This window comes from Stenotrophomonas sp. CS3K5 (assembly GCF_059515225.1).
The window spans coordinates 1-113,570 of sequence record NZ_JCAKRX010000006.1; the positions used below are offsets into that span (position 1 = coordinate 1).

Sequence of the window (113,570 nt, forward strand, 5' to 3'; positions counted from 1 at the left end):
CGCATCCATGCGGCTGACACCCCGCACTCCGACACCGCCCCACCTTCGACAGGTTCACTCGGCTGTTGGTAGGTGTCGACCTTGGTCGACACGTCTGTCAGAGATCGAATGAATTTCTGGGGTCAGATCCGTTTTCCTGCGGAAAACGGATCTGACCCCAAGGGCATTCCCAACAGATCGCAGGAATCTGTCGAAGGCGGGGTGGGTCCGGTTGCGGGAGTGTCCGCGGCATGGATGCCGCGGCCAAGCCCCCATGGACGGGTTTACGGCGTCTCCCGCAACCGGACCCACCCCGCCTCCCCACAGGAAACTCGGCTCTTGACGTTGCCGTTGACGTTGATTCTGCGGGTGCAGGGCTGCAAGCCCTGCAAGCAACACCCCCTGAGCATTCCGCGCACTGCTTTGAGCGCCACGCACACGCCGGCCACGGCACGCTAGGCCAACGGAACCACCCGTCGTCCACCGAGAACCGCCATGACCCTGCGTCACCTGCCGCTGCGCTCCGCCCTGCTGCTGGCCCTGTCCTCGCTGCCACTGGCCGCACTGGCCGAAGCCACCTCGCCTGCCCCCACCCAGCAGGTGCCCGGTGTCTACCACCAGCACATCGGCGCTCTGCAGGTTACCGCCCTGTTCGACGGCGTGGTCGCGCTGGGCCGGCAGGAAGTGGTCGACGTTGCGCCCTCGCTGGTCAGCCGCCTGCTCGATGGCCGCTACGTACCCGAAGACAAGAAAGGCCTGCAGACCGCAATCAATGCCTTCCTGGTGCGTCAGGGCAACCACCTGACCCTGGTCGATACCGGCACCGCGCAGTGCTTCGGCCCTGGCCTGGGCCAGGTGCTGGGCAACCTGCGTGCGGCCGGCGTGGACCCGGCCGAGGTGGATGACGTGCTGCTCACCCATGCCCATCCGGACCATCTGTGCGGCGTGCTCGACGCCCAGGGCAAGCCGGCCTACCCCAATGCCACGGTCTGGCTGTCCAAGGCCGATGCCGATTACTGGCTCGATCCCGCCAGCGAAGCCGGCGCACCCCAGGGCGTGCGCTTCGCCTTCCCGTTGGCGCGCAATGCAGTGGCGCCGTACCAGGCCGCCGGTCATCTGCGCACCTTCAGCCCCGGCGATGCCCTGCCCGGCGGCGCGGTGGCGATGGATACCCACGGCCACACGCCTGGCCACGTCTCCTATCGGTTCGACAGCCAGGGCCAGTCGTTGCTGGTGTGGGGCGACGTGCTGCACTTCCATGCGGTGCAGTTCGCGCACCCGGAGGCGGCGTTCGAAGCGGACTCGGACCGCAAGGCGGCCACCGCCAGCCGTCGCAGTCTGCTGCAGCAGGCCACCGCCAAGGGTTGGTGGGTGGCCGGTGCGCATCTACCGTTCCCCGGCCTGGGCCACGTGCGCAGCGAAGGGCAGGCGTATGCCTGGGTGCCGGCGGAGTATTCGCCGTTGAAATGAGCCGATGAGCCCTCGTAGAGCCGAGCCCATGCTCGGCTACCGGGGCCTGGCCGCGCTGCGCGCGGCAGCCGAGCGTGGGCTCGGCTCTACAGGAAAGCCGGAAGCCTTACGCCAGACCCAGCCAGCCGCCGATCACGCCGCGGGCTTCGTCCACGCCGGTACGGTCCTCGCCAGAGAACACCTGCACGCTGACGCTGTCGCCGTAGGCCGAATGCAGCTCCTTGCGCACTTTCTGCAGGGTCTGCATCTGCTGGCTGCGGCTGAGCTTGTCGGCCTTGGTCAGCAGCGCGTGCGCCGGCATGCCGCGCTGCACGGCATAAGAGAGCATCTGCCGGTCGTAGTCCTTCAGCGGATGGCGGATGTCCATCACCACCACCAGGCCCTTGAGGGCTTCGCGGGTGCGGAAGTACTTGTCGATGAAGGCCTGCCAGTGCGCCTGCAGTTCCAGCGGCACCTTGGCGTAGCCGTAACCGGGCAGGTCGACCAGGCTGGCTTCGGGGGTGATCTGGAAGAACACCAGCTGCTGGGTGCGACCGGGCGTCTTGGAAACACGGGCCAGCGCGTTCTGGCGGGTCAGCGCGTTGAGCGCACTGGACTTGCCGGCGTTGGAGCGGCCGGCGAAGGCGACCTCGGCCCCTTCATCGGGCGGCAGCTGCCGCGCGTTGTGGGCTGAAAGGTGGTAACGGGCGCGTTCGATGAGCAATGACATATGCCTAGGATCGCATGTTGCGGCGCCGCGCGCCCGTTCCGGGGGCCGCGCGGGGCATTTTGCTGCACTGCTGCGTTGACCGTGCGCGGAAACGCCGTTGATAATCCGGGCGATGCCGGCGGCCACCGCCCGGCCCGGTCCATACGGAGCTTTAGCATGCGCCACGCTCGCGTTCTTGCCGTATCCGCCCTTGCCACTGCTGTCGTCGTTGCCGCCGCTGCTTTCGCGCAGACCACGCTGACCCCGCTGCCCGACAACGGGCCGATCAACACCGCCTCGCTGGAAGTGGATTTCAGCAAGACCCACTGGGGCGATGCCAAGGCCGGCCAGACCAAGGCCTCGGCCTGCGCGGCCTGCCATGGCGCCGACGGCAACTCCACGGTCGAGATGTACCCGTCCATCGCCGGCCAGAGCGAGCGCTATGTGGCCCAGCAGATGGCCCTGATCGCCAACGGGCAGCGCAGTTCCGGCGCAGCGGTGGCGATGGTGCCGTTCGTGCAGAACCTTACCCCGCAGGACATGCGCGATATCGGCGCGTTCTTCGCCACGCAGAAGGCCACCGCCGGCATCGCCGACGATACGGTCGTCGCCGACGGCCCCTACAAGGGCATGAAGTTCTACGAGATCGGCCAGCAGCTGTACCGCGGTGGCGACGCCAAGCGTGGGCTGCCGGCCTGCATGGCCTGCCACGGCCCCAGTGGCGCCGGCAATCCGGGCCCGGCCTATCCGCATATCGGCGGCCAGCACGCCAGCTATGTCGCCCGCCGCCTGCAGGAGTACCAGGCCGGGCAGACCCACGAGACCGACAAGAGCCACTTCCAGATCATGGCCACGGTGGCGCAGAAGCTGAGCGAACAGGAAGTGCAGGCGCTGTCGAGCTACCTGCAGGGCCTGCACAACAAGGCCGACGATGTGGCCGCTGCGGCCACGCCGGCACAACCGGTCGCCGCCCCCTGACCACCACTGGTCGGCGCGGGCCGCCACCAGCGCCCGCTCCTGCGGTATGTTTCCTTCACGCCGGCGACTGCGCCGGCGTTGTTTTTTTCAACGGAGATGCGTGTCGATGAGGTTGATTTCCCGCCTGCTGTTGTCCCTGTTGGTCCTGCTGCCGCTGGCCGCGACCGCCGCCCCCGCCAGCGCGCCGCTGGTGGAGGGCAAAGACTACGAACGCATCGCCCAGCCCGGCCCGTTCCAGCCGCTGGCCGGCAAGATCGAGGTGGTCGAGGTGTTCGGCTACACCTGCCCGCATTGCGCCCACTTCGAACCGCAGCTGGCGGCCTGGGCGGCCAAACTGCCCGCCGACGTGCGCTTCACCCCGGTCCCGGCCGCCTTTGGTGGCCCCTGGGATGCCTGGGCCCTGGCCTATTACGCCGCTGACGAAGTGGGCGTGGCCAAGCGCAGCCATGCCGCCGTGTTCAAGGCCCTGCACCAGGACGGCTCGCTGCCGATGCAGAACGTTTCGGCCGATGAGCTCGCCACCTTCTACAAGGCCTACGGTGTGACCCCGGACCGCTACCTGCAGGCGCTGCGTGGCGAGGCCGTGCAGAAGAAGGTCGATGCTGCCCGCGCATTCGCCCAGCGCACCAAGGTGCCGGGCACCCCGGCCATCATCATCAATGGCCAGTACCTGGTGCGTGGCAGCAACTTCGACGACCAGCTGCGCATCGCTTCGGCGCTGATCGCCCAGGCCCGCGCCGCCCGCGGCCGCTGAACCAACCCCTACCCTCGACACGGCGCTGTCGCCGCCGCGTGTCATCATTTCCCCTTGGCCGGTGCTGCGGTGCCGGCCCCACCTTTCCAGATGCTGGAGACGTTTCCATGAAGACCCGTTTCGCCGCCCTCGCCCTCGCAGCGCTGCTGCCGATCCTGGCGGCCTGCAAGGCCGACGACGGCACCGCCAACACCACCGCGGCCCCGGCCGAACCGGCCGCTGCGCCGGCCACCACTGAACCGGCGGCGCCTGCCGCAGGCGCCGAAGGCGCTGCACCGGCCGCTGCCGAAGGCGACAAGGCCTCTGCCGACGCCGCGCCGGCCGCCGCTCCGGCGCCGACCACCACCGCACTGACCGGCCCGGCCCCGGTGGAAGGCGCCGACTACCAGCTGATCCCGAACGGCCAGCCGTTCCAGCCGGCCGCCGGCAAGGTCGAAGTCGTCGAGATCTTCGGCTATGTCTGCCCGGCCTGTGCCGCGTTCCAGCCGCTGGTCGGCCCGTGGAAGGCCGGCCTGCCGAGCGACGTGAACTTCGTCTACGTGCCGGCCATGTTCGGCGGCACCTGGGACAACTACGCCCGTGCCTTCTACGCCGCGCAGACCCTGGGCGTGCAGGAAAAGACCCACGAAGCGCTGTATGCCGCCATCCACTCGCAGAAGACCCTGAAGGGCGAGCGCGGCACCGATTCGGTTGACGACATCGCCAAGTTCTACGGCGCCTACGGCGTGGATCCGAAGCAGTTCGCCGCCACCATGGGCAGCTTCGCGGTGAATGCCAAGACCAACTCGGCCAAGCAGTTCGCCCAGCGCAGCCAGATCAGCGGCACCCCGTCGATCATCGTCAACGGCAAGTACCTGGTGAAGGGCAAGAGCTTCCCGGACATGCTGCGCATTGCCGACCACCTGATCGCCCGCGAACGCGGTGCCGCCCAGGCTCACTGATCCAAAGGACGTTGTTCCCGGCCGTGAATTCCCCCCGTACACGGACCCTGCGCTTGCTGACGGCCAACATCCAGGCCGGCTCAAGTACCCGCCGCTACAGCGACTATGTGACCCGAAGCTGGTCACATGCGCTGCCGGCGGGGCGCAAGCGCAGCAGCCTGGACGCGATCGCCAGCCTGGCGCGCGAACATGACATCGTCGGCCTGCAGGAGGCCGATCCGGGCAGCCTGCGCTCGGGTTTCACCAACCAGACCCACTACCTGGCCCAGCGCGCCGGCTTCAACTACTGGAGCCACCAGCCGAACCGGCGCATGGGCGGGGTTGCCTCCAGCGCCAACGGCCTGCTGAGCAAGCTCGAACCGGTGGAAGTGCAGGACCACGCCCTGCCCGGCCGCATCGGCGGGCGCGGCGTGCTGCTGGCCAGGTTCGGCGACGGCGCCGACGGCCTGGCCGTCGCGGTGGCGCATCTGTCACTGGGTGCGGGCTCGCGGATGTCGCAGCTGGGCTTCATCGCCGAGCTGCTGTCCGACCACCCGAACGCGGTGCTGATGGGCGATTTCAACTGCCTGGCCGAGCGCCCGGAAATGCAGGTGCTGTACCGGAAGACCCGGCTGCAGCCGCCGGGCTGCATCGTGCCGACCTTCCCCAGCTGGCGCCCGGACCGCGCCATCGACCACATCCTGGTCAGCAGCGGCCTGCAGACCCGCAGCGTGGAAGCCGTACCAGCCGCGTTCTCCGATCACCTCGCCCTGGCCATGGCGATCGACGTCCCGACCAACGCCCTGCGCTGAAAAAAGGGGACGGAGGGGATTAAGTCGTTTGTGGCACAAACGACTTAATCCCCTCCGTCCCCTTTTTCATGTGGTGACCGGCACCTTTAGCCGCCTTGCTGTCATCGTGCTGCCCACCGAGGCCAGCACCGTGCAGCCGATCGCCAGCCACTGCAGCCCATGCAGGTGCTCGTGCAGCAGCAGCATCGCCCATAGCGCGGCCACCGCCGGCTCCATGCTGATCAGGATGCCGAAGGTCTCCTTCGGCAGGCGCTTGAGCGCCATCATTTCCAGCGACATCGGGATCGCGCTGGAGACCAGCGCCACCAGCAGGCCGGCCACCAGGATCTTCGGATCGAGCAGCGCGGCACCGGCATGCGCCACGCCCACCGGCACCACCACCAGCGAGGCCGCCAGCAGGCCCAGCGACACCGAATGCCCCGCGTGCAGGTGTCCGGCGCGCTTGCCGAACACGATGTACAACCCCCAGCAGGCCGCCGCGCCCATCGCGTACAGCACGCCGGCCGGATCCAGTGCCGGGCCGCCACCGATCGGCAGCAGCAACAGCAGCCCCACCGCCGCACAGCCCACCCAGAGGAAATCGATCGGCCGCCGCGACGACAGCATCGCCACCGTCAACGGCCCGGTGAACTCGATGGCCACCGCGATGCCGAACGGAATCGTGCGCAGCGCCATGTAGAACAGCAGGTTCATCAGGCCCAGGGTCAGCCCGTAACGCAGGATGGTGATCGCATCCGTGCGGCGGGTCTTCCAGCGCCAGGGCCGCCAGAACAGCAGCAGCAACAGCGCCGAGAAGCCTACGCGCAGCGCGCTGGTGCCTTGCGCGCCGATCAGCGGAAACAGGTGTTTGGCATAGGAGGTGCCGATGGCCAGCGAGGTGACCGAGCCGAGCACCGCCAGCGCCGGCAACATCGGCGCAAGTCGTGAGGTCTGCATGCGCAAAGTCTATTGCGCCAGGGCCGAGCACTTGGCTCAATTGACAGCCTGTTCGTGCAACTTCTGCTCACCATGGCCACCGCCCCCGTGCTCGACAGTTTCGACCGCGCCATCCTCGACCTGCTGCAGCGGGACAACACCCTGCCGCAACGCGAAATCGCCGAGGCGGTGCACCTGTCCACCCCGGCCGTGCAACGGCGGATCAAGCGCCTGCAGGACAGCGGGGTGATCGCCGCCAATGTGGCCGTGGTCGCCGCGGCGAAGGTCGGGCGGCCGCTGACCATCATCGTCGAGGTGCGCGTGGTCAGCGAGCAGCGTGAGCGCGTAGCGCCGTTCAAGCGCCGCGTACAGGACGACCCGGCCGTGCAGCAGTGCTACTCGATCACCGGTGATGGCGACTTCCTGCTGCTGCTTTCGGCCGCGTCGATGGAAGAGTACGAGGCGATCACCGAACGCCTGTTCGGTGCCGATGACAACATCGAGCGCTTCCGTACGTCGGTGGCGCTGGGCACGCTGAAGCGCAGCTTCGAGGTGCCGCTGCTACCACACCCGTAGAGTCGAGCTTGCTCGACTGCTTTGGGACCGCAAGGCAACAGCAGTCGAGCATGGCTCGACTCTACAATCGAAAGCCATGAGCACAACCACCTCCCCCGCCCGTCGCCTGCGCCGCTGGCTGCTGCGCGGCCTGTTCCTGGCCAGTGCCATCGTTGCCGCGGTGGCGCTGTGGAACAGCCCGTGGGCGGCCGCACCGCGCATGCTCTGGTCGCTTTCGCAGATGCCGGCCGCCACGCACCTGCCGGTACCGGTGGACGGCATACGCCCAAGCCAGATCGCCGACACCTTCGGCGCACCACGCCGTGGTGACCGCTCGCACGCCGGCATCGACATCTTCGCCAGGCGCGGTACACCGGTGCGCAGTGCCACGGCCGGCGTCATCGCTGATGTGCGCGATGGAGGGCTGGGCGGCCGCCAGGTGTGGGTCATCGGTCCGGCCCGCGAACGCTACTACTACGCGCATCTGGGAAACTGGGCCGAGGGCCTGGCGCGCGGCCAGGTGGTGCAGGCCGGTGAACTGCTCGGACAGGTCGGCGACAGCGGCAACGCCAGGGGCACGCCGCCCCACCTGCACTGGGGCATCTACGGCGCCGACGGCGCACGCGACCCGCTGCCGCTGCTGCGCTGACCCACCTGCCCGCATGAACAACCAGCCGGTTCGTTCATGATTTGTAAATAGGAATAGTTCGTATTACCATTTCTTTCGTTTCCGGTGGTGCCAGGACGGCCTGCCCGCCCTTCCCCTACCCGTAGCGCCTCGCCTCCTGGATGCCGGCCGAGCGCGCGTGCTCGTCCAGGAACTCCATGACCGCTCCCACCTTCCGTACCCCGCAGCCGCAGCGGCTGTCCGTTGCCGTGCTCGTTGCACTCTGTGCCCTGGCCCCGGCCGCTTTCGCCGAAACCGCCGCCGACCCGACCACCCTCGACAAGGTGGTGGTGAAGGGCGAGCGTGCCGAAGGTTACTCGGTGCGCCGCACCTCGGCCGGTACCCGCTTCGACCTGGCGCCGCGCGAGATTCCGCAGTCGGTCAGCATCATCAGCCACCAACGCATCGAAGATCAGAACCTGGACGACATCATCGACGTGCTGGGCAACACCACCGGCATCACCAGCACCCAGTCCGACAGCGAGCGCACCGAGTTCTATGCGCGTGGTTTCTACATCGATGCCTACCAGTTCGATGGCCTGCCCACGCAGATGGTGCAGAACTGGAGCTACGGTGACTCCGGCCTGGACCTGGCGCTGTATGACCGTGTGGAAGTGGTGCGCGGCGCCACCGGCCTGCTCAGCGGCGCCGGCAATCCGTCCGCATCGGTGAACCTGATCCGCAAGCACGCCGACAGCGCCGAGCTGGCCGGCAGCGTGTCGGTGAACGTCGGCAGCTGGGGCCGCACCCGCACCACCGTGGATGTGGGCAGCGCGCTCAATGCCAGCGGCACCGTGCGCGGCCGCGTGATCGGCAGCTACCTGGACACCGACGCGCAGATGGACCGCTACAACCAGCACAAGACGCTGGGCTATGCAGTGATCGATGCCGACCTGACCCCGGACACGCAGCTGAGCGTGGGTTACGACTACCAGCAGAAGCGGGCCAACGGCGCCACCTGGGGTGGATTCCCGATGCTGTACTCCGACGGCTCGCGCACCGGCTACGACGAATCGTTCAACGCCAGCCCGAACTGGACCTACTGGGATACCACCAGCAAGCGTGCCTTCGCCACCCTGCAGCATGCCTTCAGCAATGGCTGGAAGTTCAAGCTCGGCGCCACCCACGATGAGACCAAGGCCGACGACAAGCTGTTCTACCCCGCCTACAACGACTGGACCAGCGGCGCGTCGTACTTCGACAAGACCACCGGCGCGGGCATCTCGCCTTCGGCAGGCTTCTACAACACCGAGCGCAAGGTCACCGGCGTGGACGGCTATGTCGACGGTCCGTTCCAGTTGTTCGGCCGCGAACATCAGTTCATGGCTGGCCTGAGCTACAACAAGCGCGACTACGCCAACTACGGCGACTACCAGATCGGCGGCGCCGGCCAGACCTGGAACCCGTTTGCCAGCTACCTGAACTGGACCGGCAACATCAGCGAGCCGAACTGGAACCCGCTGGCACTGGCCAGCGAAGGCACCATCACCCAGAAGGCCGGCTACGCCGCCGCACGCCTGTCGCTGGCCGATCCGCTGAAGCTGATCATCGGCGCCCGCTACACCGACTGGAAGAGCGAAGGCGAAGGCGCCGACCGCGCGCACAAAGTCACCACGCCGTATGCCGGCCTGGTGTTCGACATCAACGACACCTACTCGACCTACGCCAGCTACACCGAAATCTTCCAGCCGCAGACACTGAAGGACCGCAACGGCAGCTACCTGGATCCGGTGGACGGCAAGAGCTACGAAGTGGGCGTCAAGGGTGCCTGGTTCGACAACCGACTGAATGCTTCGGTGGCCGTGTTCCGCATCGAGCAGGACAACGTCGGCCAGTCCACCGGTGAACCGGTCATCGGCGGTACCGGCGGCGAAACCGCCTACCGCGCCGCGCGTGGCACGGTCAGCCGTGGCTTCGAGTTCGAGCTGAACGGTGAACTGGCCCCGGGCTGGAATGCCACCTTCGGTGCGTCGCGCTATGTGGCCAAGGACATCAACGGTGCCGACATCAATACCAACCTGCCGCAGACCGCGCTGAAGCTGTTCACCAGCTACACCCCGCAGTCGCTGCAGGCACTGACCGTCGGTGGCGGTGCCAATTGGCAGAACCGCATCTACTATCCGGTGCCGGCCTACGGTCGCATCGAGCAGAGCGGCTATGCGCTGGTCAGCGCCTTCGTACGCTACCGCATCTCGCCGGAGTTCAGCGTGCAGGCCAACCTCAACAACCTGCTGGACAAGCAGTATCTGTCGCAGATCAACGGCTACGGCGCGTTCGGTGATGGCCGCAACGGCTCGCTGACCTTCACCTGGTCGTTCTGATCCAGACGCGGCGCCGGTGCAACCCGGCGCCGCGCTGCCCGTAGCGTCGAGCTTGCTCGACTGCCCTGCTCTTGTAGAGTCGAGCCATGCTCGACTGAACTGCGAAAAGTTAGTCGAGCGAGCTCGACTCTACCAAAGCACGGCAAGCACACCGCCCGCCCGGTCCAAGCAAAGCAAGCGCCGCGCCGGGAGGATCCCGGCGCGGCATCCCACCATCAGAAGCGCAGATCCGCGCGCAGGTACCAGTAGCGCCCACGCGGGATGTCGTAGGTCGAAGCGTCGTAGCCGTTCAACGAGCACGACAGGCAGATCGGCGGATCCTTGTCGAACACGTTGTTCAGGCCAGCGCTCAGCTGCAGCCCCTTCATCCAGTCGATCTTGTAGCCCACCTGCAGGTCGTGGAAGGTGGTGGCCGAGAGCGTATTGGTGCCCGCCGCCTGGTTGCTGCACACCGGGAAGGCCACCGCGTCACCGCAGTTCTCGGTCAGCTCGGAGATGTGCCGCACCGTCCAGTTGGCGCTCCAGCGGTCCAAGGTCCAGGCGATGCTGGCATTGCTGGTCCATTCCGGAATCGAGCTGTCGGCCACTTCCACACCCGGCTTCTGCGGCTGCCTCTGGCCGGCCGCACCGGTGGCCTCGTAACGACCGACGAAGGTGTTCTTCCAGCCCAGCTTGAACTGGCCGATCGAGCTCTGCGGCAGCGTCCAGAACAGGTCCACATCCCAGCCATCGGTCTTGATCGAACCGAGGTTGGTCAGGCGGTTGTTGAAGCTGCTGACCGCACCGGTGCTGGCGCGCGTGATGCCATCGCAGTAGACCGGGTCGAGCGTATCCACGCACAGATCCAGCTGGGTCTGCGCGTTGATCGCCTGGATCGCACCATCGATGGCATGGCGGTAGAAGGTCACTTCCACGTCGAAGCGCTCCGACCACGAGGTGTTGTTGCCGAACCACGGGCTCCACACGAAGCCGGCGCTGAAGCTGCGGGAACGTTCCGGCTCCAGGTCGCGGTTGCCGCCGGTGGTCACCGAAATCTGCGAGTTGGCCTGCTGGAAGCCGGCCGGCACACCCAGCGCGGCGCAGTTGGCGGCGCTGCCGCGCGGCGGCGTGCCACCCAGGCCCACCGAGCACGGATCGAACAGCTGCAGATCGGCACGCGCGGCCGAGCCGTACAGCTCACCGATCGACGGTGCGCGGAAGCCCTCGGCGTAGGTGGTGCGCAGCACGAAGTCATCGGTCACCTGCCAGCGCAGGCCGTACTTGGGGGTGAACTCGCCGCCGAAGGTGGAGTAGTCCGAATAGCGGCCGGCCAGGCTCAGGTCCAGCTTCTTGCCCAGCGCGGAGTCGGCGAAGATCGGCACGCTCAGCTCCAGGTAGGCCTCGTTGACGTCATACGAACCGGAGGTCGGCTGCGACGGCACGCCGTTGTAGTGGCCGATCACGGTCAGCGGATCCGGCTGGTACCAGCCCTTGTACTTGCGGTACTCGTAGCCGCTGGCGAACGACACCGCGCCGGCCGGCAAGGTGAACAGTTCGCTGGACAGGTTGGCGGTGAACAGGCTCAGTTCGTTCTGGCTGCGGTCGCGCACCACCGGCTGGATCCACTTCAGCATGTCCGGGGTGATCGAACCGGCGCCGCCGAAGATGTTCAGTGGCACGCAGCCCGGCGTGGCCGCACACACCGCCGGGTCACCCAGGGCCATGTTCACGTTGTAGATGTTGTAGCTGCCGTAGTTGGTCTGTTCGGCCTTGTTCTTGCTGTACATGCCGTTGACGTCCCAGTACCAGTTGCGGTCGGCCGCATGGAAGTCACCGACCAGGCCGGTGGCCACGTAGGTGGTGTTCACCTCCTGCTTGAACACGCGTGCGCCGCCTTCCACCGGACGCCGGCCGATCAGGCTCATGTTGCCCGAGGACACCAGGTCGAAGCCGAACGGGTTGTACGGGTTCAGGCGCGAGACCACGATGTTGTCGGCCAACGGATTGCCGGTAGCGCCGTCGGGACCGAAGAAAAGCGGTTCCGGGCCGGCCTGGTTGGTCGACTCGCGGCGGTTGCCCAACGCCTTGATGTACCACTGCACGTTGTCGGTGATGTCGAAGCGGAACTGGCCGAACAGGCCTTTGCGTTCCGACGGCGTCAGCACCATGTTGTACTCAGCGAAATTGAAGCGGTCGGCGCTGGTGAAGCAGTGGTAGTCATCGCTGCGGTTGCAGCCGGCGCTGCCGTCATAGCGCGGGTTGCTCACGCCGGTGTTGGGCACGATGTCCTGCTCGGCACCGGTGTTGGGATCGACGAAGGCGAAGCGACCCTGCGGAATGCCGCCGCTGCCGAAGGCCAGGCCGGTGCCCGGAATCGGGAAGCGCGACTGCTCGCGGTCGCGGGCAAACACCGGGTCCTGCTTGGTCCAGCTGGCACCCAGGAACAGGCTGTAGCGGTCACCGCTGGTGCCCCAGGCCAGGTCCACGCCCTTCTGCGTGCCATCGCCCTTGCTGTACTCGCCGTAGTTCAACGTGACCTGGCCGCCATCGAACTCGCGGCGGGTGATGATGTTGACCACGCCAGCGATGGCATCGGAGCCGTACAGCGACGATGCGCCGTCCTCCAGCACTTCGATGCGTTCGACGATCGCCAGCGGAATGGTGTTCAGATCGGTGGCCGCGCCCACGCCCGACGCCGAGGACTCGTTGACCCAGCGGATGCCATCGACCAGCACCAGCACGCGCTTGGCACCGAGATGACGCAGGTCGACCTGGGCCGAACCGGCGCCCACGCCGCTGCCATCAGGCGGGAAACCGAAGTTGCCGGACGAATTGAACTTGGCGTTGAGCGCCGAGCCGGAACCGGTGAGCTGCTGCAGCACTTCACCGATCGAACTCAGGCCGGTGCGCTCGATGTCGCCGCGGGTCAGGGTCTGGATCGGCACCTGGCCTTCCACTTCAGCACGCTTGATGCGGGTGCCGGTGACTTCCACCGCGTCCAGATTGGTGGTGGATTGCGCAGCGGCACCCAACGGTGCAAGGGCCATCACGCACAGCGCAACGGCAACCGCCAACGGGCGGTGGTGCAGGTGATTCATTCGCTCTCTCTCCAAAGGAATGTCGGGACATGGGCTGCCGCGCTCCCCCCTGCATGGCGGCAGCGTCTCCTTTGTAAACAAGCGGTAAAAATCACGGCGTGATGATCGACACTTTTTCACACAGAATTGACGCAATTACCTGCCAATCGCGTCAGATCACTACAGTTAAAAACCGGACGGTACTGTTCGAAGCGGGCGGTGTGATGCCGGGCACGACATCACGCGCCGAGACTTGCCAGCGGACATCAAGCGGCCTTGCCGGTGCCGGCGCTAGTAGCCCTGCGCGGTGACGCGAAGGCCATGGTCCTGGATGGCGAGCAGCACCCGCGCCATGTCGCCGTAGTCGGTACTGTCGGCGGTGGTCAGGTGCAGCGAGGGCTGGAGCCCCGGTGGCAACCGCTGGAGCTGGGCCAGGGCACGCTGCAATGCCGGGTCGTCCAATGGCTGGTCATTCCAGTAGAGGCCGCCGGCTGCGTCGAGACGCAGTGCAACCGATGCCGGCAACGCGTGGCCAGGGCCCGGCGGACACACCGTACGCTGTTCGAACGGCCGCAACGCTGTCGTCTGCGCCATCGGCAAGGTGGTGATCACCAGCGCCAACACCACCAGCAGTACATCCACCAGCGGCGCCAGATTGATGCCGGACATCAGCGCACGGGTGTGCACAGACACATAGCGCATACCACGCTCCTTCGCGGAAACAGCGGCCCACGCAGGGCGGGCCGCGCTGTGCCGGAATCATCGCACGATTGCAATCAGCGCCACCGGTTGTCGCTTCTGCCGCCCCCGCATGGACACCGCCCCGGCCAGATCCATCGCCAGCCCATTCCATCCAAGGCGTGCACACGATGCGAAACTGAATTCAGCCAACGCCCGCTATGCTCAGCGCCATGACCCGACGCACTTCGACCGCCCTGTCCCTGCTGCCCTTGGCCACCACGCTGCTGATCGGCTGCGCCAATGCCCAGTCCCTCGACGCCCAGAACGCGCAACTGAAGGCTGCCATCGCCGCTGCCGAACGTGGCCAGTTCGATCCCGGCCAGGCCGCCGCGCTCAGCCGCCATCCCGCCTATGGCTGGCTGGAGTACGCCAACCTGCGCCGCAACATCGACACCGTCGATCGCGCACAGGCGCAGGCCTTCCTCAAGCGCTACGACGGCCAGGCCGTGGCCACGACCTTCCGCAGCGTGTGGCTGCCCTCGCTCGCGCGCCGCCAGGACTGGCCCACGCTGCTGGCCAACTGGGCGCCCACCGACAACGTGGGCCTGCGCTGCGCGCAGCTCACGGCCCGCCAGGTGACCGGCAAGGTCGATCCGCAGTGGATCAGCGAAGCACAGGATCTGTGGCGCAAGAACGGCAAGTCGCTGCCGGACGGCTGCGACGCGGTGTTCGCCGTGCTGCAGGCGCAGGGGGGGCTGAGTGACGCCCTGCGCTGGGAACGCATCGATGCCGCCGCCGACGCACAGCAACCGGCAGTGATGCGCAGCGCCGCGCGCGGCCTGCCTGCCGCCGAGCTGGCCCAGGCCAACAGCTACGCCGCCTTCGTCGACACGCCCAATGCCAGCGCGCTGAACTGGCCGCGCACCGAGCGCAGCCGGCGCATCGCCACCGATGGCCTGGAAAAGCTGGCCAAGGCCGACCCGGGCGCCACCGAACAGCAGCTGCCGCAATACGCGCAGGCACTGGGCCTGAGCGCCGCGCAGCAGGGCCAGGTGCTGTACCAGATCGCACTGTGGACGGTGGCCTCCTACCTGCCCGACTCGGCGCGCCGCCTCAACGCGGTACCGGAGTCGGCCTACGACGAGCGACTGCACGAATGGCGTGTGCGCGAAGCGATGTCGCGCGGCGATTGGCCGGCAGCGCTGACCGCGATCCGCAAGATGGGCAGCAAGCAGCGCAGCGATTCGCGCTGGGCCTATTTCGAAGGCCGCATGCTGGAAAAGACCGGCCAGGCATCGCAGGCGCAGCCGCTGTTCCGCGACGCCGCCCGCGCGCCCACCTTCCACGGCTTCCTGGCCGCCGACAAACTGCAACAGGGCTACACCCTGTGTCCGTGGAAGCCCAACGACAGCGCCCAGGCGCAGGCCGCGATCGCGCGCGACCCGGCCATCCAGCGGGCGATGGCGCTGTACCAGATCGACCGCACCGGCTGGGCCGTGGCCGAATGGAACAGCGCGTTGTCGCGCTTCGATGACACCCAGCGCCGCCTCGCCGTGCGCGTGGCACAGGACAACGGCTGGTTCGACCGCGCCGTGTTCGCGCTCGGCAAGCAGCCGCAGGAACAGCGCCTGTACGACCTGCGCTTCCCGCTGCACCACGACGCCACCATCCGCCGTGAAGCCGCACGCAATGCACTGGACCCGGCCTGGGTGGCCGCCGAGATCCGCGCCGAGAGCACCTTCACCCCGCGCGCGCGCTCGCCTGCCAATGCGATGGGCCTGATGCAGGTGCTGCCGACCACTGGCGCCAGCGTGGCCAAGTCGATCGGCCTGACCGGTTACGGCGGCGCCGACAGTCTGTACGACCCGGACACCAACATCGCCATCGGCACGGCCTACCTGCGCCAGCTGATGAACAAGTACGACGGCCTGCCCTACGTGACCATCGCCGCCTACAACGCCGGCCCGACCCCGACCGCGCGGTGGCAGAGCCAGCGGCCGGGCTATGACCCGGACCTGTGGATCGAGACCATCAGCTACAAGGAAACGCGCGAGTACGTGGCCCGCGTGCTGGCCTTCAGCGTGATCTACGACTGGCGCCTCAACGGCGATGCCCTGCCGCTGAGCGACCGCCTGATGGGCCGCCTGGTGGACAAGCGCAAGAACTTCAGCTGCGCCGCCAACGCCGACCAGGGCGGGGATTGATCACACCGCGGTCGTGCGATGATCCCGCCCATGAAGATCTATCTTGTCGGCGGCGCCGTGCGCGACCGCCTGCTGCAGTGTCCTGCCGGCGACCGCGACTGGGTGGTGGTCGGCGCCACGCCCGCGCAGATGGAGGCGCTGGGTTACACCGCCGTGGGCCGCGATTTCCCGGTGTTCCTGCACCCGAAGAGCGGTGAGGAATACGCACTGGCGCGTACCGAGCGCAAGTCCGGCCGCGGCTATCGCGGCTTCGTGGTCGATGCCGATCCGGCAGTGACCCTGGAAGAGGATCTGCAGCGCCGCGACTTCACCATCAACGCGATTGCCTGCGACGAAGACACCGGCACGCTGGTCGATCCCTATGGCGGTGTGCGCGATCTGGAACAGCGCGTGCTGCGCCACGTCGGCCCGGCCTTCGTCGAAGACCCGCTGCGCGTGCTGCGCGCGGCGCGCTTCATGGCGCGCTTCGCGCCACTGGGCTTTACCGTCGCGCCAGAAACCATGAACCTGATGCGCGAGATCGCCGCCAGTGGCGAGCTGGATGCACTGGTGCCGGAGCGGGTGTGGCAGGAACTGCGCAAGGCCCTGGTCAGCGCACAGCCCTCGGCGTTCCTGCGCACGCTGCACGACGCGCATGCGCTGGGCCCGATCCTGCCCGAGCTGGAAGCGCTGTACGGCGTGCCGCAGCGTGCCGAATTCCACCCCGAAGTCGATACCGGCATCCACCAGGAAATGGTCAGCGACATGGCCGCGAAGCTGGCGCCGGGCGATGACCTGGTCGGCTTCGCCGCCCTCACCCACGACCTCGGCAAGGGCCTGACACCGCCGGAGGAATGGCCGCGCCACATCATGCACGAGCAACGTGGCATCGAGCCGCTGAAGGCCCTATGCGCGCGACTGAAGGTGCCCACCGAGCACCAGCAGCTGGCCGAAGCGGTCTGCCGCGAGCATCTGAACGTGCATCGCATCGACGAACTGCGCGACGCCACGGTGCTGGAACTGCTGGGCCGTTGTGATGCATTGCGCCGACCGGAACGTGTGGCGCGCATCGCGCTGTGCTGCGAGGCCGACAAACGCGGCCGGCTGGGCTTTGAGGACAGCGACTACCCGCAGGGCGAAACGCTCAAGCGCCTGCATCAGGCTGCAATGTCGGTGCAGGCGCGGGACCTGGATACGACGCACTTGAAAGGCCCAGCGATTGGTGAAGCGCTGGCCAAGGCACGGGTAAAGGCGATTGCGGCGGCTCGGTAGGGATGAGCGGTTTGCTGGGGAGGATGGTGCGAGGAGCTGCTGGTCAGTACCTGAAATAGGTATCGCCCAGCGCGGGATGGTCGCCCGGCTGACGCTTCTGCTTGGTGATACGCCTCAGATTGATGCGCTTTGCGTTGGGCCAACCCAGCGTTTCGAATATCGCATCGGCCATCTTTGCGAACCGCGTGAAATGGCGGCCAATTCTGAATCCAAGGTAGAAGCAAACCAGAACGCATATCAGGTACGCATCCGCGATCATCTCCAGGGGTGCCAGTCCGTCTCCCGTGAGGGCGTTGATCAGGAAGAAACCGATGTAGATCATGTACAAGGGTACAGATAGAGCCAGCGAGTACATGGTCACCGCGATCCAGTGGGCCCAGCTACCTGAACTGACATACGGATAAGAGACGATGAGTCTCTTCTGCTCATCAAGCACAGACAGGGCGATGAAGTTCCCCGCCTTGTCACGACGCCCGACCACCCGCACGGAGTCGCCCTCATTGAAGGGCCAATTCCAGAACAGCCCCTTCACCAGCATCTCGCCAAACCGGAATTCAACTCTGGTGGCGGGCTCTTTCGTTTCCTCATTGGACATCATCGCCATGCCAGCGGCGGGACCGCTGAGGCCCAGCGCGGCGGCAACGGCGCCCGTGGCCGCCATCTTTTCGCGATCCCCGTCGCGCCAGAAGACGTTCTGCACCACGTGTCTGACCCGTAGGTTGGAAATGACACCGGCATCTGTTTCGAACAGCACTTTGCCAGGTGTCCGCAATCGACTTTGAGTACTCACTACAATCTCCGCAAGGCACAGGCCTCCCAAGGGCGATAGACATCAGCCGCCAGTGGTTTCTATGACCACGCACGTTCAGTACCTGAAGTAGGTATCCCCAACACCGGAACCATCACCCTCTCGCGCTCGACCGAACCGTCGGGCTCTAAGGTTTATCTTCTTTGGATTACTCCAGTCCAGCGCAGCAAATACCATATCTGCCATCCTCGCAAATCTAGATAAGCGACGTCCGATCCTCCATCCGATCACGCCAAAAATTATGGCTCCGGCAATGCAGGCGCCAGAAATGACTTCGAACTTGCTATCGGATTTAACTTCCCAGACAAAGGCAGTTGCGAGAGCGGCTGCGCCCCCCCACCAAACTACTGAGATCCCCAAGGAGACCCAGAAGACACGCAGCCAGTGCGAGGCACTGCCCGCCGTGACGTGCGGATAGGAAACGATCAGCCTCTGGTCTTCGTCCAGTACAGAAATCGCAAAGAACGTTCCATCGGGCCGTCGCTTGCCCACCACTCGAACCCTCTGCCCGTCCCTGAATGGCCAGTTCCACAGCAGCGCAGATACCGATAGTTCTCCCAGCATGAACCTGACTCGCACCACTGGCTCCGGCGCCCCTTCGCCTGACATCACCGCCATGCCTGCCGATGGCCCACTCAACCCGAGCGCAGCTGCAACTACACCTGCTGCGGCCATGTGCTCTCGATCGTCAGAACGGGACAGAACATCCTCCAACGCATGTTCAACGAAAAGTCCTGAGATCACACCAGCCTGCGTATCAAGCGGACTTCTGCTCGGAACCTCCATGTGCTGTGCATCTTTCACAACTGCGATCTCGTAGCTACTTCCGTGATTGCTTTGTCAAATGCGTCCTTCTGCTTCAGAACGACCACCTGTCTGTTCCTGCTATTGCTACCCGGGCCCAGAGCTTTACTAGCCCCCTTCCCGAATACGTTGGACTCACACCACTTCTCGAGATCGCTCGGGCTGATTGCCCACACCGTCACCTCAATCACAAGCAATGCCAATGCAATCTCCCAGCCGCTCAGGCGCAATATCCAACTACCAAGGCGTTTCATAGCCTGACTAGACAGAGCGAACTCCCCTTCCTTCGCGGCGGCAGCCTCTAGCCCAGCCCTCAATCCACGAAGGCCCAAGCTCAACGAATTTCGCCCCAAATGGCGCTCAACTACGGGAGATGAATAAGCTAGCGCGGTGAGAAAATTCGCAGTACCGATCGCCGATGTTAGCGCCGCCTTCATCAGCAAAGCCGCAGCAGTCCAGTGCCGCTCATCCTCAAGTCGATCTTTAAAGTCCGACAGACTGTAGTACGCCCCAATAAAACTGCCCGCCCCCGCCATCACACTCCCGGAAACCTTCATCCGTATGGCACTGGCGCTGCCTTCGCCAAAAAACTCCTTCGCCACAGCCTCATGCACACCGGTATACACAGCCACAAGCGACATTCCAGAAGCCAATAACGTCGCGTAGTCACGGGTCTGCTTGTCCACCTTCGTGGCCAGATGGATGAAGTTCACCATTTCCAGCACGCCGGTCAGCGAGTTCAGGCGCACCACGTTGCGGCTGCTTTCTGCCGCAGCCTGCCAACGCGTGCGCATCGCCAGCGCACCGTGATGCAGCTCCAGGTCCCGAAGTGCGAACTGCATCGGAAGCGCGCTGCCCTTGGCGCGATAGAACTGGATACGCTCCAGGAAGTAACGCTTGCCCTGCTGGCCGCTGCTCAGTTCTTCGGCCACCAGGCTGACGGCCTCATCGCGCTCCATCAACGCCCGCGTCAGAAGCACGAACCGGACCATGGCATTGCCGGCGGTATCCTGGATGCCCTTCATCGGGAATCGATTCAGCAGGAACGCGCCGGTGGTGGTGACAAATCGATCAATGCCGCTGTTGCGAAGGATGCGGACACTGGCGGTGGATGGCACTGCCTCCTTCTGCGCAGCCTCAATCTTGCGATAGTTGGAGATGAAGGTCTTCAGATGCGCCGTCCCGGACACAAAGGCCGCCCAGCTCGCACCTGCAGCGGACAGCACGGTGTTGGCCCCAGCCTCAGCCGCCTTGAGCGTCTGCTGCAGCTCCAGCCTGGCAGCGTCCTGATTCTGCGCAATGACTCGCCAGAGCAAGGACGATCTTCCGGTCACAGCCAGATCGCCAGCCAGTTCAGTCAACAGCGTTCGGCCGATCTCGTGCATGCCAAGCACCGCGATGGCGTCGGCAATGATCTCCTCGAACCACACTCCCTGCGCCGCAGATTGACCATCAAAGTCCTCCAGCGTTGCGAGCAGAAGATCATGGCGGAGCCACGCAACCAGCACCGACATCTTCGGTCCCAGCCGGTCGAGTACCTGTTGCGTCATCGCGTCCATGTTCTTCTTGAACGCGGTGAAACGGGGCTCGTCAATCAGTGGCCAGTACTTGTTTTTCCACGCGTCCTGGGCGTCCTTCAGGTAGAGCGGCAGGAACTGGCGTTCATACTCCCGCGCGAGTTCCCGCTTCTCCTCCTCGGAAAGCTTTACCTTGGGATCCCATGGGGGAAGCGAGGGATTGCCGAGGCGGCGCTGACGCTCCACTTCGCGCACCGTCTGTGCCGCGTAGTTCCCTGCCATTACCGCACCATTGAGCTCCAGCAGGCGCGAGATCTGTTCGATCTGGTCAACAGCGCTGACTTCCAGCTCGCGCTCGCTCTTGAACTGGTTGATGCAGGCAACCAGGTCGTTGCAATAGCCGCTGAGCTCGTGCACGACGCCAACCGCATCCCACAGCCCCAGCAGCATGGGCGGGTACTCCTGCCGATCACTGCCAATGCGCCCGTTGCTGCTGTGTTGCTGCAGGCGTTCAAAACGCTGTTGACGCGGGTCGAAACCTTCGCTGCGAGGATAGTCCCGCCGTGACCAGGGGTAACGCGTTCCATGCGCGTGCAGCCGCGCCTTGCGAAGCGCTCCGTCCGGATTGGAGGCACCCGGGAGCGCACTGCTGTACGGAAGGTCTGGCGGATCACCTGAGGGGTTATCCAGCCATCGATATTCCATGACCGAGGCCAGCCCGGCGGCATCCTTCAATGGCGCTTGATCGCCTTCTGCTCTCGCCGACGTGATCCATGTGGCTGGTTCGATCGGCTGCATCCGCTCAGCGCGCAGGTCCGGATCAGCCCCATATCGATCCAGCGTCGCTGGCGTCCAGGGGTGTTGGGAGTAGGCAAGCCAGACCGTTCCGCACAGATCCGGGCGTTGGATGGTGATGAACTCCGTGCGCATCGGATCGTGGCCACTGCGGCCACAGCTGGGCAGGCCACCGCCTGCGATCGCGCGGGCACTGTAGGCGGTGGGTTGCCGCCACAAGGTGCCGTTCTCGGCGATGGCGTAGCATTCCCAGTATTCCGGACCGTAAGGGCCCTGCTCGTAGTACAGGTACAGCAGACCCTGGCGCAACGTTCTGAGCGCGTAGGTGTATTCCGCCTCACTGACATCAACATCGCTGGCGTGTGCGGGCGACAGGCCACCAAGGCCGACGTTGCAGCTGGCAGGCACCACCGTGTAGCGCACCGGCAGGATGGCCAGCCCGGTGGAGCGGCAGATGTCGCAAACCAAGCGGTTCGGCGATTCCGATGGCACCACGGTTACAGCAGGAAGGTCGGATATCGTTTGGCCGGCCTCGCTGCGGATCCCCCTATTGCTGGTACCCGCATAGGAACCACTCGCGTTGCTTCCATCCTCGTCGTGCGGCGTCATGTGGATTTCCCTCCCTTGATTGCAGATGCGTCTGCCGACGACGCCGCGCGGATGCGCTGCCACTCCGCGTCTTCAAGCCGCAGTACGAGTTCGCCATACCGCTCACCCTTCGCGACTTGCGCCAGTAGCGCCTGGACCGTGGGATGCCTGTGAAAATGAGGCCCGATAGAAAGACCGTGCGTGGCGAACAGATCCAGATCAGTACCGCTGGGAACACCACTACGGCGTCCTTCTCCGACACTGCGCTGCACCTGCGCGAACGTGGCGCGATCCGGCGGCGTTCCGGCTCGCAGCGCGCCGATCCACGCCTGGTTCAATGCACCGATGGATTCCAGCTCGGGCCAGGACACGGCGGGGTCACCGGGCAGTGCAGGCGCCACGGCGTTGCTGATGGCCCACTCTCCCCATCGATCCAGGAACATCCACGTGGTGACACCTTCAAACCGATACGCCCGTTGCGAGCGCGATGAGCACTGCAGGAACAGATCCGTCACCATCGGGTCGTAGAAGCGCAGCCACCGCTTCCGGCCCTGCGCATGCGGGCAGTGCGCGACCGCACGCTCGGCCAGCTGCCTGGCCAGCTGTGGTGTCAGCAACGGCGTCCATACCCACGCACACGCACGTTGTGGGCGCGCAGCCAGCAGTGACGACACCGAGCGCTGCGCCATCGCCATTTCCACCGCCTGACCCGACAACAGGGAATGCGGGCCTTTGCCCAGGTCCAGGGGGATCAGGGACGGCCACAGGGCCTTCGGTATCTGTCGAATGGCGACGGGAACCGGCGCTATCCCGACCGATTCCAGCAACGCGTCGAAGGCCTCATCGCGCTCGCATCGATCTTCCGCCGGCTGCATCAGCAGGTGGCATTGCCCCGCACTGCTGCGGTCGATGGCAACCAGCTGTTCGCACAATGCTTCAACCGACATCGGCGAAGGCCTCCTGCCGGCGCACGGCGGCATTCAAGTGCGGCTCACAGCCCTTGAAGCGCCCAGCAGGCACCTTCGCCTCCCCCGCCACACTCGCCGGCCCCACCCAATCGCGCTGGCTGGCCTTGAACTCCACCTTCCCTGGCGCGCCCAGCTCGATGTTGTCGCCCTCAATGCGGATGTAGGCACCGGCCGCCGTCGCCAGCAGATGCTTGCTCGGTGCCGACAGCTGCACATCCGCCTCAGTGCTGGCGATACGCACCTGGGTCTTGGCTGCCACGATCATCTGGTGCTTGTGCGCGCGCGCACTCACCTTGCCCTGCGCGGCGTGCAGCGCGATGCCGCGCTCCTGGTTCGGGCTTTCACCGCTGGGCTGCACGCCGGCGGTGTACAGCACCAGCCCGCCGGCCACCGCCATCGTCAGTGAGCCCTGCGTCATCCAGTTCAGCGCCACGCCGCTGGCCAGCGTGGTGTGGGTACCGCTCACCCACACCTGGTCGGCCGGGGTCAGGCTCAGCACGCCGGCCACGCCACTGCCCAGCAGTACCGGCGCGCTCCAGCCCGGCGCTTCGCCATCGCCCCCGGCGATGCTGCCGGCGGCGCTGCCGCTGTGGGTGGCGCGCAGCGTCTCCTGCAATTCGGTCAGCGTGGCGTCCACCGGCAGTTCGGTCGGGTCGTTGGGCAGCTGCGCCTGCTGGTTGACCGCCGATTCGGCCAGCTGCTGCAGCAGCTGCTGGCTTTCCTGCAGCTGGCTCAATGCCTGCGGCGCCGCCATCTGTGGCGTGCCCTGTTCGGTAGTCAGCAGCAGGCCACGGCCGGCGCGCAGCGCGCCCTGGGCCTGGGTGGACAGCTCCACGCCAAAGCCGCGCTCGCCCTCGCGCACGTTGTCCTGGCCGCCCTTCAGGTGGCCCAGGGTCAGCGTGGTCTCGTGCTGGGTGGTGGACAGCTGCGCGCGGCCCTGCCCGGGCGTGTCGTCGAAGCGCAGCTGCTGGTAGCCGCCGGTACCGCCCTGGCTGTCGGCCAGCGCCTGGCTCTTGAAGCCGGTGTACACCGCGGCGTGGTCATTGCCCTCGAACCAGGCGGCGGCGTTGCCGGTGGCGCTGGCGCCGCCGCCGTTGATCTGGTTGTGCGGTGCGTCCTGCTGGCCACGGCCGTTGTAGACCGCACCGACCACCACCGGGCGGTCGATGTCGCCTTCCAGGAACGCCACCAGCACTTCCTGGCCGCGCCGCGGCAGCACCACGCCGCCCCAGTTGTCGCCGGCCCAGGGCGTCATCACCCGCACCCAGGTCCAGGCGCCACCGTTGGCCGGGGCGTTGTCGTCACCACCGGGATGGGCCAGGCCGCTGCTGGCGTTGCCGCCGCGCTGCCACGGGAACTGCACCTTGATGCGGTGGTCGCGGTCGGACAGCAGCGGCTCGCCGTCACTGACCACGATCGCGCTGAGCGTGCCGGTGATGGTCGGGCGCGGATGCAGGTGCGCGCCGTGGCCGTCCTCGGTCTGCGGCCGGTAGCTCACCTCGGCCGGAATGGCGACGAAGCGGTTGTCGTAGAACGCGGTGGACACCTCGCCAGACGCCTGGCCATTGGCCAGACCGGACAGCGCGCCCGGCAGGGCCGGCGCGGCCACGCTGGACGGGCCCAGTGCCTGCTCCAGTGCATCGAACACGTCGGCATCGAGGTTGTTGCGTGCCTGATGGTGCACCGACAGGCACAGGAACTGCGCGTCCTCGCCCACCTGCGGATGCTGCGACAGGCCGAAGCGCGCGCCCGGCGCCAGTGCCCGCCATTGGCCGGCACCGTCGATGGTATGCGCGCGCACGCGCAGCGCGTCCAGATGCTGCTGCGCGCGGCGCTGGCCGCGGGCGTTGTCCTGCCAGCCGTAGGGGCCGCAGGTGTCGCGGTCGACGATGCCGAGGTCGTTGCTCTGCGCGGCCTCGGCGCTGGCCTGGCGCCGCTCCAGGGTGCGGTAGTCCCAGGTCGCACGCTCGACCTTGCCCGGTCGCCAGCGGTGCGCGGTGGACCACTGCTGCACGCTGTCACTGCGCTCGCTTTCGTCGCGGCGATGGAAGCGCACGCTGCCCAGTTCGGCGGTGTCGTGGCTGTGGTCGGCCAGCACCAACGTGTGCGCCCCGAAGTCCGTGCCGCCGGGCTCGCCGGCATGCTCGAACCAGTAATAGATGCCCTCTTCGGCCAGCAGGCGCTGGACGAAGGCCAGGTCGCTCTCCTGGTACTGGGTGGTCAGGCTGCGTCGTGCGTACTGGCTGGCGTCACCCAGCGACCAGCGCCAGGCCGGGGCCAGCCCGCTGTAATCGGCGAACAGGTCTTCGACGATCTCGACCACGGTCTTGTCGTGGAAGACGTAGCTGTCCACCCGCTGTGACAGGAACGCCAGCCACGGTTGCAGGCGCAGCCGGTAGCGGGCCAGCCCGCCGTTGCCGCCCAGCCGCTCGGCGGCGGTGATGCGGCCATGCAGCGGGCGCACGCTGCCATCGGCCTGTTGCAGCTGCAGCAGCGCGCCCTGCCCGATCAGCGGCGCCAGCGCCAGGCCGGCGTCCAGCGACAGGGCGGTGATCGTCCATTGGAAGCCGAGGCCGTCGATCTGCTCGACGCCATCGAGGGTTTCGGCGACCAGCACATCGGGGCCGCACGGCGTATGCAGTCTCAGGAAGCGATGGGCATCCTGGGGCATCGCCAACGCCGAGCGCAGGGCAATCCATTGCGAAGAAGGTGAAGAAGGTACAGAGCCATCCATGGGGCAACGCGCGCAGGACCAAGGGGCCGTGAGCGTGTTGCGGGAATTGGGACCGATGAAGAGGCAAAGACGACACGGCAGACAGGGCCACCGTGAAACGCAGGCGCCACGTGGGCGCCGGGCGCGCTAGGAAAAGTACGAAATACCTGTCAGCGGCGCGCGAGGGCGGCTGCAACCGCCAGCAGGCCCGCCTGAAAACGGCACCAGGCCGCGGTAGTGCCGGCCGCTGGCCGGCAACCCGACAATCGTTGGATCAATGCGCCATGCCGCGCGTAATCGCCGCCGCCCGCTGCTTCAGCTGGGTCACCGCGTCGGGGATCATTTCCATGCCCACGTCCAGGCCCGGGTTCAGCACCAGGCCGACGCCGTCGCCGATACCGGCCAGCAGCGCATGCACCGCGATCGGCATCGCGTGGGCGAACTGCGGCAGCTGCTCGTGCCACAGGCCGGCGCGCTCGGGCGCGGTGAACACCGCGAACATCGGCTCGCCGCTCTCGCTGGTCAACACCAGCGGCGAGATGCTCTCGTCCCAGGCGCCATCTTCACCGATGGCCTTGTCCAGCAGCACGAACGCCGTCGAGGTCAGCAGGCCGTCGAGGAACTGCGCTGCGGTCAGCGTGCCGTCCTGGGCCTGCAGCAGGCGCACCTCGAGGTCGTTGAGGGGTTCGAACGGGGTGTCGTGGTCCATGGTCGGTTCCGGTACGTGATTGCAGGGCAGACTTTAACAGGCCTGGTCCTCAACCGATGTATCCGTGCCGCCACATCCATCCGGCCACCGCCAGCGCGGCCACCCCCACCAGCATCAACGGCAGGCCGAAGCGGTGCCGCCACGGAATCGGCACCCCGCCCAGCTGCTGGTCCATGCTGTCGGTATCCAGTACCCAGCCGTGTTCGCAACGGGTGCAGGCCAGCTCGTAACGGCGCTGGTAGGTGAAGCCGAACAGCAGGTCGATGCGGGCCATCCTGTAGCGCAGCTGCGGGGCGAAGTCGGTTTCGGTCTGGCAGTGCAGGCAGTGGTGCGCTTCGGTGGGGCCCACCACCATCACCCGCTCCTGCTGGCCGATCAGCAGCATCATGTGCGGCCCCGGCAGGCAGGCTGGGCCAGCAGCCACTGTTGCGCCGCCGCCAGCGTGGCCGCATCCCCTTCCGTGTGCTGGTCCGGTTCGATCTTCAGGCCGTCGCCGCGGCCGTCACGATCCTGCATCACGCTGGTGGTCAGCACCAGGCGGCTGCCGTCGGCCAGGGTGTGCACGACGTTGCCGGTCGAGACGCCCGCCGTCGGCTGGCCGAAGCTGCGCGTCTGCGCGCGGCCACGCCACGCCAGCGCCGAGGCCTCGCCCGAACTGCCGGTGCGCGGCCCGAACAGCACCGCCACCGGCGCACCTGGCTGGCGCAGTACATGGCCGGACTGGCCGAAGTCCAGCAAGGGTTTGCCCGCCAGCTGCACGGCGGTGGCCGTCAACGTCCAGCGCTCCGGCCCGTGCGCGGTTTCGAACCTCCCCACATCCTCGTTGTTCAGCACCGAGGTGCGCAGCAGCGGGGCCATGCCCAGCAGCATCGGCCACATGGTGCCGCCGCCGTTGTCACGCAGGTCCACGATCCAGCCACAGCGCGCGCCGTCGTCCTTGCTGCGGATCACCTGCTGCCACCGCGCAGCGCGCTGGATGTCCTGGCGGAATTTTTCCTGTGGTGTCGCGCCGGGCGTGGCGGCATAGCCCTCGATGACCACCCAGCCGATACGTGCATCCACCGCATCGGCGACCTTGGCCCTGTCCACCGCGGCGGCGCCGGCCTGCTGCGCGCGCGCCAGGGAGTCGCGCTGGCGCTGGGTCGTCGTCCATAGACCATGGTGGCCCGTGCTGAGCGCGATGGCTTCGCGCAGCAACGCCAGCCGCTGCGTGGGATCGCCCTGCACCGATTGCAGCCGTGTGCGCGTGGCAGGCCAGTCCACCCGGTCGCGATACAACGCCTGCCGTTCAAGCAGGTTGAGGATCTGCACCTGCGCCTCCGGTGAGGGCAGCTCGACCGACGTAGGGGCCTCGGCCAGGGCGTTGGCAGCCAACAGCGCGATCATCAGTGCGCCGATGCGACGCACTTCCTTGCGAACCTGCATGCGACGTTTCCTTGTCGTTGACTCAGGACGCAGCATAGCTTGCCGGCGATGCGCTTTTCCATGCGCGAACTGTCGCATCTGGCTCCACCGCAGGCCGAGGGAAGACGGCCTCGATGCGATCAGTACTTTGCAACTTTGCCCATGTCTTCGCTGCGTAGAACGCGGGAAGGCGGCCTCCGTCGGCGCCTCTTGTGCCGGCCGGGATTGGCGTCCTGAATCAAATATCCAAGGGAATGAGTTGTCGTCACTGCGGCAATCACGACAATGCACCGGCTCGCCCATGGCGGGCGGTGCGTGGGGATCCTCGCGATCCGTCGGCTTTTTTCCCTTGGATTTTGACCGGCACGCCAACCCGCACCGCCCGCCACCTTGCATCCCGCAGGTGGCCTTGCCTCGTGAGGTTGCCGCCATGAACACGCCCTACCCCACCTATCCACGCCTGCAGGCACTGCTTGGCGCTGCCCTGCCCGGCCTGCAGCTGTCCAATGCTGCCGCCGAAGCGTTGGAAGATGCGCTCACCGACGCCCATGAACACGCGCCGCCCTCGGCGTTCTTCGCGCGATTGCGTGGCCTTGTGCGGGGCCACGCCGCCGATGGGCAGGCGTGGCGCGAGCGGCAGCTAAGCGAGGCACGCGGGCGAGAGTTGGCCGAGGCGACGCGCTGCATGGCGGCGGTGGTCGCGTGTGGCGGTGTGTTGTTGGCGGCGCAGTCGGCCCGCGATGTGGATGATGCACAGGCGCAGTGTCCGCCGCAGGTGGAGGAAGGGTTGCTGCATGCAGTGGTGGTGTTGGCCGATCATGCCGGGGCGCTGGTGGAACCCGATGCGTGCGCACCGTTGTTGTAGAGCCGAGCCTATGCTCGGCTGCGCGGAGGATCTGTGCCGACCAAGGTCGGCACCTACCAGAGCGGGGCCGCCCGGAGCGCGACGGCGCTACCAGTCCGCGCGCAGGCCGATGTTGCCTTCGACGATGCGGCGCTTCTCGTTGCGGTCGCCGCCCAGTTCGCGGGTGTAATCAGCCACGGCGTAGGCACTGATGGCGCGGTTGAAACGCCCGACCACACCCACGCCGGCCTCCAGCGCGCGCGAACGCTGCGCATTGACGATCACATCCTCATCGAAACGGATGCGATCTTCGCCAGAGCGGCCGTGCCAGTAGTTGAGCTTGAAATACGGCTGCCAGCCGTTGTCGGCCAGCTGGTAATCGCCGGCCAGGCGCAGGCCGATGCGGCCGGTCCAGGCGTTGTCGATGTCGAAGCGCACGCTCGACACCGCATCGCGCCGATCATCCAGCGCTGTGCGTTGCCAGATCACCTGCAGTTGCGGCTCCAGCCACCATGCGGACTGACCGAAGTGCAGTAGCGGCTTGCCTGCCTCCACCGACACGCTGGTGCCGTCGCCGCTCACGCCAAAGCCCAGCCCACGCGAGGAACGCACGCGGCCGTCGTAGCGGCTCTGCATCGCCACCGCGTCGATGTAACCACCGCGGCTGTCGGTGAACGTCCAGTACAGGCCCACGTGCTTGTCATCCAGCCGGTTCTGGCCCACCTGCACGTTCTCCCAGCCCAGCGCCAGGCCGGTGGTCTTGCCCTGCGCGCGGGTACGGCCGACGAACACACCGATCTGGTTGCGATGATTCTCGGAAGCAGCGGCCCACACATCCAGACCCGCCTGCAGGCCCATCACATCGCCATCGAAAGCGGGCTGTGCATCGCCCTTCCAGTGGATCTCGCTGCTCTGCCCCACCAACCGGCCCCAGGCGGTGCGGAAGGCGCCCTGGTTGTACAGCAGGCGCTGCTCGCCCTGGCGTTCGTGGAAGGTACCCAGGCTGGCCAGCGAGGTCTCGCGCAGCAGCGGCGGCACCACCGCGTAGGCCGCGGTTTCCACGCGGTACAGCGGCACCACCGCGCCTTCAGCCGGACGCGCACCGGGGCTCGGCGGTGTGCCGGTGCCGGGCAATGCACCACCGGCCACCGGGACATCCGGCACCGCCGGGTCACTGGGCGGTCCCACCGGTGCGGGTTCCGGCGGCGGCGGTGGCGGTGCGGTCTCGCCGGCGGTCAGGTCCGGGTCGATGGCGCCCTCCGGCGGCGGCGGCGGGGCCGGGGTGATCGGTGGCGGCGGGGCCACCGGCGGCGTCAACGGCGGCGGCGTGGCGGTGCCGTTGCCATTCGGTGCCGGCGTCGGCCCGGTCACCAGGGTCGAGCGCAGGTACCAGTTCTCGCTGGTGCCGGCACTCACTCCGCCCTTGAACAGGAAGTACTCGTAGGCACCGGCCGCTACCGGTGCGAACAACGAGAACGCACCCGCTGCGGTGCTCGCGCCGTTCAGGGCCTGCACCACCAGGATGCCATCGGCCAATGTGGCCGCACCGCCGCCGCCTGCATTGAGGATGCCGATGCCGGTGGTGCCGGTGGCGGCGCCGCCATCGATCACCAACCGGTCGCTGGTCGAGTTGTCCGCGCCCAGCACCGTGCGCAGGTACAGGCCGCCACCGTCGCCCCGGTAGTTGCCGCGCACGGTGAACACATCGCCGGCACCGCTGCCGGTCAGGTCGATGCGCCCGGCATTGACCATGTCTACCAGCCCGGCGCTGTTGAGCGGGCGGATGGCATGACCGCCACTGCCGGCGTACACGGTACTGGTGTCATCCACGGTCAGCGTGCCGGTGCCGGTTGCGCTGTCGCCCAGCACAAGATCGCCGTCGAAGCTCAGTTCGGTACTGTTGGCCAGGCCGATCGCTTCCCAGTTCTGGAAGCGGCTGACGCCTGCGGTCTTGACGTTGCTGAGGTTGAGCTGGTCCACGCCGCTGCCACCCTCGAACAGCGGTACAGCGCCGAGGTTGCCCTGGTTGAGATTGCTGAGGTTCGCAACGTCGTTGTCCGGGCCCATATCGATCGCGCCGTAGACGATGCCGCCACCATTCCAGTTGAAGGTGTCGTTGCCGGTGCTCAGCAGTACCTGTCCACGCACGGTGCCATCGGTGATGGTCACGCTGTCGTTGCCGCCGCTGACACTGATGTTGCCGCCGACGTAGGCAGTGCCGGAAATGATGATGGTATCGGTATCGAAACCGGTGACCACGTTGCCATCCACCGTGCCGCCTGACTGGTCCCACAGGTTCTTGTCCAGCTTCATGTTGACCCGGCCGATACGGCCACCGGTCATCCAGGCCTGGTCGCCGTCCTCGAACGCGCCGATGATGCGGCCACCGCTCATGCGGAAGGTGTCGATGTTGTCGCCCTGCTGCAGTGCGCCCACGGTGCCGCCGGTCATGACGAAATCATCGCGGCCACTGCCCTGCGTCACCAGCCCGGTGACGGTGCCGCCGCTGACCGTCATCTGGTCATCGCCCGTGCCCTGGTCAACGCTGTCGATCGTGCCATTGCCGAGCAGCAGTACATCGTTGCCATCGCCCTGCAGTACGCCGCCGCTGATGCTGCCGGCCTGCATCTCCAGGCGATCATTGCCGGCATCGAACTGCACGCCGGTGCGCCCGCTGATCGTGCCGCGGTTGACCAGCACGCTGTCACCGGCACCGACGAACTGCAGGGCCGTGGTGTTGCCGGTACTGATGCTGCCGGTGTTGTCGACACGGCTGCCGCCACCGAGCTGCACGGCCACGCCACCGACCGAACTGATCGTGCCCAGGTTGGACAGCAGGTGCCCACCGGCGCCGACCAGCGCGATGGCGCTTGCCCCACCGCTCTGCTGCAGCTGTGCGCCGTTGGCGACGTTGACGGTGATGCCGGCCGCGCCACTGGCGGTGATGGGCACCGTCTGCGGGTTCGGCGCGTTGGCGTTGCAGGTGACGGTCTGGCCGGCGACCGGGGCAACGGTATCGCAGCCGGCCCATGCAACGCCGGCGGACAACAGCAGGGAGGGGACCGCCAGGGCCTTCAGCACGGAAACGGAGAGGCGGCGCGGGCGAAGCGCGCGCGGGACGGCACGGGACATACAGCACTCCTGGACAGGGTGAACAGGAACTGCGGATATGCGGCACTGCGCTGGCAGTCTGCCGTGCGGTGAATGGTTTCGATAGATGAATTTATGCGCTGAACATCACATTTTGAATGTGAAGTCCGACGATCATCACCTGGGTGTTATGTGGCTGAAATCGTTCAGCCTCGCAGGTGGGGTCAGCGCCCGTTCCTGCGGAAAGGGGTCCGACCCCGGGGTGCTCAGATCTTCAGGTAGATCCTGCGCTTGTCCAGCCACCACGCCACGCCCCACCACAATGCAACGAACGCCAGCGCCTGCAGCATGGACGCCAGCTCGAGCGCCTGCGGCATTGCGGTGGCCAGCTGCTGCCAGATCCAGCCCCAGGCGCCGGTCGCCAGCAGCACCACCGACATCACCGAGGCGCCCAGGTACGCCGTGATCGCGTTGACGCCGAAACGCCGGCCCAACGCCGGCCAACCCTTCTGGTCGATCAACAGATGACCCAGCCACAGCGCCAGCGCCGCAAGACCGCCCGTCCACAGCACGTAGCTGGGCGTCCACAGCTGCTTGTTCAGCGGCAGCACGAGGGCCAGCAGCAGGCCGAGCACGGCCGTCACTGCGCCCAGCCCGGCCAGTGCAGCAGCACGCCCGTTGCGCAGCAGGCCACCGGCCAGCAGGCCGAGCACGGTGCTGGCCAGCGCGCCCAGTGTGCTCAGCAATCCTTCCGGGTCATGGCCGAGGCCGGTATCGGCGTGCCATTGATAGACCCACGGCGCGAACAGCGCGGTGTCCAGACGGCTGGCCGGGTTGGTCCACGGCGCCAGGTCACCGATACCGAGCAGCAGCACGGTATAGCCCACCAGCAGCGCGACCAGCACGCCGGCCTGCACGCGCGGTCGTGCATACACCGCCAGCACACCCACCAGCGCTGCGCACACGGCGATCCGCTGGAGCACGCCCCAGATGCGGAAGTGGTGCGTATCCAGCGCCCACCAGATCAGCAGATGCAGCAGCGCACCGGCCACCAGGATGCGCAGCGCGCGCTCCAGCACGCCGCGCGCCAGTGCGGGTCTCGCCGCCACGTCCAGCGCGCGTGGTGCCACGCTGAAGGCCATCGACACGCCGACCAGGAACAGGAAGAACGGGAACACCAGATCGGTGGGCGTGCAGCCGTGCCATTCCGAGTGACGCAGCGGTGCGAACACCGCACTCCAGTCGCCCGGATTGTTGACCAGCAGCATCGCCGCCACGGTGATGCCGCGCAGGGCATCGATCGAGCCCAGCCGGCGTGGCGGCGTCGCGTTCATCAGGCGGCCTCGTACTGTCCGGCGATCCAGGTGCCACGCACCTGCAGCGCATCGTCCAGCAGCACCAGGTCGGCCTGGTAGCCTTCGGCGATGTGGCCCAGGCGGTCATCGACGTTGAGGAACTGTGCCGGATAGGTCGAGGCCATGCGTGCCGCTTCGGCCAGCGGCTGACCGAGCAGCTGCACGGTGTTGCGCACCGCAGTGGCCATGTCCAGCGCCGAACCCGCCAGCGAACCGGCAGCGTTGCGTACCACGCCATCGATGGCGGTGATGGTTTCGCCGTACAGCACGTAGCTGGGATCGTCGGCACCGACCGGCGGCATCGCGTCGGTGACCAGCAGCAGGCGGCCGCGCGGCTTGGCCGCCAGCGCCACGCGCAGGCTGGCCGGATGCACATGCACGCCATCGACGATGATGCCGATCCAGCTGTCGCGGTCTTCCAGCGCAGCGCCCACCGCACCAGGCTCGCGGCCCTGCAGCGGCGACATCGCGTTGTACAGGTGGGTGAAACCGCGCACGCCGGCATCCAGCCCGGCGCGGATCTCTTCGTAGGTGCCTGCCGTGTGACCGGCGGCGACGATCACGCCGCGCTCGACCAGCGCTCGGATGGTTTCCAGCGGCACCCGTTCCGGCGCCAGCGTCAGCAGGGTCACGCCGTTGTCGAGCGAGGCCGCCAGCGCGATCTCCTCCTCATCCGGTACGCGGAACTTGCTGGCGTCGTGCGTGCCCTTGCGCGCCGGTGCGATGTACGGGCCTTCCAGGTGGATGCCGATCACGCCCGGCACGCCCTGTGCGATGGCCTCGCGCAGCGCTGCGATGGCCTCGCGCATCACCGCTACGTCGTCGCTGATCAGGGTCGGCAGCATTGCGGTGGTGCCGAAGCGCCGGTGCGCCTGCGCGATGGTGCGCAGCGCCGCCACGTCCGGCGTGTTGTTGAACAGCGCGCCGCCTCCGCCGTTGACCTGCACGTCGATGAAGCCGGGCAGCAGCCAGCCACCGCCCAGGTCCATCTGCTCATCGGCCTGGCCGAGCTGCGGCGCGGCGTCGGGCAACAGCGCGGTGATCTTCCCGTTTTCGATCACCACCGCCAGGTCATCGCGGAAATCATCCCCGACCAGGATGCGGGCATTGCGCAGCACGGTGGCCATCACACGGTCTCCGTGACCTTGTTCAGGTGCGGCGGTAGATCCGGGTTGAAGCCGCGACGCAGGGCCAGCGCGTTGATCGCGCGGTAGAAGCTCTGAACGGTCAGCAGCGGCGCGCACAGCGGATGCGGTGCGGCCGCGACCGGCAGGTTGCCACCGGCACCGGCCAGCCACACCCGCGCGCCACGCGCGGTGAACTCATCGACCACTGCACGGGTGCCGGCGCCGGTTTCATCCGGCTGGGCGAAAGCCAGCACCGGGAAGCCGCGGTCAACCAGCGCCATCGGGCCATGCTTCACTTCGGCCGAGCTGTAGGCTTCGGCATGCAGGCTGCAGGTTTCCTTGAACTTCAGCGCCGCTTCCTGCGCTGCGCCCAGGCCCAGGCCACGGCCCAGCACGAACAGATTGGTGGCCTCGACCAGGCCCTCGGTCACTGCGCTCCAGTCGCACTGCCACGCCTCGCGCATGGCATCGGGCAGCAGGTCCAGCGCATTGCGCAGGCTGCTGTCCTGCTTCCAGTACGCAGCCAGCTGCAGCAGCGCGGCCAGCGAGGCCAGGTAGCTCTTGGTGGCAGCCACGCTCTTTTCGGCACCGGCATGCAGCGGAATGACCGTGTCGGCCAGCTGCGCCAGCGGCGAATCCTCGACATTGACCAGCGCAACCACGCGCGCGCCGGCGGCCTTGGCGGCCTCGGCGTTGCGCAGCAGGTCCGGGCTCTTGCCCGACTGCGAGATGACGATGAACAGCGCGCCGCGCAGCTGCAGCGGCGCGGCATACACCGACCCCACCGACGGCGAGGCCGAGGCGACCACCAGGCCCAGCTGGGTTTCCAGCAGGTACTTGCCGTAGGTGGCGGCGTGATCGGAACTGCCGCGCGCGCAGGTGACCACGAACGGCGGCGGCGCCGCGCGCAGGCTGGCGGCCAGGGTTTCCATGGTGGCGTGGTTGCGCGAGAACTGGCGGGCAACCACGTCGGCCGCTTCAGCGGCCTCGGCGAACATCAAGGTGGCGGTGGGGTCTGACAGCGACATGGCAGGCTCAGGCAGGATCGGAAGGAAGGGGGCGTGCGCCGGCCGGGCGCATCGGCGCGGTCGAACCGCGCACCACCAGCTGCGGCACGAAGCCCTGGTTGTGCAGCGGCGCCGGCGCGTCGTCATAGGCGTCGCTGCGCAGCTGCGCGATCAGCAGGCGCGCGGCATGGCGGGCGATGTCCTCGGTGGCCTGCTTGGCGGTGGTCAGCGGCGGCCACGACTGGCGCGAGAACGGGCTGTCCTCGAAGCCGGCGATGGACAGGTCGTAGGGCACGTTCATGCCAGCCGACTTGGCCGCGGCCAGTACACCGGCGGCGATTTCGTCGTTGGAGCCGAAGATGGCGGTGGGCGGTTCGCGCAGCGCCAGCAGGCGGCGCGCACCACGGAAACCATCATCGAAGGTGTAGTCGCCCTGCACCACCAGGTGCTTGTCCACGGTCATGCCGTAGTCCTTCAGCGCGGCCTCGTAACCGGCGTAGCGTTCGCCCGAGGAACGGTGCGAGATGCCGCCCCAGAGGAAGCCGATGCGCTGGTGGCCGAGCTGGATCAGATGCTCGGTGATCTCGTAGGCGGCCTCGCGGTCGTCGACGAACACGCAGGCACCGTCGGCCGGGTCTTCGGTGGCGGCGATGATGCGAACCAGCTTGATGCCGCGCGCGGTCAACGCCTGGATCAGGTCGCGGCGCTCGGACATCGGCGCGGTCAGTACCAGCCCGGCCAGGCGCGAGCGCTGCACCCAGTCGGCCAGTTCATCGGCCAGCAGCGGCGAGCTGGAGTCGCAGGGATGGATCTGCAGGCCGAACCCGGTCTCGCGGCAGGCGGCCAATACGCCGTTCTGCACGCCGATGATGTGGTACGGGTTGGGGTTGTCGTAGACCAGCCCGATCACGAAGGTGGTGCCACTGCGCAGGTTGCGCGCGGACGGATCGGGCTCGTAGTCGAGCTCGGCAATGGCACGCAGCACCCGCGCACGGGTGGCCTGCATCACCGACGGTTCGTTGTTGATCACCCGCGAGACCGTCTTCAGCGAGACCTTGGCCTTCTCCGCAACGTCCTTGATGGTCGCTCTGCGCATGGGTTTTCCCTGGGGTTGGCTGCCGTCCATCATCGCCGATCAGGCCTTGTCCTGCGGCAGGCCGGCGCGATGGCCGATCACCGAGTAGAACAGGATGTACAGGTAGCACGGCACCATCAGCAGCACGAACACCAGCTGGAAGTCGATGTGCTGCTTGAGCACGGCGAACAGCTGCGGAATGATCGCGCCGCCGGCGATGCCCATCACCAGCAGCGCCGAACCGGTTTCGGTGAAGCGGCCCAGGCCTCGGATCGCCAGCGGGAAAATGGCCGGCCACATCATCGCGTTGGCAAAGCCCAGTGCGGCCACGAAGCCCACCGAGACATAGCCGTGGGTGACCCAGGCGCCGAGGCAGAACACCACGCCCAGCACTGCCGAGATGGTCAGGTAGCGCGACTGCGAGACCACCTTGGGGATCAGCAGCAGGCCGACCACGTAGCCGATGAGCATGGCAAACAGGGTCAGCGAGGTGAACATCTTGGTCTGGTCCAGCGGCAGGTCGAAGCCGTGGCCGTAGGTACCGATCGCATCGCCGGCCATCACCTCCACGCCCACGTAGACGAACAGGCACAGCACGCCCAGCCACAGGTGCGGGAACTGGAAGATGCTGCGGCGCTCGGCCGCACCGGCGCTGGTGGGGGTGGCGTTGGCTTCGGCGGACTTGATTTCCGGCAGCGGAGAGAACAGCACCGCCACCGCCAGCAGCACCAGCAGGCCGGCCATGGCCAGGTACGGTGAGTGGATCTTGGCGGCGAACTCGTTGAGCAGCTGCGCCTTGGTCGCTTCATCGGCAACGGCCACGCTGGCCGACAGGTCGCCGATACCATGCAGCACCACGGTGCCGATCAGCACCGGCGCCAGCATGCCGGCGATCTTGTTGCAGATGCCCATCAGCGCGATGCGGCGCGCCGCCGTTTCGATCGGGCCAAGGATGGAGATGTAGGGGTTGATCGCGGTCTGCAGCAGGGCCAGGCCACTGCCGATCACGAACAGGCCGCCGAGCGCCCCAGGGTACCAGCGCTGGGTGGCGAACTCACCGAACAGCGCGGCGCCGCCGGCCATCACCAGCAGGCTCAGGCTCAGGCCCTTCTTCATGCCGGTGCGGCGCAGGATCCACGACGACGGCAGCGCCAGGAAGAAGTAGGACAGGTAGAACACCATCAGCACCAGGAAGGCGCCGACCTCGCTGAGCTCGAAGGCCAGCTTGACGAAGGTGATCAACGGGCCGTTGAGCCAGGTGAAGAAGCCGATCAGGAAGAACAGCACGCCGACGATGGCGATGGAGGTGGCCACGTTCGGGCGCGCGCTTGCAGCGGGGACGGCGGACATCAGGAGGGCTCCTGCGGCGACGGCCGCAGTACGCGGCGTCGGAGAGTGGCTGGGAACAACGTTGTCACATTCTTTCGATGGACAACCGCGCTTTGTCAACTTCCAAATGCAGCGCGGCGCTGCCCATGCTGCACTGCGCAACCAGCTCACGGGGCAGTGTGCTGAATGCGCAGTGGGCCTTGAGGCCCATGCGGCAACGGTTCTCGCGTGAAACCAATACTCACGCCATGTAAACGTTTACCGTCCGTCGCATTCGTTGCGGCGCAGCAACGAAAGTGTCACGAACTCGTTGACATCGTTGTCAGCGCGGTTACAGACTCCGCCCCAATCGCCGTCCCCGATCCTGGGTCCGGCCCCACCTGCAGCAGGAGCCCGCGTGACCGCCAGCCACCCCGCCCCGGCCCATGTCCTGTCCCGCGTTGCGCCCTCGTTCCTGGCTGCCGACGTTGGTGGCACCCATGTGCGCGTGGCCCGGGTCCAGGCCAGCGGTGATGATGCCCATCCGGTGCAGGTGCTGGAGTACCGCAAGTACCGCAATGCCGACCACGCTGGGCTGAGCGCGATCCTGTCCGACTTCCTCGGCAACGGCCCGCGGCCCACGCACTGCGTGGTGGCCAGCGCCGGCTATGCCCGCGAGGATGGCACGGTGATCACCGCCAACCTGCCGTGGCCGCTGTCGGCGCGCCAGGTGGAGGCCGACGTCGGCCTGCAGCGGGTCTACATCGTCAACGACTTCGAAGCGGTGGCCTACGCCGCCGCGCAGGTGGACGCCAGTGGCGTGCTGCACCTGTGCGGACCGGAGACCGCTGCACGCGGCCCGACCCTGGTGGTCGGTCCCGGCACCGGCCTCGGCGCCGCACTGTGGATTCCCACCGCGCACGGCCCGGTGGTGCTGGCCACCGAAGCTGGCCAGCCGAGCCTGGCGGCCAGCACCGAACTGGAAATGGCCATCGTGCGCCACATGCAGCGCGACCGCGCGCACGTGTCGATCGAGCACGCGCTGTCCGGCCCGGGCCTGATGAACCTGTACCGCGCGGTGTGCGCGCTGCAGGGGCAGGCGCCGACGCTGGCCAGCCCCGATGCGGTCACCGCCGCGGCGATGGCCGACAGCGATGCGCACGCGCGCCAGGCGCTGGATGTGTTCTGCGGCCTGCTCGGCAGCACCATCGGCGACATGGCCCTGTTCTACGGCGCCCATGGGGGCGTCTACCTGGCCGGCGGCATCCTGCCGCAGATCCGCGAATACCTGCATGCCAGCACCTTCGTCGAACGCTACCTGCAGAAGGGGCCGATGGGCGAGGCGCTGGCACGCATCCCGGTGAAGGTGGTCGAGCACGGCCAGCTGGGCGTGGTCGGCGCTGCCAGCTGGTACCTGCAGCAGTCGGCCGCCTGACACCGCAACCAGCTTCAACGCAATCGCAGCACGCAGTACGTGGCACGCCAACGCACGGGACTTCGCCGCCACCCCGCGCATGTCTTTGCAACCGTAACCGAACACCGCCGCCGGCATCCAATCGAGTGATGAGGAGAGACATCATGAACACCCGCAAGACCCTGCTTTCGGCCGCCATCGTCAGCTGCATCGCCTTCAGTGCGCACGCGCAGCAGGCCGCCCCGACCGCCACCGATCTGGACACCGTGACGGTCACGGGCATCCGTGGTTCGATGGAAAAGTCACTCGATACCAAGCGCGAAGCCAATGCGCGCGTGGAAGTGGTCACCGCCGAAGACGTCGGCAAGCTGCCGGCGCACAACGTCGCCGACACCCTGCAGCGCCTGCCGGGCGTGAACATCAGCTCGTCCAGCGCCGACGAAGGCGGCTTCGATGAAGCCGACCGTGTCAGCCTGCGCGGCACCAGCCCGAGCCTGACCCAGACCCTGATCAACGGCCACACCGTCGGCTCGGCCGACTGGTTCGTGCTCAGCCAGGGCAACAACGTCGGCCGCAGCGTCAGCTATTCGCTGCTGCCCTCCGAACTGGTCAGCTCGGTGGAAGTGAACAAGTCCTCGCAGGCCAAGCTGCAGGACGGCGGCACCACCGGTACCGTCAACATCATCACCCGCAAGCCGCTGGAGTTCTCCAAGCAGATCACCGCCGAAGGCTCGATCGGCATGGTGCGCTCGGACCAGGCCAAGTCGAACGACCCGCAGTACTCGGCGCTGTTCAACTACAAGAACGACGAAGGCACCTTCGGCGTGATGGTGCAGGGCTTCAGCCAGAAGCGCGAGCTGCGCCGTGAAGCACAGGAAATCCCGGGCGGCTTCTTCAAGATCGCCGCGACCGATCCGGTGGCCCAGACCAACCCGGACCTGATCGGCGTCAACGTGCCGGGCCTGCTGGGTTCGACCCTGTTCGAACAGACCCGTGAGCGCAAGGGCGGCCTGGTCTCGCTGCAGTTCAAGCCGACCGACACGCTTACCCTGGGCCTGAACGGTTTCAGTTCCAAGCTGGAAGCCAACAACTACAACCGCAACTTCATGATGTTCGGCAACAGCTTCGCCAAGTCGCAGGCGCCGAATCCGGGCTATGTGGTCAAGGACGGCGTGCTGACCAACGCCACCTACGCGGGCGTGCCGGGCACCAACTACGCGGTGTACGACATGATCTACCGCGAGTCGACGGCCAAGTCGAGCTACGTCACCTTCGATGCCGACTGGCAGATCAGCGACAGCCTGACCGCCAAGTTCCAGGCCGGCAGCACCAAGGGCACCGGCGAGACGCCGCGCCAGTACATCGCTGAAGTCACCCTGGCCAATGGCGGTGGCGCCAGCTGGGCCACCCACGGCAACGGCTCGCCGATCGACTGGAGCCTGGGCGGCGACCTCTCGCCCAACGGCGTCACCAGCTTCGGCACCTGGGGCAACCAGCAGGTCACTGCCGAGGACAAGGAGAAGTGGGCAACGCTCGACTTCAACCAGTACTTCAACGACGGCGGCGTGCTGAACTCGATCGATTTCGGCCTGCGTTTCGCTGACCACAAGCGCGAAGCGCTGTCGCCGGAAGGCGCAACGCCGGGCGATATCTGGAGCGCGCTGAAGAACGGTGCCACCTCCAACTACCCCAGCGGCTTTGCCGGCGATATCGGCGGCACCTTCCCACGCAACATCTGGTACTTCACCCCGGGTGCGCTGAAGGACGCGGTGACCAACAACTCCACCTGGCTGGCCGGCAACGATGGCCCGACCGGTCGCCACAACTACGGTGCCGAGTGGAAGGTGCAGGAGAAGAACTTCGCCGGCTACGTGCAGGCCAACTTCCGTGGTGACTGGTGGAGCGGCAACGTCGGCCTGCGCTACGTCAACATCAAGCAGGACATCGACACCTACAACGCCGTCAGCAAGGCCGCCGATGCCGATGTCAGCAGCCTGTTCGGCATGTGGGAACGCATGGCCTTCCAGAACAAGCGCAACCGCGTGCTGCCCAGCGCCAACATCAAGTTCGACCTGGACGACAACCTCGTCCTGCGCGTGGCCGCTTCGCAGACCCAGACCCTGCCGGACTACTCGGCACTGGGCGCCTCCTCCTACGGTTCGGATCTGAACAAGACCGGTGGCGGCGGCAACCCGAACCTGAAGCCGACCCTGTCCAGCAATCTGGATGCCAACCTGGAGTGGTACTTCATGCCGCGCGGCCTGCTGTCGGTGGGGGCGTACCACATGAAGCTGAAGGACTACATCGCCTTCGACGTGGTCTCGCGCCAGCTGTACAGCGAACTGACCAACCAGCTCGAGACCTACCAGATCTCCACCCCGATCAATGCCGACGGCAAGGTGACCGGCGTGGAAGTGGCCTACGAGCAGCCGATCGGCGAGTACTTCGGCGTCAACGCCAACTACACCTACGCCAACGGCACCACCGCGCACACCTGGTCGGATGGTTCGCACAACCTGCTGGGTACCTCGAAGAACACCTACAACGTGGGTGCCTACTTCGAGAACGAACGCTTCGGTGCCCGAGTCAGCTACACCCGCCGCTCTTCGTTCCTGATCAGCCTGTCCGGTACCAACCCGTACTACCAGGATGACTTCGGCACGCTGTCGGCCTCGCTGAGCTACAAGGCCACCGACTGGCTGAGCATCACCCTGGACGGTCTGAACCTCAACAACCCGACCTACAAGTACTACCAGACCGCGGCCATCCCGACCTCGTTCTACAGCAACGGCCGCCAGTACTACCTCAACTTCCGCTTCAAGTACTGATCCAGCGGCGGCAACATCGCCGAGTCGTGCACGCACGCCGGGCCTGGGTCATTCCGGGCCCGGCGTTTTTCATGTATAGCGTTCATCGCACCGTTCCAAGGAGTCGTACCGATGCTCAAGCCTTCCCGCGCCCGGATGCGCAGCGCAGTGCTGCTGGGCAGCCTGCTCGTGCTGTTGCCGGCGCTGCCGGCCCTGGCCGCCGATCCCACGCCCGCCGCTGAAGCCCCCGGCCCGCAGCTGCGTGCCGGCAGCCTGATGCTGATTCCTGCACCGGCCACCGTGCAGCACGGCCAGGGCCGCGGCATCACCGTGCGCGCTGACACCCTGCTGCAGGCTGAAGGCGAAGCCGCGCAGCGCGTCGCCGCGCAGTTTGCCGACCTGCTGGCCCGCAGTGGCGGCCCACGCCTGGCGCTGGCCAAGGGCAGGACAGCGGCCAAGAGCGGCAGCATCCACTTCCAGATCGTGCCCACCTTCCGCGACAGCGGTGAGAGCTACACGCTGGAAAGCACCGCGCAGGGTGTGCTGATCCAGGCCGGCAACGAGACCGGCCTGTTCTATGGCGCCACCACCCTGGCCCAGCTCGCCACCGGCGGCAGCAATGGCGTGCTGCCGGCCGTGCAGATCCGGGACGCGCCGCGTTTCAGCTGGCGCGGTTTCATGCTCGATTCCGCGCGCCACTTCCAGAGCCTGGACGAGATCAAGCGCGTGCTCGACGCGATGGCCGCGCACAAGCTCAACACCTTCCACTGGCACCTGACCGATGACCAGGGTTGGCGCATGGAGATCAAGCGCTACCCGAAGCTGACCGGGGTGGGCAGCTGCCGCCTGCCGGCCGGCGATGGCGGCATCGATCCGGTCAGCGGCCAGGAACACCCCTACTGCGGCTTCTACACGCAGGAGCAGATCCGCGAGGTGATCGCCTATGCGGCCAGGCTGCATATCCAGGTTATCCCGGAAATCGATGTGCCGGGCCACGCGACCGCGGCGATTGCCGCGTATCCGGAGCTGGGCACGATCAATACACCGTTGAAGCCGATCAGCGAATGGGGCGTGTTCCCCAACCTGTTCAACACCGAAGACAGCACCATCACCTTCCTGGAGAACGTGCTGGAAGAAGTGATCGACCTGTTCCCGGCCAAGTACGTGCACGTCGGTGGCGACGAGGCAGTGAAGGACCAGTGGGAAGCGTCCAAGCCGGTGCAGCAGCGCATGCGTGCGCTGGGCATCAACAATGAAATGGCCATGCAAAGCCACATCATCAAGCGCCTGGAGACCTTCCTGGAGGAGCACGACCGGCGCCTGATCGGCTGGGATGAGATCCTCGAAGGCGGCCTGCCACCACAGGCCACGGTGATGTCGTGGCAGGGCACCGAAGGCGGACTGGCGGCGGCCAGCGCCGGCCATGACGTGATCATGTCGCCGGTCGGCTACCTGTACCTGGATTACCTGCAGACCGCCTCGCCGAATGAACCGCCGGGCCGCCCGACCCAGGTCAACCTCGGCAAGCTGTACAACTTCGAACCGGTGCCGGCCGAACTGGCCGCCGACAAGCGCGGGCACATCCTCGGCCTGCAGGCCAACATGTTCACCGAGCACACGCGCAGCTACGCGCGCCTGCAGCACAACCTGTTCCCGCGCCTGGCGGCGGTGGCCGAGACTGGCTGGAGCACGCCGGAACATCGCGACTTCCGCGATTTCCTCGCGCGCCTGCCGTCCCAGCTGCAGCGCTACCGCGCCTGGGGCCTGGCCTACGCGCAGACACCGTTTGAAGTGGGCGTGGACTACACCGACAAACGCGCCGCCAACACCGTGACCGTGTCGCTGGCCAATCCGCTGGGTTATGAAGTGCGCTACAGCACCGATGGCCAGCCAGTGAGCGCGCAGTCGCCGCTGTACCAGCAGCCGCTGACCGCCACGCTGCCCGCCACCGTGCAGGCGGCCGCGTTCTACCAGGGGCAGATGCTGGCGGCGAAGCCGACGGTGGCGGCGTTCACCGCGCAGTCGCTGCTCAGCCGCCGCAGCGATGAGCTGCTCAGCTGCGTGGGCAAGAAGGGCCTGGTGCTGCGCCTGGAAGACGATGGCCCGCGCGAGGGCGAGCGCGCCGTGTTCAACGTGGACATCTTCCAGCCGTGCTGGCGCTGGCCGCAGGCGCAACTGGATGGCATCGGCAGCGTGGAAGTGCGTGCGGGACGTATTCCGTACTACTTCCAGCTGGCCCACGACGAATCCAAGCGCCGCTTCGAGAAGGCCAAGCGCGCGCATGGCGAGATGCAGGTGCGCCGTGGCGATTGCCGCGGCAAGGTGCTGGCTGAAGTGGCATTGCCGGCCAAGCCGGATGCCGATGGCTTCGTGACCCTGCGCGCGGCACTGCCTAAGGGCACGAAGGGGAACGGTGATCTGTGCATCAACTTCACCGGCGACACGCGCCCGGCGATGTGGGTGCTGGATGAGGTGACGCTGGGGAAATAACGGCAGATCTGCCCTGGTGGGTGCCAACCTGGGTCGGCACCTTGGGCAATCCTGGTGGGTGCCAACCTTGGTCGGCACCTTGGGCAATCCTGGTAGGTGCCAACCTTGGTTGGCACGCGGTTACCCGCGCCAGCGCAGCAGCAGATCGCGCAACGGAGTCAACGCGGTGGCCAGGCCCGCCAACACGCCCACCGTGTTGGCGATGGCGTCCATCGGATCGGCCACGCGGTCATCGGTCAATGCGCCCTGCGCGAACTCGATGCCGATGCCCATCAGTACCAGGCCCACGCCCACCCACAGCAGCGGGCGCCCGCGCCGGAACAGCTGCACCGCGCTGCCGGCCAGGATGAAATAGGCGAGGAAGTGCTCGCCCTTGTCGCTGTTTTCCGGCAGCGGGATCGGCGGCGGCGGGATCAGGCAGACCACGATCACCGCCAGCACCGCCAGCGCCCACAGCGCACCCCACAGCCGCGGCCGGCGCAGCGGCTTGATCACCGGCAACGCACTGCTCACAGGCGCCAGCTCAGGTCGCCCAGTGCGAAGGCCGGCTCGAAATCAACATCGCGCTGCAGGCCGATGGCCTGGAAGCGCTCGCCCATCTCGGTGGGCAAGGTCAGCTTCTTGACCTGGTCACGCAGCTGGATGCGGCCGACGTCATCGGTGCGCTCCTCGGCCAGCAGCAGTACCTGGTCAAGGCCGTTGCCGAGCAGGAAACTGGCCTGGCTGCAGTAACCGGCCAGCTCGAACCCCCCATGCATGCCTGCCTCGGCCATCGCGGTGAAATCCACCGAGGCGGTGATGTCCTGCAGGCCCGGCCAGCGGTGCACGTCGTTGTGCACGTGGTGGCGGTAGAACGCGCGCACGGTGCCATCATCGCGGTCGGGCTGGTAGAACTCGCCCCGGTTGTAACCGTAGTCGACGAACAGCAGCGCGCCGCGCTGCAGGCCGCCGGCCACCGCCTGCAGCCAGTACGGCAGCTGCGGCAGCACTTCGGAGCGGTAACCCTCGGCAAAGGGCTTTTCCAGATAGCGCTCGATGTGGCGCACCGCGCCGTTGAGCAGGATGTCGGCCGGCTGCGCGCCACGGATGAAATTGCCGTCACCATCCAGCTCGACGGTTTCCTCATACACCTCGCCGTCGCGGATCAGGAAGCGCGGTGTCGGCAGCGCGTCGATCACTTCGTTGGCAAACACCACGCCTTCCCAGTCTTCCTCGAACGGGCGGTCGACCCACTCCACGCGCGCGGCCAGCTCGGCCGGCAGGTTCTGCTGCAGGCGCTGCTGCTGGCGCTCGCGCAGGTCGGCACTGGGCTCGAGGATGGCGTAGCGCAAGGGCAGCACGTCCAGTTCGGCCAGGCGCAGCAGCACCGCCTCGGCGAAAGCGCCGGTGCCGCCGCCCAGTTCCAGCATCCGCGCCTGTGCGCTCAGCTGCGCGAACACCGGCGCCAGCGCATTGGCCACGCTGCCGGCGAACAGGCTGCCGAGCTCGGGCGCGGTGGTGAAGTCGCCACTGCCACCGAACTTGCTGGCACCGGCGCTGTAATAGCCCCAGCCGGGGGTGTACAGGCACAGCTCCATGAAGCGGGAGAAAGGCATCGCCCCGCCCTGGGCAAGGATTTCGGCGCGCAGGGCGGCGGCCAGCTGGTCGCTGTGGGCCAGGGCATCGGCTTCGGGCAGGGGGAAGGTGGGCTGCATGGCGTCTTCGAATGCGGTGACAATGGTGCACAGGATAGCCGAGCCTTGGAGGAGCCTCGATGAGCGACACCCACCCCGTGGTTCTGATCACCGGCAGCGCACGCCGGATCGGCGCGGCCATCGCCCGCCAGTTCCATGCCTGTGGCTGGTCGGTGGTGCTGCACGCCAACACCTCCAGCGCGGAACTGCAGCAGGCCGCGTTCGATTTCGACAATGTGCGCCCGGGCAGCGTGCTGGCCCTGCAGGCCGACCTGCGTGACGCCGACGCCCTGCCCGACCTGGTGGAACAGGCCGTCAGCCACTTCGGCCGCCTGGATGCGCTGGTCAACAATGCCTCCAACTTCTACCCCACCCCGCTCGGCCAAGTCACCGCCGAGGCGATGGACGAGTTGTATGCGGTCAATGCGCGCGCGCCACTGCTGCTGTCACAGGCCGCCGCGCCCTACCTGCGCCGCCAGCACGGCTGCATCGTCAACCTGACCGACCTGCACGGCACCGACCCGATGCGCGACCACATCGCCTACACCGTGGCCAAGGCCGCGCTGGAGATGGCCACCCGCTCGCTGGCGCTGGAGCTGGCACCGAAAGTGCGGGTGAATGCGGTGGCGCCAGGCGCGATCCTGTGGCCGGAACAGGGCAAGGACGATTTCGCCCGTGAGGCATTGCTGGCCCGCACGCCGCTGGCGCGGACCGGTACGGTCGAGGAGATCGCCGAAGCGGTGTACTGGCTGGTGGCCGAGGCCAGCTTCGTCACCGGCCACACCCTGCGCGTGGATGGTGGGCGTACGGTCAGCTGAGGTGTTGCCGGCCAGCGGCCGGCACTCCGGTAGTGCCGGCCGCTGGCCGGCAACCTCCCTCATTCCAGGTCCACCACCTCGAACGCGGCGCCGTACTGCGCATGCGCACGCCACAGCGTGGCCAGGTCCTGCCCGCTGACCGGGTCGATGAAATCCGGCGCGATGTCGGCCAGCGGCTTCAGCACGAAGGCGTGTTTCAGCTCCGGGCGTGGGATGCGCAGGTGGCCGGGGCCTTCCACCACCAGGTCGCCGTAGAACACCACGTCGATGTCCAGCGTTCGGTCGGAGAAGCGCGGCCCGCTGCGGTCACGGCCATGGGCGTCTTCCAGCGCATGCAGCCAGTGGTCCAGTTCCTGCAGCGGCAGATCGGTGTCGATCGCCACGGCATTGTTGAGGAAGGCCGGGCCCTCGAAACCGACTGCGGCGGTGCGGTAGGCCGGCGAGACCTGCAGCGCGCCGAAGCGCTCGCGCAGGGCCGTCACCGCGGCGTGGAGGTAGCGGCGGGGCTGGACGTTGCTGCCCAGGCTCAGGAGCACGGTGGTCATGCGGTTCCGGTGGCGGCGTTCTGGGGGGACGTGGGCATGCCGTCATCACGGTGGCCTGCCTACACTCCGGGACGCACATGATAGGGCACCGACATGACCTATTGCGTTGGAATCGAGGTGGACCAGGGCCTGGTCTTCGCCGCCGACACCCGGACCAATGCCTCGCTGGACGATGTGCGCGTGCATCGCAAGCTGCACGCGTTCGAGTACCCCGGCCAGGCAGTCTACGTGCTGATGGCGGCTGGCAACCTGGCCACCACCCAGCTGCTGGTGTCACGCCTGGGGCGTGATGCCGATGAACGGCGCACGCCCAACCTGCGCGACATGAACCACCTGTTCGAGGCCGCCGGATACGTCGGCCAACTGCTGGTGGACAGCCAGGTGCACAGCCACCACAGCGAGCATGGCCATGACGGGATCAACACCCAGGCCACACTGATCTTCGGCGGTCAGATCGCCGGCGAGCGGCCGGGGCTGTACATGATCTATCCGCTGGGCAATGCCATCGCCGCCTCGCCGGAGACGCCCTACCTGCAGATCGGCGAATCCAAGTACGGCAAGCCGATCCTGGATCGCATCCTCAGCCCCGCCACGCGCCTTGAAGATGCCGCGCGCACCGCGATCGTGTCGCTGGATTCAACCATCCGCTCCAATCTGTCGGTGGGTTTGCCGATCGATCTGGCACTGCTGCGCGACGGTGAACTGCGCATCGGGCAGCAGCTGCGGTTGGGCGCGGATTCGGCGCTGTATGCCGACATCCACCAGAACTGGTCCCGGCGGCTGGAACAGGCGGTGGACGCGCTGCCGCGGTTCCCGTGGGAAACCGTGGATCGACCGACCTGACCTGCCGCCGGGCACGGCCCGGCGCTGCCGAAGGCGGTGGGGAGCGCCGGGCCATGCCCGGCGACGCTTACTCAGCCCAGCGCTTCGGCCACCGCGCGGAACACCTGCTGCATCTGCAGCGGCTTGCGCAGCACGTGCACCTCCACGCCGGGCGGGAAGGCATCGGCCGGCACTGCCACCGCAGCGTCCTCAAGCACCAGTGCGGGGCCGCCATAGCCCAGCGCGGCCATCTCGCCCAGCAACTGGCTGGCCGGCAACAGCTTGGAACCGGCATCGGCGATCACCAGCGCCGGCAGCGCTTCCTGCTGCATCCAGCGCAGCGCAGCCGGGCCGTCGGACGCCAGCTGCAGCTGGTAGCCCTGGCTGGACAGCGCATTGCCCAGCAGCGACAGGCGGGTGGCTTCACCATCGACCACCAGGATCGACTGGCCACTGCCCAGCGCCACCAGCTGCTCGACCGGCTCACCGGCATCGATGCTTTCATGCATCGGCAGGCGCAGCTCAAAACATGTGCCCTGCCCCAGCGCGCTGCTGACATGAATGCTGCCGCCCGCACCTTCGACGATGCGCTTGCAGGAAATCAGGCCCAGGCCGGTGCCATCGGCCTTGGTGGTGAAGAACGGATTGAACAGGTGCGAGAGCGTGTCCGCGTCCATGCCGATGCCTTCATCGACCACGCGGATGCACATCCAGTCCACCCCGTCGCGATGGCCGGCGTGGTTGGCAGTCAGGCTCAGGCGGCCGCCGTCGGGCATGGCCTGGATGGCATTGAGCGCCAGGTTCAACATCACCTGCTGCAGCTCGGTGTAGTTGGCATCGACCACCAGGCCCTCATCCTGCACCTGCAGTTCCAGGCGCACCGCGTCGGGCACGTTGCTGCGCAACAGCAATGCCACCGCATCGAACAGGCCGTTGATCTCGATGCGTTCGCTGGGTTTGCGCGAGCCGCGCACGAACGACAGCATCGACTCGGCCATCTCGTGGCCACGGCGCCCGCACTCGGCGATGACATCGGCCAGATGATGCAGCTGCGGATCATCGGTGCGTGCCTTCAGCAGGTCCGGCATGATCAGCAACGGCTGCAGGATGTTGCGCAGGTCATGGCTGAGTCCGGCGGCGAGCAGCGACAGGCTTTCCAGCCGTTGTGCGCGCATCAGTTCGGTTTCCACCCGCGCGCGCTCCACGGTACTGCGCGCATCGCGGATCGCGCGCGCCACCGCCGACGGCAGGCGCGCCGGCTGGTGCTTGATGATGTAATCGTTGGCGCCCTTCTGCAGCGCCGCCACCGCGTTCTCCTCGCCCATGGTGCCGGAGACGAAGATGAAGGGCACTTCCGGCGAGGTCTCACGCACGATACGCAGCGCATCGTCGCCGGAGAAGCCCGGCATGCTCAGGTCGGACAGCACGATGTCCGGCTGGAACGCGGCCAGCGCCCGACGCAGCTCTGCCGCGCTCTCCACGCGCTCGAAACGGGCTTCCAGGCCCGCATCGAGCATTTGCTCAGACATCAGCTCGGCATCTTCCGGGGAATCTTCCACCAGCAGGATGCGCAGCGCCCCCAGGGCGGGACCGGTCAAGGGCATGGGCTCACTCGAGTTCCGGTGCCTGGTTGATCAACGCCCAGAACTTGCCCAGGGTCTGCACCGCGCCGAAGAACTGGTCCACATCCACCGGCTTGACCACGTAGGCATTCACGCCCATGTCCCAGCTGCGGGCCAGATCGCTTTCCTCGCGCGAGGACGACAGGATCACCACCGGCAGGCGCTTGAGTTCATCGTGCTCGCGGATCTGCCGCAGCACTTCCAGGCCATCCATGCGCGGCATCTTGATGTCCAGCAGCAGCACCGCCGGCAACCCTTCCTCGCGGTTGGCGAAGGCGCCACGGCGCAGCAGGTAATCCATCACTTCCACGCCGTCTTCGACGTGCACGATGGGGTTGGCCAGGCGCGCTTCTTCCAGTGCGTCGATCGCCATTTCGGCATCGGCCGCGCTGTCTTCGGCGAGCAGGATGGTGCGCAGAGTCGTCATGCAGAAGGACCTTGTTTGTCCGCGTCGATGGCGGGAGGCAGGTAGAAGTGGAAGGTGGCGCCGACGTCCGGTTCGGCCTCGGCCCAGATACGGCCGCCATGGCGGGTCAGCACGCGGCGCACGCTGGCCAGGCCGATGCCGGTGCCGGGGTAGTCGCTGGCCTTGTGCAGGCGCTGGAACACGCCGAACAGTTTGCCGGCATAGGCCATGTCAAAGCCTGCACCATTGTCGCTGACCGTGAACTGATGACCACCGTCGGGCTGCTGCCGGTAGTCCACGCGGATCCGCGCCGGTTCGCGGTTGCCCGAGTACTTCACCGCATTGCCGAGCAGGTTCAGCCAGACCTGCCGGATCATGTTCTCATCGGCCACCACGATCGGCAGCGGCGCGATGCTCCATTCCACCTGATGGGCGTGGCCAGTGCTTTCGGCCTCGGCCAGAAGATTCGCATCGAGCATGGCGCGGGTATCGGCCACCAGCGACTGCATGTCCACCGCCTGCTGGCGCATCGCCGCGCGGCCCAGCCGTGAATAGACCAGCAGGTCGTCGATCAGCGCTGCCATGCGCCGTGCCGAACTGGAGATCACCTCCAGATAATGGCGGCTCTTGTCGTCGGCCTGCTCGCCGAGGTGGCGCGACAGCTTGTCGGAGAAGCCGGCCACATGGCGCAGTGGAGCACGCAGGTCGTGCGACACCGAATAGCTGAACGCTTCCAGTTCGCGGTTGACCTCCGACACCTGCGCCACCTTGCCTTCCAGCTGGCGATTCAACTCTTCCACGCGCAGCTGCACGGCACGCTGCACGGTGACATCGCTGATGGTCAGCAGCACGACCTCGTCATCGGTGTCAGGCAGCGGCATGCGGCGCGCGTTGAGCAGCATGTAACGCGAGATGCCATCGGCGGTGCGCTGCTCGTGCTCGAAATCCCACAGCTCGCGCCCGCGCAGCAGCACGTCGGCCAGCCGCTGGCGCACCACCGGATCCTGCCAGGCGCCATCGCCAACGGCTTCCAGCAACAGGCCGTCGGCACGTTCGTCCTGCAGCCCGTAAAGCTCGGCGAAGGCCGGGTTGTGCAGCTGCACGCGCAGGTCGCGGTCGAGCAGCACGATCGGCTCACGCACGGTCTGCAACACCGAGGCGGCGCGCGCGGCCGAGCGCAGCGACTGCCGCTCGGCGTGCAGGCGGCGGCCGATCTGCCGTTGCAGCAGCCACAGCACCAGACCCAGCAGCGCCAGCTGCACCACCATTGAACTCCACGACACCAGTTCGGTCTGCTTGCGCTGGCGCGCGGCCTGCTGGGCGCGCGCGGTCAACAGCGTCTGCTCGCTGGCCTGCAGTTCCTCGACCAGACCGCGGATCGGATAGCGTGTACTCAGGTCCTGCACCAGCGCGCGCTGGTCGCTGTCCGGCTTGGACCGGGCCAGTTCGCGGGCCACCGCCAGCCGGCCTTCCAGCATGGATTCGATGCGGCCGATGCGGATCAGCTGGTCGGGATTGTCGCGGGTCATCCGGCCCAGTTCGGCCAGCCGCCCGGGAATCTCGTTGGCTTTGGCCATGCGTTCGCGCAGGCCGGGCGCGTCGATGCCCTTGGACAGGGTCAACGCCGCCGATTCGACATCACGGACATCGGCCTGCAGCTGTTGCAGGGCCACCCCGACAGCCTGGGTATGGCTGACCCAGGCCATCGCCTGTTCGTTGTCCCGCTGCAGATTGCGCAGCGTCAACCACGGCACCACGATGATCGCGGCAGCCGCCAGCGCCAGGGCCGGCAACCGCCAGCGGTCCCAGATGTCGTCACTGAAAACCAGTGCCATGGTTCCTCGTCAACCGAGCCGCGAATCGGAGGTCGGGACGAACCCGACGGCGGCGGAACCGGCAATATAGCGCAGGCGGTCACATGGGCGGGCGTTCCGGCGCGGCTGGCTGAACGGGTTATGGGAACCCGGCCGTAGCGTCGAGCTTGCTCGACTGCTGTGCCATTGACCTGGGGTTGATCGATGGCGCAAGTCGAGAAAGCTCGACTCTGGCCGGCAGCGGGCGCCCCACGCGGGGGCGCCCACCGGGTTCAGCGCTTGGCCGCGGCGCTGACCTTCAATGCAGCGGCATCAACACGGGTCACGCCCTTGATGCCCTTGGCGGTGGTGACCGCCTTGTCTTTCTCGGCCTGGCTGGCCACCGCGCCACTGAGGCTGACCACGCCGTTCACCGTTTCCACCTTGATTTCGGTGCCCGGCACGTTGCTGCTGGCCAGCAGGTCGGCCTTCACCTTGGTGGTGATCCAGGTATCGGTGACCGGTTCATTGGAGTCGTGGCGATCGGCATGGGTCGCCGGATGCGTGCTGGTCGGCGGGCTCTTGGCGGCCGGGTCCTTGGCGAATGCGGCGGAGGAAGACAGCGCCAGGCCCAGGGTCAGGGCCGAAGCAATCAGCGTACGGGTGGTATTGCTCATCGTGTCGTACTCCTTGGGGATGTGCTGCCAGTCTGGACAGATGCATGTGTGGCAGGCGTGGCGCCACGGTCATGCTGCTGTGAATCGAAACGTCTGCAGCGGCAACCGTTCAGTTTTGGCCTGCCAGCGCCCGTCGTTTACCCTGCCCTTCCCACTGCCGGAGCTCTGCCATGCGCCCCGACCTGCACCTGGCCCTGATCGGCTACGGCCTGGCCGGCCGTGTCTTCCATGCACCGCTGATCCAGCACACGCCCGGGCTGGTGCTGCACAGCATCGTCAGTTCGCAACGCGACACGCTGCTGCGCGCGTTCAGCGACGTGCACGTGCGCGCCACGCCGCAGGAGGTGTTCGACGACCCCGCAGTGGACGCGGTGGTGATCGCCACACCCAACCAGCAGCACGCCCCCCTGGCGATCGCGGCGCTGGCGGCGGGCAAGCATGTGCTGGTCGACAAACCGTTTGCACTCGACGTTGCCGAAGCCGAAGCAGTGCTGGCCGCTGCGCGCGATGCCGGGCGCATCGCCACCGTGTTCCAGAACCGGCGCTTCGATGCCGACTTCCTCACCCTGCAGGCGCTGCTGGCCGATGGCGTGCTGGGTGAGGTGGCCGAGTGCCATGCCCACTTCGACCGCTACCGGCCGCAGGTGCGTGACCGCTGGCGCGAGCAGGAAGGACCCGGCAGCGGCCTGTGGTACGACCTGGGCCCGCACCTGCTGGACCAGATGCTGGTGCTGTTCGGTTGGCCGCAAGCCATCGATGCCGATCTGGCGGTGCAGCGCGAGGGTGGCCACGGCATCGACTACTTCCACGCCGTGCTGCACTACCCACGGCATCGCGCGATCGTGCATGCTGGCTCACTGGTGGCGGCCCCCACGCCGCACTTCAGCGTGCATGGCAGCCTGGCCAGCTGGATCAAGCACTGCCTGGACGTGCAGGAAGCGCAGCTGCGGCGCGGTGTTGCACCGGGTGCGCCGGGCTGGGGCATCGACCCGCGGCATGGCGAACTGGTGCGCCGCGATGCCGAGGACAACGTGCAGCGCAGTACCGTGGACAACCTGCCCGGCGACTACCGGCGACTGTACGCGCAGTTCGCAGCAGCGATGCACGGCGACGGCGAGCCCACGGTCAGCGCGGTGCAGGCGCTGCAGCTGATGCAGTTGCTGCAGGCCGGCATGGACAGCGCGCGCGAAGGGCAGCGGGTGCGGTTGGGGTGATCGGCAGGGCTGCGCCCTGCACCCGCGGTAGTGCCGGCCGCTGGCCGGCAACAGCAACAGCCGGCAATCCGCGGGATGGCGGAGTGGGGTCCGCCTTCGACAGATTTCTGCGGCCGTTGGCAGGTGTCGAGCTTGGTCGACACATCCACGCCATGCGTGGATGACGTGGAAGGGATCGACTGGCTTCATGGGGTCAGAGCCCTTTCCCGCGGAAAGGGATCCGACCCCGGTCGGGCGGCTTACGACTTCTTGATCGCGTGGCCGCCAAACTCGTTGCGCATCGCCGACAGCAGACGGTCGGTGAACGAATTGGATTCGCGCGAGCGCAGCCGTTCCAGCAGCGAAAGGGTGATCACCGGTGCCGGCACGTCCAGCGCGATGGCTTCGGCCACCGTCCAGCGGCCTTCACCGGAATCCTCCACGTACGGTGCGATGCCGTCCAGCGATGGGTTGCGCTTGAGCGCCTCGGTGCTCAGGTCCAGCAGCCACGAACGCACCACGCTGCCGTGGCGCCACACCTCGGCCACCTGCGCCAGGTCCAGCTCCATCTCCTGCTTGCGCTCCATCAGTGCGAAGCCTTCGGCATAGGCCTGCATCATTCCGTACTCGATGCCGTTGTGGACCATCTTGGTGAAGTGACCGGCGCCGGAGGGACCGACACGCGCCCAGCCGCGATCTTCGGCCGGTGCCAGCGTGCGCAGCAGCGGCGCGATCTGTTCCACCACCGACGCCTCGCCACCGACCATCAGGCTGTAGCCCTCCTGCAGGCCCCACACGCCACCGCTGGTGCCGCAGTCGACGTAGCCCAGATCGTCCTCGGCCAGCGCCTTGGCGCGGCGGATCGAGTCCTGGTAGTTGGAGTTGCCACCGTCGATGACGATGTCACCCTCGGCCAGGTGTGGGGTCAGCTGGCCCAGGGTCTGGTCGACCGTTTCGCCGGCCGGCACCATCAGCCACAGCACGCGCGGCACCGGCAGTGCGGCCACGGCGGCGGCCAGCGAATCAACCACCTCCAGGCCGGCCTCGGCAGCGCGCTGGCGGGCACCTTCGCCCGGGTCGTAGCCGACCACGCGGTGGCCGCCGCGATGCAGGCGCTGGGCCATGTTGGCGCCCATGCGGCCGAGGCCGATCATTGCAATATCCATTGTTTCACCTTCAGTTGGGGTCTAGGGTCAGGCTGCCTGGCCTGCCGGTAGCCGCGCAGTGGCGCAGCTGCGCCTCGCGCCAACGCCGGTAGAGCGTGGTATGCAGATTGTGCACCGCCAGGTCGATCGAAAACGGCGTGCGGGGGTTGCGATCGAGCAGGCGGGCGATGTGGTATCCGATGGGACGTATACCGCGCGGATGCACATAGATCACGAACTGCTGGTAGAACGGATCGTCCAGCAGTTGATCCATGCGCGCCAGCGTGGCGCGATGGCGCGGCGCCAGTGCGGCGCGCAGTTGCGCATCGCGCTCGAACAGCAGACGCTCGAAGTAACGCATGCCGACGCGCGGCATGCCCTGCGCCAGCCGCCACAGCTCGGCATTGCGCTGGTCGTACCAGGCCAAGCCGCCGTGCAGGGCCAGTGCCTGCGCGGCGCCCTCGCCCACCTCGACCACGACGAAGTTCTCGGCCTGGTTGCTCAGGTCATCCAGGCTGCCCTTGTCGTACACGTGCTCGATGAAGCCGGGGACACCGACGAAGGCCTGCCGGCCCATCGCCGACGTGCGCACCGCCTTGCCATCGGCGAAGAAGTCGCCCGCATGCTCGCCGAGCAGGATGCTGTCGGTGTCATGCAGCGCCAGGAACGTGCCGATCGACAGTTCGGCGGGTTTGAACTCCGCATCGAATGCAGCATCGCCATACAGTTCGCGCTGGGTCGCCAGCTGCGCGACCTGGCGGCCCACTCCGCACTCGGCGCGCACGCGGCCGCTGTAGAACGCCTGCAACGCGCGGCTGTTGCCGTCGCTGGGCACAAAGCCACGACCGAAACTGCGCGTGCGCTGCCAGCCCTGCGAAGGCGCGCCCTGCAGGCCGAAACCGATCCACCCCATCTGCAGGCCGGAGAAGCGGAAGCCTGTGTTGCCCTGCAATGCGGCCGTTGCACGGCCGGTGGCCGCGCCCAGTTCGAAGGCATAGGCGCAGACCGTGGCCGGATCGTCCAACAGCTGCTGCAACAGCGCCTGGCGCGATGCAGCCGGCAGATCCACAGGCCAGCGCACGTGCAGGTCACCTGCTGCCTGCGCCGCCGCCAGCGAGGCACGCGTGCACACCGGGCCGCCCTGCACCTCGGGCGCGGCAACCGCCGCGTCTTCGAAGCGCCAGCCCAGTCGCTGCAACAGGCCCTGCACGCAGTCGGTGGGCGTGGACGCGGCGCCCAGCGCGGGCACCAGCAGCAGCGCCACGCCCATCAGCCTGCCACGCACGCTCAACCCTGGTCCGTGGCCGCCGGTGCGGGTTCAGGGGCCGGCGGTGGCGGTGGCGGTGGTTTGCCGGAGTCTGCTGGCAGGTACTGTTGCAGGCGCTGGAAGAAGCGTCGATAGAACTCGGCATCGGTGACCGTGCTGCTGGCCACTTTCACCAGCGAGTCGTCATTGCTGCCGAACGGCAGAGATACCGAACCCAGCGCACCGACGCCGACACTGGCCGAGGTCGGACTCTTCTTCAGCGCGTAGCGGTCCTGCACGGCACTGACGAACACCAGCGCCTGGCTGCCGCGCGGCGCGCAGGAGATGCGCAGCACCAGCTGCTCGTGATCATCTTCGCGTGGCTGGAAATTCTTGTTCCCTTCCACCTGGCTGTCGTCGGCGCGGGCGATGGCATAGCCTTGGCTGAGCAGGGTACGGCGTGCCGCCTCGCAGGCCTCGCCGGGGCGACCCTCGACTGTGCGCGAGAAGGTATCGCCCGAATCAAAGGACTCGCGCAGTACGGTGCTGTCGGCGGCGCGACCACCGCAGGCCGACAGGATCAGGGCGCTGGACAGCGCCACGACAACGCTGGAAAGACGGGAGGCCCGCATGGGTACTCCTGCGAGGACAGTACCGCCAAGGGTAGCCCTGCCCTCGTGTGCGGCAGGTCGAAACCGGCGCCCACGTTGGTCCCGGTTCATCCGCCGGGCATAGCCCGGCGCCACCGGGAAACAGGTCCTCAGACAAAGAAGGGCCGGCAATGCCGGCCCCTCGGGTCTCTCACCCGCTGAGCCGCTCAGTCCGCCCAGCGACCGGCACCGGTGGACTGCGGCAGCACCTGCGCCGACAGCGGGCGATCAGCCTCCAGAAGGTTCACTGCGTCGGCCAGGATCGAGGCCGATTCACGCAGCAGCGGGTCCGGACGCTTCTCGGCGGCCTTCTCGCGCGCGGCATCCTTGACGATGTCACGCTCGTTGCCGGTCAGGCCGTCATCGCTGCTGTCATCGGCCAGCGGGTCCAGGGCCAGGCCCAGTTCCTTGCGCTGCAGCTGGCGCTCCTTGCGCTGGGTGTCCTGGCGCTCACGCTCGGCGCGGCGGGTGGCTTCGTTCAGCGAGATGTACTTCTTCGCCGCTTCGGTGCGGAACTGCTCCACATCCTCGTTCCACCACTGGAATTCCTTGTCGGTGGCGATACGCGCGTCGTGGCGGGTCTCCAGCTTCGGCAGCAGCGGCGCGAAGTTGCCGTACTGGGTGTGCGGCACGGCCGCGATGCGGGTCCACGGCAGCGCGTTGTCGTAGGTGCTTTCGCCGAACTCGGTGGCATCGACGCTGGCCGGGAAGGCCAGGTCCGGCACCACGCCCTTGTGCTGGGTGCTGCTGCCGCTGATACGAAAGAACTGGGCGATGGTCAGCTTCACCTGTCCAAAGCGCTGGGTCTCGCCACTCGGCCAACGGTCGAGGTCGACGATGTTCTGCACGGTGCCCTTGCCGAAGCTGGTCTCACCGATCACCAGGCCACGGCCGTAGTCCTGGATGGCGCCGGCGAAGATTTCCGAGGCCGAGGCCGAACCACGGTTGATCAGCACGGCCAGCGGGCCGTCCCACGCCACGCCCTGGTTGCGGTCGCTGTTGACGGTGACGCGGCCACCGGACTCGCGCACCTGCACCACCGGGCCCTGCTCAATGAACAGGCCGGTCAGTTCGATCGCCTCATCCAGCGAACCGCCGCCGTTGTTGCGCAGGTCCAGCACCACGCCGTCCAGCTTGTCGTTCTTGAAGCCGGCCAGCAGCTTGGCCACGTCGCGGGTGGCCGAGGCATAGTCGGCCGCATTGCGGCGACGGCCTTCGAAGTCCTGGTAGAAGGTCGGCAGCTTGATCACGCCGACCTTGCGCGCCGGTTCGCCATTGGCGGCAGGAATGGTCATGGTCTCGCCCTTGGCGGCCTGTTCGGCCAGGCGCACCTTCTGCCGGGTCAGCACCAGCGTGTGGTGCTTGCCGTCGGCGCCTTCGGCGGCGGGGATGAATTCCAGCTTGACCTGGGTGTCCTTGGCACCGCGGATCTTGGCCACGACGTCATCGATGCGCCAGCCGATCACGTCCTCGACCTGGCCGGACTTGCCCTGGCCAACGCCGACGATGCGGTCACCCGGCTTCAGCGTGCCGTCCACCGCGGCCGGGCCACCGGCGATGATCTCGCGGATCACCACCACATCGTCCTGGCGCTGCAGCTGCGCACCGATGCCTTCCAGCGACAGCGACATCGCCTGGTTGAAGTTCTCGGCGGTACGCGGGGTGAAGTAATCGGTGTGCGGGTCGACCGCGCTGGTATAGGCGTTCATGAAGAACTGGAAGACGTCCTCGCCCTTCAGTTCATTGACCGACTTCTCCAGCGTCGCGTAGCGCTTGTCCAGCGTCTTGCGGATGTCATCGGGCTTCTTGCCGGCCAGCTTCAGGCGCAGCCAATCGTTCTTGACCGACTTGCGCCACAGCTCGTCGAGCTCGGCACTGCTGGCCGCCCACGGCACCTTCTTGCGGTCGTATTCGAAGCGCTCGTCGGTGGTGAAGTCCGGCTCCTGCTTGAGCAGCTTGCGCGCATAGGCCACGCGCTCCCCGACGCGCTGCTTGTAGACGGCGAACACCTGGAACGACGGCTCAAGCTCGCCGCCGCGGATGGCCGAGGCGATGTTGGCTTCAAACGGTGCGAAACGGGCCACGTCGGCCTGGGTGAAGTACTGCTTGCCGCCGTCCAGCGTCTCCAGGTAGCGCTTGAACACGTCCTTGGAGGTGGCCTCGTCCAGCGCGCGCGGGCGGTAGGCGTAGCGGCTGTCGGACAACAGGCCGTACACCAGCTTGGAGGTGGTGACCTGATCGGCGGTCGCCGCCGCAGGCAAAGCGGGCGAGTCGGCCTTGGCCGCCAGCGCCAACGGCGCAACCAGCGCCAAGGCCAACAGGAATGCGGGGGCTTTGAATTTCATTGACGTGCTCGAAGGCGCCTTGCCAAGGGGGAGACTGCGGGGTGTTCAGACACCACGACAGTGCCGAAAGTTGCCGTATTTGTCATCCGGCCACGATCGGTGGAAAACCAGCCTAGCCGGGCCGGCGTAGCAAATTGTGAATGCATGCGGTAGCGCCGGGCCGTGCCCCGCGAAAGTGCGCGGACCAACGGTCCGCACCCACCGGTTCCGCACCCACCCTCAGGAAACGCCGGCGCCCTTGGCCTGCACGTCGGCGTGGTACGAGGAGCGCACCATCGGGCCGGAGGCCACGTGGCTGAAGCCCAGCTCGTAGCCGTAGTCTTCCAGCGCCTTGTAATCGTCCGGGGTCCAGTACTTCAGCACCGGGTGGTGGTGCGCGGTCGGCTGCAGGTACTGGCCGATGGTGATCATGTCCACGTCATGCGCGCGCAGATCACGCATGGTCGCCTTGATCTGTTCGAAGTCTTCGCCCAGGCCCAGCATGATGCCGCTCTTGGTCGGCACCTCCGGATGCTGCGCCTTGAAGTTCTTCAGCAGGTTCAGCGACCACTGGTAGTCCGCGCCCGGGCGCACGTTGCGGTACAGGTCCGGTACGGTTTCGATGTTGTGGTTGAACACATCCGGCGGGTTCTGCGCCAGGATCTCCAGCGCGCGCTCCATGCGGCCCTTGCCGCGGAAGTCCGGGGTCAGCACTTCGATGCGGGTACCCGGCGACTTCTCGCGGATGGCGGTGATGCAGTCGACGAAGTGCTGGGCACCGCCGTCGCGCAGGTCATCGCGGTCGACGCTGGTCACCACCACGTACTTCAGGCCCATGTCGGCCACGGTCTGGCCGAGGCTGGCCGGCTCGTTGGCATCGGGCGGCTTCGGGCGGCCGTGGGCCACGTCGCAGAACGAGCAGCGGCGGGTGCAGACTTCACCCAGGATCATGAAAGTGGCGGTGCCGTGGCCGAAGCACTCGTGGATGTTCGGGCAGCTGGCTTCCTCGCACACGGTCACCAGGCGGTTCTCGCGCAGCTTGGCCTTCAGGTTCTGCACGGCATTGCCCGAAGGAATGCGCACGCGGATCCACGACGGCTTGCGCAGCACCGGCGCGTCGGCGAACTGCACCGGCGAGCGGTTGATCTTGTCACCGCCCAGCTGCTTGACCCCGGCCTGCAACGGCGCGGCGGACGGAGAGTCGCCCTGCACGATCTGCAGGGGAATGGAACGGGCGGTGGTTTCAGTCATGGCAGTTCCGGGGGGCGGTCAGGCGGCCGCAGAAAGATCAGGCAGTTCCGGCGTGTGCTGCAGCAGCAGGCCGAACTGGCGGGCCAGGTGGTCCAGCAGCACCGGCTTGACGGCATCCATCCCGGAGGGGCCGCCCAAGTCTACCACCGAGGTCACCTGCAACCCCTGGTAGCCACAGGGATTGATGCGGTGGAAGGGTTCCAGGTCCATCGACACATTGAAGGCCAGGCCGTGGAAGGTGCAGCCGCGGCGCACGCGGATGCCCAGCGCAGCAATCTTGGCGCCACCGACATAGACGCCCGGGGCGCCCTCGCGGCGTTCGGCGCCGATGTTCCACTCGCCCAGGGTATCGATGAGGGCCTGTTCGATGCGGCACACGTAGTCGCGCACACCGATGCCCAGCCGCGGCAGGCGCAGCAGCGGGTAGACCACGAGCTGGCCGGGGCCGTGATAGGTCACCTGGCCGCCACGGTCCACATGCAGCACCGGGATATCGCCCGGCGCCAGCACGTGTTCGTCCTTGCCGGCCTGGCCCAGGGTGAACACCGGGTCGTGCTCGACCACCCACAGTTCGTCGGCATCGGTGTCGCTGCGCTGGTCGGTGAAGCGCTGCATCGCGCGCCACACCGGCTCGTACGGCTGGCGGCCGAGGTCGCGGACCACCGCCGGTCGCGGCGCGCGGTCTTCCGGGGCGGCCGCGGCCGGGCAGCTGTCGGCTACAGCGTCCACTTCACTTCCGGGTGGTCGCGCAACGCCTGGTGGGCCAGGTCGTACTGTTCGCGGCTTTCGGCCTTGAACACGATGCGGACGGACACGTACTTGCCGTTGGACGAATGCTTCCAGCTGATGCGTTCATTGACGACATCGATGCCGGCGGCCAGCAGCAGGCGGGGCAGCTCATGTTCCAGGCCGCGGTTGGCCGGGCCCATGGCGCTGAGCTCGAACTGGCCGGGGAACTGGAAGCCGTGGTCGGGGTTGTCGGACTTGATTTCCATGGCCCCATTATCGGGCCGCAGGGCAACAAACCCAAGAGTATTCATCAAAGTCAAAGGTGGCACCTGCGGGCTGCTGCGTTGCAGGCAGCGGCGGCACCCGCCGGCCACCCCAACGCCAGCTGACTGACACCGGCATGGCCTAGGGCGGCCCGGCCCGTGGCTTGGCCGGGCACCTGTAACGGATTGTGTCGTCCGGACAATGTTGTTTTCGGAACAGACAAGTGAGCGGAAAGCGCTCGTTCCGTCACAGGCGCACGAGTACCGTGTTGTTGCAGAAGACGACAAACCCGTGCCCCCTTCCCCATGAGCATTCCATCCATGCGTAGCGTCGCAGCCCTCGGGCTGTCCGGCCTGTTGGCCGCCGCCCTCCCTCTTGCCGCCCAGGCCGCTGAACAATGCGGCCCGGACGCGATGCGCGACCACCCGCCCCAGGTCAACTTCCGCGTCGACAACGACCTGTTCGGTGGCCGCCACCAGGACCAGGGCTATACCAACGGCGCGCAGCTGACCCTGGTTTCGCCGAACCTGGTCGACTACACCGATGACCCCTGTCTGCCGCGCATGGCGCGCTGGGTGAACCAGTACCTGGAAGGGCTGCATCCGGGCAGGTTCGAGCAGCAGAACATGATCTTCAGCATTGGCCAGGGCATCTTCACCCCGACAGACCCGGCCCGGCGCGATCTGATCGAGGAGGATCGCCCGTATGCCGGCGTACTGCTGGCCAGCTTCGGTTTCAACGCGCGCAGCGGCGACCGCCTGCAGACCACCCAGCTGGCGCTGGGCGTGGTCGGGCCGTGGGCACAGGGCAAGCAGGTGCAGGATGCGGTGCACAGCCTGCTGGGTGACAAGAAGTTCGAGGGCTGGGACAACCAGCTGCACAACGAACCGGTGTTCATGCTGACCCACGAGCGCATGCGGCGCTGGCCGGCCGATGCCAGCATCAATGCCGGCGGCTGGGGCTGGGATGCAATCAGCCACTACGGCGGCTCGATCGGCAACCTGGAAACCAAGGCCAATGCCGGCGGCGAAGTGCGCTTCGGCTGGAAGCTGCCCGACGACTTCGGCAGCACGCCGCTGCGCCCGGCCGGTGAGAACACTGCGCCCACGCGCGGTGGCCGTCCCAGCGGCTGGTCCTGGCACCTGTTCGCCACCACCGATGCGGCGTGGGTGATCCGCGATATCACGCTGGACGGCAACACCTTCCGCAGCAGCCACAGCGTGGACAAGCGCCACGTGGTCGCCCAGGCCGGCTACGGCATCGCCGTGATGCGTGGACGCTGGAAGTTCGCGATGGCGCGCTACCACAGCACCCGAGAGTTCAGCGGCCAGCGCCAGTCACCGGTGTTCGGCAGCTTCACCATCAGCCGCTCGCTGTAGGTGCCGACCGTTGGTCGGCTGCGGGCATATCCCGGAGGGGTTCATGGGGGCCGGCCAGCGGCCGGCAGGACCCGCAACCGCCATCCCGAAACGAAAAAGGCCGGCATTCGCCGGCCTTTTCCTTCACCACGCAGATGCGTGGATCATTCCGATTCCCACCACATCCAGAAGCTGTCCCACAGGCGCTTGAAGAAGCCGGCCTGCTCGACGGCAGCCACCGCCACCAGCGGTGCTTCAGCAACGACCTTGCCATCCAGGGTCACCTTCACGGTGCCGATCTGCTGACCGGCGGTGAACGGTGCTTCCAGGGTCTTGGGCACGTCGATGCTCGGCTTCAGGTCGTTGTAGCGGCCGCGCGGCACGCTCACCAGCATCGGCTGGGCCACGCCCAGCTGCACCTTGTCGGTGGTGCCCTTCCAGACCTTGTGCTCGGCCACGGCCTTGCCCGGCTCGTACAGGCGGTGGGTCTCGAAGAAGCGGAAGCCCCAGTTCAGCAGGGCCAGGCTGTCATCGGCACGCTGCTTCTCCGATGCCCCCCCCAGCACCACCGCGATCAGGCGCTGATCGCCGCGCTGGGCCGAGCTCATCAGGCAGTAGCCGGCCTCGGAAGTGTGGCCGGTCTTGATGCCGTCCACGCTGCCATCGCGCCACAGCAGCAGGTTGCGGTTGGGCTGCTTGATGTTGCCGACCTGGAATTCCTTGATCTTGTTGTACGCGTAGGTTTCCGGGTAGTCGCGCACCATCGCCCGGCCCAGCAGCGCCAGGTCGTAGGCGGTGCTGTGATGGCCTTGCGCGGTCAGGCCGTGGGCGTTGACGAAGTGCGAATCCTTCATGCCGATCTTGGCGGCGTAGCTGTTCATCAGCGAGGCGAAGGCCTCTTCGCTGCCGGCCACGTGTTCGGCCAGGGCGATCGCGGCGTCGTTGCCGGACTGGATCGCCATGCCCTTTTCCATGTCTTCCAGGCGTGCGGTCTGGTTGACCGGGAAACCGCTGTAGCTGCCGTCGGTGCCGGCGCCACCTTCGCGCCAGGCGCGCTCGCTCATCATCACCTGGTCATCTGCACGGACCTTGCCGTTCTTGACCTCGGCGGCGATCACGTAGGACGTCATCACCTTGGTGATGCTGGCCGGGGCCAGCTGCTCGTGGATGTTTTCGCCGGCCAGTACCTGGCCGGTGGCGTAATCCATCAGCACCCAGGCCTTGGACACGCTCGGCGCCGGGGCCGGCGGAGTGGCGACGGTGGCCGGGGCGGCAGCGGCGGGCGCCGGCGTGGCCGGAGTCGGCAGCGGCGTCTGGGCGGAAGCCAGGCCCACCACCAGGGTGGCGGCCAGGGCGGTGGCGGCGGAACGGAAATTCATTGGACAGCAGGCTCCAGGGGACGGCCGGGAATGGAGGGTGGAACGTAACGGCCATTGTAAGGCCGGGGGAGCGTGGGCCGGCAGCACCGGCCCGGGCGGATCAATCCTTGACGATCTGCGGCGACCCCAGCCCCAGACCGGCGATGCGGCCGACAAGTTCCGCGGCACTGGCATGGTCGTTGGCGGGAACACGCAGGCGGAACAGGGTACGGCCACCGGCGGCGATATCGCTGATGGTCGCCCCGACGATGCCGGCAGCGTTGAGCTGGCCCATCGCGCGGTTGGCGTTGTCGCGGCTGGAGAAACTGGCGACCTGCACCATCACCGCGCCGACCACCTGTTGCGACAGGCTGGGTGTGGCCGGGGTGCTACGCACCGGTGCCGGTGCCACCGTACGCGGCGCGGTGCTGGCCACCACGGCCGGCGCAGGAGCTGTGCTGCGCACCGGCGGTGCGCTCGGCGGCAGGCTGCTGACCGCCACGTCCGGCGCCGTACTGGCCACGCCCTGGGTGGTGGCCGGCTGGCCGCGCGACGGTGCACCGTCGGTCGGCAGGCGATTGACCAGGCGATCGATGTCACTGTCGGCCGGCGCACGTGCGGCCGGTGCCGACCGCGTGCTGGCCATGGCGGTGGCGGCGGCTGCTTCGGCGGCACGACGCTCACGGCGCGAGGGTTTCTGCGCCAGCAGGTTGCTCTCGCCCGGCTGCAGCGCGCGCACTTCCACATTGCCGGTGCCGCGCTGGGTGATGCCCAGCCGCACCGCAGCGGCATAGCTGAGATCGACCACGCGGCCATCATGGAACGGGCCGCGATCGTTGACACGCACGATCACCGATTCGCCGTTGTCCAGGTTCGTCACGCGGGCGAAGCTGGGCAGCGGCAACGTCTTGTGCGCGGCGGTGAACTGGTACATGTCGTAGACCTCGCGGTTGGAGGTCAGGCGGCCATGGAACTTGGCGCCGTAGTAGGAGGCGGTACCGCGCTCGACGTAATCATGGGTGTCGTCGAGCACCTTGTACGACTTGCCCAGCACCACGTACGGCGACTTGTTGCCGATCGCCGAGCGCTCCTCGGCGGTCACTTCCGGTTCGGGAATGCAGGCCACGTTGGGAATGTAGGTGGGCGTGCTGTCCTTCACCCCGGGCTTGTACAGGCCACCGGCGGTGTAGTTGCCGCGGGTGCTGAGGTCTTCCTTGGCCGCCGCGTAGGGCGAACCTTCCGGACAGTGCGCCGGGCGCGAACCGCGGCCCTGCACCAGCGTTCCGCTGGACTTGCCAGCATGGCCGGCGGTGGCCGGCTTCTTCGGCGCGCTGCTGCACGCTGCCAGCGCGAGGACGATCAAGCTCGGGACCAGCCATCTGATGTTCATGCCGGGGGCAGCTCCTGTCCGGCGATGGCCTGGGACAACTGGAACACGGCCATCGCGTACATCTTCGAGAGGTTGTAGCGGGTGATCGCGTAGTAGTTCTGGAAGCCCAGCCAGTACTGCTTGCCGGTGCTGCCTTCCAGGGTGATCGGGGTGGCGGTGGCGCCCGGCTGCACCGGCGCGCTGGGCTGGTAGCCGCGCTGTGCCAGGTCGGCCAGCGACCAGGTGGGCATCCACTCGGTCGGGTTGAACTCCTCGCGGCCCGGCGCCAGCGTGGCCGGCACGGCCACCTGGCCACCGCGCACCCAGCCGCCCTTCTTCACGAAGTAATTGGCGATGGACGAGAACACGTCGTCGTAGCTGTTGAACAGGTCGCGGCGGCCATCGCCGTTGCCGTCCACCGCGTAATCGAGGTAGCTGGACGGCATGAACTGGCCCATGCCCATCGCGCCGGCATAGCTGCCCTTGAGCGTGGTGATGTCGAGCTTTTCTTCGCGGCCCAGCTCGAACAGCTTGGCCAGCTCATCGCGGAAGAACAGCTCACGGCGCACTTCGCGCTCCAGCTTGGCCGGGTCGCCGCTGCGCGGGTAATAGAAGGCCAGCGTGTACAACGCATCGAGCACGCGATGGCTGCCGGCGTTCCTGCCGTAGCTGGTTTCCACGCCGATGATCGCCACGATCACTTCGGCCGGCACGCCGGTGCGCTGCTGCACGCGATCCAGTTCGGCGCGGTGTTCGGCCAGGAACGCGCGACCACCGTCGATACGTGCCTTGCTGATGAACATCGGCCGGTATTCGTTCCACGGCTTGACCCGCTCGGCCGGGCGCGACATCGCGGCGATGATCGGCTGACGCACCTGGGCCTGGTCGAGCACGTTGCGGATCTGCTCCGGCTTCAGGCCATAGCGCTTGGCGGTATCGGCAATGAAACGAGCCCGCGCAACCTCGAACGGCACCGGGGTGAGATCGACCGGCGGCGCGCTGGCAGCGGTGGCTTCGGGTGCGGCCTCGGCCGGACCGTGCGCCTTGGCGGCGGGCTGGCGCGGCGTACTGCTGGCCTGGGGCGAAGACGGTGGGGTCTTCGGCTGGGTCGCGCAGGCGACCAGGCCGAGGGTGAGCATGCAGGCCAGAGTGCGTCGAATCATCGTCGCAGGTTAGCAGGTCATGGATGAATTAAAACCCCTAACACCATGAATCACAACGATTTGCCCGCGTTCAGCGGGAAATGTGAAGGCGTCGTGATCACCCTGCCCCATTCAGTGAGAGGTGGCCGGTTGCGTCCCCATCCCCGCAGACGCAACCGGCGACCGGATCCGGTCGGTACCTGCGCGGCTGCCGCTCCCCAGTGGCAGTGCTCCGCGCTCCCTGTACCTGTTGGATCAGTACTGCTCCCGCCCGACGCCCCCTCGCGCTGCAACGATTGACGGCGCGCCGTGCCGAACGGGCCGCCATTGTGCAGGCCGATTACGACAAGTCCATTGATCAAGATCAACGCGGCGTAAAAGTGTGAGCCCCTTAACAATTTTTCTGGACTTTGGTCAGTGGGCGGGCCTCCACGCGTTGTTGTGAGAACGCTTCCACAACAGGCGTTGCGCAGAGTCAGGAAGGTTCCAGCCAACGGCGCAACCCCTCGTGGGTGGTTGGGTGGGTCGCTGAAAGCAAAAGCCGTGGTGGGGGCGGGGTCGGGCTGGGTGCGCGGGGGACGCCGTGAATCCGTCCCTGGCACTACCCACCCACCCGGCCAGCCCTCAGCAAGCCGGCTTCAAGCGACCCACCCAACCACCCACGAGGGGCTGCGCCGTTGGCTGGAAACCTAACCGCCGTGCACGGGCCGGTGCCCCCGCACCGCCATCACCAACCCGATACCGGCCAGCAGCGACACCGCCGAGGTCCCGCCGTAGCTGATCAACGGCATTGGAATGCCTACCACCGGCAGCAGGCCGGAAATCATCCCGCCATTGACCAGTACATAGACGAAGAACGCCAAGCCCAGGCTGCCGGCCAGCAACCGTGCGTGCGTGTCGCGCGCATGCACCGCGATCCACAGGCAGCGCCCGACCACGAACAGGTACAGCGCGAACACGCTGGCCACGCCGATCCAGCCGAACTCCTCGGCCAGCACCGAGAACGCAAAGTCCGTGGTGTACTCGGGCAGGAAATCCAGGGTGGCCTGGGTGCCCTGCCCCCAGCCGCGCCCGTCCCAGCCACCGGAACCGATCGCGATGCGCGACTGCAGGATGTTCCAGCCGGTGCCGAGTGGATCGGCCGCCGGATCGAGGAAGGTCAGCACGCGATCCTTCTGGTATTGCCGCAACAGGCCGAACCAGGCCAGCGGTGCGGCTACGGCCAGGCCCATCGCACCGGTCGCCACCCAGCCCCAGTGCAACCCGGCCAGCAGCAGCGCGAACACCCCGCTGGCGGTGACCAGCGTGGCGGTGCCGAGGTTGGGCTGCAGCAGGATCAACACCGCGGGTACGCCGATCAGCACGGCGGCGGTCAGCACCGTGCGCGGCGACGGGGGCAGCGGCTGCCGGTGCAGGTACCAGGCCATCATCAGCGGCAGGCTGAGCTTGAGCAGCTCGGACGGTTGCAGGTAGAACACGCCCAGGTTGAGCCAGCGCTGCCCGTACTTGCCGGTGCCGATCACATACACCGCCATCAGCGGCAGCATCGACAGTGCGTAGATCGTCGGGGTCCACGCACGCAGGCGCAGCAGCGAAACGCGCGACAACAGCCACATCGCGGCCAGGCCACCGGCGAAGCGCGCCGCCTGCCCGGCCACCGGGCCGGACACGCTGTGCAACACCGCCAGGCCGGCGCCCATCAGGATCAACAGCGCGGCCAGCAACGGCAGGTCTATCGTGCGCACCGCCTCACGGCAGAGGCCAAGCAGTCGTTTCCATTCCACATGCGCACGGTAGCAATGCGTGCTTGCGTGAAACTGTCAGGGGCACATGTGCACCTGTGGCGCCGAGCCATGCTCGGCTTGGGCCCGGGTGTGCTGTACGAAGGGCAGCTGAGCATGGCTCGGCTCTACAAGGAGCAGGAAGTGCGACGGCTAGCCGTAGCCGCCGTGCACCGGGTTGTGGCTGCGTACCGCCATCACCAGGCCGAAGCCGGCCAGAAGCGACACTGCCGAGGTGCCGCCGTAGCTGATCAGCGGCATCGGCACGCCCACCACCGGCAGCAGGCCGGAAATCATGCCGCCGTTCACCAGCACGTAGACGAAGAACGCCAGCCCGGTGGCACCGGCCAGCAGGCGCGAGTACGAGTCGCGCGACTGGCTGGCGATCCACAGGCAGCGCCCGATCACCACCAGGTACAGCGCCAGCACGGTGGCCACGCCGATCCAGCCGAACTCCTCGCTCAGCACCGAGAACGCGAAGTCGGTGGTCTGCTCGGGAATGAAATTCAGGTGTGACTGCGAGCCCTCGCCCCAGCCCTTGCCATCGAAGCCGCCGGAACCGATCGCGATCTTCGACTGGATGATGTTCCAGCCGGCACCCAGGGCGTCCATTTCCGGGTCCAGGAACATCATGATGCGGTCCTTCTGGTACGGCCGCAGCAGCCAGAACCAGGCCACCGGGGCCACCGCGGCCACGCCGCCCACGCCCAGCCCCACCCACCACCACGGCAGGCCGGCCAGCAGCAGCACGAACACGCCGCTGGCAGCAATCAACACGCCGGTGCCGAAGTCAGGCTGCAGCATCACCAGCCCGGTCGGCACGCCGATGATGACCAGTGCGGTCAGCACGGTGCTCAAGCGCGGCGGCAACGGCATCTTGTGCAGGTACCAGGCCACCATCATCGGCAGGCTGACCTTCAGCAGTTCGGCCGGCTGCAGGTAGAAGAACTTCAGGTCCAGCCATTGCCGGCCGTACTTGCCGGTGCCGAGCACGAACACCGCCAGCAGCGGGATCATCGAGATCGCATAGATGAGCGGAGTCGCCGAGCGGATGCGCAGGATCGGCACGCGTGAGATGCCCCACAGCGCCGCCATGCCCACCGCGAAACGTGCGCCCTGGGCCATCACCAGGCTGTCGCCACCCGCGCTCTTCAAGGTGGCCAGGCCGATCACCATCAGCGCACCCAAAGCAAGGCACAGCACCCAGTCCAGCGTGCTGAAGAAGCGGCGCAGCATGTCGCCGGCCCAGCGCAGGAACACTTTCATCGTGCAGGCTCCACAGCCGTCGGGCGCGGCGTGGCCGGCAGTGCGGCGGCAGCCGGCGTGGTCGGCGCAGGTGCCGGTGCGGGCGTCGGCACCCCCACCTGCACCGGGTGTTCGCCCAGCTGTGCGGCGCCCAGATCCCCGGCCTGCCGCGCGCCGGCGTCTTCGTTGTCGAACGCGGTGGCACCGATGGCGGTGGTGCCACGCTCGCTGTCCAGCGGCTGCATGCCCTCGGGCATCTTGCCCAGCAGGTAGGCATCGAACACCTTGCGCGCGATCGGCGCGGCGGCCGAACCACCGTAACCGCCGCCTTCCACCGCCACCGCGATGGCGATCACCGGGTTTTCGACCGGCGCGAAGCCGACGAACAGCGCGCGGTGGCGCAGGTGCATCGGCAGGCTCTTCGGGTTCACCGCGGCAGTGCCCTTGCGGCTGATCACCTGTGCGGTGCCGGTCTTGCCGGCCATCACGTAGGGCGCACCGACCGCCACGCGCCAGCCGCTGCCGCCGGGCCGCATGGTCGCCATCATGCCTTCACGCACCGCCTGCACGTTGTTGGGGTTGGGGCTGACCGGCTTGCTTTCGCCCGGCGGCGTCGCCGTCCAGTCGCTGTCGAAGCCGTCGCGCTGCTGGATCACCAGGTGCGGGGTGCGCAGCTGGCCGTCGGCCAGGCCGCTGACGCCGCGCGCCAGCTGCAGTGGGGTGACCTTCCAGTCACCCTGGCCGATGCTGATGTTGACCGTATCGCCGGGATACCAGGCTTCCTTGCGGCTCTTCCGCTTGTAGGCCGGCGACGGCAGGATGCCACCGATCTCGCCGGTCAGGTCGATGCCGGTCGGCTGGCCGAAGCCGTAGTACTCCATGTAGTGGTCGAAGCGCTCGATGCCCAGATCCAGCGCCAGCTTGTAGTAATAGGTGTTGACCGATTCGGCGATGGACTTGCGCAGGTCGGTCCAGCCGTGGCCGCCGCGATGCGCATCACCCCAGCCGCGGCTGGTGCCGGGCAGGTAGAACATGCCGGTGGACAGCACCTTGTCTTCCGGACGGCGCACGCCCGAGTCCAGGCCGGCCAGGCCGATCAGCGGTTTCAACGTGGAACCGGGCGCGACACCACCGAGTACCAGGCGGTTGAACTGCGGCCGCGACGGGTTTTCGTTCAGCGCCTTGAAGTCAGCATGGGAAATGCCGTTGACGAACAGGTTGGGGTCGTAGGACGGCAGGCTGACCATCGCCAGCACCTCGCCGGTGCGCGGGTCCATCGCCACCGCCGAGCCTTCCTGGTCGCCGAACGCGGCCACCATGGCGCGCTGCAGATCGGCATCGATCGACAGCCGCAGGTCGGCGCCGGACTGCGCGGCGACACGGCCGATGGTGCGGATCGCACGGCCCTGCACGTTGGTCTCAACCTGCTCGTAGCCGACCTTGCCGCGCAGCTGCTGCTCGTAATACCGCTCCAGGCCGGACTTGCCGATATGGGTCAGTGCGGCATTGCCTTCGCCCAGGATCTCCAGATCCTTGTCATCAACGCGGCCGACGTAGCCGATGATGTGCGCGAACAGATCGCCGTACGGGTAGCGCCGGGTCAGGTAGGGCTCGAGCTCGACGCCGGGGAAGCGCCAGCGATCGACAGCGAAGCGCGCCATCTCCTCGTCGCTCATGCGCAGCTTCAGCGTGACCGGCAGGAACTTGCGGCGCGCCTTGCGCGACTTGTTGAACGCTTCCAGCTCTTCCGGGCTGATGCTGATGATCTTCGCCAGCCCTTCCAGGGTGGCATCCATGTCCTTGACCTTGTCCGGGGTCACGTCCAGGCGGAACGCCGGCACGTTCTCGGCCAGCAGTCGGCCGTTGCGGTCGTAGATCATGCCGCGCCCGGGCACCACCGGCCGCGGCTTGATGCGGTTGGCTTCCGAGCGCGTGGCGTAGACATCGTGGTCCAGCACCTGCAGCTTGAAGTACCAGCCGCCCAGGCCGAGCAGGCAGACCAGCACGCCCAGGAACCCCAGTGCCGCGCGGCGGCGGAACTGTTCGGCTTCGGCGTGCGGGTTCTTGACCTGGCGGCGCGGGATCATGGCTCAGCGCCCGCGCTTGCCGAAGCGCACCGCGTCCAGCAGCACGAACACCAGCGGCCACAGGCCCATGCCCAGCAGCGGCGCCCACCAGTACGACCACGGCAAGGTCGGCTCATCCACCACGATGTGGACCAGCGCGCTGACGATGCGGTCGTTGAACAGCAGGCCGCCGATGGCCAGCATCTGCTGCGACATCGGGAAGAAGCGGATGCGGGCACGGAAACGCTGCAGGATGAAGGCCAGCATCACCAGCCGCAGCGCCTGTTCGCCGAGCACCCCGCCGTACAGCAGGTCGGCGATGACGCCGCTGGCGAAGGCAATGCCCAGGCCCACCCGTTCGGGGGCTTCGATCACCCAGTAGGCCAGCACCAGCGCCAGCCAGTACGGGCGCAGCGGTTGCAGCAGCGCCGGCAGCGGCAGCAGGCCCAGCAGCAGCGCGATCACCAGGCTGGCCGGCAGCACCCACGGATTGTCGCGCAGGCGGCTCATCGCTGGGCCTCCGGAATGACCGGGGTCGGTTCGACCGGTTGCGGTGCGTGCGGTTCCGCCGACGGATCCGGCGCCGCTGGCGTTGCCGCCGGTGCGGTCGCCGCCGGCCGGCGGAGCGGAGCCGCTACCGGGGTTGCAGGAGCCGTTGCCGGGGAGGTGGATGCAGCCGGGGCCGAGGCCGCCGGCGCGGTGGCGGTCTGCGCCGGCAGCGTCGCGCCATCGGCGGGCCCACCTGGAGCGGGCGCTTCCAGCTGCAGGCGCAGCTCCGGCGGAATCCGGATCGCCGCACCCGGCCGCAGCAGCAGCACGTCGCGGCCGCGGTCGAGCTGTGCCGCCGGCTTCAGTTCGCCGACCAGGAAGGCGTGGGTATCGTCCGGACGCAGGCCGGTGATGGTTCCGACCGGGAAGCCGGCCGGGAAGCGGCCGCCGAGGCCGGAGGTGACAATCTCATCGCCCACTTCCACCCCCGCGCTGAGCGGGATGTCGCGCAGCTCCAGCGTATCGCCGCGGCCATAGACGATCAGGCGCACGCCGTTGCGGGCCACGGTCACCGGCACCGCATGGTCGGGATCGGTCAGCAGCAGCACGGTAGAGGTGCCGCCGGTGACGCTGATCACCTGGCCCATCAGACCGCCGGCATCGATCACCGCCTGGCCGACGTGCACGCCTTCGCGGCTGCCGACGTCGAGCACCAGGCGCTGCTTCACCGGGTCCAGGTCGATGTCCAGGATCGGCGCCAGCTGCACGTCCAGGCCACTGCGCTCGGCCACGTTCAGCAGTTCGCGCAGCTGGGCGTTGTCCAGCGCGGCGGTCTGCAGGCGGGTAAGGCGGGCATTGGCCAGCAGCAGCTGGTTGCGCAGTTCACGGTTCTCGCTGACCAGCTGGGTGTGGCTGGCGGCGGAATCCTTGACCTGGTTGCCGAGCTTGCCGGGCAGGCCGGCCAGCGCCCATACCGGCTGCACCAGGCTGTTGGCCTGCTCGCGCAGGCGCGCCAGCCAGCCGGCCTGGTCGTCGAGGACGATCAGGGTGATGGCCAGTGCGAGGTAGGCCAGCAAGCGCAGGGGGCTGGCGGCATCACCGGATCGGGAGGCGACGGGAGGACCGGCGTAGGGCGGCACGGCAACGATTCAACTGGCAGGAGGCGGAGGGGAAACACGCGGACGCCCCGCCGGTGCCGGCCCGCCATGACGGCGGGCCGCACCCCGGAAGGGCGCGGCGGGCAGGAACGGCCGGGACGGCTTATTCCGGCGCAAAGAACTCGTTGCCGTGCATGTCCACCAGCTCCAGCGCACGACCGCCACCGCGGGCCACGCAGGTCAGCGGATCGTCGGCCACCTGCACGTGCAGGCCGGTTTCCTCGGAGATCAGGCGGTCCAGGTCACGCAGCAGGGCGCCGCCACCGGTCAGCACGATGCCGCGCTCGGCGACGTCGGCGCACAGTTCCGGCGGGGTCTGCTCCAGCGCCAGCTTGACCGCGCTGACGATGCCCGACAGCGGTTCGTGCAGGGCTTCGAGCACCTCGTTGGAGCTGATCTTGATCATCTTCGGCACGCCCTCGGCGAGGTTGCGGCCAGAGATTTCCAGTTCCTGCACTTCGGCCTGCGGGTAGGCACAGCCCAGTTCGACCTTGATGCGCTCGGCGGTGGCTTCACCGATCAGCATGCCGTGGTTGCGGCGCACATAGTTGGTGATCGACTCGTCGAAGCGGTCGCCGCCGATGCGGACCGAGGCCGAATAGACGATGCCGTTGAGCGAGATCACCGCCACTTCGGTGGTGCCGCCGCCGATGTCGATGACCATCGAACCACGGGCTTCGGTAACCGGCATGCCGGCGCCGATCGCGGCGGCCATCGGCTCTTCGATCAGGTACACGTCACGGGCACCGGCTTCCTCGGCCGATTCCTTGATCGCGCGGCGCTCGACCTGGGTCGAACCGGCCGGCACGCAGACCAGCACGCGCGGGCTCGGGCGCAGCACGCGCGACTTGTGCACCTTCTTGATGAAGTGCTTGAGCATCGCCTCGGTGTAGGTGAAGTCGGCGATGACGCCGTCCTTCATCGGGCGGATGGTGGTGATGTGGCCCGGGGTACGGCCCAGCATCTGCTTGGCTTCGGCGCCTACGGCTGCCACCGAGCGGGTGCCACCGATGGCACGGTCCTGGCGCACGGCCACGACCGACGGCTCGTTCAGCACGATCCCCTGCCCGCGCACGTAGATGAGGGTGTTGGCCGTGCCCAGGTCAATGGACAGGTCGTTGGAGAACATGCCACGGAGTTTCTTGAACATCTGAGGAAGGAGTCCTGAGGGGTGTCGTGCCCGCCGCGGGATGGCGAAAAAATGGGCAGAATTCGAGGCCGACAAGCCTAGCAACCCGCCTGCCGCCGAGCAAGGAAAAAACTAGCTGAACCCGCGTCTTGACAGGCTTTCGGCCGGATCGGGCATCACCCGGTTCTGGCCCTGAGCGGCACCAGCGGGTAACCTTTGCGCCGTCGGGCGCCCAAGGGCGCCGTTTGCTTGCCTGCTGAACCGGGCCGGCCCACCCCAAAATTCACCGCATAGGCTTACATCGATGTCCGCTCTGATCTGTGGTTCTCTTGCCTTCGACACCATCATGGTGTTCCCGGACCAGTTCAAGAATCACATCCTGCCGGACAAGGTGCACATCCTGAACGTGTCCTTCCTGGTCCCGCGCATGCGCCGCGAGTTCGGCGGCTGCGCCGGCAACATCGCCTACAACCTGCACCTGCTGGGCGGCCAGCCGATCCCGATGGGCACCGTGGGTTCGGACTTCGGCCCGTATCGCGAGTACTTCGAAGGCCTGGGCATCGACCTGTCGCGCGTGCGGGTGATCGATGAGCTGTTCACCCCGCAGGCGTTCATCACCACCGACCACGACAACAACCAGATCACCGCCTTCCACCCGGGCGCGATGATGCGTTCCTACGAAAACCACGTGCGCGGCGTGCCGGGCGTGACCCTGGGCCTGGTCGGCCCGGACGGCCGCGAGGGCATGATCCAGAACGCGCTGGAATTCCACGAGGACGGTATTCCGTTCATCTTCGACCCGGGCCAGGCCATGCCGCTGTTCAACGGCCCGGAGCTGCGCGCCTTCATCGAACAGGCCGACTACGTGGTGGTCAACGACTACGAGTCGAACCTGCTGCAGGAGCGCACCGGCTGGGACGAACAGGAAATCGTCAGCCGGGTGAAGGCCTACATCACCACCCGCGGCCCGAAGGGCGCGGTCATCCACACCCCGGAAAAGAGCTACGACATCCCGCCGGCGCACGAGCGCCGCGTGGTCGACCCGACCGGTTGTGGCGACGCCTTCCGCGCCGGCCTGATCTACGGCATCCAGAAGGGCTACGACTGGCTGACCATCGGCCGCATGGGCAACCTGATGGGCGCACTGAAGGTCGAGCACCCGGGCACCCAGAACCAGCGCTTCACCTTTGATGAGTTCAACGAGCAGTTCAAGCAGCAGTTCGGTTACGCGCTGGGCGCCTAAGCCGAACTGCCCGCGCATTCCACCTTGTCCCCGCGCCTTCGGCGCGCCCCCTTGAACAACAAGGGGGCTTTCCACCCGATGCGCTGCGGGGAATGCTGTTGGTAGGTGTCGACCTGGGTCGACACTGCCGGCCAGCGGCCGGCACTACCGGAACCTTCGACTGGCACGTTGCCTGCGCTCTGTAGAGCCGAGCCCGCGCTCGGCTGGCACGCGCCGGCGCGATCTGACCGCAGAGCAGCCGAGCGTGGGCTCGGCTCTACACGGTCATGCGGCCTGCCACGCCGCCTGCAGCGCGCGGCAATCGGCGAAATGCCAATCGGCGCTGCCCGGCCACGGGTTCTCCGGCAGGTTGACCAGCACGGTATGCGTGCCCGCCGCGCGGCCGCATTCCAGATCGTAGGCGTGGTCACCCACCATCACCGCCTCCGCCGCTGCCACGCCCCAGCGCCGCAGGTGCTGCTGCAGGCCATCCGGTGACGGCTTGGGCACCGCTTCGTCGCGGCCGATGATGTCGGCGTCGTCGAACAGCGCGCCCACCCCGATTGCCTCCAGCGTCAGTTTCGCCAGCGCGTGGTCGTTGCGGGTGAGGATGCCCAGTCGGCAGCCCGCGGCCGCCAGCGCGCGCAGCAGCTTCACCGCGCCCGGCGCCGGCAGCGCATCCTCGGCCAGCGCGCGCTCATGATCCAGCAGCCACGCGCGCTTGGCCTGCGCCGGTGCGTCCGGCAACGCCGCGATATGGTCGAGGATGTCTTCCTCGGCGGCGATCTGCAGCGCGCGGCGGATCGCGGCGAAATCATGCACGGCGATGGTAAGCGTGCCGTCCATGTCGAACACCCAGTGGCGGATCGCGGACAACGCGTGCACTGCGCCGCCCGCCGCCGCCATTACTGCCACCACTGCGGCATGCGACTGGCGTCGACGCCACCGGTCTCGAACACCGCCGTGCGGGTACCACCGGCCTTGACCGGGAATTCGATGCTGATCGACTTGCCCTTGCGCGCCAGCTTCCACAGCGCTTTCTGGTCGGTGATGAACAGCGCGATGGCTTCATCGGTCTTCGGGCGCCAGGCCGCCATCGACACCGGCTTGCCATCGTCCACGGTCACCTTCACCGTGCACTGTGGGCAGCGGAAATCGCCGGCCTGCAGCACCAGGTAGGCGTGCCGCTTCCACTCCGGATGGTCGCGGAACACCAGCTGCACCGGTTTGGCACCGCTGCCATCCACATCCACGCGTTCCTTGCTGAAAATCTGCGCCGAGATCTGGTGGCCCTTGTTGCCCACCGGAATCTGGTTGTACTGCCACAGCCCCTGCATGCGGCGCAGGTCGCGCGCAGCATCACCCTTGGCCTTTACGTCATCGAAACCGGCGGCGATGCGCTCGGCGGCGGCGGTGTCCTTGTACTGGTCCAGCAACGAGGCGCCATGCAGGCGCGCACGCTCCCAGTCCTGCGCGGCCACGGCTGCGTCGTACTGCTTGGCGACGTCCTCGGCCTTGGCTTCCTTCTGCGCCTGGGCGGCGGCAGCGGCGGCTTCCTGCGCCTTGCGCTCTTCCTCGGGGTTGCTGCAGGCGGCCAGGGCCAGGGTACAGGCGGTGAGCAGGATCAGTCGTTTCATCGGGGAGTCCTTTACGGGTGCATCCCGATTCTATCGGCAGCGAAAAGCGGATACAGCAACGGCGGGTTTCCCCGCCGCTGATGGTGAAGCAATGCCAGGTTGCCGGCCAGCGGCCGGCACTACCGTTTACTTGGCTTCAGCCTTGGCCAGCATGTCCTGCACCGAGGCGGTGGTGATCGGGTGGTAGCCAGGCTTGGCCTTTTCGAAGGCCTGCTTGGCCAGCTCCAGACCCTTCGGGGTCTTCACCAGTTCGGCGTAGATCGGCATGATCAGCTTGCGACGGCCGACGCGCTCGATGAATGCAGCCGCGCCTTCATTGGCCTGCTCGTAGCCGCTGCGGATCGCCAGCGGGTACCAGCGCATGGCGATCTCGCCATTCGGGGTGCCGGTGAAGTGGAAGGCCTTGTCCAGCGTGGCCAGCTTGTCCAGCGGCTGGGTGGCGCCCAGGCCGTCGATGAAGCGCACCCATTCCTGCGTGCTCCAGTCGGCGATGACCTGGCTGCTCGGCACGGTGCCGGCGCTGGCAAAGGCGATGCGCGCGGTATCGACGCTGCTGAAGTTGCGCGACTGCGCCTTGGTGGCGAAGGCCGGAATGCCCGGCTCGTCCAGCCATGCCTTCAGCTCGGCCTCGGTCACTGCCGACGGATTCTTCGGCAGCAGGTTCTTCTTCATGTAGTCGACGAACTGGTCGGTGTTCGCGCTCTGGAAGGCATGGTCATCGAACCAGCCACGCAGGAACGGGTCGAAGGTCTCGCGGCCGAAGCGCTGTTCCAGGAACTCCAGGAACCACGAACCCTTGACGTAGGCGACCTGGCTGAGGGCTTCGTCGGGGTCGCGCTCGTTCAGCGGCGGCAGCGCCAGCGCCTGGTCGGCCGGGCTCATGTCCTTCACTTCGGCCAGCAGATCGGTCTGATCGATCTGCTTTTCCATCTCGGCCATCTCCTTGCCGTACAGGGCTTCGGTGATGCGGCCCTGGACGTAGGTGGTGAAGCCTTCGTTCAACCAGATGTCCTTCCAGCTGGCGTTGGTCACCAGGTTGCCCGACCAGCTGTGCGCCAGTTCGTGGGCGACCAGCGAAACCAGCGACTTGTCGCCGACGATCACGGTCGGGGTGGCGAAGGTCAGGCGCGGGTTTTCCATGCCGCCGAACGGGAACGACGGCGGCAGCACCAGCATGTCGTAGCGGCCCCAGCGATATTCGCCGTACAGCTTCTCGGCAGCACCGATCATCTTTTCGGTGTCTTCGAATTCCTTGGCCGCCTTGTTGACCATGGTCGGCTCGGCCCAGACGCCGGAACGGCCGGAGATCGGCTCGAACACCAGGTCACCGGCGGCGATGGCCAGCAGGTACGACGGAATCGGCTGCGGCATCTTGAAGGTGTAGTCACCGTCACGCGCGGCCTTGGGATCGTTGTCGGCGCTCATCAGCACCATCACGTCCGGGCGCGAGACCACGTGCGCGCTGTAGGTGAAGCGCACGCTCGGGGTGTCCTGCAGCGGCACCCACGAACGGGCGTGGATGGCCTGCGACTGGCTGAACATGAAGGGCAGCTTCTTGCCCTCGGTCATCGACGGCGCCAGCCACTGCAGGCCCGAGGCGGTCGGCGCGGTGTGGTAGCTCACTTCCACCTTGGCCGGCTGTTCCGGGGCCTCGATGGTCAGCTTGCTGCCGAACACCTTGTCGACCGGGGCCAGCTCGAACTTCAGCGGGCTGCGCGCGCCATCGGCGGCGACGGCCTCGACCTTGGACACGGTCAGCTCGCGGGTGTCGAGCACCAGCTGCTTGGCGTCCTTCTGCTTCCATTCCAGGGTGTAGGTGGCGGTGCCGCCGATCTGCTTCTGGTCGAAGTCCAGCTTCAGATCCAGCGCGATGTCCTTGATGACGACCTTGTCCGGCTCGGCGTACGAGCTCTCGTCGTGGCTGCGGTTCTCGGCGTTCACGGGGGCGGCAGGGGCCTTTTCGGCAGTCGGAGCGGCGGCGGGCGCGGCCGCCTCCTGGGAGCAGCCGGCGGCCAGGGCCACGGCCAGCGGAAGGAGGATCAGCGGATTACGCATGAATCGGGACCGTTACGGGGATCAAACCCCAATGGTACCTCCGTCCGGCCCCGCAGGCGTTGCGCGGTGCGGGGTAATGGCGGGCACAGCGCCGGTGGTGCCGGCCGCTGGCCGGCAACCCCGTCGCCCGGCAAGGCTTACAGCTTGTAGCCGGAGTGGATCGAGACGATGCCGCCGGTCAGGTTCTTGTAGTGGCAGCGCTCGAACCCGGCCTGCCCCATCATCGCCTTCAGTTCGTCCTGCGGCGGGTGCTTGCGGATGCTCTCGGCCAGGTACTGGTAGCTGTCCGAATCGTTGGCAAACAGCTTGCCCAGCTTCGGCAGGATCCTGAACGAGTGGAAGTCGTAGATCGGCTTGAACCAGTCGGCAGTGACCTCGGAGAACTCCAGCACGCGGGCCTGGCCGCCCACCTTCAGCACGCGGTACATCTCGCGCAGGCCGGCGTCCTTGTCGGTCACGTTGCGCAGGCCGAAGGCGATGGTGACCAGATCGAAGCTGTTGTCCGGGAACGGCAGGGCTTCGGCATTGCACTGCACGTAGTCCAGGCCGAGCACCAGGCCGCGGTTGGTCAGGCGGTCGCGGCCGACCGACAGCATGCCGGCGTTGATGTCGCCCAGCACCACCGAGCCCTCGGCGCCGACGCGCTCCTTCAGCAGCGCGGCGATGTCACCGGTGCCGCCGGCCAGGTCGAGCACGCGGTCGCCCGGCTTCACCTGCGCGGTGGCCACGTAATAGCGCTTCCACGCCCGGTGCACGCCCAGGCTCATCAGGTCGTTCATCAGGTCGTAGTTGCGCGCGACCGAGGTGAACACCTGCCCGACCAGCTTCTGCTTGTCCTTGGCGGCGACGTCGCGGAACCCGAAATGGGTGGTACCGGCTTTGTAGGGGGATTCGCTCATGGACCGATTATCGCACCGCCGGGAGCCAGCGGCACCCCCTGCCCGTATCATGGCCAGCCACGACTTACCGGAGCCCCGCATGATCACCACGCCCGACTACCAGGCCCTGCTGCAGACCGCCATTGCCGAAGCCCGCCAGGGCCTGGCCGAAGGCGGCGTGCCTATCGGCGCGGCGCTGTACCACAACGACGGCCGCCTGCTCGGCTGCGGCCACAACCGCCGCGTGCAGGAAGGCGACCCATCGGTGCACGGCGAAACCGATGCCTTCCGCAAGGCCGGCCGCCAGCGCCGCTACCAGGACACCATCATGGTCACCACGCTGGCGCCGTGCTGGTACTGCTCGGGCCTGGTGCGCCAGTTCAACATCGGCACCGTGGTGGTGGGCGAATCGCGCACCTTCCAGGGCGGCATCGACTGGCTGCGTGGCAACGGTGTCAACGTGATCGACCTGGACAGCCAGGAATGTGTCGATCTGCTCGGTGGTTTCATTGCGCAGCATCCGGAGATCTGGAACGAAGACATCGGCGAATGAGCACCGCGCAGTGTGCTGTTGAATCCGCTTAATGAACCCTTCAGCGCCGGCACAGCCTTGTGCCGGCAGCGTCTTCGCCCGGTGATGTGCACCAGCGCACAGTCATCTGCAGGCGTTGCACACGCACCGCTAACATGCCGCCCAGCGGGGACGCCTACGGTGAGGTGACCGGGGCCCCCTGTCCCGGCGGAGCCAGCCCATGTGCGCGCACGCCGTCTGTCCCCTGCCCGAGCCGGCCCTGGCCGGCATCCGCGAACGATTGATGCAGCAGTTCGTCCTGTATCGCAGCAGCGCCGCCTTCTGGAGCGCGTTCCAGGGCATGCAGGAGGAAGTCACCCGCGATCACCCGCGCGATCACGTGCGGCTGTGCAACGCGATGGCCGACATGGCCCAGGAGCTCGGCGCAGTGCCGCAGGCCCAGCTGATCGATGGCAACACCGGCTGCACGCCGCGCTGACGCGGCATGCACCGGTGCCTACGCCACACTGCGATCACCCCCCACTCCCATCCACCTCAACCGATTGGATCGTCATGCACGCTGAAGTCCCCGCCATTCCCCCGGTCATCAATGTCGACGCCGAACTTGACCACTGGCGCCGCCAGCATGCCGACGGCGCGCTGCCGCACAACTCGTTCGGTTCCTACGTGCCGTGGATCAAGTTCGCCTGCGATTCGCTGATTACCCAACCGCGCGCCAGCAATGCCCAGCGCGATGAGATGTTCCAGACCCAGTACGCGCTGCAGATCATGCCGCGGCTGAGCGAAGCCCAGGCACGCGAGTTCGTCGACCGCTGCTGGCAGCATGTGTACCAGACCAGCCGCGTGCGCCTGCAGGACGCCCCGCGCCTGCGCGCCTGAGTCTCACCCGGGACTGCACGGCGTCTGCACGAGGCACTGCCGATCATCCTCGTCACCTGAGTGGGACGACGGCGATGAAAGCAAGGAACCTGTTCAACACGATCGCCAAGAAGGCGGCAAGCGCCACCGGTTCGCCATGGACCTTCCTGGCGGCGGTGGCGATCGTGGTGGTGTGGGGCGTGACCGGCCCGCTGTTCCACTTCAACGACACCTGGCAGCTGGTGATCAATACCGGCACCACCATCATCACCTTCCTGATGGTGTTCCTGATCCAGCACACGCAGAACGCAGATACCGCGGCGATGCAGATCAAGCTGGACGAGCTGATCCGGGCCACTGCCGAAGCCAACAACGAGCTGCTGGACCTGGAAGAGATGGACGAGGAGCGGCTGGAGGAGATCCGCGCCGAGTACGAGCGCATGGCGCGCGAAGCCGGCGACGCACTGGATCGCGTGCGCGCCTGCCGGGCGGCCCCGCGCGATGATGAAGCGGTGTAAACCTACCAGCCGGTAGTATCGGCCGCTGGCCGGCAGATGCGCGATCTCCGATGATCCAACGCGTTGCCAGCCAGCGGCCGGCACTACCCGCGTTCGTGCCAGCCGCCGCCCAGCACCTTGTACAGGGTGATGCGGTTGGCCTGCTGCGCCAGCTTCGCCTGCAGCTGCGTCTGCTGCGCGCTGTAGGCGGTACGCCGTGCATCGAGCAGGGTCACGAAGCTGTCCAGGCCGGCGTCGTAACGCGCCTGCGACAGACGGTTGGCCTGCTCGGCCGCGTCGACCAGACGCGCCTGGGCCCCCACCTGCTCGTCCAGGCTGACGTTCAACGCGAGTGCATCGGCGGTCTCGCGGAAACCGACCTGGATCGCCTTCTCATACTGTGCCAGCGCGATATCACGATCGGCGTTGGCGATGGCCAGGTTGGCGCGCAGCTTGCCGCCCTGGAAGATCGGCAACGTGATCTTCGGCAGGAAACTCCACACGCGCGTGCCGCTGTCGAACAGGTTGGACAGTTCATTGGAGCCGCTGCCGATGCTGCCGGTCAGCGAGATGCTCGGGAAGAACGCCGCGCGCGCCGCACCGATGTTGGCGTTGGCCGCCAGCAGCTGGTGTTCGGCGGCCATGATGTCCGGGCGCTGCAGCAGCACGTCGCTGGGCAGGCCAGCCGGCGGCGGTGCCAACGCCAGCAGTTGCGGCTCGATGTTGTCGGGCAGCAGCGCCGGGTCGAGCTGGCCACCGGCCAGCAGGGCCAGCGCATTGCGGTCCTGGGCCAGTTGCCCGCGCAGGCGCGCGGCATCCGTGCGCGCGGTTTCCACCAGCGTGCGGGTCTGGGTCAGCTCCAGCGCTGAACTGCCACCGCGTTCGTGGCGGGCTTCGGCCAGGCGCAGCGAGTCCTCGTAGGTCTTCAGCGTGGCCTCGGCGATCTTCAGCTGCTGCGCGTCGGCCCCGTAGGTCAGCCACGCGGTGGCGGTCTCGGCCACCAGGCTCAGCTGCGCGTTGCGGCGGTTGGCGGCCACGGCGAAATACTGCTGCAGAGCGGCCTCGCTGAGGTTGCGCACGCGACCGAACAGGTCCAGCTCGAACTCGGCCACGCCGACACCGGCGCTGAACTGCTCGGTGACCCCGGCGTCGGTGCCCTGCCGCTGCATCTGGCCGGTCACTGCCACGCCGGGCACACGGTCGGCGCGCTGCACGCGGTACTGGCCACGCGCGCGCTCGACATTGAGCACGGCCACGCGCAGATCGCGATTGTTCTGCAGCGACTGGTCGATCACCTGCTGCAGGCGCGCATCGGTGAAGAAGTCGCGCCAGCCGACGGTGGCGACATCGGCCACCTGGCCCTGCGCAGCTACAGCCGGCCACTGCGCCGGAATCGCCGGGGCGACGGCGGTGTCTTTCGGCACCAGGGTGGAGCAGCCGGCCAGCGCAAGCGCGGCGGTGATGGAAAGGAACAGGGATGCACTTTTCATGGGAATGACTTCCATCGGTACTGCCGGAAGGCAGGAGGTGATGCCGGCCAGCGGCCGGCACTACCGTTTCGATAACGCCAGCCCGGGGCCGGCGCGACCGTTTCGATTACGTCGTGGATTTGCGCTTGAACACGCGCTGCACCACCACGAAGAACAGCGGCACGAAGAACACGCCGAGCACGGTGCCGACGATCATGCCGCCGAGCACGCCGGTGCCGATCGCCTGCTTGGCACCGGAGCCGGCACCGGTGGAGATCGCCAGCGGAACCACGCCCATGCCGAAGGCCAGCGAGGTCATCACGATCGGACGCAGGCGGTCGCGCACGGCATGCATGATCGATTCGATCAGGCCAGCGCCCTTCTCCAGGTTTTCCTTGGCGAACTCGACGATCAGGATCGCGTTCTTGCTGGTCAGGCCCACCGTGGTCAGCATGGCCACCTGGAAGTAGATGTCGCGTTCCAGGCCCTTGAAGGTGTTGGCCAGCACCGCGCCGAGAATACCCAGCGGAGCGGCCAGCAGCACCGCGGTCGGCACGCTCCAGCTTTCGTACATCGCGGCCAGGCACAGGAACACGATCATCAGCGACAGCGTGTACAGCAGCGGCGTCTGCGAGCCGGCCTGGCGTTCCTGGTAGGACATCGCCGTCCACTCGATGCCGAAGCCTGCCGGCAGCTGCTTGGCCAGCTGTTCGATCTCGGCCATGGCATCACCGGAGGCGACACCCGGGGCCGGTTCGCCCTGGATTTCCATCGCCGACACACCGTTGTAGCGTTCCAGGCGCGGCGAACCGTAGTCCCAGCGCTTGCTGGCGAACGCACTGAACGGCACCATCTCGCCCTTGTCGTTCTTCACCGACCAGAGATCGAAGTCCTCCGGCACCATGCGGAACGGCTGGTCGGCCTGCACGAACACGCGCTTGACGCGGCCGCGATCGACGAAGTCATCGATGTACGAGCTGCCCCACGCGGCGGCCAGGGTGCCGTTGATCTGGTCGATCGACAGCCCCAGCGAGGTCGCCTTGGCCGCATCGATATCGATACGGAACTGCGGCGTGTCTTCCTGGCCGTTCGGGCGCACGTTGGCCAGCTTCTTGCTGCCGGCGGCGAGGCCGAGCAGCTGGTTGCGCGCAGCCACCAGCGCCTCGTGCCCCTGGCCACTGTTGTCCTTCAGGAAGAAGGTGTAACCCGAAGCGGTACCCAGCTCCGGAATGGCCGGCGGCGGGAAGGCGAAGATGAAGGCATCCTTGATCTGGCCCAGCGCCGCCATCGCGCGACCGGTGATCGGCATCACGCCGTTGTCGGCGTCACGCTCGCTCCAGTCCTTGAGCTTGACGAAGGCCATACCCGCGTTCTGGCCCATGCCGGCGAAGCTGAAGCCCTGCACCGAGAACACCGAATCCACCGCATCCTTTTCGTTCTGCAGGAAGTGGTTTTCCAGTGCCTGGATCGACTCGAGCGTGCGTTCCTGGGTGGCACCGACCGGTGCCTGCACCAGCGCCATCAGCACGCCCTGGTCTTCGTTGGGCAGGAACGAGCTGGGCAGGCGCACGAACAGCACGCCCATCAGCACGAACAGCGCCGCCACGATGCCCATGAACCGCCACGGACGGTGGATGATGCCGCGCACGCCGCGCTGGTAGCTTTCGCTGGTGCGGTCAAAGCCGCGGTTGAAGCCGTTGAAGAAGCGACCGGCCAGGCCACGGTGGGCGACGTGGTGCTCGCCCTTCTTCAGCGGCTTGAGCATGGTCGCACACAGCGCCGGGGTCAGCACGATCGCCACCAGCACCGACAACGCCATCGCCGAGACGATCGTGGCCGAGAACTGCCGGTAGATCACGCCGGTGGAGCCGCTCATGAAGGCCATCGGCACGAACACCGCCGACAGTACCAGGCCGATGCCCACCAGCGCGCCGGTGATCTGGCCCATCGACTTGCGGGTGGCCTCCAGCGGCGACAGTCCTTCCTCGGACATGATGCGCTCGACGTTCTCCACCACCACGATGGCATCGTCCACCAGCAGACCGATGGCCAGCACCATCGCGAACATGGTCAGCATGTTCACCGAGAAGCCGAGCATGGCCAGCACGCCGAAGGTACCCAGCAGCACCACCGGTACGGCGATGGTCGGGATCAGGGTGGCGCGGAAGTTCTGCAGGAACAGGTACATCACCACGAACACCAGCACGATCGCTTCGATCAGGGTCTGCACCACGCCCTTGATCGACACGCGCACGAACGGCGTGGTGTCGTATGGAATCTCCGCTTTCAGCCCGGCCGGGAAGAAGCTCTTCATGTCTTCCAGCGCGGCGTCCACGCCGGCGGCGGTATCCAGCGCGTTGGCGCCGGTGGCCAGAGTGACTGCCAGGCCGCTGGCCGGCTGGCCGTTGTAGCGGGTGACGAAGTCGTAGGATTCGGCACCCAGCTCGACGCGGGCCACGTCACCCAGGCGCAACTCGGCACCGTCCTGCGCACCGCGCACGATGATGTTGCGGAACTGTTCGGGGGTCTGCAGGCGCGACTGCGCGTTGATGGTGGCGTTGAGCTGCTGGCCCTTCACCGACGGCGCACCGCCGAGCTGACCGATCGCCACCTGCGCGTTCTGGGCCTTCACCGCTGCGGTCACTTCCGCAACCGACAGCCCGTAGGTGTGCAGCTTGTTCGGGTCCAGCCAGATACGCATGGCGTACTTGCCACCGAACACCTGGATGTTGCCCACGCCCGGCACGCGGCTCAGACGATCAACGACATTGGAACCGACATAGTCGGCGATGTCGTTGGCGTCCATGCTGCCGTCCTCGGACACGAACGCGATGACGTTCAGGAAGCCCGAGCTGGACTTGGCCACGTTGATGCCCTGCCGCTGCACTTCCTGCGGCAGCAGCGGCATGGCCAGCTGCAGCTTGTTCTGCACCTGCACCTGGGCGATGTCCGGGTTGGTGCCGCTCTCGAAGGTCAGGGTAATGGTGGCCTGGCCGTTGGACGAGCTGTTGGAGGAGAAGTAGATCAGGCCATCAAGGCCCTTCATGTTCTGCTCGATGATCTGCGTCACCGAGTCCTCGACCACCTTGGCCGATGCACCCGGGTAGGTGGCGCTGATTTCCACCGCCGGCGGCGCGACGTTGGGGTACATCGAGACCGGCAGCTTGAACAGGGCCAGGCCGCCGGCGAGCATGATGATGATGGCGATGACCCACGCGAAGATGGGTCGATCGATGAAAAAGCGTGCCATGGGGTTCTCCGCTTACTTCGCGTCGCCGGCCGGGGCGGCAGGCTGGGCGGCGGCAGCCGGCTTGGCCGGTGCTGTGCCCTTCTCGGTGGCCTTGACCGGCATGCCAGGGCCGATCTTCTGCAGGCCTTCGACGATGACCTTGTCGCCGGCCTTCAGGCCGTCCTCGACCAGCCACTTGTCGCCGACCGTGCGGCTGACCTTGACCGGGCGCACTTCGACCTTGTTGTCCTTGCCGACCACCATCGCGGTGGTGTCGCCCTTCGGATCGCGCGCGATGCCCTGCATCGGTACCAGCACGGCGTCGCTGCGCACGCCGCCGCCGATCACCGCACGAACGTACATGCCCGGCATCAGCAGGCCGTCCGGGTTGTCCACCTTCACGCGCAGCGCGAAGCTGCCGGTGGCTGGATCGACGCTGACTTCGGAGAACTCCAGCGAGCCCTTGTGCTCGAAGGTGCTGCCATCTTCCATCAGGATGCTGACCGGCAGCGTCTGGTTGTCCTGCAGGCGACCGGCGGCCAGTTCACGGCGCAGCTGCAGCAGCTCGGCCGAGGACTGGGTCAGGTCGACATAGATCGGGTCCAGCTGCTGCACGGTGGCCAGTGCCGTGGCCTGGCCTGCGCTGACCAGCGCACCCTGGGTGACGCTGGACTTGCCGATGCGGCCGCTGATCGGCGCGGTGATGCGGGCGTAGCCGAGGGTGACGTTGGCCGCATCCAGCGAGGCCTTGGCGGCGCCGACGTCGGCCTCGGCCTGCTTCTGCGCAGCCACGGCGTTTTCCAGATCCTGCTGGCTGACCGCATCGACCTTGGCCAGCTCGGTGATGCGCTTGGCGCTCAGGCGGGCGGCATTGGCGGTGGCTTCGGCGCGGGCCAGCTGGGCACGGGCGCTGTTGGCCTGAGCGCGGTAGCTGGCGTCCTCGATCTGGTACAGCGGCTCGCCGGCCTTGACCATGCCGCCTTCGGTGAACAGGCGCTTGGCGACGATACCGTTGACCTGCGGGCGCACTTCGGCGACCAGGAAGGCGTTGGTGCGGCCCGGCAGTTCGCGGGTCAGGCCCACGGTCTCGGACTTCAGCGTGACCACGGTGACGTCGCCCGGGCCCTGCTCGGGGGCCTGGGGTTGGCCGCCGCAGGCAGCCACGGCCGCGGCGATGGCCAGCGACAGCGCGATGGGTCGGATTCGGCTCAGCAACATGACGGAAAGGCTCTCAGGGGAAGGAATCTCAAAACGCGCTGATACGGGCCGAAAGCGCCAGCAGGCAACGCTCACCGGCGGGGAGCAGCAGCCGGCAACGGCCTGCCACGCACACGGCGGGAATGATGGGACGGAAATATACATACATGCGTGTTTGTTTGTAAACCGGTACAATTCAGCCACGTTTCACCCGCACTCGTACCCACCCATGGCCCGTAAGACCAAAGAGGACACCCAGGCAACCCGGGAAGGCATCCTTGACGCCGCCGAAGCCTGCTTCCATGAACACGGCGTGGCCCGTACCACGCTGGAGATGATCGGTGCCCGCGCCGGCTATACCCGCGGCGCGGTCTACTGGCACTTCAAGAACAAGGGCGAGGTGCTGGCCGCGATCGTCGAGCGCGTGCACCTGCCTTTCATGCAGGAACTGGAGCGCACCGCCAGCGACCAGCGCGACACGCCGGTGCATGACCTGCGCGCGGTGATGATCCACTCGTTCATCGAGCTGTCCGAGGATGAGCGCCTGCGCAAGACCATGGAAATCATGCTGCGAAGCGATGCCTCGGCCGATACCAAGGTGCTGACCGAACTGCAGCAGGCGGGGTTCCGCGATGCGCTGGAGCGGATGGAGCGCGCCCTGCGCCGCGCAGGCGACCTGGGCCAGCTGCGCGACGGTGCCGACCCGAAGATCGCTGCGCGCATGCTGCACGCGACGATCCTGGGCGTGCTGCACGGCGCGATGGTCGAGCCGGACCTGATGGACCTCAAGCGCGACGGCATGCTCGCGCTGGACATGACTCTGGCCGCCTACGTGAAGGACGGCGTGTTCGTGCCGGGCACGGTGCCCGAGCCACTGCCGGAAGCGTGAGGGCACCGGGGTCAGGGCCCTCGCCAGGGCGAGGGATCCGACCCCTCAAACAAGAAGGCCGCCTTTCGGCGGCCTTCTGCATTACAGGATGTAGCGGCTCAGGTCCGGGTCCTGTACCAGCTCACCCAGGTGCGCGTCGACGTAGGCGCTGTCGATCGCCAGGGTTTCGCCATCGCGGTCCGGCGCCTCATAGCTGAGCGAATCCAGCAGGCGCTCCAGCACGGTGTGCAGGCGGCGCGCACCGATGTTTTCCTGGCGCTCGTTCACCTGGAAGGCGATCTCGGCCAGGCGCTCGATGGCATCGGCGGTGAAGCTGACCTTGACGCCTTCGGTGGCCAGCAGCGCTTCGTACTGCTTGGTGAGCGCGGCCTTCGGTTCGGTCAGGATGCGCACGAAGTCGCCCTTGCTCAACGCGCCCAGCTCCACGCGGATCGGGAAACGACCCTGCAGTTCCGGAATCAGGTCGCTGGGCTTGGCCAGGTGGAACGCACCAGAGGCGATGAACAGGATGTGGTCGGTCTTGATCGTGCCGTACTTGGTCGACACGTTGGAACCTTCCACCAGCGGCAGCAGGTCGCGCTGCACGCCTTCGCGCGACACATCGCCACCACCCACGTTGTCACCACGCTTGGCGACCTTGTCGATCTCGTCGATGAACACGATGCCGTGCTGCTCGCAGGCTTCGATCGCCGCAGTGCGAATGTCGTCCTCGTTGACCAGCTTGCCGGCCTCTTCTTCCACCAGCAGCGGGCGTGCGGCCCTGATGGTCAGCGTGCGCTTGTGCGCCTTGGCGCCGCCACCGAGGTTGGCGAACATCGACTTAAGCTGCTGCCCCATTTCCTCCATGCCCGGCGGGGTCATGATGTCCATGCTCACGTTCGCGGCCAGGTCGAGCTCGATCTCGCGCTCGTCCAGTTCGCCATTGCGCAGCATCTTGCGGAACTTGATGCGGGTCTCGTTGTCCTGCGCCGACGGCTCGTTGCGCGCCACTTCCGGATCGAAACCGATGCCGCCGCTGCGGCGCGGCAGCAGCGCATCGAGGATGCGGTCTTCGGCGCGCTCTTCGGCCTGGGTACGCACGCGCACCTTGGCCTGTTCGCGATAGAGCTTCACTGCGGTATCAGCCAGGTCGCGGATGATCTGCTCGACGTCCTTGCCGACGTAGCCGACTTCGGTGAAGCGCGTAGCTTCGACCTTCACGAACGGCGCGTTGGCCAGCGTGGCCAGGCGCCGCGCGATCTCGGTCTTGCCGACGCCGGTGGGGCCGATCATCAGGATGTTCTTCGGCATCACTTCATTGCGCAGTTCGGCCGGCAGCTGCATGCGGCGCCAGCGGTTGCGCAGGGCGATGGCCACCGCGCGCTTGGCGTCGTGCTGGCCGACGATGTGCCGGTCCAGCTCCTGCACGATCTCGCGCGGGGTCATGGTGGCGGAGGAAACTTCGATCTTCGACATGGATGTGCTCACGGATTCGTTGTCGGTAGCGCCGGGACATGCCCGGCGGATCGGGAGGCGTTACAGCTCCTCGACCACCACGTTGCGGTTGGTGTAGATGCAGATGTCGCCGGCGATGCCGATCGCTTCGCTGGCGATGGTGCGTGCATCCAGTTCGGTGTGCGCCATCAGCGCGCGGGCGGCCGACAGGGCATACGAACCACCGGAACCGATGGCGATGATGCCGTCCTCCGGCTCGATCACATCGCCGGTGCCGCTGATGATCAGCGAGGTTTCCTTGTCGGCTACCGCCAACAGGGCTTCGAGCTTGCCCAAGCGGCGCTCGGTGCGCCAATCCTTGGCCAGTTCGACCGCGGCGCGCTGCAGCTGGCCGTGCTTCTCCAGCTTGGCCTCGAACAGCTCGAACAGGGTGAAGGCATCGGCGGCGGCACCGGCAAAGCCGGCCAGCACCTGGCCGTCACGGCCAAGGCGGCGCACCTTGCGCGCATTGCCCTTCATCACGGTGTGGCCCAGCGTGACCTGGCCGTCGCCGGCAATGGCCACGTGCTCGCCGCGACGGACGCAGACGATGGTGGTGGCGTGGAAAACGTTGGGGTTCTGACTGGGGTCCATGATGCCTCCGGGGTGACAGAACCAGAGGTGGGGACTGCCCTGCGCCCTTCAAGCCACCTGCGACCGGCTGCCGCAGGGGCAACGTTCAGCTTTCTCCGCTGCCCTCGTTGCTTCTGCGGCGCTTGGCGCGCGGGTGCGCGGCGTCGTAGACCTTGGCCAGGTGCTGGAAATCGAGATGGGTATAGATCTGGGTGGTGGCGATGTCGGCGTGGCCGAGCAGCTCCTGCACGCCGCGCAGATCACCGGACGATTCCAGGATATGGCTGGCAAAACTGTGCCGCAGCATGTGCGGGTGTACGTGCTTGAACAGGCCCTGGCGCTGCGCCAGCTGGCGGATGCGGATCTGCACCGCGCGCTGGCTGATCGGCCCGTTGCGGCCGGGGAACACCGGCGAGGCCGGACCACCACCGCTTTCCGCACGCCACGCCTGCAGCGCTTCGCGTGCCGGCCGCCCGAACGGTACGCGGCGCTGGCGGTTGCCCTTGCCCATCACGTTGACCAGGCCACTGGCGAAATCCAGGTCGCGCCAGGTCAGCGCGCAGACTTCGCTCAGGCGCAGGCCGGAGGAATAGAACAGCTCCAGCAGCGCGCGGTCACGGCGGCCGAGCTCACCTTCCGGTTCCAGCTCGACCAGCTGCACGGCTTCGTCGGCATCGAGCACCTGCGGCAAACGGCGCGGTGCGCGCGGTGCCTTCAGCGTCGCGGCCGGACTCACTTCGATGCGGCCATGCTTGAGCAGCCACGCATAGAAGCTTCGGCAGGCCGACAAACGGCGTTGAAGGCTCTTGGCCGACAGACCGCGCCGGTGCTCATCGGCCACGAACTGGCGCAACGCGTCGGCGTCCAGTGCCTCCACCGCCACACCACGCGGCTCGGCCCACAGCGACAGCGCCTCCAGGTCGCGGCGGTAGGCGTCGAGCGTATGTACCGACATCCGCCGTTCCACCTGCAGGTGCTGCAGGAAGGCCTGTACCGCGCTCATCGCCGTCGGGTCCTGCTCAGCCCGCGAAGCGCTTCAGGCCAGTGGCCAGGGCGTCGCCCATCATGCGCAGGAACAAGGTGCCCATGCCCGGATAGAAGCGGTTCGGGTCGTGGCTGCCGACCGCGATCAGGCCGACGCCCGGCAGCGGCAGCAGTGCGGTGGTCTGCACTTCCTCGCTGCGCGCGCCGTACAGCACCGTGTTCTTTTCCGCCTGCAGGCGGCCGCAGATCGGCTCACCGTCCTTCAGGCAATCGCGGAAAGGCGCCAGCTGCGGATCATCGGCGGCAATCACCTGCAGCCAATCGGCCTGTTCCAGCCCGGCCACCGGCGCGTGCACCACCAGCCGCACCAGGTCACCGGCAAAGTCTTCCTGCAGCGAGGCGGCCATCGCGCGCAGGGTGTCGGCGGCGTTGTCCTGCTTCATCAGCGCCAGGGTCAGCTGATGCGTGCGCACCGCCAGCCGCTCGTTGACCTGGGCGGTCGCGCCCAGGTCGGCCAACCGTCGTGCCAGCTCGCGGTTCTTCTCGCGCAGCACTTCCAGCTGGTAGCTGGCCAGCGACGCGGTCGGGCCGTCATCGCGTGGCACCACCAGGGTCAATGCCAGGTCCGGGAACTGCTTGAGGAACCCCGGATGACGCCGCAACCAGGCAGCGACTTCGTGGGCACCGAGCTTGTCGACGGTTTCGGTCATGCGATCCACTCCCCTTCGAAGACGAATGCGGTCGGGCCGGCCATCACCACCGGCTGCCCATCGCCCGGCCACTGGATGCGCAGGTCGCCACCGGGCAGGCTGATGCGTGCATCGCGCTGCAAGCGGCCGCGCTGCATCAGGGTCACCGCAGCGGCGCAGGCGCCACTGCCACAGGCCAGAGTTTCGCCGACACCGCGCTCGAACACGCGCAGGCGCGCATGTTCCGGGCCCATCACCTGGGCGAAGCCCACATTCACCGAGCGCGGGAACGACGCATGCTGCTGCAGCAGCGCTCCGACGCGCTCGACCGGTGCAGCGTCGATCAGGCCCACCTCGATCACCGCATGCGGGTTGCCCATCGACACCGCGGCGAAGCGCACGCTCTCGCCCTGCAGCGGCAGCAGGTATTCCTCGCGCGCATGGGCGAAGCCCATCAACGGCACATTGGCCGGCTCGAACGCGGGCACACCCATGGTCACCGCGAACTGCCCCCCGCCCAGCACCTTCACTTCATGGCTGGCCAGCGGACTGTCGATGACGAAGGCATCGCCCTGTGCACTGCCCTCGCGCACCAGCCAGGCGGCGATGCAGCGCGCGCCGTTGCCGCACTGTTCGGAATTGGAGCCATCGGCATTCCAGATGCGGTAGGAGGCGACCGAGCCCTCCGCGCGCGGCGCTTCAATGGTCAGGATCTGGTCGCAGCCCACACCGGTATGGCGGTCGGCCAGGCGCGCGGCCAGTTCCGGCGTCGGCGGCGGGGTGCCGTCGCGCAGGTCGATCACTACGAAATCATTGCCTGCGCCGTGCATCTTGCTGAAGCGCAGGGCCGTGGAACCGCTCTTACTCATTCCCGCCGCCCGCCTTCTTCGCCGGCGCCGGCGTCGGTTGCGGTGCCGGCTCCGCGGTCGTAGCCGGGGTGCTGGTGCCTTCGGTCTGCGCCGGGGGCGCCTCGGTGGCGGGCTCGGCCGCCGGTTCAACGGCTTCTTCCACCGGCACCGGCTTCTGCGGCAGTACCAGCGGACCCTTGTTGCCGCAGGCGGCAAGGAACAGCAGCGAGGCCGCTGCCAGCGGAATCAGGAGGACATTTCGATGGGGGATCTTCATGCCCCGAGTATAGCCATTGGTGGCTGAGCGGTTGGTGCAGGGGATCGGGTTGCCGGCCAGCGGCCGGCACTACCGCTCCGGCGGCGGCAGCGGCCGGGTCCACAGCCAGATCGCCACCACCGTCATGCTGCTGATCGAGAACCACTTCACCCAGGCAATCGGCACGCACCACAGCATGATGCCGGCGCACACGGCCATGGTGATCGTGGCCATCCACTTGCCGTAGCGGCTGACCGCGCCATGCGCCTGCCAGTTGGCGATGGCCGGGCCGAAGCGCGGATGCTGCAGCAGCCAGTTGTGCAGTCGTTCGGAACCACGCGAGGCGGCCCAGGCCGAGATCAGGATGAATACGGTGGTGGGAAGGCCCGGCACGAAGATGCCGACGATGCCGGTGCCCAGGCTGACGTAGGCCAGCAGCCACCAGGCCCAGCGGAAACGCACCACGCGCGGCGGCGTGGCGGCATCGCGGGTGACGGGATCAGGTGGGCTCATGGCCGCAAGGATACCGGTTCAGGGTGCCAGGCAATGCCCGGCACCCTGTCGCCATCACGGCTGGGCGATGCCCAGCTGCTGCAGCACGAACGCATACGACTCGGACAACTCGCGGTAGCGCTGGAAGCGCCCGGACTTGCCGCCGTGACCGGCTTCCATGTTGGTGCGGAACAGGATCGGGTAATGGCCGGTGTTGTCGTCACGCAGCTTGGCCACCCACTTGGCCGGCTCCCAGTACTGCACCTGCGAATCCCACAGGCCGGTGCCCACGAACAGTGCCGGGTAGGCCTGCTTCTTTACGTTGTCGTAGGGCGAGTAGGACAGCATGTAGTCGTAGTACGGCTTCTGTTCCGGGTTGCCCCACTCGTCGTACTCGTTGGTGGTCAGCGGAATGGTGGGGTCGAGCATGGTAGTGACCACATCGACGAACGGTACCTGCGCCACCATCACCCGGTAATCCTGCGGCGCCTGGTTGGCCACCGCGCCCATCAACAGGCCACCGGCGCTGCCGCCGGACGCAGCGACGCGGTCCTTCGCCGCCCAGCCCTGCGCCACCAGGCCACGGGTGACGTCGATGAAGTCGTTGAAGGTGTTCTGCTTGTGCAGCAGCTTGCCGTTCTCGTACCAGTCACGGCCCATTTCCTGGCCACCGCGGATATGCGCGATGGCATACACCACGCCGCGGTCGAGCAGGCTCACCGCAGTCTGGTTGAAATACGGGTCCATCGACATGCCGTAGCTGCCATAGGCGTACTGGAACAGCGCGCCCTTGCCATCCTTCTGGTAGCCCTTGCGGTAGACCAGCGACACCGGCACCTTCACGCCATCGCGCGCGGTGATCCAGACGCGGTCGGTTTCGTACTTGCTGGCGTCATAGCCGATCACCGGCTGCACCTTCAGCTGGCGGCGCTCGCCGGTGGCGGTATTCAGTTCGAACACCGTGGTCGGGGTGGTCATCGAGGTATAGACGTAGCGCAGCCACGGCGTATCGGCCTCGGTGTTGTCGCCCAGGCCCATCGAGTACGCCGGCTCATCGGCCTTCACGTAGTCGCTGCGGCCGTCCTTGAACAGCAGGCGGATGCGTTCCAGGCCTTCGGAACGTTCGGCGATGGCGGTGTAGTTGTCGAACAGCTCGAAGCCTTCGATGAACACTGCATTGTCGTGCGCGATCCAGTCCTTCCATTGCGCGCGCGAGGTCGCGTCGGTCGGTGCGGTGACCAGCTTGAAGTTCTTCGCACCGTCGTTGGTACGGATCACCCAGCGGCCATCGTAGTGGTCGGCGTCGTACTCCACATCGCGCTGGCGCGGCGCCAGCACGGTGAACGTGGTCGGGTCGCTGGCCGGCGCATAGCGCTCTTCCGAAGACACCGTGCTGTGTACGCCGATGGTGATGAAGCGATCGTCGCGGGTGCGGCCGATGCCCATGTAGAAGCTGTCGTCCTTCTCTTCGTAGACGACGGTGTCAGCGCTGGCCGGGGTGCCCAGCACGTGCTTCTTGACGCGCACGGTCAGCAGCGTTTCCGGGTCGTTTTCCACGTACAGCACGGTGCGGTTGTCGTCGGCCCAGACCAGGTCGCCGGAACTGCCGGTGATCACATCGGGCAGCACCTGGCCGCTGCGCAGGTCCTTGAAGCGGATCGTGTACTGGCGGCGGCCAACGTCATCATCGGCCCAGGCCAGCAGCTGGTTGTCCTGGCTGACTTCCATCGAGCCGACGTTGAAATAGCCCTTGCCGGCGGCCATCGCGTTGACGTCCAGCAGGATCTCTTCGGCCGCGTCCATGCTGCCCTTGCGGCGCGCATGGATGGGGTAGTCCTGGCCGGTCTCGAAGCGGCTGTAGTACCAGTAGCCGCGCTCGCGCGCCGGCACGCTGGAATCGTCCTGCTTGATGCGGCCGACGATCTCCTTGTACAGCGTGTCCTCCAGCGGCTTGAGCGGCGCCAGCAGCTGGTCGGCGTAGGCATTCTCGGCCTGCAGGTAGGCCAGCATGTCCTTGTTCTCGCGCTTGTCGTCGCGCAGCCAGTAGTAGTCGTCGTTACGGGTCGCACCGAACGGCGCCTTGACCACATGCGGGTGCTTGGCGGCATCCGGCGGAACGGGCGGCGTGGCGGCGGTAGCGGTCGTGGTCATCAGGCTCGCGAGCAACAGGCAGAGGGGGGATTTCATGAAATAAGGCTCCAGGCGCATCAATGCAATGGTCTTCGACGGGGTCAGATCCCTTTTCCCGAAGAGGGATCTGACCCCAATCGCGGCCAAGCGGCAACCCTGCGGATCGTCATGGGTCATGCCGACCGGCGTACCATGGGCTGCATGAGTACCCTGCCCCACACGCCGGGCTACAGCCGGCGCAGCCATGAAATCGCCCCGTTCCACGTGATGTCACTGCTGGCCCGCGCGCAGGCGCTGGAACAGGCCGGCCACGATGTGATCCACCTGGAAATCGGTGAACCGGACTTCACCACCGCCGAACCCATCGTGCGCGCCGGCCAGGCTGCACTGGGCGCCGGCCATACCCGCTACACCGCCGCACGCGGGCTGCCGGCCCTGCGCCAGGCCATCAGCGGCTTCTATCGCAGCCACTACGGGCTGGACATCGACCCCGAACGCATCCTGGTCACCCCCGGCGGCTCCGGCGCGCTGCTGCTGGCCAGCAGCCTGCTGGTCGATCCCGGCCGCCACTGGCTGCTGGCCGACCCCGGCTACCCCTGCAACCGCCACTTCCTGCGCCTGGTCGAAGGCGGCGCGCAGCTGGTGCCGGTCGGGCCGGAGACGGCCTATCAACTCACTCCGTCGCTGATCGAACAGCACTGGAACGCCGACAGCGTGGGCGCGCTGGTGGCCTCGCCGGCCAACCCGACCGGCACCGTGCTGTCGGCCGACGAACTGGCGACCTTGTCGCAGACGCTGCACGCGCGCGGCGGCCACCTGGTGGTGGACGAGATCTATCACGGCCTGACCTATGGACTGGATGCGCCCAGCGTGCTGCAGGTGGATGACAGCGCGTTCGTGCTGAACAGCTTCTCCAAGTACTTCGGCATGACCGGCTGGCGGCTGGGTTGGTTGGTGGCACCGCCGGCGGCCGTGCCCGACCTGGAGAAACTGGCGCAGAACCTGTACATCAGCGCATCGAGCATTGCCCAGCATGCGGCGCTGGCGTGTTTCAGCGAAGAAGCGATGGCGATCTTTGAACAGCGCCGCGAAGCGTTCCGGCAGCGCCGCGATTTCCTGCTGCCCGCGTTGCGCGAGCTGGGATTCCGCATCGAGGTGGAACCGCAGGGTGCGTTCTATCTTTACGCCGATGTCAGCGCCTTCACCGACGACGCGCAGGCATTCTGCGCGCACTTCCTGGAAACAGAGCACGTGGCGTTCACCCCGGGCCTGGATTTCGGCTTCCATCGTGCGAACCAGCATGTGCGGTTGGCGTATACGCAGGAAGTGCCTCGGTTGCAGGAGGCGGTGGCGCGGATTGCGCGCGGGTTGAAGCATTTCCGGTAGCGCCGGCAACGAAAAACGCCGCCCTGGGGCGGCGTTTTCCGTTCTGCTTACTTACCGCCGAGGCGTTCCCACAGGAAGCTGTAGGCCAGCGCCGACATGTGTGCGGCCTGCGCGTTGTTGGCTGCACCGCCGTGACCGCCTTCGATGTTCTCGTAGTAGGTCACGTCCTTGCCGGCGTCGATCATCTTCGCCGCCATCTTGCGGGCATGGCCCGGGTGCACGCGGTCATCGCGGGTGGAGGTGGTGAACAGCACCGGCGGGTAGTTCTTCTTCGCATCGAACAGGTGGTACGGCGAGAAGGTCTTGATGAAGTTCCAGTCGCTGGTGTCCGGATTGCCGTACTCGGCCATCCACGAGGCGCCGGCCAGCAGGTGGCTGTAGCGCTTCATGTCCAGCAGCGGCACCTGCACCACCACCGCACCGAACAGTTCCGGGTACTGGGTGAGCATGTTGCCGGTCAGCAGGCCACCGTTGCTGCCGCCCTGCACGCCCAGGTGCTTGGCGGTGGTGATCTTGCGCTTGACCAGATCGCGTGCCACCGCGGCCATGTCTTCATAGGCCTTGTGGCGGTTCTGCTTCAGCGCCGCCTGGTGCCAGCGCGGGCCATACTCGCCACCGCCGCGGATGTTGGCGACCACGTACACGCCGCCCTTGTCCAGCCAGGCGCGGCCCATGCCACCGGAATAGCTCGGGGTCAGCGAGATCTCGAAGCCGCCGTAGCCGTACAGCAGGGTCGGGTTGGAACCATCGAGCTTCATCGCCTTGTCGTGCACCACGAAGTACGGCACGCGGGTGCCATCCTTGCTGGTGGCGAAGTGCTGCTCGATCACCTTGCCCTTGGCATCGAAGAAGGCCGGCATGGTCTTCAGCGTTTCCGGTGCCTGGCCGATCTCGGCCAGCGCCAGCGTGGTCGGGGTCAGGTAATCGGTGGCGGTCAGCCACACCGCGTCGCTGTCATTGCTGTCCACCGCCGCCACGCCCAGCGTGCCGAAGGCCGGCGCGCCAACGAAGCGGCTGGTCTGCCAGCCATTGGCGCCAGGGGTCAGCACCGACAAGCGGTTCTTGACGTCGTCCAGCACGTTCAGCACCAGGTGGCTCCTGGTCCAGGTGGCGCTGGCCAGCGAGGTGGTCGCGGTCGGGGTGAACAGCACCTCGAAGTCGCGCTTGCCGGCCAGGAAGTCGTCCAGCCTGGTCGCCAGCAGCGAGCCGGACGCGTAGGTCTTGCCGCCGACGGTCCACGGATCACGCAGTTCCAGGGTCAGCCACTGCTTGTGCAGGCCCTTCTCGGCCGAGTTCGGCGCGTCGATCTTGGTCAGCGTGCCATCGTCGCCGCGCAGGTAGAGCTCGTTGTTGTAGAAGGCCAGGGTACGGCTGACAAGGTTGCGCTCGAAGCCCGGGGTGTCATCGTGCATCGCCGCGATGTACATGTCTTCCGGCTTGCCTTCATAGACCACGCTGGCCGAGGCCATCGGCGTGCCGCGCTTCCACAGCTTGGCCATGCGCGGGTAGCCGGAGGTGGTCATCGAGCCGGCACCGAAGTCGGTGTAGACGAACACCGTGTCGCGATCGATCCAGTTCAGGCCACCCTTCGATTCCGGACGGAAGAAGCCATCCTTGATCCAGGTCTTGTTGGCCAGATCGAACTCGCGGGTGACGTCGGCATCGGCACCACCGCGCGACAGCGCGATCAGGCAGCGGCTGTAGTCCGGGCGCAGGCAGTCGGCACCGTGCCAGACCCAGTTCTCACCCTCGGCCTTGTTCAGCGCGTCCAGGTCGAGCACGGTTTCCCACTGCGGCGAGGCCTTGCGGTACTCGGCCAGCGTGGTGCGGCGCCACAGGCCGCGCTCGTGCTGCTGGTCCTTCCAGAAGTTGTAGTAGTAATCGCCGATCTTCTGCACGCCGGGAATCTTGGCGTCGGAGTCGAGCACTTCGCGGATGCTGGTCTCCATCTGCTTGAAGGCCGGGGTCTGCGCCAGGCGCGCCTCGGACTTGGCGTTCTGCTCCTTGACCCAGGACAGCGGCTTGTCGCCGGTGACGTCCTCCAGCCAGGCGTAGCGATCGGTGTCTTCAGCGGCCACGGCGGTTCCCACCGAGGCAGCGGTCATCATGCCGGCCAGCAGGCAGGCGGAAGCGAGTCGTGACATTGCAGCTCCAGGCAGTCATAAGCCGTGGAACGCTAGCACGGAACGTCGCCGCATCCCCTGTGTCGAAGGTCAGGCCGTGGCCGTCGAGCCACGGCGGACACGAGCCGCGCCACGGCCAGGGCGACGCGCCTGTCCACCGGTACGCCGCGCCAGCCGCAGCCACCCCGGGCGCGGCAATGGAAAGCGCAACAGCGCCCACCACGCCACCAGCGGCATGCCCACCAGCCACATCGGCAGCCAGCCGAGCCAGTCGCTGCTGCCACGCGCGGCCGGCCAGACCAGTACCAGGGCCACGCCGGCCAAGGCCACCTGCTGAACGCTGCGCAGCAGGCGTGGGTCGACGCGCTGGCTGACGCGTTCAGTTGCAGGGCGACGAGCGGAACGTGCGGTCATGAGCCTTCTCCGGTAGACAATGCAACACAGCTTGGGCATGTCCCTTCTCACAGGTTGCGACACCATTGACGGATCCCGCACGCACAGTCGACCATGCTCGGGCAAAGCCCATCCGAGCCCGCTCCCGCATGACTTCGATCCGCCCGTTCTGCGCCGTGTTGCTGGCCCTGTCCCTGGCGGCACCCGCCATGGCCGCCAGCGAGCCGCCGTCGCCCCGTACCAGCACCCCGGGTGCGGCTGCCCTGGATGCGCCGATCGACCTCAAGCGGTTCATGGGCACCTGGTATGTGATCGGCCGCGTGCCCAACTTCATCGAACGTGGCCATGTGGCCAGCGTCAACGAATACGAACTGCGCGACACCCACAAGGTCGGCATCACCTACCGCTACCGCGATGGCTTCGGTGAACCGCTGCAGGAAGTGCGCGCCCGCGCCAGCGTCGATCCGGACAGCGGCAACCACGGCTGGCGCACCTGGTTCTACCGTGTCGTGCCGACCCATTCGCGGGTGCTGGAAGTCGCGCCGGACTATTCCTGGGCGCTGATCGGCTACCCGGGCCGTGAGATGGCCTGGATCTTCTCGCGCACCCCGGACATGGACAAGGCGCTGTACAAGGAGCTGGCCGAGCGCCTGCGCGACGAGTACGGCGTGAACACCGACAAGCTCAAGCGCGTGCCGCAGCATCCCGAGCAGGTCGGCAAGCTGGGCTACGAAGTGCCGAACGTGCGTTGATCGCACGTGGGATTGCCGGCCAGCGGCCGGCACTACCCGAACGAGATGCCGGGCACCGCCCGGCATTCTGTTATCTGCGGCTGTAATGCGCGACCAGGCGGTCGCCGAGCATCTGCAGCAGCTGCACCAGCACCAGCAGCAGCACCACGGTGACCAGCGCCACGTCGGTATGCGAACGCTGGTAGCCATCGCGGAAGGCCAGATCGCCCAGACCACCGGAACCGATCGCACCGCCCATCGCGGTGAAGCCGATCAGCGCCACGGTGGTGACCGTCGCACCGGCAATCAGGCCCGGACGCGCTTCCGGCAACAGCACACGGGTGACCAGCTGCCAGGTGGTGGCGCCCATTGCCTGGGTGGCTTCGATCACGCCACGGTCCACTTCGCGCAGCGCGGTCTCCACCAGCCGCGCGTAGAACGGCGCGGCACCAATGACCAGCGGCACGATCGCGCCGCGAACACCCAGCGAAGTTCCCATCAGCAACAGGGTGACCGGGATCAGCACGATCATCAGGATGATGAAGGGCACCGAGCGCAGCAGGTTCACCACCAGCGCCAGTACGCCATAGGCGAACGGCCGGCGCTTCATCTGCGGCGCGCCGAACAGGTACAGCAGCACGCCCAGCGGCAGGCCGATGGCCAGGGTCAGCGGCAGTGAACCGAGCAGCATCAGCAGGGTGTCGATAGTGGCCTGGCCGATGTCGGCCCACTTGCCCGCATCCAGATGGCGGAAGAAACCACCGGCAGTGGCGATGATCATCGACGCAGTTCCTCAACGTGCACGCCGGCAGCCACGAACGCGGCCTGCGCGGCGGACTGGTCACCGCCCACCAGGGCGACCACCAGCTGGCCATACGGGGTGTCCTTGATCCGGTCGATACGGCCGGACAGGATGTTGTAGTCGACGCCGGTCTGCCGCGCGACGCTGCCGAGCAACGGCTCGTAGGTGTCGGAGCCGAGGAAGGTCAGGCGCACGATGCGCCCGCCGACCACATCGAAATCACGGTGCAGCGCACCTTCATCGACATGCTCCGATTCGCTGACGAAACGGCGCGTGGTCGCATGCTGCGGATGCAGGAACACCCGGGTGACCGGCCCGGTCTCGACCATCTGCCCGGCGTCGAGCACGGCCACACGGTCGCAGACACGGCGGATCACATCCATCTCGTGGGTGATCAGCACGATGGTCAGGCCCAGCTCGCGATTGATCTTCGACAGCAGCGACAGCACCGAGGCGGTGGTCTGCGGGTCCAGCGCGCTGGTGGCCTCGTCGCACAACAGGATCTGCGGGCGCGTGGCCAGTGCGCGGGCGATGCCGACGCGCTGCTTCTGGCCACCGGACAGCTGTGCCGGGTACTTCTGCGCGTGCGCTTCCAGGCCAACGGTCTGCAGCAGCTCGGCCACACGCGCGTCGATCTCCGCCTTCGGCGTGCCGGCCAGTTCCAGCGGGAAGGCCACGTTGCCGGCCACCGTGCGCGAGGACAGCAGATTGAAGTGCTGGAAGATCATGCCGATGCGCCGGCGCAGCGCGCGCAGGCCATCGGCGTCCAATGCGGTGACATCCTCGCCGCCGATCAGCAGCCGGCCGCCGCTGGGTTCTTCCAGGCGGTTGATCATGCGGATCAGGGTCGACTTGCCCGCGCCGGAATGGCCGATGATGCCGAACACCTCGCCGGCCTCGATGGTCAGGTCCAGCGGTAGCAGCGCGCTGACTGCGCGGCCGGCAACGGCATAGGATTTGTGCAGGCGCTGGAACTCGATCACGGGCGTGGCTCACCGGCTGGGTGACGGAAGGGGGCGTGCAGCCTACCAGCGCCGGCGCTCGCGCGCCCGCGCCATGGGCCAGAATGTTATTCCTTTTGGTTCTAAGGCGCCCGTAACGCCTCGCGCCCGGTAGTGCCGGCCGCTGGCCGGCAACGACAGCGGTCCCTGCGGCGCAAGGAGTTGCCGGCCAGCGGCCGGCACTACCCCGGGTTCAGGGATGATCCAGTGGCTTCGGCGGTTCCTGCCGGTTGACCCGTTCGCGGTGCAGCAGGTACAGGCCCGAAGCCACGATGATCGCCGCACCCACCCAGGTGTAGCCGTCCGGCAGCTGGCCCCAGAAGGCCAGGTCCCAGCCGATCACCCAGACCAGGCCGCTGTACTCCAGCGGCGCGATCATCGACGCTTCGCCCAGCTGGAAGGCCTTGGTCAGGGCGATCTGGCCCAGCGCCCCGGCCAGCCCCATGCCGGCGATCAACGGCGCATGCGCCAGCTGCAGCGGCACCCAGCCGGGAAGGGCCAGCAGGCCGGCGCCGATCGCCATGATCACCAGGAACCAGACCACCATCGACTGCGAGGTGTCGGTGCGGGTCAGCAGGCTGACCGTGATCGCGGCCACGGCATAGGCCGTCGCTGCGGCCAGCACCATCAGCCCCGGCACCGAGATGAAGCCATCCACGCCCGGCCGCAGCACCACCAGCACGCCGATCAGGCCGATGCCGATGGCCACCCAGCGCCGCGGCCCGACCCGCTCACCCAGCAGCGGCACAGAGAGTGCAGCGATCAGCAGCGGCGCGACGAAATAGATGGTGTAGGCGGTGGACAGCGGCAGGTCGCGCAGGGCGAACACGAAGCAGCCGATCATCGCCATGCCCAGCGCGCCACGCAGCAGGTGCAGGCCCCAGCGCCGCGGCACCAGCGAGCGCGGCCCGGCACTGACCAGCACCCAGACCAGCACGAACGGCAATGAGGCCGCACCGCGCAGGAAGGTCACTTCCAGCGTGGGATAACTGGCCGACAGCTGCTTCATTCCAGCGTCCATCAGCGAGAAACAGGCGACCGCCGCGACCATCCAGGCCACCGCGCGCGAAGGGGAGCGTTGCACGTTCATGGCCCATTATCGCCCGGCCGTCGCCTTCTGTAGAGCCGAGCCCACGCTCGGCTGCTCTTCAGAAAGCAGCCGAGCATGGGCTCGGCTCTACAGAAGGCGGGTATGCGGCCCTCGCGATAGAATGGCCGCCACTGAATCCAGCGGAGCCGCGCCCATGCCTTCCTTCGACGTCGTGTCTGAAGTCGACACCCACGAGCTGACCAACGCCATCGACCAGGCCAACCGCGAACTGGCCACCCGCTTCGACTTCAAGGGCGTGGACGCCAAATTCGAGCGCGACGGTGATGTCATCAACCAGACCGCGCCGACCGAGTTCCAGCTCAAGCAGATGAACGACATCCTGCGCGCGCGTCTGGCCGCACGCGGCATCGACGTGCTGAGCCTGGAATTCGGCGACATCGAGACCAACCTGGCCCAGGCCCGGCAGAAGATCACCGTCAAGCAGGGCATCGAGCAGAAGATCGCCAAGAAGATCGCCGCCGCACTGAAGGACGCCAAGCTGAAGGTGGAAAGCCAGATCAACGGCGACAAGCTGCGCGTGCAGGGCAAGAAGCGCGACGACCTGCAGGATGCCATCGCCGTGCTCAAGGCCGGCAAGTTCGAGCTGCCGCTGCAGTTCAACAACTTCCGCGACTGAGGCGTCCGCCGGGCCTGACCGGCGCCGCCAGTGGCAGGCACGACGGCGCGTTGCCGGTCACACGCCTACAATGGCGGCCCCGCCAGCCGACGTGCCCGCCATGACCGATTCCCAGCTGCCCACCGATGACCCGATCGCCGCCACCCGCCTGTGGCTGGAGCGGATCGTGATCGGCCTGAACCTGTGCCCGTTCGCCAAGGCGGTGTACGTGAAGGAGCAGGTCCGCTTCGTGCTCAGCGATGCGACCACGCCCGAAGCACTGGTCGAGCAGCTGGCCGAGGAACTGGTGCTGCTGCGCGACACACCGGCCGAGCAGATCGACACCACGTTGATCGTGCACCCGCAGGTGCTGGCTGACTTCCTCGACTACAACGACTTCCTCGACAACGCCGACGCAGCCATCGAGGCGCTGGACCTGCAGGGCATCCTGCAGGTGGCCAGCTTCCATCCGGATTACCAGTTCGAAGGCGTGGCCGCCGACGATGCCAGCAACTACACCAACCGCGCGCCCTTCCCCACCCTGCACCTGCTGCGCGAAGCCAGCGTGGCGCGCGCGGTGGACGCGTTCCCCGATCCGGACGTGATCGTGGAGCGCAACATCCAGACCCTGGACCGCATCGGCGTGGACGGCTGGTATCGGCGCCTGCGCGGCGAAGACCTGTCATGAGCCGCGTGCCGCCGATTGCCGCGTGGCCGGCCGCGCCGCTGGCAGGCAAGGTGGTGCTGGTGACCGGTGGCGCCAACGGCATCGGCCGTGGCATCGCCCAGGCCGTACTCGGTGCCGGTGGACGCGTACTGATCGGCGACCTCGACGACGCGGCCGGACAGGCCTGCCTGGACGAATGGCAGCGCGATGAGGATGCCGCGTTCCAGCACCTGGACATCACCGACGAAGCCAGCGTCAGCATGTTCATCGCGATTGCGCAGCAGCGCTTCGGCCGCATCGACGGGCTGGTCAACAATGCCGGCATCGCCGGCCCGCACGGCACGCAGCTGCAGGACATGGCGTGGGACGAATGGCAGCGCCGCCTGTCCTCGCTGCATGGCGCCTTCCTGTGCAGCAAGCATGCACTGCCGGCGCTGTCGGCCAGCGCGGCGGGTGCGATCATCAACATCGCCTCCACCCGTGCCTGGCAGTCGGAAGCCCACAGCGAAGCCTATGCCGCAGCCAAGGGCGGGCTGGTGGCCTTCACCCATGCGCTGGCGATCAGCGCCGGGCCGGCGGTGCGGGTGAACAGCATCAGCCCTGGCTGGATCAGTACCACAGCCTGGCAGGCGCCCGCGCGCCGCCACGAACCTGATTACTCGGCCATCGACCACGCCCAGCACCCGGTCGGCCGCGTCGGCCAGCCCGAGGACATCGGCGCGTTGGCGGTGTACCTGCTGTCATCGCTGTCCGGGTTCAGCACCGGCCAGGATTTCATTGTCGACGGCGGCATGACCCGGAAGATGATCTACGCCGAATAGAGCACCGCTCTTCGGTGGGTGCGGACCTTGGTCCGCACCATTGCCAGAATGTGCCAACCAGGGTTGGCACCCACCACCGCGGTTTACGCCATGCCCGAGTGGCGCAGCAGCGCGTCGATCTGCGGGGCGCGACCACGGAAGGCCCTGAAGTTCTCCGCCGCCGGACGGCTGCCCCCCCGCGACAGGATCTCATCGCGGAACCGCGCACCGGTCTGCGCCAGGGCCTGCGGCGCTTCCTCGAACGCGGCGTAGGCATCGGCGCTGAGCACCTCGGCCCACTTGTAGCTGTAATACCCGGCCGCATAGCCGCCGGCGAAGATGTGGCTGAACTGATGCGGGAAGCGGTTCCAGACCGGCGGATGGTTCACCGCCACTTCGCCGCGCACGCGATCGAGCAGCGCCAGCACGCTGTCCTGCGCCGGCTCGTACTGGCTGTGCAGCAGCATGTCGAACAGACCGAATTCCAGCTGGCGCACGGTAGCCATGCCACTGTGGAAATTGCGCGCGGCCAGCATGCGCTCGTACAGCGCGCGCGGCAGGGGTTCGCCGGTTTCCACATGCGCCGTCATGCCCTGCAGGTGGTCCCACTCCCAGCAGAAGTTCTCCATGAACTGGCTGGGCAGTTCCACCGCATCCCATTCCACGCCGTTGATGCCGGCCACGCCCAGCTCGCCGATGCGGGTCAGCAGCTGATGCAGGCCATGGCCCATTTCATGGAACAGCGTGGTCACCTCGTTGTGGCTGAAGGTGGCCGGCTTGCCGTTCGCGCCGCGGCCGAAGTTGCACACCAGGTAGACCAGCGGCGTCTGCACGCTGCCATCGGTGCGCACGCGACGGTTGCGGCAATCATCCATCCAGGCGCCGCCGCGCTTGCCTTCGCGTGCGTACAGATCCAGGTAGAACTGGCCGACCAGCGCGCCCTGCGCATCGACCAGGCGGAAGAAGCGTACGTCCTCGTGCCAGACCGGTGCGCTGTCTTCCTGCACCTGCAGGCCGTACAGCTGCTCGATCACCGAGAACAGACCACCGAGCACCTTCGGCTCGGTGAAGTACTGCTTCACTTCCTGCTCGGAATAGCTGTAACGCGCCTGCTTCAGGCGGTCGGCAGCGAAGGCCAGGTCCCAGGCCTGCAGCTGCTCGATACCAAGCTGCTCGCGTGCGAACTGCTCCAGCTCGGCGCGGTCCTTGGCAGCGAACGGCTTGGCACGCACGGCCAGGTCGCGCAGGAAGCCGAGTACCTCGGCCGGGTCCTGCGCCATCTTGGTCGCCACCGAGTACTCGCCATACGAGCCGAAACCGAGCAGTGCCGCCAGTTCCGCCCGCAGGGCCAGGATGCGGTCGATGTTGCCGCTGTTGTCCAGCGCGTCGTCGCCGAATTCGGAGGCGCGCTGTGCACTGGCGCGGTACAGGATCTCGCGCAGGTCGCGGTCTTCGGCCCAGGTCTGCACCGGCAGGTAGCACGGCATCTGCAGGGTCAGTTTCCAGCCCTTGTTGCCGTCTTTTTCCGCTGCCGCATGCGCGGCGGCCTTCACGTCGTCCGGCACGCCAGCCAGGCGTGCCTCATCCTCGATGATCAACGACCACGCGTCGGTGGCATCGAGCACGTTCTGCGAAAACTTCGCCGACAGCGCCGACAGCTCTTCCTTGATCGCCGCGAAGCGCTGCTGCGCCTCCGGCGCCAGTTCGGCACCGCCCAGGCGGAAGTCACGCAGGGTGTTGTCCAGCACCTTGCGCTGGGCGTCGTCGAACGTCGCGGCCTCCGCGCTGGCAGCCAGTGCCTGGTACTGGCGATACAGCGCCAGGTTCTGGCCCAGCGCGCTGGCAAAGCGGGTCACCCGCGGCAGGTTGCTGTTGTAGGCCTCGCGCAGCTCGGGGGTGTTGACCACGCCCTGCAGATGGCCGACCAGGCCCCAGGCGCGCCACAGGCGCTCGGTGGCGTCATCCAGCGGGGCAACGAAGGTCTGCCAGGTGACCGGCTGCACCTGCTCGGCCGTGCTGACGGCGGCTTCGGCCTCGGCCAGCAGCACGTCCAGCGCCGGCGCCACATGCTCGGGGCGGATCGCCTCGAAGCGCGGCAGGCCGGAAAAATCGAGCAGGGGGTTGGCAACGGTCACGGCAGATCTCCAGGGTACGGGCCCGGCAGGCGGGCAGCCCGGTAGATATGGCGTTGCCAGGCAGGGCTGACAAGGGGGCACGGCCCGGCATTCACGTCGGCCTTACGGTTCGGCGCCGAAGCTCTGGCTGCGGGGGAGTCCGCAGCGGTAGGTACCGAAAGAGGCCCCACATGGAAGGTCTGGCTGCAGTTGCATCCGCCTCACCGGCACGATCGCTGGCGTTGTCCGCCAGCCCGGCCGAACTGACCTGGATCGCCGCGCTGTGCGATGCCGGCGACGACGCCCCACGCCACCTGCAACAGCTGCAGGCGGTACTGCAGCAGGGCGGCACCTTCAACGATGCGCAGGAGTGGTACCCGTTCGAAGTGGTCGAGCGCGGCGCCAGCCAGCTGCAGCTGGGCCACGAGCGCGAGTTCGTGATCTGCGTGCTGCTATGGCTGCAGGCGCTGGCCCAGGGCCGTGCCAGCGTGCTGGACCCGAGCCTGCACCTGGATGACCGCGCCATGGACATCGAGGCGCTGCCCGATGCGTTGCGCGATGCGGTGCTGGATGCGTTCACCGCGGCGGGGTATTGAGACGCCCTCGTGACCGTCGGGCGTGGCCCGGCGCTACCCGCCTGGCGTGACCGGTAGCGCCGGGCCATGCCCGACGACAACGTCGACCGGTTACAGCGCTTCCAGACTGCACCACGGCAGCTTGGGCAGCCCCTGCCCGGCCACTGCAGCGGCCAGCTGCGCGTCGGCGCCATCGACGTCGATGCCCTGGCGCACATACCACGCAGGATCGTAGTAGCTCTGCGCATAGCGCTCGCCGGCATCGCAGAGGATGCTGACGATGCTGCCCTGGTGACCGGCCTCTCGCATCCACTGTGCCGCCTGCAGCACGCCGATGAAGTTGGTGCCGGTGGAGCCGCCGACGCGACGCCCCAGCTGGCGGCTGACATGACGCATTGCGGCCAGGCTCAGTGCATCGGGTACCTTCACCATCGCATCGACGCAGGTCGGAATGAAGCTCGATTCCACCCGCGGCCGACCGATGCCCTCCACCCGTGACCCCCCGCTGCAGGTCCGGCCGCGCCAGTCCTGTTCTCCCGCCACAGCGGCCTGGTAGCCTTCGAAGAACACCGACACTTCCGGGTCCGCGCAGAGGATGCGGGTATCGTGCCGGCGGTAGCTGACGTAGCGGCCCAGCGTGGCCGCCGTGCCGCCGGTGCCCGGGCTGCACACGATCCACCCCGGAATCGGGCTGGGCTCTTCAGCCATCTGCTTGAAGATGGATTCGGCGATGTTGTTGTTGGCACGCCAGTCGGTGGCGCGCTCGGCATAGGTGAACTGGTCCATGAAGTGGCCGCCGGTTTCGCGGGCCAGCCTTTCCGATTCGCAGTTGAGGTCGCAGGCACGCTCGACCAGATGGCAGCGACCGCCATGGAATTCGATCGCCGCAATCTTCTCCGGCGAGGTCGTGGCCGGAATCACCGCGATGAACGGCAAACCGAGCAGGCGCGCGAAATAGGCTTCGGAGACGGCCGTCGATCCGCTGGACGCCTCGATCACCGGGCGCCCCTCGCGCAGCCAGCCGTTGGTCAGCGCATACAGGAACAGCGAGCGCGCCAACCGGTGCTTGAGGCTGCCGGTGGGATGGCTCGATTCATCCTTCAGGTACAGGTCGATGCCCTTGAACCCGGGCAGTGCCAGCGGAATCAGGTGGGTATCGGCGGAACGGTTGAAATCGGCTTCGATCTTGCGGATGGCGGCGGCCACCCATTCACGCTGCGACATGGCGGGCAATCGTTGTGAGGACGGAACGGTGCGATCCGTCCATTGTACGTCGCGGTGCCGTCAGGTGCCGGCCGGTAGAATGGCGCCATCCGGCCGGCAACGGCCCTGTCTGAAGGACTCCCCCATGACCATTCCCGCCCTGCGCGATGTCCCCGGCGTCGCCGCCCAGGCTCCGGCCGAAACCACCGGCTTCGTGTTCAACCACACCATGCTGCGGGTCAAGGACATCACCGCCTCGTTGGACTTCTACACCCGTGTGCTGGGCTACCAGCTGATCGACAAGCGCGATTTCCCGGAGGCCCAGTTCAGCCTGTACTTCCTGGCCTACGTGCCGGCCGGCGCGGTGGTGCCGGAAGACGATGCCCAGCGCCGACTGTGGATGGCCGGCCTGCCCGGCGTGCTGGAACTGACCCACAACCACGGCACCGAGACCCAGGACGGCGCGGTCTACCACGACGGCAACAGTGACCCGCGCGGTTTCGGCCACATCTGCGTATCGGTGCCGGACATCGAGGCCGCCTGCCAGCGCTTCGAGGCCCTCGGCGTCACCTTCCAGAAGCGCCTGACCGACGGCCGCATGAAGAACCTGGCCTTCATCAAGGACCCGGACGGCTACTGGGTCGAGATCATCGCCAACGCCTGACCCGGAAAGGGGCACAATTCCGGTAGCGCCGGGCCATGCCCGGCGGCCTTGAGCAGGCCGCGCTGCGCGCTCGCCGGGCACAGCCCGGCGCTACCGACTCCGCCCCCTTTTTTGCGAGGTTCGTATGGAAACGATGGAACTGCACCGTGGTCGCCTGATCGACCACATCCAGCTGGTGGTGCGTGATCTGGCCGCCAGCCGCCGCTTCTACCAGGCGGTGTTCGACACCATCGGCATCCCGATCGCCGGCGAAGGCGATGATTACTTCTGGGCCGACGAGCTGTTCATTTCCAGTGCCAGCAGCGAGGCCGCGGCCGGCCAGCTGACCGGTCGCCACCATCTGGCGTTCCAGGCACGCGACACCGCTACCGTGGAGGCCTTCCACACCGCCGCGATCGCCGCCGGCGGCACCGACAACGGCGCGCCGGGCGAGCGTCCCTACCACCCGGGCTACTACGGGGCGTTCGTGCTGGACCCGGATGGCAACAACATCGAGGTGGTCTACCACGGCCCGGCGAACTACAGCGCCGATTCGGTCAAGGTCACGTTCTAGCTAGGCCCTGGCTGCGATCGGAGCTGCTTGGTGCCGACGCGGTGCCCGCTTGGATGCGCGCAGCGCCTTCAGATCCCCAAGGCGCGCATATGCACACGGCCGGCCACCAGCTCCATCGAACTGGTGACGGCCAAGGGTGCCCACGCGGCCTGTCCGGCTCCCGCATAGATGCCGTGTTCGGACAGCAACGTGTGCACCACATCCATCGGATTGGCGACGCTCAGTGGTGAAGCAGCGCGCCGAAGGACCTCCTGCTCCCCAGGCCTTCTGACAGTGACGGCCGCGTCATCCAGTAGATTCCGCAGCGTCCGCCAGTCGTAAAGCGCGATGCCATCGTCGGTCACCTGCAGGTCAAGATGCGCGATGTTGTGAACCAGCAGGAAACTGCTGTTGGCGGCGGTCACGCCCGACAACCCGCGTGACGCCCACAGGGGCTCCAGCCGGCCATCTTCCAGGCAGGCCTTGGCCCCTCGCAACTGCCGCAGGCCATCGCTGAGATCCTTCTGCAGCGCCGCGACCACGCTGCCCAGATACCCCACCTCGCCCCTGGCGGCGTGTTTGGCCTGAATGAAGTAGTGATGCTGCAACAGCGAGTCGTGAAGGATGTATTCCACATCCAGATCGGCTGGCGGATCCTTCAGCACATGGTGCTTCTGGATTCCCTCGTGGACGGAATAGCGCTGCGGCTGGATCAGCTGGCGTTCCAGGCGGCTTCGGATATAGCTCTGTTCGAATCCATCACCGCCGATCAGCCTGCGCAGCAGCTCGGTCTCACCGACCGACTGCGCGAACTGCACCAGCACACAGCGCAGCGCCTTGTCCCAGCCTCCGGCCAGCATGTAGCCCGTCGGCCCCGGCACCACCATCCAATCGGTTCTCAATCCTTTTGACTGCCACGCCAGGATGGTCTGCAGGACATCATCCAGGTCTGCTTCGCGCAGCTGTGCTCGTCCAATGAACATCTCTCCTGCTCCATGGCGGGAAAGCATGAAAACGACCAGACGAGCAGCGTCATGGGCAAAGGCCATGCTTCTGTGCGAGGTGGCATCCGATTCCAGAAACGCCCAGGTAACGGTCAGTGCCCGGTCCAGTACCGCATGGGTCAGCAACTCATCCAGTTGCATGCAACGACCTGCGGCCTGAGCCGAGCACTCGGCAATGCGAACCATCAACGCCATCTCGCTGTTGCTGTCCAGCCACCGCGCGAACCAGACCTGCTTCAGCAGACCCAGGCTATGGTCATCGCCGGGTTCAAGCAGCAGCGATCCGTCACTCTGCCGGGAGGCGCACGCCAATCCGGAAAGCACCAGCGCAAGCGCCTCGCTCAGCAGCATGACCTGCAGGGTCTGGCATACAACGTCGTCCTGCGATGGATCGCCCGCTCCGCACTGTGCGAGCTCCAGCAGGTCGGAGAGGCGCTCCAGCTGGATCTGCGCCGATGCCTGCGCACATTGCGGGAACGGCTCCGCGCCGCCCTGCCCGTGCCGCACGCTGGTCGCGACGCGATCTACACAGGCAGCGGCAGGCAGAATGATGGAGAGCCGATCGTGCAACTTTGCATGCAGTGCCGGCAACAGCGGCAATACGGCCGCCCGCTGTGCGTCGTACCAGCGCGCAAGCTCACACAATGCGTCGTAGTCCGGGCGTGTTTCAAGCAACCGGCGCAGATGCCTCTCAATGCTGTCCACCGCGCGGAACTCCAGCGGCCGCTTCAGCAGGCTATGCAGCGGGCCCAGTAATTCCCTTCTCGCATTCTGGAACATTCCATTTCCTCTCGCTGTCTGCAACATGCACGCGCACGCCTGATCAGACTAGCCGAATCAAAGCGCGCACAGGAAAACGGCCAGGTGCATCCGCACCCGGCCGTTGTTCTGCTACCAGCGCGGCTTCTGTTGCAGCGTCAATGCGCCGCCATGTAGATGTCCTGCAGCACGGCCTTTTCCAGCTCCAGTTCGCCCAGCAGGTTCTTCACGATGTCGCCCAGGCTGAGGATGCCGACCAGGCGCGTGCCGTCGGTAACCATCAGATGACGGCGCCGCGAGTACGTCATCAGCGACATGGCCTGCTTCAGCGTGGCCTCCGGCGCGATGCCTTCCAGACCGGTGGAGGGCACGCTGGAAATCACCCGGCGCCCGGCCTGCGGGCCGTCATCGGCCAGGGTACGCACGATGTCCTTTTCGGAGATGATGCCGACCGGGGCATCGTCCTTCATCACCACCAGGGCAGCGATCTTGTTCGCGCTCATCTTGTGGGCGGCGGCACCGATGGTGTCTTCCGCATCAATGGTGATGACAGCTTCTTTCTTGGATTGCAGGAGTTCGCGGACGTTCATTCTTGTTTCCTGGTGCAGGTAACTGAAGTCAAAAAAGTGTGCTCTTCCGATGCGCCCCCTCCCCGGGAACAGACCTTTCAGCGCACGTCTGGCGCACCGGCTGCGCGCTCCTGGATCGGACCGGCAGACCACGTGCTGCAACGCCAACGAGGCGGGTCCGGCAGCGCAACCCGTATCTCGGTCGGATCGATTCTACGACTGCCGACCACGGCCACTATCGGCACCGATGGGACAGTTCGTCGTGGGAACCCACCGACGATCCAGAGAATGGCACCGCCGCTGAAAC

Annotated in this window: 97 protein-coding genes; 32 read left to right on the forward strand and 65 right to left on the reverse strand. The window is 67.1% G+C overall.

Annotation, left to right across the window (positions count from 1 at the left end; translation table 11 throughout):
* The first annotated feature begins 474 nt into the window (after positions 1-474).
* Positions 475-1,449 (forward strand): MBL fold metallo-hydrolase, encoded by a 975-nt coding sequence (locus AC5YGJ_RS10385; protein ID WP_309333495.1) that lies wholly within the window; start codon positions 475-477, stop codon positions 1,447-1,449.
* A gap of 106 nt (positions 1,450-1,555) precedes the next feature.
* On the opposite strand, the gene yihA is transcribed toward AC5YGJ_RS10385, so the two are convergent.
* A complete protein-coding gene (gene yihA, locus AC5YGJ_RS10390) occupies positions 1,556-2,158 on the reverse strand; it encodes a ribosome biogenesis GTP-binding protein YihA/YsxC (RefSeq protein WP_107232034.1) in 603 nt (200 codons plus the stop codon).
* Positions 2,159-2,314: 156 nt separating this feature from the next.
* On the opposite strand from yihA, the gene AC5YGJ_RS10395 reads away from it, so the two are divergent.
* The 4 genes from AC5YGJ_RS10395 (at position 2,315) to AC5YGJ_RS10410 (ending at position 5,601) form a co-directional block, all read left to right on the forward strand.
* Positions 2,315-3,115 carry a c-type cytochrome gene (locus tag AC5YGJ_RS10395; RefSeq protein ID WP_496186489.1) on the forward strand — a complete coding sequence of 267 codons (801 nt, stop codon included), beginning with the start codon at positions 2,315-2,317 and terminating at the stop codon, positions 3,113-3,115.
* A 106-nt stretch (positions 3,116-3,221) separates the two neighbouring features.
* Positions 3,222-3,869: a thiol:disulfide interchange protein DsbA/DsbL gene (locus tag AC5YGJ_RS10400; RefSeq protein ID WP_057497386.1), complete on the forward strand. Its 648-nt coding sequence runs from the start codon at positions 3,222-3,224 to the stop codon at positions 3,867-3,869.
* A gap of 107 nt (positions 3,870-3,976) precedes the next feature.
* Entirely contained in the window at positions 3,977-4,810 is an 834-nt protein-coding gene (locus AC5YGJ_RS10405; RefSeq protein ID WP_496186490.1) for a thiol:disulfide interchange protein DsbA/DsbL, read from the forward strand.
* Between the two features lie 53 nt (positions 4,811-4,863).
* Entirely contained in the window at positions 4,864-5,601 is a 738-nt protein-coding gene (locus AC5YGJ_RS10410) for an endonuclease/exonuclease/phosphatase family protein (RefSeq protein WP_496186619.1), read from the forward strand.
* A gap of 66 nt (positions 5,602-5,667) precedes the next feature.
* Here the strand turns inward: AC5YGJ_RS10410 and AC5YGJ_RS10415 are convergent, their stop codons facing one another.
* Positions 5,668-6,537, reverse strand: a complete 870-nt coding sequence (locus AC5YGJ_RS10415; protein ID WP_496186491.1) for an EamA family transporter — start codon at positions 6,535-6,537, stop codon at positions 5,668-5,670.
* 72 nt (positions 6,538-6,609) lie between these two features.
* Between AC5YGJ_RS10415 and AC5YGJ_RS10420 the strand changes: the two genes are divergently transcribed.
* From AC5YGJ_RS10420 to fhuE, 3 genes are all read left to right on the forward strand, one after another.
* A complete protein-coding gene (locus tag AC5YGJ_RS10420; protein ID WP_496186492.1) occupies positions 6,610-7,092 on the forward strand; it encodes an Lrp/AsnC family transcriptional regulator in 483 nt (160 codons plus the stop codon).
* Between the two features lie 76 nt (positions 7,093-7,168).
* Positions 7,169-7,720, forward strand: a complete 552-nt coding sequence (locus AC5YGJ_RS10425) for a M23 family metallopeptidase (protein ID WP_496186493.1) — start codon at positions 7,169-7,171, stop codon at positions 7,718-7,720.
* Positions 7,721-7,896: 176 nt separating this feature from the next.
* Complete coding sequence (fhuE, locus tag AC5YGJ_RS10430; protein WP_309333487.1) at positions 7,897-10,059, forward strand: ferric-rhodotorulic acid/ferric-coprogen receptor FhuE; 2,163 nt, start codon at positions 7,897-7,899, stop codon at positions 10,057-10,059.
* Between the two features lie 215 nt (positions 10,060-10,274).
* Here fhuE and AC5YGJ_RS10435 read toward each other — a convergent pair whose 3' ends face one another.
* Positions 10,275-13,085, reverse strand: a complete 2,811-nt coding sequence (locus AC5YGJ_RS10435; protein WP_475289963.1) for a TonB-dependent receptor — start codon at positions 13,083-13,085, stop codon at positions 10,275-10,277.
* Between the two features lie 321 nt (positions 13,086-13,406).
* Complete coding sequence (locus AC5YGJ_RS10440) at positions 13,407-13,817, reverse strand: biopolymer transporter ExbD (RefSeq protein ID WP_409460492.1); 411 nt, start codon at positions 13,815-13,817, stop codon at positions 13,407-13,409.
* 197 nt (positions 13,818-14,014) lie between these two features.
* On the opposite strand from AC5YGJ_RS10440, the gene AC5YGJ_RS10445 reads away from it, so the two are divergent.
* A complete protein-coding gene (locus AC5YGJ_RS10445; protein WP_496186494.1) occupies positions 14,015-16,000 on the forward strand; it encodes a transglycosylase SLT domain-containing protein in 1,986 nt (661 codons plus the stop codon).
* A 30-nt stretch (positions 16,001-16,030) separates the two neighbouring features.
* Positions 16,031-17,251 (forward strand): multifunctional CCA addition/repair protein, encoded by a 1,221-nt coding sequence (locus AC5YGJ_RS10450; protein WP_496186495.1) that lies wholly within the window; start codon positions 16,031-16,033, stop codon positions 17,249-17,251.
* Between the two features lie 43 nt (positions 17,252-17,294).
* On the opposite strand, the gene AC5YGJ_RS10455 is transcribed toward AC5YGJ_RS10450, so the two are convergent.
* The 8 genes from AC5YGJ_RS10455 to AC5YGJ_RS10490 all read right to left on the reverse strand — a co-directional run bounded on the left by AC5YGJ_RS10455 (position 17,295) and on the right by AC5YGJ_RS10490 (position 27,578).
* The gene (locus tag AC5YGJ_RS10455; RefSeq protein ID WP_496186496.1) at positions 17,295-18,041 is read right to left on the reverse strand and encodes a putative type VI secretion system effector; all 747 of its coding nucleotides are present in this window, start codon (positions 18,039-18,041) and stop codon (positions 17,295-17,297) included.
* Positions 18,042-18,116: 75 nt separating this feature from the next.
* The gene (locus AC5YGJ_RS10460) at positions 18,117-18,845 is read right to left on the reverse strand and encodes a putative type VI secretion system effector (protein ID WP_496186497.1); all 729 of its coding nucleotides are present in this window, start codon (positions 18,843-18,845) and stop codon (positions 18,117-18,119) included.
* 14 nt (positions 18,846-18,859) lie between these two features.
* Positions 18,860-21,784: a T6SS effector BTH_I2691 family protein gene (locus tag AC5YGJ_RS10465; protein WP_496186498.1), complete on the reverse strand. Its 2,925-nt coding sequence runs from the start codon at positions 21,782-21,784 to the stop codon at positions 18,860-18,862.
* Complete coding sequence (locus AC5YGJ_RS10470; protein WP_496186499.1) at positions 21,781-22,710, reverse strand: DUF4123 domain-containing protein; 930 nt, start codon at positions 22,708-22,710, stop codon at positions 21,781-21,783. Before AC5YGJ_RS10470 ends, AC5YGJ_RS10465 begins: the two co-directional genes overlap by 4 nt.
* Positions 22,700-25,402, reverse strand: a complete 2,703-nt coding sequence (locus AC5YGJ_RS10475; protein WP_496186500.1) for a type VI secretion system Vgr family protein — start codon at positions 25,400-25,402, stop codon at positions 22,700-22,702. Before AC5YGJ_RS10475 ends, AC5YGJ_RS10470 begins: the two co-directional genes overlap by 11 nt.
* 316 nt (positions 25,403-25,718) lie before the next feature.
* Positions 25,719-26,153 carry an SseB family protein gene (locus AC5YGJ_RS10480; protein WP_057496609.1) on the reverse strand — a complete coding sequence of 145 codons (435 nt, stop codon included), beginning with the start codon at positions 26,151-26,153 and terminating at the stop codon, positions 25,719-25,721.
* A 49-nt stretch (positions 26,154-26,202) separates the two neighbouring features.
* Complete coding sequence (locus AC5YGJ_RS10485; protein WP_496186620.1) at positions 26,203-26,538, reverse strand: hypothetical protein; 336 nt, start codon at positions 26,536-26,538, stop codon at positions 26,203-26,205.
* The gene (locus AC5YGJ_RS10490; RefSeq protein WP_496186501.1) at positions 26,538-27,578 is read right to left on the reverse strand and encodes a S41 family peptidase; all 1,041 of its coding nucleotides are present in this window, start codon (positions 27,576-27,578) and stop codon (positions 26,538-26,540) included. Before AC5YGJ_RS10490 ends, AC5YGJ_RS10485 begins: the two co-directional genes overlap by 1 nt.
* A gap of 409 nt (positions 27,579-27,987) precedes the next feature.
* Between AC5YGJ_RS10490 and AC5YGJ_RS10495 the strand changes: the two genes are divergently transcribed.
* Positions 27,988-28,422 carry a hypothetical protein gene (locus AC5YGJ_RS10495; protein ID WP_496186502.1) on the forward strand — a complete coding sequence of 145 codons (435 nt, stop codon included), beginning with the start codon at positions 27,988-27,990 and terminating at the stop codon, positions 28,420-28,422.
* A gap of 87 nt (positions 28,423-28,509) precedes the next feature.
* Here the strand turns inward: AC5YGJ_RS10495 and AC5YGJ_RS10500 are convergent, their stop codons facing one another.
* The 6 genes from AC5YGJ_RS10500 to AC5YGJ_RS10525 form a co-directional block, all read right to left on the reverse strand.
* Positions 28,510-31,533, reverse strand: a complete 3,024-nt coding sequence (locus AC5YGJ_RS10500; protein ID WP_496186503.1) for an autotransporter family protein — start codon at positions 31,531-31,533, stop codon at positions 28,510-28,512.
* Positions 31,534-31,757: 224 nt separating this feature from the next.
* Positions 31,758-32,825 (reverse strand): acyltransferase family protein, encoded by a 1,068-nt coding sequence (locus tag AC5YGJ_RS10505; RefSeq protein ID WP_496186504.1) that lies wholly within the window; start codon positions 32,823-32,825, stop codon positions 31,758-31,760.
* Positions 32,825-33,973 carry an N-acetylglucosamine-6-phosphate deacetylase gene (gene nagA / locus AC5YGJ_RS10510; RefSeq protein ID WP_496186505.1) on the reverse strand — a complete coding sequence of 383 codons (1,149 nt, stop codon included), beginning with the start codon at positions 33,971-33,973 and terminating at the stop codon, positions 32,825-32,827. Before nagA ends, AC5YGJ_RS10505 begins: the two co-directional genes overlap by 1 nt.
* Positions 33,973-35,001, reverse strand: coding sequence for an SIS domain-containing protein (locus AC5YGJ_RS10515; protein WP_107232007.1), 1,029 nt, complete (start codon positions 34,999-35,001; stop codon positions 33,973-33,975). The genes nagA and AC5YGJ_RS10515 overlap by 1 nt, the downstream gene beginning before the upstream one ends.
* Positions 35,002-35,008: 7 nt before the next feature.
* On the reverse strand, positions 35,009-36,076 hold the full coding sequence (locus tag AC5YGJ_RS10520) for a LacI family DNA-binding transcriptional regulator (protein WP_006391719.1): 1,068 nt from the start codon (positions 36,074-36,076) through the stop codon (positions 35,009-35,011).
* 39 nt (positions 36,077-36,115) lie between these two features.
* On the reverse strand, positions 36,116-37,405 hold the full coding sequence (locus AC5YGJ_RS10525) for a sugar MFS transporter (protein WP_496186506.1): 1,290 nt from the start codon (positions 37,403-37,405) through the stop codon (positions 36,116-36,118).
* Between the two features lie 376 nt (positions 37,406-37,781).
* Here AC5YGJ_RS10525 and AC5YGJ_RS10530 point away from each other — a divergent pair, with 376 nt between their 5' ends.
* The 3 genes from AC5YGJ_RS10530 to AC5YGJ_RS10540 all read left to right on the forward strand — a co-directional run bounded on the left by AC5YGJ_RS10530 (position 37,782) and on the right by AC5YGJ_RS10540 (position 44,074).
* Entirely contained in the window at positions 37,782-38,798 is a 1,017-nt protein-coding gene (locus tag AC5YGJ_RS10530; protein WP_496186507.1) for a glucokinase family protein, read from the forward strand.
* Positions 38,799-38,941: 143 nt separating this feature from the next.
* Positions 38,942-41,605: a TonB-dependent receptor gene (locus AC5YGJ_RS10535; RefSeq protein WP_309338242.1), complete on the forward strand. Its 2,664-nt coding sequence runs from the start codon at positions 38,942-38,944 to the stop codon at positions 41,603-41,605.
* Positions 41,606-41,716: 111 nt separating this feature from the next.
* Positions 41,717-44,074: a beta-N-acetylhexosaminidase gene (locus tag AC5YGJ_RS10540; RefSeq protein ID WP_496186508.1), complete on the forward strand. Its 2,358-nt coding sequence runs from the start codon at positions 41,717-41,719 to the stop codon at positions 44,072-44,074.
* 120 nt (positions 44,075-44,194) lie between these two features.
* On the opposite strand, the gene AC5YGJ_RS10545 is transcribed toward AC5YGJ_RS10540, so the two are convergent.
* Together AC5YGJ_RS10545 and AC5YGJ_RS10550 are read right to left on the reverse strand one after the other, a co-directional pair.
* Positions 44,195-44,596, reverse strand: a complete 402-nt coding sequence (locus AC5YGJ_RS10545) for a VanZ family protein (protein WP_249844950.1) — start codon at positions 44,594-44,596, stop codon at positions 44,195-44,197.
* On the reverse strand, positions 44,584-45,768 hold the full coding sequence (locus tag AC5YGJ_RS10550; RefSeq protein WP_496186509.1) for a class I SAM-dependent methyltransferase: 1,185 nt from the start codon (positions 45,766-45,768) through the stop codon (positions 44,584-44,586). Before AC5YGJ_RS10550 ends, AC5YGJ_RS10545 begins: the two co-directional genes overlap by 13 nt.
* A 59-nt stretch (positions 45,769-45,827) precedes the next feature.
* On the opposite strand from AC5YGJ_RS10550, the gene AC5YGJ_RS10555 reads away from it, so the two are divergent.
* Positions 45,828-46,565, forward strand: coding sequence for a pteridine reductase (locus tag AC5YGJ_RS10555; RefSeq protein ID WP_496186510.1), 738 nt, complete (start codon positions 45,828-45,830; stop codon positions 46,563-46,565).
* A 59-nt stretch (positions 46,566-46,624) separates the two neighbouring features.
* Here AC5YGJ_RS10555 and folK read toward each other — a convergent pair whose 3' ends face one another.
* A complete protein-coding gene (gene folK / locus AC5YGJ_RS10560; RefSeq protein ID WP_249842838.1) occupies positions 46,625-47,110 on the reverse strand; it encodes a 2-amino-4-hydroxy-6-hydroxymethyldihydropteridine diphosphokinase in 486 nt (161 codons plus the stop codon).
* Positions 47,111-47,203: 93 nt separating this feature from the next.
* On the opposite strand from folK, the gene AC5YGJ_RS10565 reads away from it, so the two are divergent.
* Positions 47,204-47,953, forward strand: coding sequence for a proteasome-type protease (locus AC5YGJ_RS10565; protein ID WP_496186511.1), 750 nt, complete (start codon positions 47,204-47,206; stop codon positions 47,951-47,953).
* A gap of 71 nt (positions 47,954-48,024) precedes the next feature.
* Here the strand turns inward: AC5YGJ_RS10565 and AC5YGJ_RS10570 are convergent, their stop codons facing one another.
* From AC5YGJ_RS10570 to AC5YGJ_RS10585, 4 genes are all read right to left on the reverse strand, one after another.
* Positions 48,025-49,536, reverse strand: a complete 1,512-nt coding sequence (locus AC5YGJ_RS10570) for an ATP-binding protein (protein WP_409460510.1) — start codon at positions 49,534-49,536, stop codon at positions 48,025-48,027.
* 4 nt (positions 49,537-49,540) lie between these two features.
* A complete protein-coding gene (locus AC5YGJ_RS10575) occupies positions 49,541-49,981 on the reverse strand; it encodes a response regulator (protein ID WP_057496590.1) in 441 nt (146 codons plus the stop codon).
* Positions 49,978-51,795 (reverse strand): sensor histidine kinase, encoded by a 1,818-nt coding sequence (locus tag AC5YGJ_RS10580; protein ID WP_496186512.1) that lies wholly within the window; start codon positions 51,793-51,795, stop codon positions 49,978-49,980. The genes AC5YGJ_RS10575 and AC5YGJ_RS10580 overlap by 4 nt, the downstream gene beginning before the upstream one ends.
* A gap of 251 nt (positions 51,796-52,046) precedes the next feature.
* Positions 52,047-52,430, reverse strand: coding sequence for a BON domain-containing protein (locus tag AC5YGJ_RS10585; protein WP_049447825.1), 384 nt, complete (start codon positions 52,428-52,430; stop codon positions 52,047-52,049).
* A 170-nt stretch (positions 52,431-52,600) separates the two neighbouring features.
* On the opposite strand from AC5YGJ_RS10585, the gene AC5YGJ_RS10590 reads away from it, so the two are divergent.
* The gene (locus AC5YGJ_RS10590) at positions 52,601-53,644 is read left to right on the forward strand and encodes an oxidoreductase (RefSeq protein ID WP_496186513.1); all 1,044 of its coding nucleotides are present in this window, start codon (positions 52,601-52,603) and stop codon (positions 53,642-53,644) included.
* Between the two features lie 239 nt (positions 53,645-53,883).
* Here the strand turns inward: AC5YGJ_RS10590 and gnd are convergent, their stop codons facing one another.
* The 7 genes from gnd to AC5YGJ_RS10625 all read right to left on the reverse strand — a co-directional run bounded on the left by gnd (position 53,884) and on the right by AC5YGJ_RS10625 (position 61,234).
* Positions 53,884-54,789, reverse strand: a complete 906-nt coding sequence (gnd, locus tag AC5YGJ_RS10595; RefSeq protein WP_107231993.1) for a phosphogluconate dehydrogenase (NAD(+)-dependent, decarboxylating) — start codon at positions 54,787-54,789, stop codon at positions 53,884-53,886.
* A 10-nt stretch (positions 54,790-54,799) separates the two neighbouring features.
* Positions 54,800-56,038, reverse strand: a complete 1,239-nt coding sequence (locus AC5YGJ_RS10600; protein WP_496186621.1) for a hypothetical protein — start codon at positions 56,036-56,038, stop codon at positions 54,800-54,802.
* A 17-nt stretch (positions 56,039-56,055) separates the two neighbouring features.
* Positions 56,056-56,646 (reverse strand): DUF2242 domain-containing protein, encoded by a 591-nt coding sequence (locus AC5YGJ_RS10605; protein ID WP_496186514.1) that lies wholly within the window; start codon positions 56,644-56,646, stop codon positions 56,056-56,058.
* A 185-nt stretch (positions 56,647-56,831) separates the two neighbouring features.
* Positions 56,832-59,009 (reverse strand): carboxy terminal-processing peptidase, encoded by a 2,178-nt coding sequence (locus AC5YGJ_RS10610; protein WP_107231991.1) that lies wholly within the window; start codon positions 59,007-59,009, stop codon positions 56,832-56,834.
* A 219-nt stretch (positions 59,010-59,228) separates the two neighbouring features.
* The gene (lipA, locus tag AC5YGJ_RS10615) at positions 59,229-60,239 is read right to left on the reverse strand and encodes a lipoyl synthase (RefSeq protein WP_107231990.1); all 1,011 of its coding nucleotides are present in this window, start codon (positions 60,237-60,239) and stop codon (positions 59,229-59,231) included.
* Positions 60,240-60,257: 18 nt separating this feature from the next.
* Positions 60,258-60,968, reverse strand: a complete 711-nt coding sequence (gene lipB / locus AC5YGJ_RS10620) for a lipoyl(octanoyl) transferase LipB (RefSeq protein WP_107231989.1) — start codon at positions 60,966-60,968, stop codon at positions 60,258-60,260.
* On the reverse strand, positions 60,956-61,234 hold the full coding sequence (locus AC5YGJ_RS10625) for a YbeD family protein (RefSeq protein WP_005411067.1): 279 nt from the start codon (positions 61,232-61,234) through the stop codon (positions 60,956-60,958). The genes lipB and AC5YGJ_RS10625 overlap by 13 nt, the downstream gene beginning before the upstream one ends.
* A gap of 318 nt (positions 61,235-61,552) precedes the next feature.
* Between AC5YGJ_RS10625 and AC5YGJ_RS10630 the strand changes: the two genes are divergently transcribed.
* Positions 61,553-62,611 (forward strand): lipid A deacylase LpxR family protein, encoded by a 1,059-nt coding sequence (locus AC5YGJ_RS10630; protein ID WP_496186515.1) that lies wholly within the window; start codon positions 61,553-61,555, stop codon positions 62,609-62,611.
* Between the two features lie 143 nt (positions 62,612-62,754).
* Here the strand turns inward: AC5YGJ_RS10630 and AC5YGJ_RS10635 are convergent, their stop codons facing one another.
* From AC5YGJ_RS10635 to AC5YGJ_RS10675, 9 genes are all read right to left on the reverse strand, one after another.
* Positions 62,755-63,969, reverse strand: a complete 1,215-nt coding sequence (locus tag AC5YGJ_RS10635; protein ID WP_496186516.1) for a D-alanyl-D-alanine carboxypeptidase family protein — start codon at positions 63,967-63,969, stop codon at positions 62,755-62,757.
* A 100-nt stretch (positions 63,970-64,069) separates the two neighbouring features.
* Positions 64,070-65,338 (reverse strand): septal ring lytic transglycosylase RlpA family protein, encoded by a 1,269-nt coding sequence (locus tag AC5YGJ_RS10640; RefSeq protein WP_249842827.1) that lies wholly within the window; start codon positions 65,336-65,338, stop codon positions 64,070-64,072.
* Positions 65,335-66,480: a lytic murein transglycosylase B gene (gene mltB / locus AC5YGJ_RS10645; protein WP_496186517.1), complete on the reverse strand. Its 1,146-nt coding sequence runs from the start codon at positions 66,478-66,480 to the stop codon at positions 65,335-65,337. The genes AC5YGJ_RS10640 and mltB overlap by 4 nt, the downstream gene beginning before the upstream one ends.
* 668 nt (positions 66,481-67,148) lie before the next feature.
* Positions 67,149-68,243: a rod shape-determining protein RodA gene (gene rodA, locus AC5YGJ_RS10650; RefSeq protein WP_496186518.1), complete on the reverse strand. Its 1,095-nt coding sequence runs from the start codon at positions 68,241-68,243 to the stop codon at positions 67,149-67,151.
* A 150-nt stretch (positions 68,244-68,393) separates the two neighbouring features.
* The gene (rodA, locus tag AC5YGJ_RS10655; protein ID WP_496186519.1) at positions 68,394-69,506 is read right to left on the reverse strand and encodes a rod shape-determining protein RodA; all 1,113 of its coding nucleotides are present in this window, start codon (positions 69,504-69,506) and stop codon (positions 68,394-68,396) included.
* Positions 69,503-71,572: a penicillin-binding protein 2 gene (gene mrdA / locus AC5YGJ_RS10660; RefSeq protein ID WP_496186520.1), complete on the reverse strand. Its 2,070-nt coding sequence runs from the start codon at positions 71,570-71,572 to the stop codon at positions 69,503-69,505. Before mrdA ends, rodA (AC5YGJ_RS10655) begins: the two co-directional genes overlap by 4 nt.
* Positions 71,573-71,575: 3 nt before the next feature.
* A complete protein-coding gene (gene mreD / locus AC5YGJ_RS10665; protein WP_249842822.1) occupies positions 71,576-72,061 on the reverse strand; it encodes a rod shape-determining protein MreD in 486 nt (161 codons plus the stop codon).
* Positions 72,058-73,179, reverse strand: coding sequence for a rod shape-determining protein MreC (mreC, locus tag AC5YGJ_RS10670; protein ID WP_496186521.1), 1,122 nt, complete (start codon positions 73,177-73,179; stop codon positions 72,058-72,060). Before mreC ends, mreD begins: the two co-directional genes overlap by 4 nt.
* A gap of 121 nt (positions 73,180-73,300) precedes the next feature.
* On the reverse strand, positions 73,301-74,347 hold the full coding sequence (locus tag AC5YGJ_RS10675; RefSeq protein WP_005411077.1) for a rod shape-determining protein: 1,047 nt from the start codon (positions 74,345-74,347) through the stop codon (positions 73,301-73,303).
* Between the two features lie 283 nt (positions 74,348-74,630).
* Between AC5YGJ_RS10675 and AC5YGJ_RS10680 the strand changes: the two genes are divergently transcribed.
* Entirely contained in the window at positions 74,631-75,569 is a 939-nt protein-coding gene (locus AC5YGJ_RS10680) for a carbohydrate kinase family protein (RefSeq protein ID WP_249842820.1), read from the forward strand.
* Positions 75,570-75,833: 264 nt separating this feature from the next.
* Here the strand turns inward: AC5YGJ_RS10680 and AC5YGJ_RS10685 are convergent, their stop codons facing one another.
* The 4 genes from AC5YGJ_RS10685 to ubiE form a co-directional block, all read right to left on the reverse strand.
* Positions 75,834-76,454 carry an HAD family hydrolase gene (locus tag AC5YGJ_RS10685; protein WP_496186522.1) on the reverse strand — a complete coding sequence of 207 codons (621 nt, stop codon included), beginning with the start codon at positions 76,452-76,454 and terminating at the stop codon, positions 75,834-75,836.
* On the reverse strand, positions 76,454-77,185 hold the full coding sequence (locus AC5YGJ_RS10690; protein ID WP_496186523.1) for a hypothetical protein: 732 nt from the start codon (positions 77,183-77,185) through the stop codon (positions 76,454-76,456). The genes AC5YGJ_RS10685 and AC5YGJ_RS10690 overlap by 1 nt, the downstream gene beginning before the upstream one ends.
* Before the next feature lie 126 nt (positions 77,186-77,311).
* Complete coding sequence (locus tag AC5YGJ_RS10695; protein ID WP_496186524.1) at positions 77,312-79,240, reverse strand: M1 family metallopeptidase; 1,929 nt, start codon at positions 79,238-79,240, stop codon at positions 77,312-77,314.
* 137 nt (positions 79,241-79,377) lie between these two features.
* Positions 79,378-80,139, reverse strand: coding sequence for a bifunctional demethylmenaquinone methyltransferase/2-methoxy-6-polyprenyl-1,4-benzoquinol methylase UbiE (gene ubiE, locus AC5YGJ_RS10700; protein WP_006471026.1), 762 nt, complete (start codon positions 80,137-80,139; stop codon positions 79,378-79,380).
* Positions 80,140-80,218: 79 nt separating this feature from the next.
* Between ubiE and AC5YGJ_RS10705 the strand changes: the two genes are divergently transcribed.
* The 4 genes from AC5YGJ_RS10705 to AC5YGJ_RS10720 all read left to right on the forward strand — a co-directional run bounded on the left by AC5YGJ_RS10705 (position 80,219) and on the right by AC5YGJ_RS10720 (position 82,026).
* Complete coding sequence (locus AC5YGJ_RS10705; RefSeq protein ID WP_107231974.1) at positions 80,219-80,671, forward strand: nucleoside deaminase; 453 nt, start codon at positions 80,219-80,221, stop codon at positions 80,669-80,671.
* Positions 80,672-80,870: 199 nt separating this feature from the next.
* On the forward strand, positions 80,871-81,128 hold the full coding sequence (locus AC5YGJ_RS10710) for a hypothetical protein (RefSeq protein ID WP_475288867.1): 258 nt from the start codon (positions 80,871-80,873) through the stop codon (positions 81,126-81,128).
* Positions 81,129-81,202: 74 nt separating this feature from the next.
* Positions 81,203-81,529 carry a hypothetical protein gene (locus AC5YGJ_RS10715; RefSeq protein ID WP_107231972.1) on the forward strand — a complete coding sequence of 109 codons (327 nt, stop codon included), beginning with the start codon at positions 81,203-81,205 and terminating at the stop codon, positions 81,527-81,529.
* 74 nt (positions 81,530-81,603) lie between these two features.
* Positions 81,604-82,026 carry a low affinity iron permease family protein gene (locus AC5YGJ_RS10720; protein WP_496186525.1) on the forward strand — a complete coding sequence of 141 codons (423 nt, stop codon included), beginning with the start codon at positions 81,604-81,606 and terminating at the stop codon, positions 82,024-82,026.
* An 83-nt stretch (positions 82,027-82,109) separates the two neighbouring features.
* On the opposite strand, the gene smeF is transcribed toward AC5YGJ_RS10720, so the two are convergent.
* From smeF to smeD, 3 genes are all read right to left on the reverse strand, one after another.
* Positions 82,110-83,510: a multidrug efflux RND transporter outer membrane subunit SmeF gene (gene smeF, locus AC5YGJ_RS10725; protein WP_496186526.1), complete on the reverse strand. Its 1,401-nt coding sequence runs from the start codon at positions 83,508-83,510 to the stop codon at positions 82,110-82,112.
* 91 nt (positions 83,511-83,601) lie between these two features.
* Complete coding sequence (gene smeE / locus AC5YGJ_RS10730; protein ID WP_496186527.1) at positions 83,602-86,724, reverse strand: multidrug efflux RND transporter permease subunit SmeE; 3,123 nt, start codon at positions 86,722-86,724, stop codon at positions 83,602-83,604.
* 12 nt (positions 86,725-86,736) lie between these two features.
* On the reverse strand, positions 86,737-87,921 hold the full coding sequence (gene smeD / locus AC5YGJ_RS10735) for a multidrug efflux RND transporter periplasmic adaptor subunit SmeD (RefSeq protein WP_249842813.1): 1,185 nt from the start codon (positions 87,919-87,921) through the stop codon (positions 86,737-86,739).
* A 208-nt stretch (positions 87,922-88,129) separates the two neighbouring features.
* On the opposite strand from smeD, the gene smeT reads away from it, so the two are divergent.
* Complete coding sequence (gene smeT / locus AC5YGJ_RS10740; RefSeq protein ID WP_295572127.1) at positions 88,130-88,789, forward strand: efflux transporter SmeDEF transcriptional repressor SmeT; 660 nt, start codon at positions 88,130-88,132, stop codon at positions 88,787-88,789.
* Between the two features lie 81 nt (positions 88,790-88,870).
* Here the strand turns inward: smeT and hslU are convergent, their stop codons facing one another.
* The 8 genes from hslU to AC5YGJ_RS10780 all read right to left on the reverse strand — a co-directional run bounded on the left by hslU (position 88,871) and on the right by AC5YGJ_RS10780 (position 96,291).
* Positions 88,871-90,244 (reverse strand): ATP-dependent protease ATPase subunit HslU, encoded by a 1,374-nt coding sequence (hslU, locus tag AC5YGJ_RS10745; RefSeq protein ID WP_249842811.1) that lies wholly within the window; start codon positions 90,242-90,244, stop codon positions 88,871-88,873.
* Positions 90,245-90,304: 60 nt separating this feature from the next.
* On the reverse strand, positions 90,305-90,856 hold the full coding sequence (gene hslV, locus AC5YGJ_RS10750) for an ATP-dependent protease subunit HslV (protein WP_005411093.1): 552 nt from the start codon (positions 90,854-90,856) through the stop codon (positions 90,305-90,307).
* Positions 90,857-90,941: 85 nt separating this feature from the next.
* Positions 90,942-91,838, reverse strand: coding sequence for a tyrosine recombinase XerC (xerC, locus tag AC5YGJ_RS10755; RefSeq protein ID WP_496186528.1), 897 nt, complete (start codon positions 91,836-91,838; stop codon positions 90,942-90,944).
* A gap of 16 nt (positions 91,839-91,854) precedes the next feature.
* The gene (locus AC5YGJ_RS10760; RefSeq protein ID WP_496186529.1) at positions 91,855-92,529 is read right to left on the reverse strand and encodes a DUF484 family protein; all 675 of its coding nucleotides are present in this window, start codon (positions 92,527-92,529) and stop codon (positions 91,855-91,857) included.
* Complete coding sequence (gene dapF / locus AC5YGJ_RS10765; protein WP_249842808.1) at positions 92,526-93,377, reverse strand: diaminopimelate epimerase; 852 nt, start codon at positions 93,375-93,377, stop codon at positions 92,526-92,528. The genes AC5YGJ_RS10760 and dapF overlap by 4 nt, the downstream gene beginning before the upstream one ends.
* Positions 93,370-93,633, reverse strand: coding sequence for an LPS translocon maturation chaperone LptM (gene lptM, locus AC5YGJ_RS10770; RefSeq protein ID WP_249842807.1), 264 nt, complete (start codon positions 93,631-93,633; stop codon positions 93,370-93,372). Before lptM ends, dapF begins: the two co-directional genes overlap by 8 nt.
* Positions 93,634-93,702: 69 nt before the next feature.
* Complete coding sequence (locus AC5YGJ_RS10775) at positions 93,703-94,125, reverse strand: YbaN family protein (RefSeq protein ID WP_249842806.1); 423 nt, start codon at positions 94,123-94,125, stop codon at positions 93,703-93,705.
* A gap of 54 nt (positions 94,126-94,179) precedes the next feature.
* Positions 94,180-96,291: a S9 family peptidase gene (locus AC5YGJ_RS10780; RefSeq protein WP_309340025.1), complete on the reverse strand. Its 2,112-nt coding sequence runs from the start codon at positions 96,289-96,291 to the stop codon at positions 94,180-94,182.
* Positions 96,292-96,435: 144 nt separating this feature from the next.
* Between AC5YGJ_RS10780 and AC5YGJ_RS10785 the strand changes: the two genes are divergently transcribed.
* A complete protein-coding gene (locus AC5YGJ_RS10785) occupies positions 96,436-97,620 on the forward strand; it encodes a pyridoxal phosphate-dependent aminotransferase (protein WP_496186530.1) in 1,185 nt (394 codons plus the stop codon).
* 47 nt (positions 97,621-97,667) lie between these two features.
* Here the strand turns inward: AC5YGJ_RS10785 and AC5YGJ_RS10790 are convergent, their stop codons facing one another.
* Both AC5YGJ_RS10790 and AC5YGJ_RS10795 read right to left on the reverse strand, forming a co-directional pair.
* Positions 97,668-99,764, reverse strand: coding sequence for a prolyl oligopeptidase family serine peptidase (locus AC5YGJ_RS10790; RefSeq protein ID WP_496186531.1), 2,097 nt, complete (start codon positions 99,762-99,764; stop codon positions 97,668-97,670).
* A gap of 69 nt (positions 99,765-99,833) precedes the next feature.
* Positions 99,834-100,157, reverse strand: coding sequence for a hypothetical protein (locus tag AC5YGJ_RS10795; protein WP_249842802.1), 324 nt, complete (start codon positions 100,155-100,157; stop codon positions 99,834-99,836).
* A 128-nt stretch (positions 100,158-100,285) separates the two neighbouring features.
* Here AC5YGJ_RS10795 and AC5YGJ_RS10800 point away from each other — a divergent pair, with 128 nt between their 5' ends.
* The gene (locus AC5YGJ_RS10800) at positions 100,286-100,888 is read left to right on the forward strand and encodes a lipocalin family protein (protein WP_249842801.1); all 603 of its coding nucleotides are present in this window, start codon (positions 100,286-100,288) and stop codon (positions 100,886-100,888) included.
* A 70-nt stretch (positions 100,889-100,958) separates the two neighbouring features.
* Here AC5YGJ_RS10800 and AC5YGJ_RS10805 read toward each other — a convergent pair whose 3' ends face one another.
* The 3 genes from AC5YGJ_RS10805 to AC5YGJ_RS10815 all read right to left on the reverse strand — a co-directional run bounded on the left by AC5YGJ_RS10805 (position 100,959) and on the right by AC5YGJ_RS10815 (position 103,760).
* A complete protein-coding gene (locus AC5YGJ_RS10805; protein WP_057496544.1) occupies positions 100,959-101,648 on the reverse strand; it encodes a methionine ABC transporter permease in 690 nt (229 codons plus the stop codon).
* On the reverse strand, positions 101,645-102,652 hold the full coding sequence (locus AC5YGJ_RS10810) for a methionine ABC transporter ATP-binding protein (protein ID WP_496186532.1): 1,008 nt from the start codon (positions 102,650-102,652) through the stop codon (positions 101,645-101,647). Before AC5YGJ_RS10810 ends, AC5YGJ_RS10805 begins: the two co-directional genes overlap by 4 nt.
* 211 nt (positions 102,653-102,863) lie before the next feature.
* Complete coding sequence (locus AC5YGJ_RS10815; RefSeq protein ID WP_164136586.1) at positions 102,864-103,760, reverse strand: DMT family transporter; 897 nt, start codon at positions 103,758-103,760, stop codon at positions 102,864-102,866.
* A 154-nt stretch (positions 103,761-103,914) separates the two neighbouring features.
* Between AC5YGJ_RS10815 and AC5YGJ_RS10820 the strand changes: the two genes are divergently transcribed.
* From AC5YGJ_RS10820 to AC5YGJ_RS10830, 3 genes are all read left to right on the forward strand, one after another.
* Entirely contained in the window at positions 103,915-104,397 is a 483-nt protein-coding gene (locus tag AC5YGJ_RS10820; RefSeq protein ID WP_006471121.1) for a YajQ family cyclic di-GMP-binding protein, read from the forward strand.
* Between the two features lie 100 nt (positions 104,398-104,497).
* Entirely contained in the window at positions 104,498-105,064 is a 567-nt protein-coding gene (locus AC5YGJ_RS10825; RefSeq protein WP_496186533.1) for a DUF1415 domain-containing protein, read from the forward strand.
* Positions 105,061-105,864 carry an SDR family oxidoreductase gene (locus AC5YGJ_RS10830; RefSeq protein WP_496186534.1) on the forward strand — a complete coding sequence of 268 codons (804 nt, stop codon included), beginning with the start codon at positions 105,061-105,063 and terminating at the stop codon, positions 105,862-105,864. The genes AC5YGJ_RS10825 and AC5YGJ_RS10830 overlap by 4 nt, the downstream gene beginning before the upstream one ends.
* Positions 105,865-105,947: 83 nt before the next feature.
* On the opposite strand, the gene AC5YGJ_RS10835 is transcribed toward AC5YGJ_RS10830, so the two are convergent.
* Complete coding sequence (locus tag AC5YGJ_RS10835) at positions 105,948-107,978, reverse strand: M3 family metallopeptidase (protein ID WP_496186535.1); 2,031 nt, start codon at positions 107,976-107,978, stop codon at positions 105,948-105,950.
* Positions 107,979-108,148: 170 nt separating this feature from the next.
* Between AC5YGJ_RS10835 and AC5YGJ_RS10840 the strand changes: the two genes are divergently transcribed.
* Positions 108,149-108,553, forward strand: coding sequence for a hypothetical protein (locus tag AC5YGJ_RS10840; protein WP_249842792.1), 405 nt, complete (start codon positions 108,149-108,151; stop codon positions 108,551-108,553).
* Positions 108,554-108,643: 90 nt separating this feature from the next.
* On the opposite strand, the gene AC5YGJ_RS10845 is transcribed toward AC5YGJ_RS10840, so the two are convergent.
* Positions 108,644-109,756, reverse strand: a complete 1,113-nt coding sequence (locus AC5YGJ_RS10845) for a PLP-dependent cysteine synthase family protein (protein ID WP_496186536.1) — start codon at positions 109,754-109,756, stop codon at positions 108,644-108,646.
* Between the two features lie 124 nt (positions 109,757-109,880).
* On the opposite strand from AC5YGJ_RS10845, the gene gloA reads away from it, so the two are divergent.
* Both gloA and AC5YGJ_RS10855 read left to right on the forward strand, forming a co-directional pair.
* Positions 109,881-110,399, forward strand: coding sequence for a lactoylglutathione lyase (gloA, locus tag AC5YGJ_RS10850; protein ID WP_249842790.1), 519 nt, complete (start codon positions 109,881-109,883; stop codon positions 110,397-110,399).
* A gap of 124 nt (positions 110,400-110,523) precedes the next feature.
* Positions 110,524-110,952 carry a VOC family protein gene (locus AC5YGJ_RS10855; protein WP_309340005.1) on the forward strand — a complete coding sequence of 143 codons (429 nt, stop codon included), beginning with the start codon at positions 110,524-110,526 and terminating at the stop codon, positions 110,950-110,952.
* A 68-nt stretch (positions 110,953-111,020) separates the two neighbouring features.
* Here AC5YGJ_RS10855 and AC5YGJ_RS10860 read toward each other — a convergent pair whose 3' ends face one another.
* Both AC5YGJ_RS10860 and AC5YGJ_RS10865 read right to left on the reverse strand, forming a co-directional pair.
* A complete protein-coding gene (locus tag AC5YGJ_RS10860; RefSeq protein ID WP_496186537.1) occupies positions 111,021-112,715 on the reverse strand; it encodes a hypothetical protein in 1,695 nt (564 codons plus the stop codon).
* 137 nt (positions 112,716-112,852) lie between these two features.
* Positions 112,853-113,284 carry a CBS domain-containing protein gene (locus tag AC5YGJ_RS10865; protein WP_164137747.1) on the reverse strand — a complete coding sequence of 144 codons (432 nt, stop codon included), beginning with the start codon at positions 113,282-113,284 and terminating at the stop codon, positions 112,853-112,855.
* Positions 113,285-113,570 lie beyond the last annotated feature (286 nt).

Excerpts from the sequence above, each read along its gene's own strand:
- AC5YGJ_RS10805 (WP_057496544.1), bottom strand. The coding sequence starts at position 101,648 with ATGATCATCGCCACTGCCGGTGGTTTCTTCCGCCATCTGGATGCGGGC.
- nagA (WP_496186505.1), bottom strand. The coding sequence starts at position 33,973 with ATGGCCACCGTGCTGCGCAATGCCCGCATCCTGGTCGGGGATGATTTC.
- AC5YGJ_RS10520 (WP_006391719.1), bottom strand. The coding sequence starts at position 36,076 with ATGCGCAGAGCGACCATCAAGGACGTTGCGGAGAAGGCCAAGGTCTCG.
- AC5YGJ_RS10405 (WP_496186490.1), top strand. The coding sequence starts at position 3,977 with ATGAAGACCCGTTTCGCCGCCCTCGCCCTCGCAGCGCTGCTGCCGATC.
- AC5YGJ_RS10565 (WP_496186511.1), top strand. The coding sequence starts at position 47,204 with ATGACCTATTGCGTTGGAATCGAGGTGGACCAGGGCCTGGTCTTCGCC.
- AC5YGJ_RS10460 (WP_496186497.1), bottom strand. The coding sequence starts at position 18,845 with ATGGAGGTTCCGAGCAGAAGTCCGCTTGATACGCAGGCTGGTGTGATC.
- AC5YGJ_RS10840 (WP_249842792.1), top strand. The coding sequence starts at position 108,149 with ATGGAAGGTCTGGCTGCAGTTGCATCCGCCTCACCGGCACGATCGCTG.
- AC5YGJ_RS10845 (WP_496186536.1), bottom strand. The coding sequence starts at position 109,756 with ATGTCGCAGCGTGAATGGGTGGCCGCCGCCATCCGCAAGATCGAAGCC.
- ubiE (WP_006471026.1), bottom strand. The coding sequence starts at position 80,139 with ATGAGCGAATCCCCCTACAAAGCCGGTACCACCCATTTCGGGTTCCGC.
- AC5YGJ_RS10690 (WP_496186523.1), bottom strand. The coding sequence starts at position 77,185 with ATGAAACGACTGATCCTGCTCACCGCCTGTACCCTGGCCCTGGCCGCC.
- AC5YGJ_RS10825 (WP_496186533.1), top strand. The coding sequence starts at position 104,498 with ATGACCGATTCCCAGCTGCCCACCGATGACCCGATCGCCGCCACCCGC.
- AC5YGJ_RS10820 (WP_006471121.1), top strand. The coding sequence starts at position 103,915 with ATGCCTTCCTTCGACGTCGTGTCTGAAGTCGACACCCACGAGCTGACC.
- AC5YGJ_RS10435 (WP_475289963.1), bottom strand. The coding sequence starts at position 13,085 with ATGGCCCTTGCACCGTTGGGTGCCGCTGCGCAATCCACCACCAATCTG.
- mltB (WP_496186517.1), bottom strand. The coding sequence starts at position 66,480 with ATGATTCGACGCACTCTGGCCTGCATGCTCACCCTCGGCCTGGTCGCC.
- AC5YGJ_RS10715 (WP_107231972.1), top strand. The coding sequence starts at position 81,203 with ATGCACGCTGAAGTCCCCGCCATTCCCCCGGTCATCAATGTCGACGCC.
- lipA (WP_107231990.1), bottom strand. The coding sequence starts at position 60,239 with ATGACTGAAACCACCGCCCGTTCCATTCCCCTGCAGATCGTGCAGGGC.
- AC5YGJ_RS10855 (WP_309340005.1), top strand. The coding sequence starts at position 110,524 with ATGGAAACGATGGAACTGCACCGTGGTCGCCTGATCGACCACATCCAG.
- AC5YGJ_RS10450 (WP_496186495.1), top strand. The coding sequence starts at position 16,031 with ATGAAGATCTATCTTGTCGGCGGCGCCGTGCGCGACCGCCTGCTGCAG.
- xerC (WP_496186528.1), bottom strand. The coding sequence starts at position 91,838 with ATGAGCGCGGTACAGGCCTTCCTGCAGCACCTGCAGGTGGAACGGCGG.
- AC5YGJ_RS10480 (WP_057496609.1), bottom strand. The coding sequence starts at position 26,153 with ATGGACCACGACACCCCGTTCGAACCCCTCAACGACCTCGAGGTGCGC.
- AC5YGJ_RS10830 (WP_496186534.1), top strand. The coding sequence starts at position 105,061 with ATGAGCCGCGTGCCGCCGATTGCCGCGTGGCCGGCCGCGCCGCTGGCA.
- AC5YGJ_RS10440 (WP_409460492.1), bottom strand. The coding sequence starts at position 13,817 with ATGCGCTATGTGTCTGTGCACACCCGTGCGCTGATGTCCGGCATCAAT.
- AC5YGJ_RS10775 (WP_249842806.1), bottom strand. The coding sequence starts at position 94,125 with ATGAGCCCACCTGATCCCGTCACCCGCGATGCCGCCACGCCGCCGCGC.
- AC5YGJ_RS10490 (WP_496186501.1), bottom strand. The coding sequence starts at position 27,578 with ATGCAGGTTCGCAAGGAAGTGCGTCGCATCGGCGCACTGATGATCGCG.
- AC5YGJ_RS10515 (WP_107232007.1), bottom strand. The coding sequence starts at position 35,001 with ATGTCGCTGTCAGACCCCACCGCCACCTTGATGTTCGCCGAGGCCGCT.
- AC5YGJ_RS10580 (WP_496186512.1), bottom strand. The coding sequence starts at position 51,795 with ATGGCACTGGTTTTCAGTGACGACATCTGGGACCGCTGGCGGTTGCCG.
- AC5YGJ_RS10415 (WP_496186491.1), bottom strand. The coding sequence starts at position 6,537 with ATGCAGACCTCACGACTTGCGCCGATGTTGCCGGCGCTGGCGGTGCTC.
- AC5YGJ_RS10495 (WP_496186502.1), top strand. The coding sequence starts at position 27,988 with ATGAACACGCCCTACCCCACCTATCCACGCCTGCAGGCACTGCTTGGC.
- AC5YGJ_RS10600 (WP_496186621.1), bottom strand. The coding sequence starts at position 56,038 with ATGGGCGTGGCGCTGCTGCTGGTGCCCGCGCTGGGCGCCGCGTCCACG.
- AC5YGJ_RS10550 (WP_496186509.1), bottom strand. The coding sequence starts at position 45,768 with ATGCAGCCCACCTTCCCCCTGCCCGAAGCCGATGCCCTGGCCCACAGC.
- AC5YGJ_RS10425 (WP_496186493.1), top strand. The coding sequence starts at position 7,169 with ATGAGCACAACCACCTCCCCCGCCCGTCGCCTGCGCCGCTGGCTGCTG.
- AC5YGJ_RS10470 (WP_496186499.1), bottom strand. The coding sequence starts at position 22,710 with ATGTCGGTTGAAGCATTGTGCGAACAGCTGGTTGCCATCGACCGCAGC.
- AC5YGJ_RS10590 (WP_496186513.1), top strand. The coding sequence starts at position 52,601 with ATGCGCCCCGACCTGCACCTGGCCCTGATCGGCTACGGCCTGGCCGGC.
- AC5YGJ_RS10815 (WP_164136586.1), bottom strand. The coding sequence starts at position 103,760 with ATGAACGTGCAACGCTCCCCTTCGCGCGCGGTGGCCTGGATGGTCGCG.
- dapF (WP_249842808.1), bottom strand. The coding sequence starts at position 93,377 with ATGAGTAAGAGCGGTTCCACGGCCCTGCGCTTCAGCAAGATGCACGGC.
- AC5YGJ_RS10625 (WP_005411067.1), bottom strand. The coding sequence starts at position 61,234 with ATGGAAATCAAGTCCGACAACCCCGACCACGGCTTCCAGTTCCCCGGC.
- AC5YGJ_RS10710 (WP_475288867.1), top strand. The coding sequence starts at position 80,871 with ATGTGCGCGCACGCCGTCTGTCCCCTGCCCGAGCCGGCCCTGGCCGGC.
- AC5YGJ_RS10570 (WP_409460510.1), bottom strand. The coding sequence starts at position 49,536 with ATGCCCTTGACCGGTCCCGCCCTGGGGGCGCTGCGCATCCTGCTGGTG.
- AC5YGJ_RS10640 (WP_249842827.1), bottom strand. The coding sequence starts at position 65,338 with ATGAACATCAGATGGCTGGTCCCGAGCTTGATCGTCCTCGCGCTGGCA.
- AC5YGJ_RS10630 (WP_496186515.1), top strand. The coding sequence starts at position 61,553 with ATGCGTAGCGTCGCAGCCCTCGGGCTGTCCGGCCTGTTGGCCGCCGCC.
- AC5YGJ_RS10720 (WP_496186525.1), top strand. The coding sequence starts at position 81,604 with ATGAAAGCAAGGAACCTGTTCAACACGATCGCCAAGAAGGCGGCAAGC.
- AC5YGJ_RS10385 (WP_309333495.1), top strand. The coding sequence starts at position 475 with ATGACCCTGCGTCACCTGCCGCTGCGCTCCGCCCTGCTGCTGGCCCTG.
- AC5YGJ_RS10485 (WP_496186620.1), bottom strand. The coding sequence starts at position 26,538 with ATGCTGCTGATCGGCCAGCAGGAGCGGGTGATGGTGGTGGGCCCCACC.
- smeF (WP_496186526.1), bottom strand. The coding sequence starts at position 83,510 with ATGGAAGTCATTCCCATGAAAAGTGCATCCCTGTTCCTTTCCATCACC.
- AC5YGJ_RS10610 (WP_107231991.1), bottom strand. The coding sequence starts at position 59,009 with ATGAAATTCAAAGCCCCCGCATTCCTGTTGGCCTTGGCGCTGGTTGCG.
- AC5YGJ_RS10675 (WP_005411077.1), bottom strand. The coding sequence starts at position 74,347 with ATGTTCAAGAAACTCCGTGGCATGTTCTCCAACGACCTGTCCATTGAC.
- AC5YGJ_RS10540 (WP_496186508.1), top strand. The coding sequence starts at position 41,717 with ATGCTCAAGCCTTCCCGCGCCCGGATGCGCAGCGCAGTGCTGCTGGGC.
- rodA (WP_496186519.1), bottom strand. The coding sequence starts at position 69,506 with ATGAAAGTGTTCCTGCGCTGGGCCGGCGACATGCTGCGCCGCTTCTTC.
- AC5YGJ_RS10605 (WP_496186514.1), bottom strand. The coding sequence starts at position 56,646 with ATGCGGGCCTCCCGTCTTTCCAGCGTTGTCGTGGCGCTGTCCAGCGCC.
- AC5YGJ_RS10780 (WP_309340025.1), bottom strand. The coding sequence starts at position 96,291 with ATGAAATCCCCCCTCTGCCTGTTGCTCGCGAGCCTGATGACCACGACC.
- AC5YGJ_RS10785 (WP_496186530.1), top strand. The coding sequence starts at position 96,436 with ATGAGTACCCTGCCCCACACGCCGGGCTACAGCCGGCGCAGCCATGAA.
- hslU (WP_249842811.1), bottom strand. The coding sequence starts at position 90,244 with ATGTCGAAGATCGAAGTTTCCTCCGCCACCATGACCCCGCGCGAGATC.
- AC5YGJ_RS10860 (WP_496186537.1), bottom strand. The coding sequence starts at position 112,715 with ATGTTCCAGAATGCGAGAAGGGAATTACTGGGCCCGCTGCATAGCCTG.
- AC5YGJ_RS10680 (WP_249842820.1), top strand. The coding sequence starts at position 74,631 with ATGTCCGCTCTGATCTGTGGTTCTCTTGCCTTCGACACCATCATGGTG.
- AC5YGJ_RS10800 (WP_249842801.1), top strand. The coding sequence starts at position 100,286 with ATGACTTCGATCCGCCCGTTCTGCGCCGTGTTGCTGGCCCTGTCCCTG.
- AC5YGJ_RS10575 (WP_057496590.1), bottom strand. The coding sequence starts at position 49,981 with ATGACGACTCTGCGCACCATCCTGCTCGCCGAAGACAGCGCGGCCGAT.
- mreD (WP_249842822.1), bottom strand. The coding sequence starts at position 72,061 with ATGAGCCGCCTGCGCGACAATCCGTGGGTGCTGCCGGCCAGCCTGGTG.
- AC5YGJ_RS10505 (WP_496186504.1), bottom strand. The coding sequence starts at position 32,825 with ATGAACGCGACGCCGCCACGCCGGCTGGGCTCGATCGATGCCCTGCGC.
- yihA (WP_107232034.1), bottom strand. The coding sequence starts at position 2,158 with ATGTCATTGCTCATCGAACGCGCCCGTTACCACCTTTCAGCCCACAAC.
- AC5YGJ_RS10695 (WP_496186524.1), bottom strand. The coding sequence starts at position 79,240 with ATGCGTAATCCGCTGATCCTCCTTCCGCTGGCCGTGGCCCTGGCCGCC.
- smeT (WP_295572127.1), top strand. The coding sequence starts at position 88,130 with ATGGCCCGTAAGACCAAAGAGGACACCCAGGCAACCCGGGAAGGCATC.
- AC5YGJ_RS10525 (WP_496186506.1), bottom strand. The coding sequence starts at position 37,405 with ATGTCCGCCGTCCCCGCTGCAAGCGCGCGCCCGAACGTGGCCACCTCC.
- AC5YGJ_RS10465 (WP_496186498.1), bottom strand. The coding sequence starts at position 21,784 with ATGACGCCGCACGACGAGGATGGAAGCAACGCGAGTGGTTCCTATGCG.
- AC5YGJ_RS10535 (WP_309338242.1), top strand. The coding sequence starts at position 38,942 with ATGAACACCCGCAAGACCCTGCTTTCGGCCGCCATCGTCAGCTGCATC.
- gnd (WP_107231993.1), bottom strand. The coding sequence starts at position 54,789 with ATGGATATTGCAATGATCGGCCTCGGCCGCATGGGCGCCAACATGGCC.
- AC5YGJ_RS10400 (WP_057497386.1), top strand. The coding sequence starts at position 3,222 with ATGAGGTTGATTTCCCGCCTGCTGTTGTCCCTGTTGGTCCTGCTGCCG.
- gloA (WP_249842790.1), top strand. The coding sequence starts at position 109,881 with ATGACCATTCCCGCCCTGCGCGATGTCCCCGGCGTCGCCGCCCAGGCT.
- fhuE (WP_309333487.1), top strand. The coding sequence starts at position 7,897 with ATGACCGCTCCCACCTTCCGTACCCCGCAGCCGCAGCGGCTGTCCGTT.
- hslV (WP_005411093.1), bottom strand. The coding sequence starts at position 90,856 with ATGGACCCCAGTCAGAACCCCAACGTTTTCCACGCCACCACCATCGTC.
- AC5YGJ_RS10795 (WP_249842802.1), bottom strand. The coding sequence starts at position 100,157 with ATGACCGCACGTTCCGCTCGTCGCCCTGCAACTGAACGCGTCAGCCAG.
- AC5YGJ_RS10865 (WP_164137747.1), bottom strand. The coding sequence starts at position 113,284 with ATGAACGTCCGCGAACTCCTGCAATCCAAGAAAGAAGCTGTCATCACC.
- AC5YGJ_RS10790 (WP_496186531.1), bottom strand. The coding sequence starts at position 99,764 with ATGTCACGACTCGCTTCCGCCTGCCTGCTGGCCGGCATGATGACCGCT.
- smeE (WP_496186527.1), bottom strand. The coding sequence starts at position 86,724 with ATGGCACGCTTTTTCATCGATCGACCCATCTTCGCGTGGGTCATCGCC.
- AC5YGJ_RS10475 (WP_496186500.1), bottom strand. The coding sequence starts at position 25,402 with ATGCCCCAGGATGCCCATCGCTTCCTGAGACTGCATACGCCGTGCGGC.
- AC5YGJ_RS10445 (WP_496186494.1), top strand. The coding sequence starts at position 14,015 with ATGCTCAGCGCCATGACCCGACGCACTTCGACCGCCCTGTCCCTGCTG.
- AC5YGJ_RS10500 (WP_496186503.1), bottom strand. The coding sequence starts at position 31,533 with ATGTCCCGTGCCGTCCCGCGCGCGCTTCGCCCGCGCCGCCTCTCCGTT.
- AC5YGJ_RS10635 (WP_496186516.1), bottom strand. The coding sequence starts at position 63,969 with ATGAATTTCCGTTCCGCCGCCACCGCCCTGGCCGCCACCCTGGTGGTG.
- AC5YGJ_RS10685 (WP_496186522.1), bottom strand. The coding sequence starts at position 76,454 with ATGGCGGCGGCGGGCGGCGCAGTGCACGCGTTGTCCGCGATCCGCCAC.
- smeD (WP_249842813.1), bottom strand. The coding sequence starts at position 87,921 with ATGTTGCTGAGCCGAATCCGACCCATCGCGCTGTCGCTGGCCATCGCC.
- lptM (WP_249842807.1), bottom strand. The coding sequence starts at position 93,633 with ATGAAGATCCCCCATCGAAATGTCCTCCTGATTCCGCTGGCAGCGGCC.
- AC5YGJ_RS10760 (WP_496186529.1), bottom strand. The coding sequence starts at position 92,529 with ATGACCGAAACCGTCGACAAGCTCGGTGCCCACGAAGTCGCTGCCTGG.
- AC5YGJ_RS10395 (WP_496186489.1), top strand. The coding sequence starts at position 2,315 with ATGCGCCACGCTCGCGTTCTTGCCGTATCCGCCCTTGCCACTGCTGTC.
- mrdA (WP_496186520.1), bottom strand. The coding sequence starts at position 71,572 with ATGATCCCGCGCCGCCAGGTCAAGAACCCGCACGCCGAAGCCGAACAG.
- AC5YGJ_RS10585 (WP_049447825.1), bottom strand. The coding sequence starts at position 52,430 with ATGAGCAATACCACCCGTACGCTGATTGCTTCGGCCCTGACCCTGGGC.
- AC5YGJ_RS10705 (WP_107231974.1), top strand. The coding sequence starts at position 80,219 with ATGATCACCACGCCCGACTACCAGGCCCTGCTGCAGACCGCCATTGCC.
- folK (WP_249842838.1), bottom strand. The coding sequence starts at position 47,110 with ATGACCACCGTGCTCCTGAGCCTGGGCAGCAACGTCCAGCCCCGCCGC.
- AC5YGJ_RS10555 (WP_496186510.1), top strand. The coding sequence starts at position 45,828 with ATGAGCGACACCCACCCCGTGGTTCTGATCACCGGCAGCGCACGCCGG.
- AC5YGJ_RS10420 (WP_496186492.1), top strand. The coding sequence starts at position 6,610 with ATGGCCACCGCCCCCGTGCTCGACAGTTTCGACCGCGCCATCCTCGAC.